This is a genomic window from Photobacterium sp. WH24, from assembly GCF_019204055.1.
Lineage (GTDB): Bacteria > Pseudomonadota > Gammaproteobacteria > Enterobacterales > Vibrionaceae > Photobacterium > Photobacterium arenosum.
On sequence record NZ_JAGSOZ010000016.1, the window covers coordinates 1 to 83,706 of the forward strand.

General features: G+C 52.1%; 76 protein-coding genes. 28 read left to right on the plus strand and 48 right to left on the minus strand.

The genetic code is table 11. The features are described from left to right. Positions 1-270 precede the first annotated feature (270 nt). The 6 genes from KCG43_RS16945 to gmhB all read right to left on the minus strand — a co-directional run bounded on the left by KCG43_RS16945 (position 271) and on the right by gmhB (position 6,772). The gene (locus KCG43_RS16945; RefSeq protein ID WP_192017604.1) at positions 271-1,089 is read right to left on the minus strand and encodes an ABC transporter ATP-binding protein; all 819 of its coding nucleotides are present in this window, start codon (positions 1,087-1,089) and stop codon (positions 271-273) included. A 32-nt stretch (positions 1,090-1,121) separates the two neighbouring features. After that, positions 1,122-1,991, minus strand: coding sequence for an ABC transporter ATP-binding protein (locus KCG43_RS16950; protein WP_218386431.1), 870 nt, complete (start codon positions 1,989-1,991; stop codon positions 1,122-1,124). Between the two features lie 16 nt (positions 1,992-2,007). Next, positions 2,008-3,840 (minus strand): extracellular solute-binding protein, encoded by a 1,833-nt coding sequence (locus tag KCG43_RS16955; RefSeq protein ID WP_218386433.1) that lies wholly within the window; start codon positions 3,838-3,840, stop codon positions 2,008-2,010. A gap of 33 nt (positions 3,841-3,873) precedes the next feature. Then, positions 3,874-4,917, minus strand: coding sequence for an ABC transporter permease (locus KCG43_RS16960; RefSeq protein ID WP_192017601.1), 1,044 nt, complete (start codon positions 4,915-4,917; stop codon positions 3,874-3,876). Between the two features lies 1 nt (position 4,918). Beyond that, positions 4,919-5,944 (minus strand): ABC transporter permease subunit, encoded by a 1,026-nt coding sequence (locus KCG43_RS16965; RefSeq protein ID WP_192017600.1) that lies wholly within the window; start codon positions 5,942-5,944, stop codon positions 4,919-4,921. A 270-nt stretch (positions 5,945-6,214) separates the two neighbouring features. Then, complete coding sequence (gene gmhB, locus KCG43_RS16970) at positions 6,215-6,772, minus strand: D-glycero-beta-D-manno-heptose 1,7-bisphosphate 7-phosphatase (protein WP_218386437.1); 558 nt, start codon at positions 6,770-6,772, stop codon at positions 6,215-6,217. A 341-nt stretch (positions 6,773-7,113) separates the two neighbouring features. Between gmhB and metN the strand changes: the two genes are divergently transcribed. The 3 genes from metN (at position 7,114) to KCG43_RS16985 (ending at position 9,772) form a co-directional block, all read left to right on the plus strand. Further along, the gene (gene metN, locus KCG43_RS16975) at positions 7,114-8,148 is read left to right on the plus strand and encodes a methionine ABC transporter ATP-binding protein MetN (RefSeq protein WP_218386448.1); all 1,035 of its coding nucleotides are present in this window, start codon (positions 7,114-7,116) and stop codon (positions 8,146-8,148) included. Next, on the plus strand, positions 8,138-8,824 hold the full coding sequence (locus KCG43_RS16980) for a methionine ABC transporter permease (RefSeq protein WP_120513953.1): 687 nt from the start codon (positions 8,138-8,140) through the stop codon (positions 8,822-8,824). Before metN ends, KCG43_RS16980 begins: the two co-directional genes overlap by 11 nt. Positions 8,825-8,947: 123 nt before the next feature. Further along, the gene (locus KCG43_RS16985) at positions 8,948-9,772 is read left to right on the plus strand and encodes a MetQ/NlpA family lipoprotein (RefSeq protein ID WP_192017597.1); all 825 of its coding nucleotides are present in this window, start codon (positions 8,948-8,950) and stop codon (positions 9,770-9,772) included. Between the two features lie 105 nt (positions 9,773-9,877). On the opposite strand, the gene ykgO is transcribed toward KCG43_RS16985, so the two are convergent. Together ykgO and KCG43_RS16995 are read right to left on the minus strand one after the other, a co-directional pair. Then, positions 9,878-10,021 carry a type B 50S ribosomal protein L36 gene (gene ykgO / locus KCG43_RS16990; RefSeq protein WP_192017596.1) on the minus strand — a complete coding sequence of 48 codons (144 nt, stop codon included), beginning with the start codon at positions 10,019-10,021 and terminating at the stop codon, positions 9,878-9,880. Beyond that, a complete protein-coding gene (locus KCG43_RS16995) occupies positions 10,018-10,281 on the minus strand; it encodes a type B 50S ribosomal protein L31 (protein WP_192017610.1) in 264 nt (87 codons plus the stop codon). The genes ykgO and KCG43_RS16995 overlap by 4 nt, the downstream gene beginning before the upstream one ends. 143 nt (positions 10,282-10,424) lie before the next feature. Here KCG43_RS16995 and tsaA point away from each other — a divergent pair, with 143 nt between their 5' ends. The 6 genes from tsaA (at position 10,425) to KCG43_RS17025 (ending at position 15,698) form a co-directional block, all read left to right on the plus strand. Beyond that, positions 10,425-11,147, plus strand: coding sequence for a tRNA (N6-threonylcarbamoyladenosine(37)-N6)-methyltransferase TrmO (gene tsaA, locus KCG43_RS17000; protein ID WP_218386450.1), 723 nt, complete (start codon positions 10,425-10,427; stop codon positions 11,145-11,147). Between the two features lie 127 nt (positions 11,148-11,274). Further along, positions 11,275-12,990, plus strand: coding sequence for a proline--tRNA ligase (locus tag KCG43_RS17005; RefSeq protein ID WP_218386452.1), 1,716 nt, complete (start codon positions 11,275-11,277; stop codon positions 12,988-12,990). Between the two features lie 165 nt (positions 12,991-13,155). Then, positions 13,156-14,280, plus strand: a complete 1,125-nt coding sequence (locus KCG43_RS17010; RefSeq protein ID WP_192017593.1) for a patatin-like phospholipase family protein — start codon at positions 13,156-13,158, stop codon at positions 14,278-14,280. 93 nt (positions 14,281-14,373) lie between these two features. Further along, complete coding sequence (locus tag KCG43_RS17015; RefSeq protein ID WP_192017592.1) at positions 14,374-15,228, plus strand: GGDEF domain-containing protein; 855 nt, start codon at positions 14,374-14,376, stop codon at positions 15,226-15,228. A gap of 75 nt (positions 15,229-15,303) precedes the next feature. Then, complete coding sequence (locus KCG43_RS17020) at positions 15,304-15,513, plus strand: YaeP family protein (protein ID WP_192017591.1); 210 nt, start codon at positions 15,304-15,306, stop codon at positions 15,511-15,513. Next, positions 15,510-15,698: a DUF4250 domain-containing protein gene (locus tag KCG43_RS17025; RefSeq protein ID WP_192017590.1), complete on the plus strand. Its 189-nt coding sequence runs from the start codon at positions 15,510-15,512 to the stop codon at positions 15,696-15,698. The genes KCG43_RS17020 and KCG43_RS17025 overlap by 4 nt, the downstream gene beginning before the upstream one ends. A 72-nt stretch (positions 15,699-15,770) precedes the next feature. Here KCG43_RS17025 and KCG43_RS17030 read toward each other — a convergent pair whose 3' ends face one another. From KCG43_RS17030 to rpsB, 20 genes are all read right to left on the minus strand, one after another. Further along, a complete protein-coding gene (locus KCG43_RS17030; protein WP_218386455.1) occupies positions 15,771-17,120 on the minus strand; it encodes a sodium-dependent transporter in 1,350 nt (449 codons plus the stop codon). Positions 17,121-17,294: 174 nt separating this feature from the next. After that, the gene (locus KCG43_RS17035; RefSeq protein WP_192017588.1) at positions 17,295-17,603 is read right to left on the minus strand and encodes a cytochrome c; all 309 of its coding nucleotides are present in this window, start codon (positions 17,601-17,603) and stop codon (positions 17,295-17,297) included. Between the two features lie 70 nt (positions 17,604-17,673). Beyond that, positions 17,674-18,984, minus strand: coding sequence for a tRNA lysidine(34) synthetase TilS (gene tilS, locus KCG43_RS17040; protein WP_218386499.1), 1,311 nt, complete (start codon positions 18,982-18,984; stop codon positions 17,674-17,676). A 165-nt stretch (positions 18,985-19,149) separates the two neighbouring features. Continuing rightward, complete coding sequence (gene accA / locus KCG43_RS17045; protein ID WP_218386457.1) at positions 19,150-20,109, minus strand: acetyl-CoA carboxylase carboxyl transferase subunit alpha; 960 nt, start codon at positions 20,107-20,109, stop codon at positions 19,150-19,152. A gap of 56 nt (positions 20,110-20,165) precedes the next feature. After that, on the minus strand, positions 20,166-23,645 hold the full coding sequence (gene dnaE, locus KCG43_RS17050) for a DNA polymerase III subunit alpha (RefSeq protein ID WP_218386459.1): 3,480 nt from the start codon (positions 23,643-23,645) through the stop codon (positions 20,166-20,168). Between the two features lie 85 nt (positions 23,646-23,730). Beyond that, positions 23,731-24,348: a ribonuclease HII gene (rnhB, locus tag KCG43_RS17055; protein ID WP_370630708.1), complete on the minus strand. Its 618-nt coding sequence runs from the start codon at positions 24,346-24,348 to the stop codon at positions 23,731-23,733. 13 nt (positions 24,349-24,361) lie between these two features. Next, entirely contained in the window at positions 24,362-25,522 is a 1,161-nt protein-coding gene (gene lpxB, locus KCG43_RS17060; RefSeq protein ID WP_218386463.1) for a lipid-A-disaccharide synthase, read from the minus strand. A gap of 1 nt (position 25,523) precedes the next feature. After that, positions 25,524-26,312, minus strand: a complete 789-nt coding sequence (lpxA, locus tag KCG43_RS17065; RefSeq protein WP_192017582.1) for an acyl-ACP--UDP-N-acetylglucosamine O-acyltransferase — start codon at positions 26,310-26,312, stop codon at positions 25,524-25,526. Beyond that, positions 26,309-26,764 carry a 3-hydroxyacyl-ACP dehydratase FabZ gene (gene fabZ, locus KCG43_RS17070; RefSeq protein WP_027251674.1) on the minus strand — a complete coding sequence of 152 codons (456 nt, stop codon included), beginning with the start codon at positions 26,762-26,764 and terminating at the stop codon, positions 26,309-26,311. The genes lpxA and fabZ overlap by 4 nt, the downstream gene beginning before the upstream one ends. A gap of 103 nt (positions 26,765-26,867) precedes the next feature. Further along, positions 26,868-27,896, minus strand: a complete 1,029-nt coding sequence (lpxD, locus tag KCG43_RS17075; protein WP_192017581.1) for a UDP-3-O-(3-hydroxymyristoyl)glucosamine N-acyltransferase — start codon at positions 27,894-27,896, stop codon at positions 26,868-26,870. A gap of 207 nt (positions 27,897-28,103) precedes the next feature. Continuing rightward, positions 28,104-28,613, minus strand: a complete 510-nt coding sequence (locus KCG43_RS17080) for an OmpH family outer membrane protein (protein ID WP_192017580.1) — start codon at positions 28,611-28,613, stop codon at positions 28,104-28,106. Positions 28,614-28,632: 19 nt separating this feature from the next. Continuing rightward, on the minus strand, positions 28,633-31,050 hold the full coding sequence (gene bamA, locus KCG43_RS17085; RefSeq protein ID WP_192017579.1) for an outer membrane protein assembly factor BamA: 2,418 nt from the start codon (positions 31,048-31,050) through the stop codon (positions 28,633-28,635). Between the two features lie 36 nt (positions 31,051-31,086). After that, positions 31,087-32,442 carry a sigma E protease regulator RseP gene (gene rseP / locus KCG43_RS17090; protein WP_218386464.1) on the minus strand — a complete coding sequence of 452 codons (1,356 nt, stop codon included), beginning with the start codon at positions 32,440-32,442 and terminating at the stop codon, positions 31,087-31,089. Continuing rightward, positions 32,439-33,635 (minus strand): 1-deoxy-D-xylulose-5-phosphate reductoisomerase, encoded by a 1,197-nt coding sequence (gene ispC / locus KCG43_RS17095; RefSeq protein ID WP_192017577.1) that lies wholly within the window; start codon positions 33,633-33,635, stop codon positions 32,439-32,441. The genes rseP and ispC overlap by 4 nt, the downstream gene beginning before the upstream one ends. A gap of 148 nt (positions 33,636-33,783) precedes the next feature. Then, entirely contained in the window at positions 33,784-34,632 is an 849-nt protein-coding gene (locus KCG43_RS17100; RefSeq protein WP_192017576.1) for a phosphatidate cytidylyltransferase, read from the minus strand. A 141-nt stretch (positions 34,633-34,773) separates the two neighbouring features. After that, entirely contained in the window at positions 34,774-35,529 is a 756-nt protein-coding gene (locus tag KCG43_RS17105; protein WP_218386465.1) for an isoprenyl transferase, read from the minus strand. Positions 35,530-35,616: 87 nt separating this feature from the next. Then, positions 35,617-36,174, minus strand: a complete 558-nt coding sequence (gene frr / locus KCG43_RS17110; protein ID WP_192017574.1) for a ribosome recycling factor — start codon at positions 36,172-36,174, stop codon at positions 35,617-35,619. A 67-nt stretch (positions 36,175-36,241) separates the two neighbouring features. Continuing rightward, a complete protein-coding gene (gene pyrH, locus KCG43_RS17115; protein WP_027251665.1) occupies positions 36,242-36,973 on the minus strand; it encodes a UMP kinase in 732 nt (243 codons plus the stop codon). 91 nt (positions 36,974-37,064) lie between these two features. Next, positions 37,065-37,910 carry a translation elongation factor Ts gene (gene tsf, locus KCG43_RS17120; protein WP_192017573.1) on the minus strand — a complete coding sequence of 282 codons (846 nt, stop codon included), beginning with the start codon at positions 37,908-37,910 and terminating at the stop codon, positions 37,065-37,067. 114 nt (positions 37,911-38,024) lie between these two features. Further along, complete coding sequence (gene rpsB / locus KCG43_RS17125) at positions 38,025-38,753, minus strand: 30S ribosomal protein S2 (protein ID WP_192017572.1); 729 nt, start codon at positions 38,751-38,753, stop codon at positions 38,025-38,027. A 326-nt stretch (positions 38,754-39,079) separates the two neighbouring features. On the opposite strand from rpsB, the gene map reads away from it, so the two are divergent. From map to KCG43_RS17140, 3 genes are all read left to right on the plus strand, one after another. Further along, the gene (gene map / locus KCG43_RS17130) at positions 39,080-39,877 is read left to right on the plus strand and encodes a type I methionyl aminopeptidase (protein WP_192017571.1); all 798 of its coding nucleotides are present in this window, start codon (positions 39,080-39,082) and stop codon (positions 39,875-39,877) included. Positions 39,878-40,057: 180 nt separating this feature from the next. Beyond that, the gene (gene glnD / locus KCG43_RS17135) at positions 40,058-42,688 is read left to right on the plus strand and encodes a bifunctional uridylyltransferase/uridylyl-removing protein GlnD (RefSeq protein ID WP_218386466.1); all 2,631 of its coding nucleotides are present in this window, start codon (positions 40,058-40,060) and stop codon (positions 42,686-42,688) included. Positions 42,689-42,891: 203 nt separating this feature from the next. Next, a complete protein-coding gene (locus KCG43_RS17140; RefSeq protein ID WP_192017569.1) occupies positions 42,892-43,272 on the plus strand; it encodes a DUF3461 family protein in 381 nt (126 codons plus the stop codon). An 80-nt stretch (positions 43,273-43,352) separates the two neighbouring features. Here KCG43_RS17140 and KCG43_RS17145 read toward each other — a convergent pair whose 3' ends face one another. The 3 genes from KCG43_RS17145 to KCG43_RS17155 form a co-directional block, all read right to left on the minus strand. Then, positions 43,353-43,808, minus strand: coding sequence for a flavodoxin (locus tag KCG43_RS17145; protein WP_192017609.1), 456 nt, complete (start codon positions 43,806-43,808; stop codon positions 43,353-43,355). 120 nt (positions 43,809-43,928) lie between these two features. Further along, positions 43,929-44,681, minus strand: a complete 753-nt coding sequence (truC, locus tag KCG43_RS17150; protein ID WP_218386467.1) for a tRNA pseudouridine(65) synthase TruC — start codon at positions 44,679-44,681, stop codon at positions 43,929-43,931. After that, positions 44,678-45,004, minus strand: coding sequence for a YqcC family protein (locus tag KCG43_RS17155; RefSeq protein ID WP_161444723.1), 327 nt, complete (start codon positions 45,002-45,004; stop codon positions 44,678-44,680). The genes truC and KCG43_RS17155 overlap by 4 nt, the downstream gene beginning before the upstream one ends. A 142-nt stretch (positions 45,005-45,146) precedes the next feature. On the opposite strand from KCG43_RS17155, the gene KCG43_RS17160 reads away from it, so the two are divergent. From KCG43_RS17160 to KCG43_RS17175, 4 genes are all read left to right on the plus strand, one after another. After that, the gene (locus KCG43_RS17160; protein WP_255558084.1) at positions 45,147-46,193 is read left to right on the plus strand and encodes a DUF3549 family protein; all 1,047 of its coding nucleotides are present in this window, start codon (positions 45,147-45,149) and stop codon (positions 46,191-46,193) included. Between the two features lie 34 nt (positions 46,194-46,227). Then, positions 46,228-46,530, plus strand: a complete 303-nt coding sequence (locus KCG43_RS17165) for a DUF3301 domain-containing protein (RefSeq protein ID WP_192017567.1) — start codon at positions 46,228-46,230, stop codon at positions 46,528-46,530. Between the two features lie 1,391 nt (positions 46,531-47,921). After that, positions 47,922-48,152, plus strand: coding sequence for a DUF2789 domain-containing protein (locus KCG43_RS17170; RefSeq protein ID WP_027251653.1), 231 nt, complete (start codon positions 47,922-47,924; stop codon positions 48,150-48,152). Positions 48,153-48,183: 31 nt separating this feature from the next. Then, positions 48,184-48,471, plus strand: coding sequence for a hypothetical protein (locus KCG43_RS17175; protein WP_218386468.1), 288 nt, complete (start codon positions 48,184-48,186; stop codon positions 48,469-48,471). A 90-nt stretch (positions 48,472-48,561) separates the two neighbouring features. Here the strand turns inward: KCG43_RS17175 and KCG43_RS17180 are convergent, their stop codons facing one another. Together KCG43_RS17180 and syd are read right to left on the minus strand one after the other, a co-directional pair. Continuing rightward, positions 48,562-49,332 carry a Zn-ribbon-containing protein gene (locus KCG43_RS17180; RefSeq protein WP_192017565.1) on the minus strand — a complete coding sequence of 257 codons (771 nt, stop codon included), beginning with the start codon at positions 49,330-49,332 and terminating at the stop codon, positions 48,562-48,564. A gap of 3 nt (positions 49,333-49,335) precedes the next feature. Further along, positions 49,336-49,890 (minus strand): SecY-interacting protein, encoded by a 555-nt coding sequence (gene syd, locus KCG43_RS17185; protein WP_192017564.1) that lies wholly within the window; start codon positions 49,888-49,890, stop codon positions 49,336-49,338. A gap of 67 nt (positions 49,891-49,957) precedes the next feature. Between syd and queF the strand changes: the two genes are divergently transcribed. From queF to xni, 5 genes are all read left to right on the plus strand, one after another. Then, a complete protein-coding gene (gene queF, locus KCG43_RS17190; protein WP_192017563.1) occupies positions 49,958-50,803 on the plus strand; it encodes an NADPH-dependent 7-cyano-7-deazaguanine reductase QueF in 846 nt (281 codons plus the stop codon). A gap of 107 nt (positions 50,804-50,910) precedes the next feature. Then, positions 50,911-53,175 carry a lipopolysaccharide assembly protein LapB gene (locus tag KCG43_RS17195; RefSeq protein ID WP_218386469.1) on the plus strand — a complete coding sequence of 755 codons (2,265 nt, stop codon included), beginning with the start codon at positions 50,911-50,913 and terminating at the stop codon, positions 53,173-53,175. Between the two features lie 229 nt (positions 53,176-53,404). Further along, positions 53,405-54,931 carry a GGDEF domain-containing protein gene (locus KCG43_RS17200; protein ID WP_303458684.1) on the plus strand — a complete coding sequence of 509 codons (1,527 nt, stop codon included), beginning with the start codon at positions 53,405-53,407 and terminating at the stop codon, positions 54,929-54,931. 228 nt (positions 54,932-55,159) lie between these two features. Further along, complete coding sequence (gene ppnN / locus KCG43_RS17205) at positions 55,160-56,533, plus strand: nucleotide 5'-monophosphate nucleosidase PpnN (protein ID WP_192017560.1); 1,374 nt, start codon at positions 55,160-55,162, stop codon at positions 56,531-56,533. A gap of 59 nt (positions 56,534-56,592) precedes the next feature. Continuing rightward, on the plus strand, positions 56,593-57,366 hold the full coding sequence (gene xni / locus KCG43_RS17210) for a flap endonuclease Xni (RefSeq protein ID WP_218386475.1): 774 nt from the start codon (positions 56,593-56,595) through the stop codon (positions 57,364-57,366). A 24-nt stretch (positions 57,367-57,390) separates the two neighbouring features. On the opposite strand, the gene rlmM is transcribed toward xni, so the two are convergent. The 4 genes from rlmM to KCG43_RS17230 form a co-directional block, all read right to left on the minus strand. After that, positions 57,391-58,473 (minus strand): 23S rRNA (cytidine(2498)-2'-O)-methyltransferase RlmM, encoded by a 1,083-nt coding sequence (rlmM, locus tag KCG43_RS17215; RefSeq protein WP_192017558.1) that lies wholly within the window; start codon positions 58,471-58,473, stop codon positions 57,391-57,393. A gap of 9 nt (positions 58,474-58,482) precedes the next feature. Continuing rightward, a complete protein-coding gene (locus KCG43_RS17220; protein WP_192017557.1) occupies positions 58,483-58,857 on the minus strand; it encodes a DUF423 domain-containing protein in 375 nt (124 codons plus the stop codon). A 39-nt stretch (positions 58,858-58,896) separates the two neighbouring features. Beyond that, the gene (locus KCG43_RS17225; protein ID WP_370630709.1) at positions 58,897-59,562 is read right to left on the minus strand and encodes an alpha/beta fold hydrolase; all 666 of its coding nucleotides are present in this window, start codon (positions 59,560-59,562) and stop codon (positions 58,897-58,899) included. Positions 59,563-59,681: 119 nt separating this feature from the next. Then, on the minus strand, positions 59,682-60,620 hold the full coding sequence (locus KCG43_RS17230; RefSeq protein WP_218386478.1) for a transcriptional regulator GcvA: 939 nt from the start codon (positions 60,618-60,620) through the stop codon (positions 59,682-59,684). A gap of 382 nt (positions 60,621-61,002) precedes the next feature. On the opposite strand from KCG43_RS17230, the gene csdA reads away from it, so the two are divergent. Then, positions 61,003-62,217: a cysteine desulfurase CsdA gene (gene csdA / locus KCG43_RS17235; protein WP_218386487.1), complete on the plus strand. Its 1,215-nt coding sequence runs from the start codon at positions 61,003-61,005 to the stop codon at positions 62,215-62,217. Between the two features lie 15 nt (positions 62,218-62,232). After that, complete coding sequence (gene csdE, locus KCG43_RS17240) at positions 62,233-62,670, plus strand: cysteine desulfurase sulfur acceptor subunit CsdE (RefSeq protein WP_192017554.1); 438 nt, start codon at positions 62,233-62,235, stop codon at positions 62,668-62,670. A gap of 25 nt (positions 62,671-62,695) precedes the next feature. Here csdE and tcdA read toward each other — a convergent pair whose 3' ends face one another. Continuing rightward, a complete protein-coding gene (tcdA, locus tag KCG43_RS17245) occupies positions 62,696-63,502 on the minus strand; it encodes a tRNA cyclic N6-threonylcarbamoyladenosine(37) synthase TcdA (protein WP_192017553.1) in 807 nt (268 codons plus the stop codon). Between the two features lie 54 nt (positions 63,503-63,556). After that, positions 63,557-64,753: a murein transglycosylase A gene (gene mltA / locus KCG43_RS17250; RefSeq protein ID WP_218386504.1), complete on the minus strand. Its 1,197-nt coding sequence runs from the start codon at positions 64,751-64,753 to the stop codon at positions 63,557-63,559. Between the two features lie 335 nt (positions 64,754-65,088). Between mltA and KCG43_RS17255 the strand changes: the two genes are divergently transcribed. Next, complete coding sequence (locus KCG43_RS17255; RefSeq protein ID WP_192017552.1) at positions 65,089-65,316, plus strand: hypothetical protein; 228 nt, start codon at positions 65,089-65,091, stop codon at positions 65,314-65,316. A 21-nt stretch (positions 65,317-65,337) separates the two neighbouring features. Here the strand turns inward: KCG43_RS17255 and KCG43_RS17260 are convergent, their stop codons facing one another. Beyond that, positions 65,338-65,721 (minus strand): DUF2850 domain-containing protein, encoded by a 384-nt coding sequence (locus KCG43_RS17260; protein ID WP_192017551.1) that lies wholly within the window; start codon positions 65,719-65,721, stop codon positions 65,338-65,340. A gap of 217 nt (positions 65,722-65,938) precedes the next feature. Between KCG43_RS17260 and argA the strand changes: the two genes are divergently transcribed. Next, positions 65,939-67,264: an amino-acid N-acetyltransferase gene (gene argA, locus KCG43_RS17265; protein ID WP_192017550.1), complete on the plus strand. Its 1,326-nt coding sequence runs from the start codon at positions 65,939-65,941 to the stop codon at positions 67,262-67,264. A 39-nt stretch (positions 67,265-67,303) separates the two neighbouring features. Here the strand turns inward: argA and recD are convergent, their stop codons facing one another. The 4 genes from recD to KCG43_RS17285 all read right to left on the minus strand — a co-directional run bounded on the left by recD (position 67,304) and on the right by KCG43_RS17285 (position 77,950). Next, positions 67,304-69,436 (minus strand): exodeoxyribonuclease V subunit alpha, encoded by a 2,133-nt coding sequence (recD, locus tag KCG43_RS17270; protein ID WP_218386489.1) that lies wholly within the window; start codon positions 69,434-69,436, stop codon positions 67,304-67,306. Beyond that, positions 69,436-73,080: an exodeoxyribonuclease V subunit beta gene (recB, locus tag KCG43_RS17275; protein ID WP_218386506.1), complete on the minus strand. Its 3,645-nt coding sequence runs from the start codon at positions 73,078-73,080 to the stop codon at positions 69,436-69,438. The genes recD and recB overlap by 1 nt, the downstream gene beginning before the upstream one ends. Positions 73,081-73,430: 350 nt before the next feature. After that, entirely contained in the window at positions 73,431-76,874 is a 3,444-nt protein-coding gene (gene recC, locus KCG43_RS17280; RefSeq protein ID WP_218386491.1) for an exodeoxyribonuclease V subunit gamma, read from the minus strand. Between the two features lie 104 nt (positions 76,875-76,978). Further along, a complete protein-coding gene (locus KCG43_RS17285; RefSeq protein ID WP_218386493.1) occupies positions 76,979-77,950 on the minus strand; it encodes a TDT family transporter in 972 nt (323 codons plus the stop codon). 136 nt (positions 77,951-78,086) lie between these two features. Between KCG43_RS17285 and KCG43_RS17290 the strand changes: the two genes are divergently transcribed. Further along, positions 78,087-79,025 (plus strand): LysR substrate-binding domain-containing protein, encoded by a 939-nt coding sequence (locus KCG43_RS17290; protein WP_218386495.1) that lies wholly within the window; start codon positions 78,087-78,089, stop codon positions 79,023-79,025. Here the strand turns inward: KCG43_RS17290 and KCG43_RS17295 are convergent. Beyond that, positions 78,972-79,655: a DNA-3-methyladenine glycosylase I gene (locus tag KCG43_RS17295; protein ID WP_192017545.1), complete on the minus strand. Its 684-nt coding sequence runs from the start codon at positions 79,653-79,655 to the stop codon at positions 78,972-78,974. The two genes, KCG43_RS17290 and KCG43_RS17295, sit on opposite strands and share 54 nt — an antisense overlap. Before the next feature lie 96 nt (positions 79,656-79,751). Between KCG43_RS17295 and KCG43_RS17300 the strand changes: the two genes are divergently transcribed. Beyond that, positions 79,752-80,054 carry a YebG family protein gene (locus tag KCG43_RS17300; RefSeq protein ID WP_192017544.1) on the plus strand — a complete coding sequence of 101 codons (303 nt, stop codon included), beginning with the start codon at positions 79,752-79,754 and terminating at the stop codon, positions 80,052-80,054. A gap of 256 nt (positions 80,055-80,310) precedes the next feature. Then, a complete protein-coding gene (gene dapD / locus KCG43_RS17305) occupies positions 80,311-81,342 on the plus strand; it encodes a 2,3,4,5-tetrahydropyridine-2,6-dicarboxylate N-succinyltransferase (protein WP_218386497.1) in 1,032 nt (343 codons plus the stop codon). Positions 81,343-81,402: 60 nt separating this feature from the next. On the opposite strand, the gene KCG43_RS17310 is transcribed toward dapD, so the two are convergent. The 3 genes from KCG43_RS17310 to KCG43_RS17320 all read right to left on the minus strand — a co-directional run bounded on the left by KCG43_RS17310 (position 81,403) and on the right by KCG43_RS17320 (position 83,475). Continuing rightward, positions 81,403-81,729, minus strand: a complete 327-nt coding sequence (locus tag KCG43_RS17310; protein WP_192017542.1) for a DUF2799 domain-containing protein — start codon at positions 81,727-81,729, stop codon at positions 81,403-81,405. A gap of 86 nt (positions 81,730-81,815) precedes the next feature. Beyond that, complete coding sequence (locus tag KCG43_RS17315; RefSeq protein ID WP_192017541.1) at positions 81,816-83,018, minus strand: multidrug effflux MFS transporter; 1,203 nt, start codon at positions 83,016-83,018, stop codon at positions 81,816-81,818. Positions 83,019-83,157: 139 nt separating this feature from the next. Beyond that, on the minus strand, positions 83,158-83,475 hold the full coding sequence (locus KCG43_RS17320) for a hypothetical protein (protein WP_192017540.1): 318 nt from the start codon (positions 83,473-83,475) through the stop codon (positions 83,158-83,160). Positions 83,476-83,706 lie beyond the last annotated feature (231 nt).

Sequence of the window (83,706 nt, forward strand, 5' to 3'; positions counted from 1 at the left end):
GTGCTACCAATTGGTCACTCAGTTCACTGATAAATCTTTTATGACTGTATCATTGTCGAGTGCCCACACAGATTGCATGGTCAAATTGTTAAAGAACGTTTTGTTATCCCGTTAAGCCGTGCGGTTTATCGTGACAACGAGGGCGCATTATAGAGAGATGTTCTTACAGCGCAATAGTTTTTTTTGATTTTTATTTCGTTGGTCTATTTTTTAGACAACACCAAAACATACAGCCTAAAAACAGCACATTTCACCCACTTTAAAAGGAAATTATTGAGGTACTGCAGGTCTTTTCCGTTGCGATGGATGGCTGATAGGGATCGCAGCTAATAAGGTTTTCGTATAATCCGCTTTCGGTGCATGATAAATCTCTTCAGCCGTTCCTATCTCAACAAGTTTGCCGAAGTACATAACCGCGACTCTGTCTGATACATGCTTTACGACTGACAAATCGTGAGAAATGAAAATCACGGTGAGTTTCATCTCCTGTTGCAGCGCCAGTAACAGGTTCAATATCTGCGCCTGGACAGAGACATCCAAAGCAGAGACAGATTCATCACAGATTAATAATTTAGGTTTTAGTGCAATCGCGCGGGCAATTCCGATTCGTTGGCGCTGCCCGCCAGAAAACTCATGAGGATACCGATTAATGGCAGTAGCAGGTAAATCGACTTTATTCAGCAATTCCAGTACCCATTGCTTACGCTCGGCTGATGTTCCTACATTATGGATAATAAATGGCTCTTCCAGAATCATGCCTACCGTATGTCGCTGATTCAGCGATTCCAGAGGATCCTGAAACACAATCTGCATATCTTTTCTGAGCGGGCGCATCTGGCGAGGAGACAAGTGCGTAATATCCTTACCGTCGAAAAAGATGTTACCTTCTGTCGGCTCATGCAACTTCAGAATGGTTCGGCCCAGTGTACTTTTGCCGCAGCCGGATTCCCCCACCAGCCCTAAGGTCTCTCCTTTTCTTATTGAAAAAGAGACACCATCAACGGCTTTCACTGTATAGCCCTTTTTAAATATTCCTTTACCTGAAACAAAGTGCTGCTTCAGGTTCTCAATACGTAAAATGTCGTCCATGAAGACACCCACTCCTTTGCGTAGTTGCCACTCTATTCCCCAAATTCCGGAAACCTTGATGGATCTATGGGTTCAAGCGGAATCATTTGTTTGCTTGGACGTTCAGCGCTGGGCATCAATCCCAACAGCCGTTGGGTGTAGGGATGCCGGGGATGGTCGAACAACTCAAACACATCGGCCGTTTCCAGCACTTTACCGCCATACATAACAGCCACATCATCACAAATTTCCGCCACTACACCCAAATCATGGGTAATAAAGATCATCGCCATCTGGGTTTCTTCCTGCAGTGCCTTCATCAATTTCAGGATTTCGGCCTGGATCGTGACATCCAGTGCCGTGGTCGGCTCATCACAGATCAGAATGTCTGGCTTGCAGGCCAGCGCCATGGCGATCATCACCCGTTGCCGCATGCCGCCGGACAAGCTGTGGGGATATTCATGCAGGCGTTTTTCGGCCATGGGTATCTGCACTTTATTCAGCATGTCCAGTGAATAACGGTTACGCTCCTTTTTGTTCAGTTCCGGACGATGAAGCGCCAGCACTTCGTTAAGCTGTTTACCTATGGTGTACACAGGATTGAGTGCTGTCATTGGGTCCTGAAAGATCATTGATATGCGATCGCCACGCATAGCGCACATGTCCAGGGCGGAAAGTTCGAGTAAGTTCGTCTCCCGGTACAAAACCTTGCCATTGGTTACCCGGCCATAAGGCTTTGGCAGCAGGCCCATGACAGACATGGCCGTCACGCTTTTGCCTGACCCTGACTCGCCGACCAACCCAAGAGTGCGGCCTTTTCTGACATCAAATGACACGCCGTGCAGTACCTTTACCACACCGTCATCTGTGCAAAACTCAGTTTCCAGCCCCTCTACCCGCAGGATAACCTGATGCTCGTTCATTTCGCCCTCCGCCCGCTTACAGCTTGTATGCCTCTTCCATGATAGTGACGGGCTCGAAGGTTTTGCCTGACTTCATAGCCGCTTTGGTTTCACGCTTCAGCGACTCATCAATCCAATACGTGCCCAGATCCCGGAACGTCCCCGAGGGAAACAGAAATTCAGTGGATTTTGTCATCGCCGGTTGCGGTATCTGCAGCCAGCGCCAGTAAGCTTCACGGGCATAGGGGCGCATGTAACCGGGAATAATGACGCTGGCCTGATCCACAATGACCTGTATTTGCTTGGCGAGAGCTTTCTTTTTATTCAAGTCAAATTCGGAACGATAGGCCAGGATCAGCCGGTCTAATTCAGGGGTGCTGTAATTGGTGAAGTTATTATTCTGCGGCTTATTGGCGTTCTCAGAGTAGAAATATTCCCAGTATTGGGGGATTTCGCTGGTGCCCATAGAGTGAAAAGAGAGCTCGTGCTTTTTCTCCAGCACATATTTGAATGCCGATGAACCATCAACCAGATTCAGGGTGTATTCGAGCCCGGCCAGTTTGGCCTGTTCTTTCAGATAAGCCACTTGTGATGTCAGGTAGCCGTAGCTGTAGGTGATAGCAAACGAAAGCCGCTGTCCTTTATCGTTGATCCGAATGCCATCCGGGCCAATGTTACCGAACCCCGCTTTTGTAAAATATTCAATCGCGGTATCCGGATCAAACGGTGGCGCTTTCAGCTCGCTGTTGGTGTAATCACCATGCCCGACTCCCATCGGGTTGGGTTTCCTGATGACATCACCACGTAAGACTTTCTCAATCAGACCATCAAAATCGGTGGCGTATGCCAGGCCTTTACGGATATCCAGATTCCCCAGCAGTGGTTTGGCGGTATTTAGCCATAATCCACCCGCGCCCATGGGGACTTGATTATATCCCCAAAACTTATGGATGTAGCCATGCTCAAAATTGGGGGTGTCCGACTTCTCGCGCCACAACTCAGGGGTGTCCAGCCAGAAAGAGTCAAGATTGCCTTTTTCAAAGTGCTGACGGGCAATGTCTTTGTCGCGTATCACTTTGACGCGAATTTTCTCGACATTATAACGATACAGATAATAAGGATTTGAGTATCCCCACCAGTCTTTGCCAACATGTTTGAAAGTGATCGACTTGCCTTTTTTGATATCGTCAATGTAATACGGGCCGGCGGACGGCTCGGCTTTAAAGTTGTAGTAGCGAACAAAGTTATCTTCTACCCCATCACTGTTTTTATCGACTTTCGGTTTATAGAAATGAGCGGGACGGGGCTGCAGATTGGTGTACAGCATCAACTCTTCTTTATTGCGTTTTTCTGCTGATACCACAGCAAAGGTGTGAGCATCATATTTAACGACATCGGCAATCTGCTGGGTATAAAAGGTGTTATACCAGGGGGCAACTATGTCTTTGGAGCGCATAAACGTCAGTACATAGATGAAATCATCCGCCGTAATAGGCTTTCCATCAGACCATCTGGCGTTGGGGTTAATACGATAATAAACGGTTTTATCGTCATTGCCATAAGCCCATTCACTGGCGATATCCGGGATCCAGGCCTTGGTATCAGGATGACGGGTTACTGCAGCGGGTCGGCTGTCAAGCAGCCAGGTACGGAAGCGGCCGTTGGAATCCGGTCCGACGATACGAAATGTCTGCGGAAAACTCTCAATATAAGTATTAAAAGTGCCGCCGAATTTGGCATGCGGAGAAGCAAAACGCGGCTCATGCAGATTAGACTCCCATTTCAGCCCGGCCGGAAGCTCGGCTGCCTCTGCCGGTGCACCGCTCAATGTGATGGTCCAAAAGGCGAAAATGTTCAGTATCTTTCTCATCGTACATCCTTGTTATCTGGCTACACGTCTTTATTAACTATAACGGGTAAATTTTTTCGGATCGAAAGCCGCACGCACGCTCTCGCCGATAAAGGTCACCATTACCAGGACCAGCACGATGGCCGTCACCACGGTAATCACTATCCAGGGCGCACCCAAATTTGATTTCCCTTGCTGCAGTAAATCTCCCCAGCTGGGTGTCGGCGGCATTAAGCCCAGACCAAGATAATCCAGTGCCGTTAACGCCGTAATATTGGCTGCTATGGTAAACGGAGCCAATGTCACTATCATCACCATAACATTGGGCAAAATGTGCGCGTAAAGAATCCGCCAGTTTGAGGCGCCCAGTGCCTTCGCGGCCATGACGTAATCCCGGGCCACTTCTTTGTAGGTCATAGTGCGCATGTACCAGGTCATCCCCATCCAGCCGAACAGCACATTGATGGCGACAAAAAGCGTAAACGAAGGCTGAGTGATAGAGACAAGTATCATGATGACATAGAGAAAAGGCACCATTGACCAGATTTCAATAAAACGCTGCACCAGCAAGTCAAACTTTCCGCCCCAAAAACCCATCGCGCAACCAACGGCTGTACCTATGGCGTAGGAAATGGCCATGGTCATTAAGGCAAACCCCATAGTGATACGAAAACCGTAAACCAGCCGGGCTAGAATATCCCGCCCTATGGTATCGGTGCCAAGATAATGCCGGGACTGGGCGTCAGGCGCGGTGGGAGGATAATCCCCGCTAAAATCCTGTTCATAGGGGTTCCAGGGCACAAGCGGCATCAGCACAAAATTATCCGTATCGCTTTGCGAAAAAGCCTGCTGCAATTCCCGGTACTGTGCCTCGCTTTGGTACTCCTGCCCGAACTGAGTGCCAGGCAGCACATCGCTGACGACCGGAAAATAGTACTCCCCCTGATACTTGACGATCAGCGCTTTGCTGTTAATCAAAAACTCGGCAAAGAAGGATAACACCAGCAGTGTGGATAATATTATCAGTGACCAGTAACCTCGCTTTATCGTTTTAAAACGCTGGATTTTCTTTTTTGTCAGTGGGCTCAGTGTCAGCATCTCAGGCTCCGAATCTCACTCGGGGATCAATCATGGCAACACAAGCATCGGAAATGATATTGCCCAGCATTAATAACGCAGCATTTATCGCAACGATTCCCATCACCACAGGATAGTCCCGCTCAATGATAGATTCGTACCCCAGCAGACCGATCCCATCAATATTGAATATCACCTCAATCAAGAAAGACCCTGTCATAAAGAACAGCAAGGAGTTGCCAAAGTGGCTGGCGATAGGAATAAGACTATTGCGGAGCGCATGGCGGCGAACCGCGGTCGAAAAGGGTAACCCTTTAGCGATAGCTGTACGGATATAATCCGCTGACAATGTTTCCATCATGTTGTTTTTCATCGTCATTGTCAGAGTGGCAAAATCACCAATCAGATAACAAATCAGCGGCAGACAGGCATGCCAGAGGATATCTTTAACCTGCTGCCAGAGTGATTCATAGTCATCGAAATCGTCACTGACAAAGCCGCCCATTGGAAACCATTCCAGCTGATAGCTGAAAAGCGTAATAAGCATCACCCCTACCACATACCCCGGCAAGGCATAACCGACAAAAATCAGAATTGAAGATCCGGAGTCAAAGCCGCTGCCGTGTTTTAAGGCTTTGTAGTAACCCAGAGGAATAGAGATAAAGTAACTGAGAAAAAAGGTCACACCGCCGTAGAACATGGACACCGGCAGCCTGTCCATAATCATGTCCCAGACAGGTTCGTAGTAACGGGTCGACAATCCGAAGTCCAGATGCAGCATTTTCATCAGCCACTCGGAATAAGCTTCAAATACCGGCTTGTCTAATCCGTAAAACGCATTGAGTTCGGCCAGTTGATCTTCTGACAGTGCATTGCTTTCCCCTGCCATAGAAGGAGACATAGACATACTTTGCTGCGCCTGAATACTGGCCAGCATACGCTCGACCGGTCCGCCCGGCACAAAACGGGTGAGGGCAAAAATAAGAATCGTAATGCCGATAAAAGTGGGGATTACCAGCACCAAACGGCGCAAAAAGTATGAAAGCATGAAGGTAAATGACTCCTGTCATTGTCCGCCTGTTCCTTGGTCTAGTCAGTATAGCAGTTGGTTGAATGTCTAATGATGATCCAAACAGCAGCCTGCTCACTATTTGACAATAAAAACATAAGTTTATATTTACCCCTGTATCAAAGGGAAAATACTGTCCTGATATTCTGACCCACCTGGCAGGCCATCAGAGTGATCACTATACAGATATAAAAAAACAGACACGTTTTGAGCGTGTCTGTTTTTGTGAACCTTAAAGATGCCGGACAGTTAGTTGCGGGCCGCTAACCAGGCCGGGACATCCGCGACACTGTCGAGCACAACCGATGCCAGTGCCTCCCCTTCTTGAGTGACTGGCTTACCGGTACGCACCAGAATTCTGGTGCCCACGTCAGCCGCTTGCGCCGCTGTCATATCATCGGTTTTATCGCCAATCATCACTGAACGGGCCATATCAATGTTCAGAAAATCGCGGGCTGAAATAAACATGCCTGGCTTGGGCTTGCGGCAATCACAATCTTGCAGATAATCGCCCTTTCCTTCTGTCGGGTGATGCGGGCAGTAATAGATGCCGTCAAATTCAACACCGTTATCGACAAAATTCCAGTCCATCCACTCTGTCAGGGTCAGGAATTCATCTTCGGTATACATGCCTCTGGCAATACCGGCCTGATTGGTCACCAGCACCAGAAGGTAACCCTGCTCTTTCAGTTTCTTGCAGGCGTCAAACACCCCTTCGATATATTCAAAATCGTCAACAGTATGGACATAGCCGTGATCAACGTTAATGACGCCGTCACGATCAATAAACACAGCAGGCTTAGCCAAGCGATCACCTAAAGATAGAAATCAAATTCGCTAAATTATGGCATGGCTGACACACGGAATCATCTCTTTATCCTCAGGCAGACTGGCTGACACTTTTCCGGCTGAATCGCAGTGTTTTATGATTTAGCCGTCTAGACGTAAAAATACCTATTGACTTAGCCATCTAGACACCCTAGCATCCACAACAGATGACACGGAAAAATTCCGATAACACAAGAAGATGACAAGGTCTATCGCTTAAACTACACACAAAAACACTAATGCAGGCGAAATTACGACCATAAAGCTATGCTGGTTTACAACACAGCAAGCAAGTTAAAAAAGCAGTAGCAGGACACAGCATGATAGAGATCAACAGGGTCAATAAAACCTTCAAAGTCGGGGATAAAGACATCCACGCCTTACGCGATATCAACCTCAGCATTGAGCAAGGCACAATTTTTGGTGTCATCGGTGCGTCCGGTGCGGGAAAAAGTACCCTGATACGTTGCGTTAACTTGCTTGAGAAGCCAACCTCAGGACACATCATTGTTGATGGTATCGATCTCACTCAGCTCTCTAATCAGGAATTAACACTGGCTCGCCGTAAAATCGGCATGATTTTCCAGCACTTCAATCTGTTATCGTCCCGCACCGTTTTCGACAATGTCGCGCTGCCGCTGGAACTGGCTGGCACGGATAAAGCGGAAGTCAAACGCAAAGTAACCGAATTGCTCAATCTGGTTGGTTTAGCTGACAAACATCAGTCCTACCCGTCAAACCTCAGCGGCGGACAAAAACAACGGGTGGCTATTGCCCGTGCCCTAGCCTCTGATCCTAAAGTTTTGTTGTGTGACGAAGCCACCAGCGCACTGGATCCGGCCACCACCCAGTCCATTCTTGAGTTACTGAAAGAAATCAATAATAAGCTGAACCTGACCATTTTGCTGATCACCCATGAAATGAACGTGGTGAAAAGCATCTGTTCAGAAGTAGCCATCATAGGCAACGGCGAGCTGGTCGAGAAAGGTCCGGTGGGTGATATCTTTGCCCATCCGAAAACAGAACTGGCACGTGAATTTATCCGTTCTACCTTAGATCTGTCGATACCGGAAGATTATAAAGCGCGCCTGGAAACAGAGCGTACAGAGACTAACTACCCTCTGATACGACTGGAATTCACCGGCGCTTCCGTGGATGCGCCACTGCTCAGTCAGGCATCGCGGCAGTTCGGTATTGATGCCAACATTCTGAGTGCCGACATGGACTATGCCGGCGGTGTGAAGTTCGGCCTGATGCTGGCGGAATTTTTTGGCTCTGAAGAAGCGACACAACAAGCCATCGCTTTCCTTCGCGAACACAAAGTAAATGTAGAGGTGCTGGGTTATGTTGCTTGATTCTATCGCCACCTGGTGGCAAACCAACGAACGCCTGATTGGTCTGCTGACGGACGCTTTAGGCGAAACACTGATGATGGTCTTCGCTTCCGGCCTGATTGGTTTCGCCATCGGCATTCCTGTGGGTGTCGCTCTGCACCTGACCAAGCCCAACGGCCTGCTGGCCAACCCGGGCTTTAATAAAGTGCTGGGTGGTGTGGTTAATATCGGCCGCTCCATCCCGTTCATTATTCTGCTGGTGGCCATTATTCCATTCACCCGCTTTGTGGTGGGCAGTTCCATCGGTACTGCGGCGGCCATTGTGCCACTGACAGTCGGCGCAATTCCCTTTATCGCCCGTCTGGTGGAAGGTGCACTGCTCGAAGTACCCAGCGGTCTGGTTGAAGCCGCGCAAGCTATGGGTGCCACGCCAGTGCAAATCATTCGCAAGGTACTGCTGCCGGAAGCGCTGCCGGGCATTATTAATGCCGTCACCATTACTCTGGTCACTCTGGTCAGCTACTCGGCCATGGCAGGTACAGTCGGCGGCGGCGGTTTAGGTGATGTCGGTATCCGCTATGGTTATCAGCGCTTTGACGGCACAGTCATGATGATCACTGTGATCATGCTGGTCGTGTTAGTACAGCTGATCCAGTCCGCCGGGGATCATCTGGTCCGCCGCGTCGACCACAGATAAGTTTGACGGGAACACAACAGAAAACTCACATCCGCCGGACATGGCTTGCCGGCGAAACCGATAAGTTACAGAAATACAACGACAACAAAGTACAGGGATTCCCTGAACAATAGGAGAAGTACAATGGCTCTGAATATTAAACATTTCTTTGCAGTCGCGGGTCTGGCGTCAGCTCTGGCACTGACTGGCTGTGGCGAAAAACAGGAATCTACCGCTGCTGCTGACAACAGCAAAATCAAAGTGGGTGTGATGGCCGGTGCAGAAGCGCAGGTAGCTGAAGTGGCCGCCAAAGAAGCCAAAGACAAGTATGGTCTGGACGTTGAGCTGATCACTTTCACCGACTATGTGTCACCTAACGCGGCGCTGGAAGAAGGCTCGATCGACGTTAACGCCTTCCAGCATAAGCCTTATCTGGATCAGCAAATTAAAGACCGTGGCTACAAGTTCGCGATTGCCGGTAACACCTTTGTCTACCCGATTGCAGCCTACTCAAGCAAAATCGCTTCTATCGATGAGCTGCAAGACGGTGATCAGATCGCAGTGCCAAACGATCCAACCAACCTGGGCCGCTCGCTGCTGTTGCTGCAGCAACAAGGTCTGATCAAACTTAAAGACGGCGCAGGCCTGACAGCCACTGTGCTGGATATCGTTGAAAATCCAAAGAACCTGGACATCGTTGAACTGGAAGCACCGCAACTGCCGCGCTCTCTGGATGACGTCAAACTGGCCATTATCAACAACACCTACGCCAGCACTATCGACTTGTCTCCGGATCATGACGGTATCTTTGTGGAAGACAAAGAATCACCTTATGTGAACCTGATTGTTGCCCGTGAAGATAACGTGAATGCCGAAAACGTGCAGACCTTTATCAAGGCATATCAGTCTGATGCGGTGAACGATGCAGCGATGGAGATCTTCAAAGGCGGCATTGTCAAAGGCTGGTAAGCCATCGCCTCACAACACCTTGCCGATAAAAGTTCAAAAGCCCCTGCAAAGGGGCTTTTGTTGTTCTGGATGGGGAACAATGATCTGATCAGACAGCTCGGTCGTTTACTTCTTCTTTTTCACCGTACCCTGCACGGCTTTAAAGCGTGGATTGGATTTGCAAATTACGTAAATGCGGCCACGTCGCTTGACCACCTGGCAATCTCTATGGCGCAGCTTGGCGCTTTTGAGTGAGCTTAATACCTTCATTGTGCTTCCTTATTTCCAAACGCCGCAAAACGGCGGTTAAAGTTTGCCATCCGGCCTTCTGTCTTAATCACCCGCTGCTTGCCGGTGTAGAAAGGGTGCGATTCAGACGACACGTCCAGCAAGAAGTAGGGGTACTCCTTGCCGTCCTGCCATGTGATGGTTTTATCTGTCTTCAGTGTCGAGCCGACAACGAAATATTTATCTACGCTAGTGTCGTGAAACACCACTTTACGGTACTCGGGATGGATACCTGGTTTCATCATGCCTCCTCGCATTAAATGTTATAGTATAACATAACACTTAATGCGCTTTTCCCACAACAAGATTTTCAGCAACACCACATTGAGATGTGCTAAGGTCTGGCAGATATGATCTGCAGCGACATGCACGAATGACAGAGAAAATGACTTTTCAGATTGAGCCAATTGGTGTCATCCACTCCCCTTACAAAGAGAAATTCGCCGTTCCCCGTCAGCCCGGCCTGGTACCCAGTGCCAGAGCAACCCTGGTGCTTTGCGGCGATGCGAACACGCCGGAATCGATCAGAGGCATAGAACAGTTCAGCCATTTGTGGCTGCTGTTTTTATTTGATCAGAACCTGGCGGCGGGCTGGCGCCCTACCGTGAGACCGCCCAGACTAGGCGGTAATGACCGCATCGGCGTCTTTGCCAGCCGGGCCACTTTTCGCCCTAACGGCATAGGGATGTCAGCGATCAAGCTGATCGGCGTGCGGCAGGAAAAAGGTCAGGTGCTGTTGGATTTGGCCGGTGTGGATTTGGTTGACGGTACGCCTGTCATTGACATCAAACCCTATATTCCCTATTCCGACAGTGTGCCGGATGCCAGTGGCGGCTTTGCGGCAGAGACACCTGAACTGCTTCCCGTCGAGTTTACCCCCGCTGCACTGGCCCAGCTTGATGGCGAAGACGCAGCCTATCAACAAGCGGTGATTGAAGAAGTACTGGCGCAGGATCCCCGCCCGGCCTATAAGAAAGCGAAAACGGATGACAAGCGCTATGGCGTACTATTGTTTGACTACAACGTACTGTTTCGGTTTGAAGGCCATAAAGTCCTGGTCGAACAAATAGTCGCCTCCGGGCAAGCTGACCTTACAGACTATACTTAACCTGTTTTCCGGTGACTGAAGTCACCGGACAGCCAATAAGCCTCGGGTTCCCTTTGGCGAAAGACAGATACGCTGCTAATATACTGCTCTCAATATTAATCCTCATAATTACCAACGGATACCATCAATGCGTACCAGTAAATATCTTCTTTCTACCCTGAAGGAGACTCCAAACGACGCAGAAGTCATCAGCCACCAGCTGATGCTACGTGCAGGTATGATCCGTAAGCTGGCCTCAGGTTTGTACACCTGGCTGCCTACAGGTCTGCGTGTCCTGCGTAAGGTCGAAACCATTGTTCGTGAAGAAATGAACAATGCCGGTGCAGTCGAAACACTGATGCCTGTGGTTCAGCCGTCTGAACTGTGGCAGGAAACAGGCCGCTGGGACAAATTCGGTCCTGAGCTGCTGCGAATTGCTGACCGCCATGACCGACCGTTTGTACTGGGCCCGACGCACGAAGAAGTGATCACTGACATCGTGCGTAATGAGGTGAAATCCTACAAGCAGTTGCCACTGAACCTGTACCAGATCCAGACCAAGTTCCGTGATGAAGTTCGTCCCCGTTTCGGTGTGATGCGCTCACGTGAATTCATCATGAAGGATGCCTACTCCTTCCACCTGGATAAAGACAGCCTGCAAGACACCTATAACGACATGTACCGTGCTTACAGCAACGTCTTCAGTCGCATGGGTCTGGATTTCCGTGCCGTGCTGGCAGATACCGGTTCTATCGGCGGCAGCGGCTCGCACGAGTTCCACGTTCTGGCCGAAAGTGGCGAAGATCTGATTGCCTTCTCTACCGAGTCGGAATACGCCGCCAACATCGAAAAAGCCGAAGCGCTGGCGCCTGCCATCGAGCGTGCAGAGCCAGCAGAGGAGATGAAGCTGGTTGATACACCAAATGCTAAAACCATCGCTGAGCTGGTTGAGCAATTTGGCCTGCCGGTTGAAAAAACCGTTAAAACACTGTTCGTGAAAGCGTCTGAAGAGTCAGACGCAGAATTAATCGCTCTGATCGTACGTGGCGATCACGAACTCAACGAAGTGAAAGCAGAAAACCTGGATTGTGTTGCCAAACCACTGGAGTTTGCGACAGAAGAAGAAATCCGCGCCGTTGTGAATGCCGGCCCGGGCTCACTGGGACCTGTCAATCTGCCTGCCACTTTCATTGTTGATCGCAGCGTTGCCGTGATGAGCGACTTCGGTGCCGGTGCCAACATTGACGGCAAACACTACTTTGGCATCAACTGGGGCCGTGACGTAGAGCTGGGTCGTGTCGAAGATATTCGCAATGTGATTGAAGGTGACCCAAGCCCATGCGGTAAAGGGACTATCTTGCTCAAACGCGGTATCGAAGTGGGCCATATTTTCCAACTGGGAACTAACTACTCTTCATCCATGAACGCCACTGTACTGGATGCCAACGGCAAGCAGGCCGTAATGGAAATGGGTTGTTACGGCATTGGCTGTACCCGAGTGGTCGCAGCGGCTATCGAACAGAATAACGATGAGAACGGTATTATCTGGCCGGATGCCATTGCGCCGTTCCAGGTGGCCATTGTGCCGATGAACATGCACAAATCAGAAGAAGTTCAGCAGGCTGCTGAAGCACTGTATACGGATCTGACGGCTGCCGGTATCGAGGTACTGTTTGATGATCGTAAAGAACGTCCTGGCGTCATGTTTGCCGATATGGAACTGATCGGTGTGCCACATACTGTGGTGATCGGCGATCGCAGCCTGAAAAACGGTGAAGTGGAATACAAAGACCGCCGCACAGGTACGAAAGAGCCTGTGGCCGCCGGCAGCATTGCAAACTTCATTAAGCAAAAGCTGGCTTAAGCCTTTGCTGACCCGTAATATTAAAAAAAGCCTCCGGACGGAGGCTTTTTTGTGTCTGTGCCACATATACTCAGTTTAAATTACAAATAAACTGAGTATTATCACTAGACTAGACGCCACCAGTGTCTGTCGCATCTGTTTAGTATCTTGAGTGGAACGTTTTGCATGGGCAAGGAAAAGCCAAAAATCAGTCTCTTGCTTTCAGGGGGTGGCGCCAGAGCGGCCTACCAGGTTGGCGTACTGAAAGCGATTTCTGAGTGGTATCCCCGTAACCATCACAGCCCTTTTGTTATCTACAGTGGTACCTCTGCCGGTGCCATTAACGCTACTGCGATTGCCTGTTATGCATCCTGTTTTCGATTAGGAGTAAAAAAGCTGGAATGGATCTGGGCACGCCTGCACAGCAGACGGGTGTTCCGTTCTAGTGGTTGGGGCATCACCCAGCATTTATCACATCAACTGCTGGCAAGGCTGCGGGCAGAACATCACCCCAGGCCGCCGTTCGGGTTACTGGACAATCGGCCACTGCGCCTGTTGCTGAACCAGGTCAATAATTACGGCCGGCTGGAACAGCAGATCCTGGCAGGTAATCTGCACGGCATTTCCATCACAGCCTCCAGCTATAAAAGCGGGAAAACCGTCAGCTTTTTTCAGGGCCAGCAGAGTATTACGCCCTGGACCTATTCGAAATCCAAAGGACGCCGTTCACTGATCACCACAGAGCACCTGCTGGCCTCATCGGCCATCCCTTTTGTCTTCCCGGCCAGCCGGATTGGACAGGCATACTATGGCGACGGATCAATTCACCAACTGACGCCACTGCGTCCTTCGATGAAAATGGGCGCAGATAAGATTCTGATCATTGATTTGATCAATCAAAGATTACGGCCGCAAGATCCCACTCAGGCCCCTGGCGTAGGCATGTTGACAGGCCATCTGATGGATACCATTTTCAGTGATACCATGGCCGCTGAGCTGGAGCATCTGGAATACACCAATACTTTGCTCAGCAAGCTGCCAGACGATGAAAGGCGCAAGATGGCGGTCAAATCGGTTGATACCCTGCACCTGTACCCGAGTCAGTCATTTGAGCCTCTGGCCCAGGCTTTCTATCACCATATGCCGCTGGCCGCCCGCTCTCTGATGCGCTTACTAGGCATCAGTCCCAAGGACGATGCCGCCCTTACCAGCTATATACTTTTCGAGCCCAATTACATACACGCACTGATTAATCTCGGTTATTTGGATGCCCAGGAGAGAGAAAGTGAGCTACGTTCGTTTTTAGAATAAAAACAATGGGAGATTTTCATTTCATTCCATTTTCTATTGATCTAGTTCCAAAATCTCATATATTAAAAACCTTGCTTATCAATGATATTAGTCATGGATCCAATTATCTGGCACAAAAAGCAAACCGACACCTGCCGAACCCGCGCCAAGCCGCTGGGTGCGGATCAGCGCTTGCTTATCCTGCAAAAAATGCAGGGCAAGCCTGAGCTGTCTGTGCTGCTGGAAGTCTTTGCACTGGAAGTTGAGAAACAGATTGATATCAGTCGCATGCTTTGGCGCCATGAAACCACCACCACCCTGATACGCCACGGGCAAGGAACGGACAACCGCCAGTGCTTTGCCCTGCGGTATGCCGATCACTCTCTGGGGGAGATCCAGTACGACACGCCTTACGCACTGGATCAAGATGAAATTAACCTTCTCCATACCTACCACAGGCTCCTGGCCGGCCCGTTATTCAGTGCGATAGAGTATCGCCGGATCAAAGAAATGGCGATGCGGGATCATCTGTCCGGCCTGCGTAACCGCAGCTGTCTGGATCAGGACATACTGCATGCCATCGCCATGAGTGATCGCCGCCAGGTTGGCCTGGTACTTCTATTGTTTGATCTGGACAACTTCAAGCAGGTCAATGATAAATATGGCCACCTGGATGGCGATAACGTTATCCGCCGTTTTTCGTCGATCCTGAAACAATCAGTCCGCACCTCAGACCGATGTTACCGCATGGGCGGAGATGAATTTGTCCTGTTGCTGCAACCGGCCTCTGAGCAGTCTGCACGCAAGGTCATTCACCGCGTCATGACGCGGATAGATCAGGACCATACCCTGCGCAGCCTGGACATAGGCACCTCGATTGGCGCCACCCCCTATCGGCGTGGTGATACGCCGATAAGCTTATTAGAGCGGGCAGATCGCCAGCTCTACCAGCACAAGCGCTCTAAATAACCCTCTTCACTCGATCTCAATAGCCGATAGCGGTAAGCTCTGACTCATCTTTCGTGACCATAATCAGGAGACACTATGAAAGTCGCTGACTGCTGCGAGCTTGTCCGTCAGAGTTACAGCCAGATTGGCAGTGGAGATCAGGGCTATATCCCTGCCGCGATTGCCTGCGCCGTACGTGCTTTAAATAATGTCGCGGCCAGCTCTGAGGTGCCGCAGTCCATCCGAGATCAAGCAGCCTTTGCCGCTGCAAATTTATTGATCAGTGATCACGAGGACGCAGAATGAATCTGAAAACCTTCGACACCATGGATCCTGTCATGCTGATGAGCATCGTCAATATGAAGATACGCGATGAGTTTGGCGATCTGGACGCTCTGGTCCGCTATTACGAGATTGACAAAGATAAACTGATCGCCAGGCTTGCTACTGCCGGATTTGACTATTTACCCGACGCCAGGCAATTTCGCTAAATACCGCAACACAAAAAACGGAAAGCCAGGCTTTCCGTTTTTTGTGTTGCGTGATGTTCTAAAGCGATTGAGTTAGCTGAAAGAAGACACCAAGACCGCGATGACCAGCACAGGGCAAACAAACTTCAGATACACAGGCCAGATTTTCCAGAACAGCGACTTCTCCAGTTCCGGGCTACCTTCGCTCAGCTCTTTCAGTTTACGGTGACGAGACCATACCCAACCACCAAACACAGTGAACAACAAGGCCGCTACGGGCTGGAAATACTGGGTGGCTATGGTCGCCACCAGGCCAAACAGCTGGCCAAAGTTAAAGATAATCACCGCACTGAATACGGCAATAACCCCGCCCAAAACCCAGCTTGTCGCTTTACGGTCCGTTTCAAAGCGCTCACTGACCAAAGCCACCGGGCACTCCAGCATTGAAATCGAAGACGTCAGCGCCGCAATGGTCATCAAGACAAAAAACACCAGTGCAATCAGCTGACCGGCAAAGCCCAGGCTGTCAAACAGCAGCGGCAGTACGGTAAATACCAGGGTATCCGATCCCAGCAACGAACCGTCTTCAGCGTATATCGCCACCCCTTTCTGCATGGCAACAAACATCGCGGGCAGCACCACCAGACCGGCGATAAAGGCCACCGCCGTATCAACCAGGGTGACGCTCAGTGCCATTTTAGGCAGGCTCTCTTTCTTGCTCAGGTAAGAGCCGTAAATCAACATTGAGCAACCGCCGATCGTCAGGGAGAAAAAGCCCTGCCCCATTGCTGCCAGCAATAGCTTAGGTTCCAGTACCTTACTGAAATCAGGAATCAGATAATGCTTCAGGCCTTCCATTGCCCCATCCTGAGTCATGATGTAGACAAACATCAGAAGGAAAAGCACAAACAGCGCCGGCATCAAGCGGGTAGACCATTTTTCAATTCCCTGCTTCACCCCGCTTTGTACGATCAAAATGGTCAGCAAATAAAAGATAGCCGCACCAAACAGGTTACGAGAGACAGAAAAACCTTTCAGCCAGGTGGTGACATCTGCCATTCCCAGAATATCGGTAACAGCCGCCAGCAGAAAGGTTACCAGCCAGCCGGCCACTATGCTGTAAAATGCCAGCACCAGACAAGGAACCATCAGGCCAACCCAGCCCACCAACGCACCCGCACGCTTTGCTGTCGGGTTATCGCTCAGGCTTCGCATACTGTCTACCGGGTTAGCCTGACCATAACGACCAATCGCCATTTCAACGATCAACATAGGAAAAGCCACCACCAGAATCATCAGGAGATAAACCAGCAGGAAAGCGCCGCCACCATTACTGGCCGCTTGAGTGGGGAACCCCCAGATGTTACCCAACCCTACCGCTGCTCCTGCAGCCGCGAGGATAAAGCCTATCCGTGAGCCAAAATGTTCGCGTGTTCCTGCCATGCTTTACAACCCTACCGTATCAGTGAACTAGTACAATATATTTATTGGTGGATTTTATCAATGCCAGTGAATCCAACTGGTCAATATTACAGCAACCAGAAGATTGTTTAATCGCGAAGAGAATGAAGGGAGTTTATCCGCCCAGCCCCGCCGGGCGGATACGGGTGGCCGTTACTACATTTGCGAGAAGTAAGCCGCCAGATTATCAATATCTGTATCACTCAGCATTGCAGCCTGCGCCTGCATCAACATGGCGTTGCCACCATTTCGTTCTTTATTCTTGTAAGCTTTCAGGGCATAAACCAGATACTGCTCATTCTGGCCATTCAGGTTGGGATAGCCCGGAATCAAAGTCTTACCATCAGCACCGTGGCAGGCGGCACAAATAGCGGCCTTTCCCTTACCGGCCTCGGCATCACCTGCAGCCATAACAGGAAGTGAAAATAGTGCCGCAGCCAGTGTCAGCGTCATTGCTTTTTTCATAAGATCCTCATTATTTTACTTATATCGACATTCAAACACTGATTGACTATCTACATTCCTGACCCCGGTGTCAGTGTAGGTGATCACACTTCCAGACTAACTCGCATTCATTGCCTTCAAAGCCTTCGACCACAAATAAGCCCGCCACCGCGGCCAGTTTGTCACCATAAAACAGTAAGGGTGTCTGGCGCCGACGCCAGCTGGGCACCCCATACTCTTGAAACAGCTTTTTCAGCTTGCGGCTGCCTGCACGCCCCAGTGGTTGTGCCTGCAGACCACTGGGGTCAAAAGCAACCCACACCCGCTCACCCGGCTCAGGGCTGCGCAGATGTCCGCCAGACAGACTGCTGAGTGTAATAACGCCCAGCGAAGCCGGTAGCGGACAAGGGATATCCGGGGTGATCTCCCGGCGCCATTCCGTCACATCCTGCCGGGGCCGGACCGCATATAAACGAGACTGAAAGCGGCGTATATCGTATCCGCTCAACGACACACAAGGGTTAGCGTCTTCACGAGCCAGGCAGACCGCCTGCCAGATTTGTTCCAGTTGCGCTTTAGAGGGAACAGACAGGTTCTGGTGCTGCAACCAGAGACGCACCAGCGCTCTGCCCTGTTTCTCGTCCGTCACTGTGCTCAGATCTATGCTGCCGTCTGGCGCACTCATCTGATGAAGTTTGTCTGTCAGTAAGGATTCCAGCAATGACTGCTGCTCGCCGCACAATGCGGCGCTTCGTGCTACAGCCTGCCGTAATCCCGGCCAGCGTGATGTCAGTGCCGGCACAATGTCCAGCCGCAAAAAATTACGATCAAAACGCCTGTCCTGATTGCTCTCATCGTCCACCCAGTCCAAATGATGCTCATTGGCATAGGCTTGTAACTCGGCGCGGCTGACATCAAGCAAAGGGCGTAGGTGTAAGCCATTGGCAAAGGGTTTGACCTCGGGCATTGCAGCCAGACCGGCAGGGCCACTGCCGCGCTTTAACGCCAGCAAGACAGTTTCCAGCTGATCGTCGGCATGCTGCGCGGTCAGCAGGTACTCCTGAGACTGAACATACCCCGCCAGTGCGTCATAGCGAGCTTCTCTCGCGGCCTGTTCCAGACTGATACGGCTACCCGACGGCACACTGACTCGTTCCCAGTGAAAGGTCACCCCATCTTTCTTCGCCCAGGCTGCGCACTGTGCTAACCAGCGATCCGCATTCGGGCTTAAGCCGTGATGCACATGCACAGCAATCGACTGATAATGCGGATACTTTTGTACAAACCGACTCAAAAGATGCAGTAAAACACGGGAATCCAGTCCGCCGCTGAGCGCAAGAACAAGCTGTGATGGCTGCGGGCAAAGGCGCAAGAGGGTGTCAGAGAAATGAGTAAACAACATAAATGTCAGCAATTCTGCTCTGTGATCTGTGGCAATAAGGCTATCTTATATCAGTGCAGTGCCAGGTGTTAGTGCTGCTTTGGGCCCGTGTGCAACAACGACGCGCAACAGATAGCAAAACGGGCCGCCTGTGGCGACCCGTTGATCTGTATCCGGAAGTGCTTATCAGCAGTAGCCGTAACTCAGCAAACGCTGATAACGACGCTCCCGCAGGCTGTCATCATCCAGGCCTTCCAGATCGTTCAGTGTATTAAGCAGTTGCTGCTTGATCCGCGAAGCCATCACAGGCACGTCACGGTGCGCGCCACCGAGAGGCTCTTCAATGATGTTATCAATCAGACCCAGCTCTTTCAGACGATTGGCTGTCATACCCATAGCTTCTGCAGCCTGAGGGGCTTTATCAGAATCACGCCACAGAATCGACGCGCAGCCTTCCGGGGAGATCACTGAATAAGTCGAGTATTGCAGCATATTCACGCAATCACCGACACCGATCGCCAGTGCGCCGCCAGAGCCGCCTTCACCGACCACGTTACAAATCACAGGTACGCTCAAACCGGCCATGACTTTCAAGTTCATAGCGATGGCTTCAGACTGACCGCGTTCCTCGGCACCCACACCAGGGTACGCGCCTGCTGTGTCTATAAAAGTGATGATCGGCATGCGGAAACGCTCAGCCATTTTCATCAGGCGCAATGCCTTACGGTAGCCTTCAGGTTTAGGCATACCGAAGTTACGCAATACTTTTTCACGGGTCTCTCGGCCTTTCTGATGGCCAATCACCATAACCGGACGGCCATCCAGACGGGCGATACCGCCGATCAGGGCTTTATCGTCGGCAAATGCACGATCACCGGCCAGCGGATCGAATTCAGTAAAGATATGCTCGATATAATCCAGCGTATACGGACGCTGCGGGTGACGGGCCAGTTGTGCGACCTGCCAAGCGCCCAGATCGCCAAAAATCTTTTTGGTCAGTTCCAGGCTTTTTTGTTCAAGCTGTGTAATTTCTTTGTCCAGATCAACCGAAGCCGATTTATCACGGTGCGATACATCGCGCAGTGCTTCAATTTTGGCTTCTAGCTCGGCAATGGGTTGTTCAAAATCAAGGAAGTTCAGGCTCATACCACTTGTAATCCTTTGTCCATTATTAGCAACCTGTCTGACAGGTATCGGACTCATTAATTAAACTCAAATTCGACTTGCTGCTCGCCCAGTAACACTTTGAGATCAGTGATTAAATCATCACTTGGCGTTATCCGCCACTCTGTGCCAAGGGTAAGTTTAGCGCGTGCATTCGAACGCTGATAATAAATATTCACCGGGACAGTACCTGCCCGATGCGGCTCCAGCGCTTTGCTGAAACGCTCAAAAAATGTGTGATCAATCTGCCCTTCAGTCAGCGAGATAGCAAGACCCCGCAGGTGCTTTTCTCTAGCGTCAGAAATATCAAGGACTTCACGTGCAGACATTTTAAGGCCACCATTGAAATCATCAAAGCTGACCTGTCCGGAAACGACCAAAATCCGGTCTTTTTCAATCAGATCGAGATATCGATCCAAAGCATCGGAAAACAGCATAACTTCCATGCGCCCCGATCTGTCATCCAATGTCAGCACTCCAATCCGGGTACCGCGCTTGGTTGTCATAACCCGGGCGGCGATAACCAGTCCGGCAATCGTCACTACCTTATCACGCCCTGTCGGATGGGCATCTTTCAGGCGCCAGGTGACATAGTGCTTAAGCTCACGCACATAACTGTTGATCGGGTGGCCGGTCAGGTACAAGCCGAGCGTGTCCCGCTCGCCTTCCAGCCAGATTTTTTCTGGCCATTCCGGAATATTGGCGTACGCTTTTTCCACTTCTTCCGGCGCTGCTGTCAGCACGCCGAACATATCCGCCTGACCAAATGCCTCGGCCTGATGGTGCTGGCCAGCGGCTTTCAGGGCGTCGTCCAATGTTGCCATCATCGCCGCGCGGTTGGGTCCGAGACGATCCATCGCACCGGCTTTGATCAACCGCTCCAGAACGCGTTTATTGACCTTCTTGGTGTCTATTCTGGCACAGAAATCAAATAAGTCCTTAAAATGGCCGCCTTTTTCCCGTGCCGCAATAATATTCTCTATCGGGCCTTCACCTACCCCTTTAATAGCGCCTATGCCATAGACAATGGCACCCTCATCATCAACGGTGAAGCGGTAAAGCCCCTTGTTAACATCCGGCGGCAGTATTTGCAGATTCATGCGCTGGCATTCTTCCACCAGGCCGACCACTTTATCGGTATTATCCATGTCGGCGGTCATTACCGCAGCCATAAATTCAGCCGGATAATGCGCCTTCAGCCACAGAGTCTGGTAAGACACCAGGGCATAGGCGGCCGAGTGTGATTTGTTGAAGCCGTAACCTGCGAATTTCTCTACCAGATCGAAGATCTTCATCGCCAGCTCGCCGTCGACCCCGTTATTCACGGCGCCGCTTTCAAACGTGGCTCGCTGTTTCGCCATTTCTTCCGGTTTTTTCTTACCCATAGCACGGCGCAGCAAGTCAGCACCGCCCAGGCTATAACCGGCCAGGACCTGGGCAATTTGCATGACCTGTTCCTGGTACAGAATAATGCCGTATGTCGGCTCCAGAATCTCTTTCAGCGACTCGTGCTGATAAGTGGCATCGGGATAAGAGATTTCTTCACGACCATGCTTACGGTCGATGAAGTTATCCACCATGCCTGATTGCAGCGGGCCAGGACGGAACAGGGCCACCAGTGCGATCATGTCTTCAAAACAGTCCGGCTGCAGGCGCTTGATCAAATCTTTCATGCCGCGCGATTCAAGCTGGAACACCGCGGTGGATTCTGAGCGTTGCAGCATGGCGAACGATTTCTGATCCGCCATCGGGATAGCCGTAATATTGACCGGCGGCTTGCCCTGAGCTTCCAGGCGCGGGTTAATCATGCCCAGCGCCCAGTCAATAATGGTCAGCGTACGCAAGCCCAGGAAGTCGAACTTCACCAGCCCCGCGGTTTCTACATCGTTCTTATCGAACTGTGTGACCGGATGATGGCCTTCAGCGTCACAATACAGCGGGGCAAAATCTGTAATTGTGGTCGGCGATATGACCACCCCTCCGGCGTGTTTACCGGCGTTTCGGGTTACCCCTTCCAGCACCCGGCACATGTCGATCAGATCTTTGACTTCTTCATCGGCTTCGTACACTTCACCCAGCTGCGGCTCGGCCTCAAAAGCTTTTGCCAGTGTCATGCCCGGTTCTGCCGGAATCATCTTGGAAATGCGATCGACAAAGCCATAAGGGTGGCCCAGTACCCGGCCCACATCCCGGATAACGGCTTTAGCCGCCATGGTGCCAAAAGTGATGATCTGGGATACCGCATCCCGGCCGTACATTTCGGCCACGTGATCTATCACCTGATCCCGCTTATCCATACAGAAATCGATATCAAAATCAGGCATGGATACCCGTTCCGGGTTCAGAAAGCGTTCGAACAGCAGGTCAAAGGCCAGCGGATCGAGATCCGTGATATCCAGCGCATAAGCGACCAGGGATCCTGCACCCGAGCCCCGCCCCGGGCCAACGGGCACACCGTTCTCCTTCGACCACTGGATAAATTCCATGACGATCAGGAAGTAGCCGGGAAAACCCATCTGGTTGATCACTTCCAGTTCAATATCCAGACGTTCGTCGTATTCAGAGCGACGGTTTTTGCGCACTTCTTCATCCGGGAATAAGAATTCCAGACGTCGCTCCAAACCTTCTTTAGACTTCAAGACCAGGAAATCTTCCGTCGTCATGTCACCGGTCGGAAAGTTTGGCAGGAAATATTCACCTAACCGGACCGTTACATTACAGCGCTTGGCAATTTCTACTGAGTTTTCCAGGGCTTCCGGAATATCAGCAAACAGCTTGCACATTTCTTCTTCACTGCGCAGATATTGCTGAGCACTGTAATGTTTGGGACGGCGGGGATCGACCAGAGTATAACCATCATGGATACAGACGCGGATTTCATGAGCATCGAACTGATCCGGGTTGATAAAACGCACATCGTTGGTTGCCACCACAGGCAAGTCTGCCTGCGCGGCCAGTTCAATGGCAAAATGCAGGTACGCTTCTTCATCCGGCCGGCCGGTACGGACCAGTTCCAGATAATAATTGCCGGGAAAGTGTTGCTGATAAAAGGCCACACAGCGCTCTGCCGCCGCCTGGTTGCCTTTGAGCAAGGCCTGTCCGACATCTCCGGTTTTACCGCCAGACAACAGGATCAACCCCTGCTTCTGCTCAACCAGCCAGTCGCGGTCAATCACAGGCATGTGTTGCACATGCCCGCGCTGATAGGCACGGGATATCAGCAAAGTCAGGTTTTTATAACCGTCATTGTCTGCCGCCAGGACAGTGAGATCAGACAGCTCATCGCCATTCTCATCGCTGCGCACTTTGAAATCCGCACCGATAATAGGCTTCACCCCCGCGCCATGGGCTGCGAAATAGAATTTCACCAGGCCGCACAGGTTAGTGAAATCTGTCAGGGCCATTGCGGGCATGCCCAGCTCTGCCACTTTCTTGACCAGAGGCGGGACCTTACTCAGGCCGTCGACCATGGAAAAGTCACTGTGGATGCGCAGGTGTATAAAGCGTGGTTCTGCCATGATGATGTCGTCAATTCAGCGGTTAAGACACAAACAGGGGTTGAGTCTAAAATGATTTTTCGTCAACGCAAGTGCCCGAAAGCCATTACTTCAAATTTTGCGCAATTCGCTCTCGAACTGGCTTAAAACTCTTACGGTGCTGCTCAATCGCGCCGTATTTTTCCAACGCCGCAAAGTGTGCTTTGGTCGGGTAACCTTTGTGCTGGGCAAACCCGTAAGCAGGGTACTGCGCATCCAGGACTTGCATTTCTCTGTCGCGGGTCACTTTGGCCAGAATCGAGGCAGCACTGATTTCTGCCACCCGCATATCACCTTTCACCACGGCCTGGGCCGGCACAGGTAACGATGGCACATGGTTGCCGTCGATCAAGACATAATCGGGCTGTACAGACAGGCCAGCAACCGCTCGCTGCATCGCGACCATAGTAGCCTGCAGGATATTCAGCTCGTCAATTTCTTCCGGCTCACAGCGGCCCAAAGACCAGCTCAGTGCTTTTTCCTGAATGTCGTCAAACAGCGCCAGCCGCTTTTTCTCACTCAGCTTTTTCGAGTCAGCAAGCCCGACTATAGGGTTGGCCGGATCGAGTATGACAGCGGCTGTCACAACAGCACCGACCAGCGGCCCACGGCCAACCTCATCCACACCCGCAATCAATCGGGCATCCGGGTATACAAAGGGTTCGTATTGCATAATGTGTTTCACTCTGTCCGGTAAATTAACACCGGCCACTGCTAGATGACTTACCGATTAAGGTCAGCACGGCTTCGGCAGCCTGCTTATCCGCATCACACCGGATAAGCTGGTGCAGCCGGGTAAATTCGTCCATCAGCGGCTGGTTGTCGGCTGTCAGGCTTTGCTCAACTGCCGCGGCCAGTTTCTCTGGCACACACTCTTGCTGCAATAATTCAGGCACCAGTTCTTTGTCCGCCAGAATATTGGGTAATGACACATATTTGGTCTTGAGCATGCGTTTGGCTAACCAGGCTGTCAGCGGTTTGACTTTATAGCCCACCACCATTGGACGCTTAACCAACATACATTCCAGCGCCACGGTACCGGAAGCCAGTAACACCGCATCTGACGCCGTCATGACATCGCGCGCGGTATCATCAACCAGAACAAAATCCAGTTCGGGCGCTGTCGCCTTCCACGCCTGTTCAAACTGTTCCCGGCGTTTCTGGTTCACCAGCGCCACCACAAAACCCAGCTCTGGCTGTTTCGCTTTCAGCAACTGGCAAGCCTGAATAAACGGCTCTGCCAGCAGACCCATTTCACCGCCACGGCTGCCAGGTAACACGGCCAGCCAGCGTTTATCGCTGTTCAGTCCCAGTTTTTGCCGGGCAGCGGCTTTGTCTGTCTCTAATGGAATGGCATCCGCCATGGTATGACCGATGAATTCACACGGAACGTTAAATTTATCGTAAAAGGCTTTTTCAAAGGGCAGGAAGGCCAAAACCAGATTGGTCGCGGCTTCAATTTTGAAGATCCGCTTCTGCCGCCAGGCCCAGACCGACGGGCTGACATAATGAACGGTTTTAATACCCTGACATTTCAGGTCTTTTTCCAAGCGCAGATTGAAGTCAGGCGCATCAATGCCCACGAACACATCCGGCGGATTGGCTGAAAAATACTTAACCAGCTCGGCTTTAATGTGAAACAGACGAGGCAGCCGACCGACAACCTCGACGATCCCCATGACCGCCAGCTCTTCCATATCAAACAGAGCTTCGCAGCCCAGCGCCTGCATGCGCGGTCCTGCAACGCCAACAAACTCGGCATCCGGATAGCGCGCTTTGACCGCTTCAATAAAGCCGGCCCCTAAAATATCGCCGGAGATCTCCCCGGCGACAATTCCAATTCGAAGAGGCTTGCTCATATCAGCGAATAATTCCGCGTTCGGTATTGTTCAGAGCATCCAGCAACAGGCCAACCGACGGCCAGTCTTTCACCATCTCTTCCAGTACCGGCTTCACCTCGGCCTGCGTTTTACCCGAGCGGTAAATCTCTTTATAGGCACGGCGCAAGGCATGAATTTCAGGCTTTTCAAAGCCATTACGCTGCAAACCCACAATGTTCAGTCCAAACGGTGTGGCATGGTTACCCTGAGCCAGTACATAAGGCGGCACATCCTGCACCACGGCAGAACAGCCACCGACATAGCTGTACGCACCCACATTACAGAATGGGTGGATGGCTGACAGTGCCATCACGCCGGCGTAATCGCCTACCACCACATGGCCACCCAGAATTGAGTTGTTACCAATATGGGTGTGATTACCAATCACGACGTCGTGAGCAACGTGGGCATTGACACACAGCAGGTTGTCATCGCCAACAATAGTCACGCCTTTATCCTGTACCGTGCCGCGATGGATCTGTACGCTTTCGCGGATCACATTGCGATCACCAATTTCCAGGCGCGTCGGTTCACCGTTGTATTTCTTGTCCTGGCACTCTTCACCGACAATTGCATAAGGAAAAATGCGATTATCCTTGCCTATCGTGGTCGGGCCTTTGATCACAACGTGTGACATGATCTCGTTACCGTCGCCAATTTCGACATCTTTGCCAATGTAGGTAAAAGGGCCAACGGTAACATTGGCTCCGATTATCACACCGTCTTCAATCACCGCTGATGGGTGAATTTGTGCTGTTTCGTGAATCATGAAAACTCTCGTCTCGCGCATTTCAACTCAGCAGAACACACAACATCGCCGTCCACTTTCGCAATGCCATTAAACATGGCAATACCGCGGCGCTCTTTCAGGAATTCCACTTCAATTACCAGCTGGTCACCAGGGCCAACGGGTTTACGGAATTTCGCATTATCAATGCTGGCAAAGTAATACAGTTCATTTTCTGCCGGCGCACCAAAGGTTTTAAACGCCAGCAAGCCAGTGGCCTGTGCCATGGCTTCAAGAATCAGTACACCAGGAAAAACAGGCATTTTCGGGAAGTGGCCGGTAAATTGCGGCTCATTGACGGAAACGTTTTTAATCGCTGTCAGTGTTTTGCCTTCTTCGTAGTTAACAACACGATCAACCATCAGAAAAGGATAACGGTGCGGAAGAAGAGCTTGGATCTCGGTGATATTCAGCGTTTTGTTTTCGCTAGTCAAAACTGCATTCCTGTCTAAAAAGTTAATAAAGCGCCGGACAAAAACGTAAGCGGCCTACGCGGTAAGTGACGCAGGCCCGAAACGGCAAAATGAGAACGAAAAACTACTGACTATCTTTTTCGAGTTTTTTCTCTACAGATTTCAATCGCTTATTCATTTCTTCAATTTTCAGAACACGTGCCGCCGTTTTACGCCATTCCCGGTTAGTTTGTAGTGGGATACCGGATGAATACACGCCAGGCTCAGTAATAGGTCTCATGACCATTGCCATACCTGTCACAGTCACGCCATCGGTAATTTCCATATGGCCATTGAACACACTGGCTCCGCCAATAAAACAATGTTTACCGACTTTCAGGCTGCCAGCCATAACCGTAGCACCTGCAATCGCAGTATTTTCACCAATGGAAACGTTATGGGCAATCTGACACTGGTTATCAATGATAACACCATCAGCGATCAGGGTATCCTCAAGCGCACCACGATCAATAGTGGTACAAGCTCCGATCTCTACTCTGTTACCAATACGCACCGTGCCCAGCTGAGGAATTTTTTGCCACTGGCCTTTATCGTTCGCATAACCAAAGCCATCAGAGCCAATCACTGTCCCCGACTGAACCAGGCAATCGTCACCCAGCACAACATTGTGATAAATACTGACATTGGCCCATAGCTTAGTGCGACTGCCAAGGCGCGCACCTTTACCGACAAAGCAGCCGGGACCAACCTGAACATGATCACCCAGCACCACACCGGATTCGATCACGGCATTATGGCCAACGGCAACGCCCTCACCCAGAACGGCGTCAGGGGCAATATACGCTGATGGCGCAATATCTACCGCGCTGGCTGGTGTGGAATCGAGCCACTGAGCCACTTTGGCGTAGGCCAGATAAGGGTCTTTAACGATCAGTGCATTTCCGTCGAAATATTCAGCATCAGCCGGTGTCAACATCACCGCTGTCGCCTTGCACGCTTGCAGGTGCTGACGGTATTTACTGCTGGAAAGGAAAGTGATCTGGCCGGAGCCTGCCTGGCCCAACCCTGCGATTGCTGTGACTTCGGCCGCTGCGTCACCACGCAGCTCCGCACCTAATTTTTCTGCTAATGCAGCAAGCGTCAATGCAGCCATTATTTACCTTAATATTTCGTTTTGTACGTACTGCGCCTTATTATCTGCGGAGTAAGAGACAATGCAAAGGGATAACGCAGAAACGCCCACAATTTGAACAATGTTCACATAATAATGTCATTTTGGATACTAAGAGGAATACACCAGACGGACCTTGATTCCCTCCCGGTGTACTCTCTCGTTAGAACTCAGTGAAACAAGCGCAGCTTATTTCACCGCTGACATCACTTTCGCAGACAGATCATCTTTAGGGTTAGCAAACAGGATTGCCTGACCATCAACAACCATATCGTAGCCTTCGCGCTTAGCCACATCCTGAATCGCTGTACGCAGTTTCATGGCCAGCTTTTGCTGCTCTTCCGACGCACGACGCGCCTGATCTTCCTGCAGAGCACGCGCTTTTTGCTTGAACTGGCCATCCAGCGTCTGCAACTCGTTTTGCAGTTTAGACTTGTCGCTGGCACTCATCAGCTGACCATCACGCTTGAGCTTTTCCAGCTTAGATTTGATATTGGTTTCCAGCGAGCGCAATTCTGTTACCCGTCCCTGGAACTCGTTACGCAGCTTATCCTGCAAGTTGTAACGCTGTGCCAGTTGCGCCATGGCTTGAGCCGTGGCAACGTAGCCTACCTTCTCAGCCGCTGCCGCTGCCTGGGTATACATAGATGATGAAAGAACGACCAGGCTAAGACCGGCTGCTTTAATCCACTGTTTCAAAGGCTCTCTCCTTAAAGGGTTAGAATGTGCGTCCGATGGTAAATGTGAAGAATTCTTCGTCATCGCCATCGTATTTCTTAAGTGGCCTCGCTACCGAAAAGACCAGAGGTCCCATTGGTGACATCCACTGCAGAGCCGCACCATATGAAGCACGGATCAGGAAAGGATCTGAATAGTCATACAGAAAATCACCGTCCTGTCCGCTCAAATCGTATTCTGTGTCCCACACGTTACCGGCATCAATAAACAGGCTGGTACGGATCTGATTCCTCGCCTCTTCAGAAGCAAACGGAGTCGGGACGATCAGCTCAACACTGGCCAGTGCGACAGCATTACCGCCCGCAGCATCGTCAGAACCTGTCGCACAGCTGTTATTGCCACCTATGCTACCACCGCTATCACAGCCGCCAACGTAGACAGCTTTCGGACCCACAGTATTGGAACGGAACCCACGCAGGGTAGAGAAGCCACCCGCATAGAAGTTTTCATAAAACGGCAATAGCTGATCACTGCCATTATCCGTTGTGCCGTAACCATTACCATAGCCCAGCCGTCCGCGAAGCAACAGGGTAAAGTCCTGTTCCTGAGTTAACGGGAAGTACTGACGGACATCATACTGCGCTTTAAAATACTGGGCATCTGAACCCGGTACTGTCATGCGGAAGGTAGCACGCTGATGGTTACCTGCTGTCGGGAAGAAGCCACGGTTCAGGTTATTGCGGGTCCAGGAAACCGACCAGTCAAAGTCATCCAGCTCAATGGAAGTATTCGCTTGATCAAAATCATGAATTTGTTTGAATTTTTCGATCTGATAATACTCTTCCGTATTCGAGATCTTGTTGTGGTCATAGCCCAGACCAAATTCAAAGAAATTCAGTTCATCATACGGAAAACCCCAGGTCAGACTGGTACCGTAGCTCTGGTTGGTATAGTCAGAAATGTTAGCGTCAGAGGCTTCAAACTCGTTGTAGTACACTTTGCCGCCCAGGCTGATACCATCCAGCGTGAAATACGGGTCGCGGTACTCAACGCTCACGTTTTTCTGGTAGTCATTCATCATGGCACTGATGCCGAAACGGTTACCGGTTCCCAGGAAGTTGTCCTGCTGGATACCAGCCTGGAAAGAAACTCCGGATTCAGTACCATAACCGACACCAAAGTTGATGTTACCAGCGTTGGCTTCTTTCACCTTGTACTGAACATCGACCTGATCTTCGGTACCCGGAACACGCACTGTCTGTACATCAACCGATTCAAAGAAACCGGTACGGTTCAGACGTTCTTTACCGCGTTCAATTGACTTAGAGTTGAGCCAGCTGCCTTCCATCTGGCGCATTTCGCGGCGCAACACTTCGTCCTGAGTTGATGTATTGCCAGAGAAAGCAATATTACGCACGTAAATACGCTTGCCTGGCTCAACGTTCACCAGCAGGGACACCTGCTGATTGGTATCATCAAACTCTGGAATGGTATTCACCTGCGGGTAGGCATAACCCAACTCGCCAAGCCGGCGTTTGATCGATTCTTCCAACCCTGTGACTTTCGCACCGTTGTAAATATCACCCTCTTTAAAGGTGACCAGCCCGGCCAGTTCGCCCTGCGCACCAACCAGGTTTCCGCGGAATTTGACGCCCTTGACAGTATACTGCTGGCCTTCATTGATATTCAGGGTGATGTATACCCCTTTCTTATCAGGGGAGATAGACACATGGGTCGATTCAAGCTTGTATTTCAGATAACCGTTGTTGAGGTACTGAGAACGCAGGGTTTCCAGATCACCAGCCAGCACCTGTTTCTGATACTTTTCATCGGCCAGGAAGTTCCACCAGGGTACATCGGCCTGCAGATTGAATTTGTCGCGCAGATCTTCATCGGTAAACACGTTATTACCAATGAAATTAATTTGCTGAATTTTCGCCGATACCCCTTCGGTAAAGACAAATTTCAGGTCAGCACGATTTCGTGGCAATGGGGTCACAACGGCCTTAACACTGGCGTTGTACTTGCCCACACTGTAGTAGAAATCTTCCAGACCCTTTTCAATCTTACTCAGAGTTGTGCGATCCAGTGCTTCACCCACGCTGATTTTAGACGCGTTGAGGTTTTCCTGGAGCTGCTCGTCTTTGATTGCCTTGTTGCCAGAAAACGTAATGCTGGCAATGGTCGGACGCTCAATGACTTTCACCACCAGAGCATTACCGTCACGAAAAACCTGAATATCTTCAAAATTGCCTGAAGCAAACAAGGCCTGGATCATATCCGCGACGTCACGTTCATCGACCGAATCACCAATTCTGACAGGCGTTTTCAGCAATGCAGCACCCAAGGCTACACGCTGTAATCCCTCAAAGCGGATATCATCCACCACAAATTGTTCCGCATGTACCACACTGCTGCCAAGCAAGAGGGATGCGACTAACAGTTTCTTCATCGCCATTACTGTTCTGATTATTCCTTGCTAAAAACGCACTTATTAAAGGCGGGTAAAATCATTTATGAGCGCTACAGCCATCAAAACGACTAAAATCACAGATCCAAGACGGTAGCCAAGATCCTGTATACGCTCTGAAACAGGACGTCGTGTCACAGCTTCAATTGCAAAAAAGAGTAAATGCCCACCATCCAGCACAGGCAGCGGCAACAGGTTCACTATACCCAGGTTAACGCTAATTAAAGCCAGGAAACCCAAAAAGTACACTATGCCATAATCAGCCGTTGTTCCCGCACCTTTGGCTATAGAAATCGGGCCGCTTAAATTCTTCAGTGCCACATCCCCGGTCACCAGTTTGGTTACCATATCAAAGGTCAGTGTCACCAGTTGCCAGGTTTTCCCGGTCGCTTCACCAATGGCCTCAATCGGTCCATACTGGCGAACAAAGCGCTGATCTGCTGGCCACTCTGACATCACAGGTGCGAAGCCAGCATATCCAACCCACTCACCGCTCGGCAACTTTTTGCTAATGGGCGTCAAGGAGGCTTCTACCAGCTCGTCGCCACGGCGCAACTGAACTGTCAGCGTTTGATCCGGGCTGGAACGAACCGCATCAACCACCTGCAGCCATTGAGTAATCGGCTGCTTATCGATAGCGACAATCGTATCCCCTATTTCGAAGCCAGCTTTTTTGGCCGCTCCGTTATCCACCAACTGACCAATTTCCAGCGTGATCGGCGGTGAAAACGGGGTGAGACCCAGAGTCGTCAGTATACGCTCACTTTCCGGGTCAAAAGACCAGTTGCGCAAATCCAGATTGAATGTCTTTTCATAAGACTCTTCCGACGGCACGGCTGTCAGCGTCATCTCATCATCACCAATATGGCTTATCATGGCCATATTGACGGACTCCCAATCCGGAGTTTGGATACCGGAAACTGACTTAAGTTCCATGCCGCTTTCAATACCGGCCTGGGCGGCTATTGACTGCGGCGCAACCTCTCCGATCACCGGCTTAACCGCAGGGACACCAATCAGGTACACAACCCAATAGGCAAAGATAGCAAAAACAAAGTTAGCAAGAGGGCCAGCCGCCACAATGGCGCTTCTTTGCCACAATGACTTGTTATTGAAAGCCTGATGGCGACGTTCAGCCGGTACAGTGTCAACCCGCTCATCCAGCATTTTGACATAGCCGCCGAGTGGGATCATTGCCAGTATGTATTCGGTGCCTTGCTTATCAACCCGGCGCCATAGGGGTTTGCCAAAACCAATGGAAAAACGCTCGACATACACGCCGCAACGGCGTGCAACCCAGAAGTGTCCGAATTCATGCACCGCAATTAAAATGCCCAGCGCAACGAGAAAGGCGCCCAAATTCCACAAAATTCCCATCATTTAGCTACCTTCTGAATCACTTGCTGCGCAAGCTGTCGTGCATCAGCATCCAACGCCATCACACACTCCAGACTCCGCGGCTCTGTCAGGTTAATCCGCTCCAGCACTTGCTGGTTCACTCGCGCGATATCGGTAAAACGTATTCCACCGGCCAGAAACTCTGCCACCGCCACCTCATTGGCAGCATTGAGCGACGTTGTTGCTGCCTGTCCACTGTAGCACGCATCTATCGCAAGCTGCAGACACGGATAACGCGACATATCCGGCGCCATAAATGTCAGTTCTCCCGCCTGGGTAAAATCAAGCGGCTTAACGCCGGCATCCACCCTTTCAGGATAGGCCATGGCAAAAGCGATTGGCGTCTGCATATCCGGCAAACCCATCTGCGCAATCACTGAACCATCTTTGTACTGTACCATAGAGTGAATCACCGACTGGGGATGAATCAGCACCTCCAGTTGCTCCCTGGACGCATTAAACAACCAGCGGGCTTCTATGTACTCCAGCCCTTTATTCATCATAGTGGCCGAGTCAACGGAAATCTTCGGTCCCATCGACCAGTTTGGATGCGCAATGGCCATTTCCGGTGTCACAGTCTCCAGATCCCGTGGATCGGTATAGCGAAACGGACCACCAGAGCCGGTCAGCAAAATCTTACTGATCCCAGCTGCAGACAGATCACAGCGCCCGGTCTGCTTTTGAACACCTAAGGGTAGACACTGATAAATAGCATTATGTTCACTGTCCACCGGTAATAATTCTGCGTCATACTTCGCAACGGCATCAATAAACATCTGGCCAGACATCACCAGGGCTTCTTTATTAGCCAGCAGCACTCGCTTCCCGGCTTTAACCGCAGACATAGTCGGCATCAACCCTGCTGCCCCCACTATGGCGGCCATTACGGTATCCACTTCATCCAGCGCGGCAATTTCGCACATGCCAGCAACACCGGTCAGCACCTGAGTGGCAACACCGTGAGCTTTCAACTGCTCAGACAGTTCACGTGCGGCCTGCTCGCAGGCCATAGCTGCAAACTTGGGCTTCCACTGACAGCACAGTTCAAACATTTTACGGCTGTCTGTCCCAGCCGCCAGCGCGACCACCTCAAAGTGGTCAGGATTGTTTGCCGCTACGGCCAGTGTACTGGTGCCTACCGACCCCGTTGCTCCAAGAATGGTTAACTTACGCATACCTTCACTACTTTATGAATTCTGGCTGTTCACAGCCATAATCCTACCGTTCATTTCCAGTCAGTGTGTAAACAGGGGTCAACACACTATCAAGGGTATCAAAATCAAAATGGGGGAAGTGGTTACCCGCTTCCCCCCGAATCAGGTCTCAGATAAGCCAGAGATAGAGCAATGCAAAAACGGGCAGTGCCGCCGTCAGGCTGTCTATCCGATCCAGAATACCACCGTGACCAGGTAAGATCTGTCCACTGTCTTTAATTCCGGAAACACGCTTGAGCATACTCTCTGCCAAATCACCAAATACAGAGGCAATCACAGTCAGCACCACTGTCACTAACAGTGCACCGCTGTTATTAAAGGTTATGCCAAACAGTTCTGCGGTTGCCCACGCGACGACCACTGCCAGCACCACACCACCGGCAAGCCCTTCAAGGGTTTTATTCGGGCTGACTCTGGGGGCCATTTTATGGCGGCCAAAACGTTTACCCGCGAAATAAGCACCGCTATCTGCCGCCCAGACCAGTAAACACACCAACATAACCAGTTTGGCACCCAGATAGGGGGCTTCGGCATAGTTAACAGCACGTAACATGACGACGCCCCAGAAAAAGGGAATCAAAGTCAGTAAGCCAAAAAGGTAACGAAGCGTGGTTGAACCAACCCAGAAGCCAGATTGGTTCGGATAAGTCACGACCAGCAAGCAGGCAAACAACCACCAGGCGCCACCTGCAGCTAACATGATGTGATGAGGAAATTGTAAATTACCCAATTCGATGGCATCTGCAGGGAGAGCCAGAAATGACGCCAGTAAGACTAAGACAGGGGGTACCATCGCCAGCAGGCGTGAACGGGTATTTACAAACTGGGTCCATTCCCAGAAGCCAACCAGGGTGATACCTGCGATAGCCAACATAAAACCCGAAAAAGGTAGCAGGAAGATGCCGGCTACCACCAATGGTGCCAGAACCAATGCAGTCAAAATTCGTTGCTTAAGCAAGCTTGTTCCTCTCGTTATTATTTATCGTTGTCGCTTCTCAGCAATATCTTGCTTGGCAGCAATCCAACAAGCCACGAGCTTGTTTTCAGAATGGCAGCGGGGTTCCATTTTCCGCGCTACCATCTTGGTGTTACTGAGCTTTCAGTAACTTTTTATTTGTTCACCCGTACAACCAAAACGACGCTCCCGATCCATAAACCAGGCAATGGCATCGGCTAAGGTATTTTCATCAAAATCAGGCCAGAGTTGCGGTGTGAAATACAATTCGGCATAGGCGGTCTGCCACAGCATAAAGTTGCTGATCCGGCATTCGCCACTGGTACGAATAAGAAGATCGACATCAGGCAAGCCACTGGTGGATAAGCGAGCAGCCAGCATGTCTTCAGTGATATCATCCGGGGTCAGCCCCTGCTCGGCCACTTCCCGGGCGAGAGCCTGAGTAGCCTGAAGAATATCCCATTGTCCGCCATAATTCGCCGCCACGTTGAGAACCATGCCGGTGTTGCCAGCGGTTAAAGTTTCGGCTGCCGTGATTTTGTCCTGAAGACGCTGACTGAAGCGGCTGGTGTCGCCAATAATTTTAAGACGGATGTTATTTTTATGCAGACGCTTCACTTCCCGGCCAAGAACGGTCAAAAAGAGTTCCATCAATAAAGACACTTCATCTTCCGGACGGCGCCAGTTTTCACTGCTGAATGCAAACAGAGTCACTACCTGGATACCAATACGGCTCGCAGCAGAGACAGTTTTACGTACGGCTTCTACACCGGCTTTATGGCCAAACACCCGCGCTTTACCCTTCGCCTTCGCCCAGCGCCCGTTACCATCCATAATGATAGCCACGTGCTTGGGCAGGTTCTGGGTGTACCATTCAGTGCTGCTTGTATGCTCTGTCATACTTTTCCCTCAACAAAAAAGCGCCGTGCTGCACGCACAGCGCTTTAGAGCTTATCAAGCCAGAGTCAATAATAAGTAAGGAGAACCTTATACTTCCATCAACTCTTTTTCTTTTGCTTCCAAAATGGTATCAATTTTCTTCACGGCAGCATCAGTCAGCTTCTGAATGTCATCCTGAGCACGACGATCATCGTCTTCTGAAATTTCTTTATCTTTCAGCAGTGCCTTCACTTCTGCGTTGGCATCACGACGGATATTACGAATGGCAACACGGCCTTGTTCTGCTTCAGCGCGAACAACCTTCACCAGGTCTTTACGACGCTCTTCCGTCAATGCTGGCAGTGGAACCCGGATAACCGTACCTGCAGAGGATGGGTTAAGGCCCAGATCCGACATCATGATCGCCTTTTCAATTTTAGGCGTCAGTTCCTTGTCGAATACCGTAATGGCCAGGGTACGGGCATCTTCAGCGATGACGTTAGCTACTTGACGCAGCGGTGTGTTGGATCCGTAGTAGTCAACCTGAATACCATCTAGCAAACTTGGATGTGCACGACCAGTACGCACTTTTGCCAGCTGAGATTTCAGTGCTTCAACACTTTTTTCCATGCGCGTTTGCGCATCAGTTTTAATATCGTTAATCACGTTTGTACCCTTGAATAGTCGGTCTTAGCAGGAAGCTGTTTTCCTACCCTATCAATATGTTACGCCCTTACTCGCTGTGAGCGATCAAGGTACCTTCCGGCTCACCCATCACCACTTTGCGCAGTGCGCCAGGTTTATTCATGTTGAACACACGAATCGGCATACCGTGGTCACGAGCCAATGTGAAGGCGGCGAGATCCATGACTTTCAGCTCTTGTTCCAGAACATCCTGATAACCTAGCTTATCATAAAGAACAGCTTCTGGGTTTTTAACTGGATCGTCGCTGTAAACACCGTCCACTTTTGTGGCTTTCAGCACAACATCAGCTTCAATTTCAATACCACGCAGACATGCCGCTGAATCTGTCGTAAAGAAAGGATTACCTGTACCGGCAGAGAAAATAACGACCCGGCCCTGGCGAAGCTGGCTGATAGCTTCTGCCCAGTTATAGCTGTCACAGACACCATTCAGCGGAATAGCTGACATTACTTTCGCGTTCACATAGGCACGGTGCAGCGCGTCACGCATGGCAAGGCCATTCATCACTGTCGCCAGCATACCCATGTGATCGCCCACAACTCGGTTCATACCCGCAGCAGCCAGACCTGCACCACGGAACAGATTACCACCACCGATAACCAGACCCACCTGTACGCCCAGTTCTACCAGTTCTTTAATTTCCTGAGCCATGCGGTCAAGCACATGTGCATCAATACCAAAACCTTCGTCGCCCTGCAGCGCTTCGCCACTCAGTTTCAGCAGGATCCGTTGATAAGTCGGTTTAGGATTCGTGGTCATTTATTGTACCTTCCAGGCTTACTATAGAGATATGGAGTTGTAAAAAGACCGCAGCCTTGGCCACGGTCTTCTATAAGCAATTTGCGAAAGATTAACCTTTCTGCGCCAGAGCAACTTCTTCAGCGAAGCTCAGGCCTTCTGCTTTCTCAATACCTTCACCTACTTCCAGGCGAATAAAGGTAGAAACAGAAGCGCCGTTTTCTTTCAGTACGTCACCGACAGATTTCTTAGGCTCCATGATGAAAGGCTGACCAGTCAGAGAGACTTCGCCAGTGAACTTCTTCATGCGGCCTTCAACCATCTTCTCAGCGATTTCCTGAGGCTTGCCTTCGTTCATGGCGATTTCAACCTGAACTTCACGTTCTTTAGCAACAACGTCAGCTGGTACGTCTTCTGGGTTCACGTACTCTGGGCGTGAAGCTGCAACGTGCATTGCAATGTGCTTCAGGGTTTCGTCTTCGCCGTTACCAGCAACAACAACACCGATACGGTCGCCGTGACGGTAAGAAGCCACTTTCTCACCTTCGATGTAAGCAACACGACGGATAGAGATGTTCTCACCAATTTTAGCAACCAGAGCAATACGCTTCTCTTCGAACTGAGCTTGCAGTTCAGCGATGTCAGTTTTGCCAGCCAGTGCAGCATCAGCGACTTCGTTGGCGAAAGCCAGGAAGTTGCCGTCTTTAGCAACGAAGTCAGTCTGGCAGTTCACTTCTACCAGAGCAGCCAGGCTGTCGTTGTTCTTGATGATGATAGAACCTTCAGCAGCGATGTTACCTGCTTTCTTAGCCGCTTTTGCAGCGCCGCTCTTACGCATGTTCTCGATGGCCAGCTCGATATCAGCATTTGCTTCAACCAGTGCTTTTTTACATTCCATCATACCTGCGCCAGTACGCTCACGCAGTTCTTTAACCAGGGCAGCTGTAACTGTTGCCATTGTTATATCCTCAGTTTTCAAATCTTGGTGTAAAAATCAGGGGCCTGTAAACGGCCCCTGTTAACCATACTTAGTTTACACAAGGTAACTTAAGATGCTCAAAGGAGCGACTGATTACTCAGCTTCTACGAAACCGTCTTGCTCAGCCTGAACAACGATGTCCTGGTTACGAGCTTCAGTAACAGTAGTTGCAACAGCACCTGTGTACAGCTGGATAGCACGGATTGCGTCATCGTTACCTGGGATAACGTAATCTACGCCGTCTGGGTTAGAGTTAGTATCTACGATAGAGAATACTGGGATACCCAGGTTGTTCGCTTCTTTGATAGCAATGTGCTCGTGATCAGCATCGATAACGAACATAGCGTCTGGCAGACCGCCCATGTTCTTGATACCGCCCAGAGATTTCTCCAGTTTTTCCATTTCACGAGTACGCATCAGCGCTTCTTTCTTAGTCAGCTTGTCGAAAGTACCATCGGTAGACTGAGTCTCCAGATCTTTCAGACGTTTGATTGACTGACGAACAGTTTTCCAGTTAGTCAGCATACCGCCCAACCAACGGTTGTTCACGTAGTACTGATCACAGCTGTTGGCCGCGTCTTTGATAGATTCGCTTGCAGCACGCTTAGTACCAACGAACAGGATTTTACCTTTGCGAGCAGCGATCTTGTTGATTTCTGCCAGCGCTTCGTTGAACATTGGTACAGTTTTTTCAAGGTTGATGATGTGTACACGGTTACGAGCACCGAAGATGAATGGCTTCATCTTAGGGTTCCAGTAACGGGTTTGGTGACCAAAGTGTACACCAGCCTTCAGCATGTCGCGCATTGATACAGTTGCCATTGAATATTCCTCAATTGGGGTTAGGCGTCCACATATCCCATGCTACCGACCCTTGACCTTTTAAGGTCGACTTACTCATAAGCCTTGGGCACCCCGGAGCACGTGTCGATATGTGTGAGTGATTAAATAAAATAATGTTTTCGCAATCTGACCTGCCGCACTGACTTTCGTCAACGCACAATATGCCAAATTACGGCGCGCTTTATACCATATTTAGACCACAAAAATCCAGTCAAAATCTTCTGTACAGACCAAAGTCAGTTTTCATCCTCCGCTCTCGCTGATACCATATAAAGTATAGAGACTGACAGAGCAGAGAAGTTTGCATGAGCATTAAGATCAAGACGGCTGAAGAAATTGAAAAGATGCGCGTTGCCGGCCAGTTGGCTGCCGACGTACTGGAAATGATTGAGCCGTATGTAAAACCTGGCGTATCCACTGAAGAACTGAACCGGATCTGTCATGAGTACATCACCGAAACCCAGGGTGCGATCCCGGCTCCGCTGAACTATCACGGTTTCCCTAAATCCATCTGTACCTCAATCAACCATGTGGTATGCCACGGCATTCCCAGTGAACAAGATGTATTGCAAGATGGCGATATCATCAACATTGATATCACGGTAATCAAAGATGGCTACCACGGCGATACCTCTAAAATGTTTGAAGTAGGCGAGGTCTCACTGGAAGACAAACGCCTGTGCCGTGTCGCGCAGGAAAGCCTTTACCAGGCCATTAAAAAAGTGAAGCCGGGCACCAAGCTGGGCGAGATTGGCACCACAATCCAGAAGTTTGTGAAAAACGGTAACAGCCGCTTCACCATTGTCAGAGACTACTGTGGCCACGGCATCGGTGATGAATTCCATGAAGAGCCGCAAGTGGTCCATTACAAAAACGCCGACCGCACTGTACTGAAAGCGGGTATGTGTTTCACCATCGAGCCAATGATCAATGCCGGTAAGTTCGGCTGCCTTCTCGATGATGAAGACGGCTGGACGGTTTACACTGTCGACGGCAAGAAATCGGCGCAATGGGAACACACGCTGCTGGTCACCGATAGCGGCTGTGAAATCCTGACCCTGCGTAAAGAAGAAAGCCTGCCACGGGTGATGAAAAACGCCTGATCCGCAGGTCAGTTCGACGATTACTGACCATTGACTCAAAGCCAGCACATTGCTGGCTTTTTTGTTGCTGTAATTCAGGCTAGAGTAAAGAGACGGCAGTTTTCCTCCCAGCCACCAGCAAAGGCTTGGAAACAAGACTTTATTGCCCGTCACTGATACCTCAACATGGCATGGACAGCAATGACACAGATTCAATCCGAACCCCACACCCCAACCAGCTGCGAAGACACTGCTCAGCTGCTTATCATGCTCAAAGAAGAGTTGGAGCAATTCAACGATCAGCAGCAGTTACTCTTCTCCCAGCATGTTCCTGTGACTGAGCTGGTCGAAGCCAGAGCGGGCTGTATAGACCGGCTGCTTCGCCATCTCTGGCCCCTGTTCGGACTCGATAAGCGCGGCGATCTCTCGCTGGTTGCGGTCGGCGGATACGGTCGCGGCGAGCTGCATCCCTTGTCTGACGTCGACATCCTGCTGCTCAGTACCATCCCGCTTGATAATCATACAGGAAAACAAATCAGTGAGTTTCTGACCTTACTGTGGGATCTCAAGCTGGAAGTGGGCCACAGCGTCCGTACCGTTGAAGAGTGTATCAATATCGGGCTGGAAGATTTAACCGTGGCCACCAATCTTCAGGAAGCCCGCCTGCTGTGCGGCAGTGAAGACAGCTTTCTGCAATTGCAGGATCAGGTCAATTCCGGCAAATTCTGGCCCAGCGAAGCCTTCTACCGTGCCAAAGTCGAAGAGCAGCGCATCCGCCATGCCCGCTATCACGACACCACCTATAACCTGGAACCGGATATCAAATCCAGCCCTGGCGGGCTGCGTGACATTCACACCTTAAGCTGGGTCGCCCGCCGGCATTTCGGCGCGACCAATCTGCTGGAGATGAGCCGCTTTGGTTTTCTGACCGATGCCGAGTACCGTGAACTGTATGAGTGCCAGGCCTCGTTGTGGCGTATCCGGTTTGCCCTGCATTGTGAGCTCAAACGCTACGACAACCGGCTGACCTTCGAGCATCAGGCTTCCGTCGCGCAAAAACTGGGCTATCAAGGGGAAGGCAACAAACCGGTCGAAATGATGATGAAAGAGTTCTACCGCACGCTCAGGCGTGTGGCCGAACTCAATAAAATGCTGCTGCAGCTGTTTGATCAGGCGATACTGAAAAACGGTGACGAGTTAGCCATCGTCGATCTGGACGACGATTTCCGCCTGGTCGGCAACCTCATCGAAGCCAGAAAGCCAGCCTTATTTCAGGCACGTCCGGAGACCATTCTCGACATGTTCCTGCATATCGCAGGTAATTCAGAGATAGAAGGCATTTCAGCCCCCACGCTGCGCCAGTTACGTACTGCCCGACGCCGTCTGAACCGTTTTTTAGTGGATATTCCTGAAGCACGCGAGAAATTCATGGAGCTGGTACGCCAGCCAAACGCCCTGAACAAAGCTTTTCACCTGATGCACCGCCACGGTGTGCTTGCCGCCTATCTCCCGCAATGGAGCCAGATAGTGGGGCAAATGCAGTTTGACCTGTTCCATGTTTACACCGTGGATGAGCACAGTGTCCGCCTGCTCAAACACATGAACAAATTCAGCGATCCGGCCAACCGGGAGGTTCACCCTATCTGCTGCGAAGTGTATCCGCGGATTCAGAAAAAAGAACTGCTGATACTGGCGGCAATTTTCCACGACATCGCCAAAGGCCGAGGCGGCGACCATTCCGAGCTGGGGGCAGACGACGCCTACCGGTTCTGCCTTGAACATGGCCTGTCGCGACCGGAAGCCAATCTGGTCACCTGGCTGGTCAAGAATCACCTGCTGATGTCAGTCACCGCCCAGCGCAGAGACATTTATGACCCGGATGTGATCACTGAGTTTGCCAAGACAGTGCGCGATGAAGAGCGGTTGGATTATCTGATTTGCCTGACAGTGGCAGATATCTGCGCCACCAATCAGGAGCTGTGGAACAGCTGGAAGCGCACCCTGCTGGCCGAACTGTATTACTCCAGCCAGAAAGCGCTACGTCGCGGCCTGGAAAACCCGCCTGATGTCCGCGAACGTATTCGCCACAACCAGCAAATGGCCTCTGCCCTGCTGCGCAGCCAAGGCTTCAGCCAGCGTGAAGTCGACGTGCTCTGGCAACGTTTTAAAGCCGACTATTTTCTGCGTCACACCCACCAGCAGATAGCCTGGCATGCCGAGGCGCTGCTGAAACATGAGAATCCGGATGTGCCGCTGATACTGATCAGCAAAAAGCCGACCCGTGGCGGTACTGAAGTGTTCGTTTACAGCCGCGACAAAGCCAAACTGTTTGCCATTGTTGTGGCCGAACTGGATAAGAAAAACCTCAGCGTTCATGATGCACAAATCATGACCAGTAAAGATGGCTACACCTTAGATACCTTCATGGTGCTGGATCCAAACGGTGATCCCCTGACGGACAACCGCCGCGCCACGGTCCGGGACGATCTTATCCATGCCCTGGACACCATGGTTTCGGTGCGGCGCAATAAGCGTCCGCCACGCAAGCTGCGCCATTTCAACGTCAAAACCCAGGTCGATTTTCTGCCCACCAAAACAGGCAAAAAGACCATGATGGAGCTGGTGGCACTGGACATGCCAGGGCTGCTGGCCCGGATAGGTTCAGTGTTTGCCGATCAGAATGTCAGTCTGCAGGCCGCCAAGATCACTACCATAGGGGAGCGAGCAGAAGACTTTTTCATTCTGGTCAATGAAGAGGGTCAGCAACTGAGCGCCGAGCAGGAATCGGCGCTCAAAACCGCACTGATTGAACGTATTGACGACGCGGCATAGTCAAACCAGTCAGCCCGTCAGCCAAACATGACGGGCTGTTGCGAATCCTTGACGCAGATTCTGCGCCGCGTGCAAGATTTACCCAGCATAAATTGCTAGAGTAGCAACAAACTGCCTCTATCAACGCCAGGTAATGCCACTTAGGTTCGCATTTGTTGTACTGAGCGCAGACGGTTTATTGACTGAAACAACACGAGGCCGCCATGTACCCCAACCTTACCAGCCTGGGCATCGAACACCCTGAGCGCATTGAAAGTTATAGTCTGCGCCAGGAAGCTGCGAATGACATTCTGAAAATCTACTTCGCCAAAGGAAAAGGAGAGATTTTTGCCAAAAGCATGAAGTTCAAATTCCAACGCCAGTCCAAGTCTGTCATCGTGAACAGCGGCAACCGTGAAGCCAAGGAAGTCTCGGAGATTAACCGCAAGCTGACTTTTGTCACCGACGAGTTAGACAAGATCACGAAAAAGCGTCACACCGATGTCGATATCAAGAAAAAAATTCTGGACGATTTACGCCATCTGGAACAGGTGGTCAGCCATAAAATTGCCGAGATCGAATCCGATCTGGCAAAACTGAAGTAACTAGTGGTAAATAATAAGTCAGAAATCGGGCACCTGCTGAGGTGCCCTTTTTAGATCTCGCTACCTGTGAGTCACCGGCATTACTGCACTTTTTTCATAAAGTCCTGCAGCCAGGGCAGCGCCGCTTCCGCCGGATCAAAATTGACGCAGGCATCAATATCCAGACGCGCAGTCACAGGCTTGGCCTGCAGCTCCTGAAGTAAGGCGTCAAACTGCCGTCCGCCGCCACAGTATCTGTCCTCACCGTAACTGGAATCGCCCATCGCTATCACGCCATAGTTGAGCGCCGGCATCAGTGGAAACTGATCATTCAGCGCCATATACAGCGGCAACAGATTTTCAGGGATCTCCCCCTGCCCTGTGGTGGAAGTAATCACCAGCGCGACCTGATCCCGGTAAGCAAGAAAATCGTCCAGACTGGGATCTGTGAACAGTTCCGCATCGTGGCCATTGGTTTTCAGCTCGCTGACGACTTCTTCTGCGACTTCCTCTGCCCCGCCAAACACAGAGCCCACAAATACACCAATAGTTGCCATCACAGTCACACCTCACTCCCTGTTTAAATTTCAATGACCTGAGATTACTCTGACCCTTGTACCGGCCAGATGCAAATTCCGAAACACAAATGCGCGATCCTGCAATCAAAAACGGTGATTTTATCCGTCCAGATAAGACAGCGGCCACTGGAAGGCCAGCATCACACCCTGCCAGCTCTGATCCACGGTTGCACGGATCGTTATCGGCAGACCGGTAACCGGATGGATAAATTCCAGCGCAGAGGCATGCAACATCAGCCGGTGACAGTCATAGTGCTCCCTGAACATGCGGTTATGCCGGCCATCACCATGGTTCACATCACCAATAATATGATGACTCAGATGATGCATGTGCCGGCGCAGCTGATGCTTGCGGCCGGTTTCCGGTTTCATTTCAACCAGGGTATAGCGGCTGGTTGCATAACGGCCGACAGGGATTGGGGTTTCCACTCTGGCGAGCGGACGATACGCTGTGACGGCCTCCTGCGGTGCTTTGTCCTGCAAGGTCCGCTTATCGCTCATCTTATCCAGCTCTTCTTTCAGCGGATAATCCAATACTGCGGCTTCTTTCACCCAGCCGCGTACCACAGCATGATAGGTTTTCTTCACCTCCCGGCCCGCAAATTTTGGCATCATTTCAGCGGCCATCTCGCTTGAGAGTGCAAATAACAGTACGCCTGAGGTCGGTTTATCGAGTCGGTGTAAGGGAAACACATGCTGCCCACCGAGCTGATCCCGCAGGGTCTGCATCACAAACCGGGTTTCGTGGCGATCAAGCCAGGAGCGGTGCACCAGCATACCGGCCGGTTTGTTAACGGCAACCAGATAGTCATCCTGATACAGGATCTCAAGTTCAGTATTTGGCGCTGTCATTGATTCGCCCCGCCCAGCCAGTGATCCAGTTCAGCAATCAACGGCAACACACCGGCCAGTTCAGGTTCCAGTTTGGCTGACTCTTCAGCATAGGGATAAATATTGAACTGAGTCGGCAACATCAGCCTTTCCTCGACCAGATGATACATACGGGGCAGAAAAATCCATTGCAGCCATTCTGCACATGTCAGCGTATCAATGGCGAATGGCTCAGTACTGGCCAGCGCTTCCTCACTGGGCGGGCTGTGCTGCCACAGTCCTTGCGCGCGTAACTGCTGTTCTAACCGTACCAGCAAACGGGTGGTTTTTTCGTAACAATCCAATGCTGTACTCCTGGATCAACATAACTAGCCTGATGGCTGAGGGTGAGCTCAGCCGGACAACTGGCGCGCAAGGATACCATCTTCACGCTCAACTCCCTATAATGCGCCAGCATAAGCCGTCAAACTCTAGGAGCCCTGTAGCATGCCCATGGATAAATTTCACACCCTGACCCAACTGTTGGACAATGCCGGATGCCAGTATAAGATTTTCGATCTGGGCCGCCGGGTCTGTGAAATCGAGCGAGCAACTTTCAAAGCGGTTGAAGATAACCGCCAACCTTATCCATGGCCGTTACAGCAGCATGCTCACCTGTCGATTTCCTTCTGGCAGCAGGGTAATCCGCCCTGGATCTGGTTTCTCAAGCTGCCGCTGGATGAGCGGGGCTTACTCAAACAGGCCGCAGTCGGCGATTTCATTAAGTATGTCATCGAAGCCATGGGCGCCACACTCAATGCAGTGCCAACAGACGAAGAGCAGGAGAAGCTGGCGGCCAACCCGTATACCTTCAAACCGAAAGACGACAAAATGGCGATCTTCCACGCCCATCTGCGTCAGCAACTGGCGTTGCCAGCCAGCCAGTATTACGAACATGCCCAGGTGTATCTCAGCGGTAAACTGGATTGGGCGCAATGGCAGGGCGTCGGCTTACAGGGGCTGGCCGATATCTGCGCCCGCATGAAGCAGGAAAATAACGCGACCTGCCTGCGCAAGGCGCTGCAGAATCTCCCCATGACGCCGCTGTACGCGCTGCTGGGTTGTCTGGAACACTGTGAGCTGCCAGCGGCGCTGTCTGAGCGTCTGGCGGAACGCATTCAAGGTGAGCTGACGGCACAGCAAACCGACATCTTCCTGTTGTCTGCCTTACTGCGTGCCATGTCAGGTGCCGAGACGGCTATGCTGAACCGGGCGCTTCAGGCCATACTGGCCAAACCTGAACTCTGCCACCCTGAAATGCTGGTCGCCATAGCCGGCCGGTGCTGGAAAGGCCTAGCTGACACTGACTCAGCCAGTCAGTTTTTACTGCGCCTGGCCCAGACTCAGGATCAGAATTTATTCAACCAGCTGTTTGCCGATCTCGTCATGCTGCCAGCACTGCGCGGCACTATGCTGCAGGTGCTGCACAGTTCAGCCAATGCCGAGCTGACCGAGGCCATTACCCGGTTGCAGCAAGCCACTCGCGGCCAATAACAAATGAAACGGAACTGAGAAGGAAATCCCACGGATGGATAATTTACTTGGCATACTGGCGATGGCCATACTGGGCTATCTGTTCTGGCAGCAAAGGCGCCAGAGCGAGCTGGCCCAGCAATTTATCACTCAACGCTGCCAGCAGTTAGGCTTGCAGTTGCTGAGTGTCGCCAGAGGCTCGCACCGCCTGAAAGATGATGCCGGCAACTGGAGCTGGCAAACCCTGTACTTGTTTGAGTTTTCAGCTGACGGTGCTGATGCCTATCAGGGATGCGCCACCTTCAAGGGGCTGCGTCCGGTACAGTTTTATGTGCCGCCGCACCATATGCCGGGCTGAACCGTTCCCGCGCCAATTTTTCTTTTTCCCGACACACAAAATAAAACGGGCGCAACTTACGTTGCGCCCTTAGGTCTTACTTGCAGCAATCCGGCTACACATAGGCTCCCTGCCTCATTCCTTTGATGCGCCGGAATCCGTCGGCGATTTTCCTTTAAACGCTCATCCTGAACGTGTCCGTTGATCTCCTGATCCGTTACTTCATCCTGAAATAACTCTCTTCGACCTTCCTGGCGGTGTCCCTGCTTTCGTTCTGAAAGTATCCCTGTCTCTTCCTGAGCAGTGTCACCCTGAACACTGCAGCCGGCATCCCGCCATGTCCTGAACCGTCCTTAGCGTGAAAGCTATCCTCGCCTTCACTATCATCCTTAACCGACCCTGCTCCCTGGCCGTTATCCTGTTCCGTGTGTCAATTCCTTCGACACTTCTAAGACTACGATAATTACGCGCCGGACACAGCACAGTCGTTGGTTTGCTCTTTCCCCTGCGCTCAGGCCACAAGGCGATAAAAACATAAGACAATGAATTGGTTGATATATTTTTAGATTTGTGCGCTGAAAGAGATCATAGAAAACGCATATTTCTCACGCTTTTGTGAGAGATCGCTTACAAGATAGCAGGCAAAATATGAAGCAGGATGACGCGTAATCAGCCGTCGCAACTCAGTACAGCCAATACAGGGTATGAGACAAGGGAGCAAAAATGAGCTGACGGTCGGAATGCCTGCTGTGGTACGCCCTGTTACCACATTCCAGACATAAAAGAATGGGCGCAACTTGCGTTGCGCCCTTAGGTCTTACCTGTAGCTTCCTACTACTATGGTGCTCCCTGCATCATTCCTTTGTATGCTGTATCCTTCAGCGCTTCCCTTGTTGAACTTCATCCTGAAGTGTCCTGGTCTCCTGACCCGTTACCCATCCCGGGTTAACTCTCAACAGCCATCCTGGCGGTGTCCCTGGCTTCTTCCTGAAGCATCATCCTTGTGTCATCCTGACGGCAAACATCCTGCTTGCACTGACTACATCCTGCAGTCTCCGAACTGTCCATGTCAGCCCTCATCCTGAGACCGTGTCTCATCCTGAGACCGCCAACTCCGTGGCTCATGTTCCTGTTCCGTGTCAGCTCCTTCCGACAGAGTTAAGATTACGCGATATCCCGATTCGAACAAGCGCACATTGAATGTCAGTTATCACGCCACATTTAGCCCGGCACGACAAAATCAACATAAACACATGATAATAAACAATTATCTATATCCATTTAGGCTAACTGCCATAGCAAGACTTCAGTATGTCTTACATGCTTGTAAGCGATCTCTCACAAACCACAGAGACGAATTGACGACTATTCCCCACTATACTTATGACAAACACCAGTAGGGGAATAGCAAGATGGAAACATTCAGCCACGACTTACACAGTTTATTCAATCAGTTAGGAATGAATTCGTCCAAGGAATCGATAGAAGGCTTCATTCGCGACCATAATCTCAAACAAGACGAAACCCTCGCTCAGGCTGATTTCTGGCAACCCGCCCAGCGCCGTTTTCTCAAAGAATCGATTGCTGAAGATGCCGATTGGTGCGAAGTGATTGATCAATTAGACGCTTTGCTACGAAAATAAGTGAACCCGAGCCACTCTTTCAGGAAGAAATATGTCATCTGCCATTACCGATGCGCTGGAGCGCGCCATATCAACACTCATCGCGGAAGGTAAAGAGCCCAGTGTCGCACTGGTGAAAGCCCGCCTGCGTGAGCCTTTACCTATGCCTGTGATCATTCAGGCGCTTAAAAGCTGGAAACAGCATGCCAAAGTACCAGACATTAAAGCCAGCCAGGCAGCACCGGCCAGCGACAGCGAACGACTGGCTGCCCTGGAGCAACAAGTCGCCAGCCTGACAGCACGCCTTGTCGCCCTGGAGCAGACCCAGCAAGATAAATAACCGGTCTTGTTAAGTGCAGTCACCGCCCGTTGCTTTGTGGTAACGGGCGGTGACTGCGTCGAACGGCGCATGCCGACCAACGGGGTTGAGCTACTGATAATCCCAGGACAGGTTGGACACCAGCCGGCACGGATCGCATTTGAAATGGAAAATACCGTGGATCGGCTCATCCACCCGCCAGGCTTGTCCGCATTTAGGGCAAGGACGATCAGCCTCATCGACCAGACTGACCCCACCCACCCGGTACTGATAATAATAGGTGGGCACTTTGGTCAGAAATTCAATCCTGCCGCGTAAATCCCAGCCACGGCGGAACAAATCACTGTCGGCATCGCGGATTTCATGCAGGGCCGCATGTTCAGCTTTACAGCCTCCGGCCATCTGAATTTCATCACAGGCTTGCCATTCGGTCTGCCATTTGACCAAGGCTTTATGATCACCGTTAAAGGTTGCCGGTATCCGGTACAAAGGGATAGGCAATAAGCTGTCGCCGCTGCGCAGCGGGGAGCAGGTGTGCACATAAGTGGTATACAGCACCTGCCAGCCCGGTGCTTCTTCGGCCGTCGCTTCCGAATTGATATCACGCCCCAAGACTTTAATTTTCGGGGCCAGCAAACTGGCTTGTGTCAGCCTGTTGATACCCGCTTTGACCTGCGGACTGTGAAACTGGCTGTGCAGGCTGGTTTTCTCCGGACAGACAGCCCGCACTTTAAACACGGCTTCATCCATCACGACAGGGAACTCCCGCCCCAGCACCTGGCCGTTATAGCGCAGCGCATCCATCAGGCCATTGATCGCCTGCTCCACCGCAGCGACAGTGGTGTTGTCAAAGCATTCAAACTGTAGCTCAACGACATACATGGCTTAACTCACCTTCACAACGGGCTCAAGCTGGCGGATAAAGGTCTCGACATCGTACGCCAGCACCTCCCGGTCGGATTTGCCCAGCGTCTCGAGAATAACGTTACCGGTCAGATTACAGATAGCAATTACCTGATCTTCTGCATCCATCACCCCGATAAAGACAGTCGGCTTGAGCTTCAGCCGGCGCTGAGTCACCAGGTGACCCAGGATGTTTTCCTGCAGCCGTTGATGATCCGACTCACTAAACACCTGCAGCAGGTCAAATTCCAGCGCCTTGAAACGGGCCGCCATATCGCCACTGAAAAAGCTGCCGTAAAACGCCGTAATATCCGGATGCAGACGAAGTTCAATGCCTGTCTCAACCGCATCAAAACGGCCAGCAGGCTCACGCGCGACCGGCTGCCAGCTTACGGTATCGCCATTATCCGTTTCAATACAAGGAGATGTGAGGCCAATCAGATCGCTGCTGCAGGGCAGACAGGCGCGCTCATCGTGCCACACTTTAATAAAACGGGAAGAAAATTCAGCCAATGCGGCCGTTACAGGATGATTCATTCGCAACCTCAAGCAAGATTCAGTAAACTTTGCCTATTCTAATCCAAGTGTGTGTGTCCAGGACAATATGAGCAAATACAAAGACGCGAAAGAACTAGCCGGTTTAACTCTTGGCCAAAAAAGCGAATACAAAGATCAGTACGATCCCACTCTGCTGCAGGCCGTGCCGCGTAAGCTAAATCGTGATGATCTGTCGCTGAGCGACGACCTGCCATTCACCGGGTATGACATCTGGACCCTGTACGAGTTGTCCTGGCTCAACAGCAAAGGACTGCCTCAGGTGGCTATCGGTGAAGTGCGTCTGCCCGCCAGCAGCCCTAATCTGATTGAATCCAAGTCTTTCAAACTCTTCCTGAACAGCCTGAACAATACCCGTTTCGGCAGTTGGCAGGAAGTGGCAGATATTCTGCAGAAAGATTTATCCGCCTGCGCCGGGATGGATGTGGACGTGACTATCCAGCCGCTGAGTGACTTTACCGATCAGCCTATCGTGGATTTTGCCGGTGAATGCATTGATGAGCAGGATATTGAGATTACCAGTTTCGACTTTGAACCTGAGCTGCTGAACAATGCCGCCAGTGGTGAGGAAGTAGAGGAAGTGCTGCACAGCCATCTGCTGAAATCTAATTGCCTGATCACCAGCCAGCCAGACTGGGGCAGCGTGCGAATTGCCTATAAAGGCAAGCGGATAGATCGTGAAAAACTGCTGCGCTACCTGGTGTCTTTCCGCAATCACAATGAGTTCCACGAACAATGTGTTGAGCGGATCTTCATGGATCTGATGCGTTTTTGCCAGCCGGAGCGACTGACTGTTTACGCCCGCTACACCCGCCGTGGCGGTCTGGATATTAACCCTTACCGCACCAATCAGGGCAAGACGCCAAGCAACAACGATCGCATGGCACGCCAGTAAAGGCTCGCCCACTTAGCAGTCAAGTCCGGCAAATCGCTTTACTTTGCTGGACTTGACGTCCTGAGCCAGTAATATGAGGGCCGTGTTTCCTGATGGATAAGTGCGCTATGAACTGTCGTTACTGGCTCTTCAGCATCCTGCTTTTGTTTCTCACCGCCCTGCCGGCCCAGGCGAAGATTTATGCCACCCCTATTCTGGCCGATGCCGATCTCCTGTTGGAAACCAGCCCGGAAAAAGCACTGGAGATCACCGAACGCTACCTGAACCAACGTCGCCTCAGTGTGCCTGTCGACAGCTCTCGCGTTCATGTTAATGAAGAAACTGACCATTCTATCCGCACCCCGCTGAGCACCATCAATGCGCTGCAAATAAAAGCCAGAGCGCAGTCTTTGTTAAATGCGCAAAGCGACGCCATTCACACCATCAACGAAGCCGAAACACTGGCGATTGAAAACGCGTTCAGCTATACGCTGCTCGAAACCCAGCTCATTCATGCCAATATTCTATGGCACGGGATGGGCGAGGCCTCCTCAGCGGCGGCTCGACTGGATAAAATCGATCAGGTCATCGCCGGTGATGAGAAACTGCAACGCAGCGAACAAATCAAGATTCTGCAGTATCAGTTGCTGATGCTCCGTGCCGATATGGAATCCACCCTTGGCGATGAAAGACAGGCAGAGAAAATGTACATCCGTGCCAAGCGTGACCTGTCTGAGCTTGATAATAGCAAAGAGGAAATCAACTTCCTGCTTAATCACGGGATGCATTATTTACGGCACCAGCACTATGATCTGGCGCTGGATCGTTTGCTGAGCGGCTACTGGCTGGCGCAGGAAAAAGACGATCACGGCAAAATGGCGATCGCCAACCTGGAACTGGCCACGCTTTACGAAGAGCGCAAAGTCTTTGACAAGGCACTGGAACACGCGACGCAGGCAGGAGAGTTTTTCGAGCACTTCAATCGCACCATCCCCCTGGCCCGCACTCTGGCCCTGATAGCCAATATTTACGAACAGCAGGGCCGGTATAACCTTGCGCTGGTGCATTACTTCAATGCTTTAGATCAGGAAAACCAGCTGCGCTTACCCACCCGCTCCTCCAAGCTGCGCCTGAGTATTGCCCGCGTTTATCTCAAACTCTATAACTACCCGAAAACCGAACAATACCTGCACCATGCCCGCCAGCTGGCGCAGGAAAGCGATGATGAAATCACTCTGATCAAGTCACAGCTGCTCCAGGGACAGCTTGAGCTGGCAGAAGATAAAACCGCGCAGGCAATCTCGACCATTCAGGCGGCACTGCTGGCGGCCAGCCGTTTGCCCAAAGCACAGCCGGCTCTGCAAATGCAGGGAGAAATCAGCCTGTCGGCCGCATTTGAGAAGCAGAAAGACTATTACAACGCCCTGCTGAGCCAACGCCGCTATGAGCAGTTGTATGCCTCTTTGCAGGAAAATCAGGTGAAAAGTAATGCCGAAGTGTTCCGCCAGCAACAGCGTATGATGGCGCGGGCGCTGCAGTTAGAAGAACTTGAACGACAGCAATTCACCCAGGAAAAAGCCCTTTATCAGCAAAAGAACATCACCACAGTACTATTGATCGGCCTGTTGCTGGCCCTGCTGGTGCTCTGGTATCGTCACCGCTCCGCATGCCGCTGGCGGGAGCGCCTGGCGCTGCTGCGGGATGAATTCTACACCCACCCCCGCAGTGGCCTGCGCAACCTGAGAATGCTCAATGCCAGACTCTCCAGCTCGCTGCAGCAGAGCAGTGCGCATTTCGAGCAGTGGCACCTGGGGGAGATCATTAACGAACCCCTGAGCGACCGGTTACGCTTTGCCCTGTTTGAAGTCCCACTACTCAAACATGTCTATCTTGAACATGGCTACCAGCAGGGACTGGAGCTGGAGCGCCAGTTTGGTGATTACCTCAAAGCCCAGATTTGCGAACCGGCCCGCCTGTACCATTTTTCCGATGCCATGTTCCTGTACATAGAGCCAAACTCACGCCTTGAAAGTGCGCCTCAGCAGCTGGCAGATTCCATCAAACAACTGGTGGACACTTTCATGAACGACAGGCAGCTCGACAGCCGGGTACGCATAGGAATGGCCGAGTACCCTTTTCTGCCACGGGCCTGTACCGCCATCAATGATCAGGAACTGATCGACATTCTGCTGATGGCCACCCATGCCGCCCGTCAGATAAGCAAAACCGAAACCGGCAGCCAATGGGTGCACCTGAGTGCCATCGAAGCAGCCCCGGCCGCCAGTTTCGCCGGCGAGAATATCCGTCGCGCTTGCATACTGGCGATGGACAAAGGTTTGGTCAGGGTGCAGACCTCTTCCCATCAGGAATATGACTGGCGCCGGCACCTCTGAGGAAAAAACGCTCAGTATTTCCGCTGTTTAGAGCTACAAAGATCACGAAATAGCATAAAAAGCACGCGAGCGTTTGTGTCTGGGAAAACAAGCCGTTAATAATGTTCAACTCATCAGAACATTTTTGCTAACATCCGAGCTTGCACAGCGCCTGGCGCTGGGTGTAATGGATGTTTAGATAAGGTAATTATTAGTCGACGTGACTGCGAAATATAATGCAGCTTCTGATGTGAGTGAATTGAAGCTGCGTTTGGATCAGGCTCAATTGTCATACCGCGATGTGTCATTAAAATCGCGTCGTGAAATCGTTATTCTAAAACGCCTGATTGCCCGTATGTCTGTTGCCTGTAAAGGTTTGGATAGCGAGCTCGACAAACGGCTTGATACCCTGCGTACCGATCTGGAACAAAACAAAGATATCAGTAAGATTGTGCCACATCTGGCCCAGGTCGAACGGTTATTGCTCCGGCAAACCTCAACCCATTCAACCATGGAACGCCTGTCTGATCTGATCCGGCAAAGCTCTGAAAGCCTGAAACGCATCCCTGCCCTGCCGGTTCAGCTCAAACGCGACATCCATGATCTTCTGTCCCAGGCACCTGACTCACTGCACCACAGCCACCAGCAAATCACCCAATTGTTCGGTCTGTATGATCGCGCCCTGAAACTCCTGACTGTGCCTGTCAGCATCGAACGTGAATCACGCTCAAAAGACAACGATTTACAGCATAAGCTGTGCAATGAGCTGCAACAGATCATCACAGAGCTGGATGCCGAGGGTGAATCCGGCGACCAGTTGCTGGCCATACGGCACCAATTGCTCGCCGGTGTCGAGCCCATTTCACTGGTCGAGCTATGCCTGGATGTGTTGCGGTTGGCGCTGGACAGTTTTATTCACGAACGTCGCCATTCGCAAAAATTTCTTGATGTCATCAGCGGCGATCTGGCAGCACTGGAACAAACGACGCGCCAGACCGCCGATCAGGGGCAAGCGCTGTACAAGCACCGTTCTGAACTGACTGCCGAGCTTGGGCAACTGTCTGACCGCTTCCACCACGCGCTGCAGCAGTACACCAACCTGGAAAGCTGGCGCGGTGCCGCACATTCGCTCGATACCTCACTCAGACAACTGGTCGAGCGCCAGCGCTCGCTTGAAAACCGTGAACAGGCGTTGCTGGAGCAACTGCATTATCACCAGAATCGTGCCGAGCACCTCTATCAGCAAACGCAGAACCAGCATCGCCAGATTGAAGATCTGCAACGCCGGATATTCCTTGACCCGCTGACCCGTGTTTACAACCGGGCGGCTTTTCATGACCGGCTGGAGCACGAATACCGCCGCTGGATTCGCTATCAGCACCCGCTGTGCCTGGCCATTGTCAATATCGATCATTTCGGGGATCTCAATGACAACTATGGTTTCCAGGCTGGCGACAAAGTGCTGAAGATTATCGCCCGTACTGTGCACCAGCATCTCAGAGATACCGACTTTATCGCCCGGGTCGGCAATGACGAGTTCATGCTTATCCTGCCTGATATCGCCGAAGATGAACGTCATCGACGGCTGTCCGGTATTCGTGAAGCCATCTTGCAGCTCCCCTTCCGGTTCAGGGAAAAGAACGTCACCATTTCGGCCTCAATAGGCGCGACGCTCTTTGATGACACAGATACCCCGGGCAAGGTGATCGAGCGGGGACAAAAGGCTCTGAGCAGCGCGAAACATGCTGGCCGCAACCATCTGATTTGGATCGCTTAATCACTGATTACTCACTCAGCTGCTGGCAAATCCAGGCTCTAACCCACTGCTACACAAACTCTTTTTTTTTCTTTCTGCCCTAGTCAAACCCTGTAACCCTGTGTATGTTCAATAGTACGGGTCAGGAAAATGCCCGCTATTTCCATCCGCGGTCGATCCTTTATCCGCCAGGAAAATCGCTTACATACAGAAGCATCAGCCTCTGTATTCGTCTCCAGGGAGGTAAGCATGATTACACACATCAGTCCGGTTGGTGCGATGACACTGCTGTCGCAGCTCGAAGTTGACAGTCTGAAGGCCACAGCGGCCAGCGACCTGTATCGCCTGTACCGCAACTGTTCACTGGCTGTACTTAATTCAGGCAGTAACAGTGACGATTCCAACGCACTGCTGGAACTCAATAAGTCATTTGATATCAATGTACTGAGAAGAGAACGCGGGATAAAACTCGAACTCAAAGACCCACCCGAGCACGCCTTTGTCGACGGTAAAATTATTCGCGGTATTCAGGAGCACCTGTTTGCCGTGCTGAGGGACATTATTTACGTCAACGTACACGTTAACCAGCGCAACGATCTAAACCTGACCAGTGCACCACACATCACCAATTTCATCTTCAGTATTCTGCGTAACGCCCAGACAGTCCGCTCAAGGGAAGATCCCAATATCGTGGTCTGCTGGGGGGGGCACTCCATTAACCCGGAAGAATATCAATACACCCGGGATGTCGGCCACCAGTTAGGATTACGTGAGATGAATATCTGCACCGGCTGCGGGCCCGGTGCCATGGAAGGGCCAATGAAAGGGGCCGCCATCGGCCATGCCCAGCAAAGATACGGTAAAAGCCGTTTTATCGGCCTGACCGAACCGTCCATCATTGCCGCCGAGCCACCTAACCCTATCGTCAATGAGCTGGTGATCATGCCAGATATTGAAAAACGGCTGGAAGCCTTTGTCCGTGTGGGTCACGGCATCATTATCTTCCCCGGAGGAGCCGGTACCGCCGAGGAGCTGCTGTACATCATAGGTATTCTGATGCACCCGGAAAATCAGGATCAACCTTTGCCTGTAGTGCTCACCGGTCCGAAAAGCAGTGAGCCGTATTTCCGCACCCTGGACAGCTTTGTGCGCGATACCTTAGGTGCAGAAGCAACCAAACATTATCAGATAGTCATTGATGACCCGGCGAAAGTGGCCCGCATCATGAAAGCGGCCATGCCGCAAACCAAAGAATACCGTCAGGAAACCGGGGACGCGTATTGTTACAACTGGTCGTTGAAAATCCCACCGGAATTTCAACTGCCCTTTGAACCCAACCACGATGCCATGGGCAGTCTGGATTTGCACTTCAACCAGCGGCCGGAACAGCTTGCCGCGAATCTACGCCGTGCTTTTTCCGGTATTGTCGCCGGCAACGTCAAAGAAGAAGGGATCAAGGAAATTGAACGCAATGGCCCCTTTCTGATCAACGGCGATCCATCCCTGATGAAGCGCATGGATAAGCTGCTCAAAAATTTCGTCGCTCAGCGACGTATGAAACTGCCGGGCAGCGAATATATTCCCTGCTACCGGATCCTCACTCACCCCGACATGGTGAAATAATTTGCCATGCAACGTAGAATACAGGGCCAGCAGGCCCTGTTTTACTATTGTTGATATATATGTCCATACACTTAGTCGTCATTGATGCCCTCAACCTGATCCGCCGTGTGCATGCCGCCCAGCCGGGCGAGCCCGATATCGCCAGCACCAGTAAGGTGTGCTGCCAGGCGCTGAGTAAAATCATTGCTATCAGCCAGCCAACCCATATCGTGGCGGTGTTTGACCATCATGGCGATGACAGAGGCTGGCGGGCGGAGTTGCTGCCCAATTACAAAGAAGGGCGCAAACCTATGCCGCCGGAACTGCAGACAGGGATGGATCAGATACAGGATGACTTCATGGCGCTGGGCGTCGACTCACTGCTGTCTGACGGCGATGAAGCCGATGATCTGATTGCCACCCTGGCGCTCAAAGTGGCAGACCATGGCGGCAAGGTCACTATAGTGTCAACCGACAAAGGCTACTGCCAGCTGCTGCGACCGACTGTAATGATCCGTGATTACTTCCAGCAGCGGTGGCTTGACAGCCCGTTCATTGCAAAAGAGTTCGGGGTCCGTCCTGAGCAGTTGCCCGATTACTGGGGACTGGCGGGGATCAGCTCAAGCAAAATTCCGGGCGTACCGGGAATCGGCCCTAAAGCAGCGTGTGAATTGTTACAACTTTATCCGGATCTCGACAGCATTTTGTCCGCGGACAATCTCCCGGAGAAATGGCGCAAGAAAATCGCACCCAATAAAGACAGCGCAAGAGCCAGTAAAGCGGTCGCCAGGCTGAAAACCGATCTAGAGCTTGGCTTTAATTTGCAGGATATCCGATTTCAGCTGGCGGGCTGAGCAGCCCGCCAGCTACCAGATCAATTAGTGAGGATGACGGTTGTCCAGACTCTGGATATGTACCGTGATTTCTTCACGGTCATGGTACAGGTGTTTGGCCTGCAGGCGGAATTTCATGCCATTCTGAATCAGAAAGACTTTCAGATTTTCAATATCCTGCAGTACTTCCTCATAACGGCCTTTCATGGGCAGTTTCAGGTTGAAGATGGTTTCTTTTGCCCAGCCTTTAATCAGCCACTGCCCCACCAAATGCGCGACCCGGGCAGGCTTTTCAACCATGTCACACACCAGCCAGGTGACATTCTTACGTGGCGGCTCAAACTTGAAGCCATCCACCATGTGATGCTTCACCTGTCCCGTATCCATCAGACTCTGGGCCATTTGCCCGTTATCAATAGCATGCACAAACATGGAACGCTTCACCAGCTGATAGGTCCAGCCCCCAGGGCAAGCCCCGAGATCCACGCCCCACATGCCAGAGGCCAGTCGTTCGTCCCACTCTTCGCGCGGAATAAAGACATGAAATGCCTCTTCCAGCTTGAGCGTAGAACGGCTTGGGGCATCCGCCGGGAACTTCAGCCGCGGGATTCCCATGAAAAATGGCGAATTGTTATTGGTGTAGGAATAGCCGATAAAACAGCAGCCCGGTGCAGTAAAGCACAAGTGCAGCACCGGCTTCTTCGGGTTATCTTTCGCGTACAAAGCCCCCTGCTTACGAAATGCCTGGCGCAATGGCACAGTAAACTTGCGACAAAACTTCAACAGTTCTTTGGCTTCGTTGGTATCTGGGGTTTCAACCCGCAGATCGCCACAACGCGGCAATGCTTCCGCCTCAGCCAGAATAGGGCTGATACGATCATCGGTCGGTAAATCTTCCAGACGTGCTGTCACTACCAGCATCTGACGGGCAAAAATCAGTTCCGAAAACGGCTGTAGTTGCACGAACTTATCAGCATCCCCTGCCTGATAAAATTCAAACAGTACATAACCGGTATTTTTCTTCGCACGCGGAAAGCCAAACAATTCGAGTTTATTGGCTTTATCCTGCACCTCTCCGGCACATTCGTTTTCAAATCCCTGACGGCAGTACAACAGAACCTGATTCACCACGAGTCCTCACGCAGAACGCCAGGCCGCCACAGCAAGTGACAACCAGGCTAGAATAAAACACAGTCCCCCCAGTGGTGTTACGGGACCAAGCCACTTCATCCCCGTTAATGCCAGCAGATAAAGGCTGCCACTGAACAGACAGATCCCCACTGCAAATAACAGGGCCGCGTATGATAGCGCTTTTGCAGAAAAATTGCGTGCCCAAATGCCGCAGCCCAACAATGCCAGGCTGTGCCAGAGCTGATAATCCACGCCTGTCTTAAAAACATCCAGTAAATGCGGGCTAAGGTGCACTTTCAGTCCGTGGGCGGCAAAGGCCCCTAAACCTACCCCAATGGCACCGCTGATCGCGGCGAAAAGAATCATACTCCGGCTCTGCATTCACTCTGTCCTTCTGTGGTTTGTATTCATGGAATGATTTCAGTCTGATACGCACTGGCGAATAAACCGGGCTAACACATCGACAGCCTGCGCCAGGTTACCGGCTTCACTAAAGCCCGAGGCTTTGCGCGGCTTGAAACTGTGGTCTCCGTCCGGCAGAAAAGACAGCGTCACTGTGTCGGCATAGCTCCACCCTTCCACCTCACTGCGGATACCAAAGGTATCGCGCTCGCCCTGCAGAATCAGGGTCGGGACAGCGATTGTTTTCAGATGATCGCCGCGAAAATTCTCCGGTTTGCCCGGCGGATGAAACGGGAACCCCAGACAAGCGACGCCGCAGACCTTGTCCTGACAGTTATGGACATCCGATGTCGATTCGGCAGCTTCCGTCACCATCAGGCTGGCCATGCGGCCGCCCATAGATTTGCCGCCGATCACCAGCGGCCCTTGCTGACTGAAATGTTCAATATGGCGCTGAAAATCCACCAGCAGCTTTGGCTGCCGGTCTGGAGGACGCTTTTTGCCGTCTTCCCGCCGTTTCACCATATAGGGAAAATCAAAACGCACCACGCGAATCCCTTCGGCAGCCAGCCCTTGGGCAACCGCCGTCATAAACGCGTGATCCATCCCGGCACCGGCGCCGTGGGCAAACAGAAAGGTGGCAGCGAACTGGCCGTTTTCTGGTGTTGTTATCAGATATTCCACTGATTTCCTCTCATATTCGATTGGCAGACTGAACCTGGGTTACTGGCCCACCCTGATTGTTAATCACTCATCGGCCGGTGCAGAACCAGCAACACAAAATCAGAGTAACGCTGGTGGGATCAAGCCATGACCTCGGCCTGATATTCAGGCTGAGGGAGCGGCCCCTCTTCCTGTTCTTTACGGGCTTTCTCCAGCACCCAGTCACGGAAGATCTGAATCCGGCCGGTTTCGGCCTGCTTTTCCTGACACACCAGATAGAAGGCATTTTTACTCAGCAAAGCCTCATCAAACGGACAGACTAGTCGGCCGGCTTCCAGCTCAGGTTGCGCCAATACATTGTTGGCCAGTGCAATTCCCTGACTGTGGATAGCGGCCTGCAACACCATGGTAGAGTGACTGAAAATCGGCCCCTGGTTGACATTGGCGCCCGGAATATTGAACTCACGCATGTAGTTTTTCCACTCCTTACGCGAGCCGTCATGTAACAGGGTGTGCTTTTGCAGATCAGCCAGGGTGTCGAGCGGCTTAGGGCCACTGAGCAGCATAGGGGAGCAAACGGGCAGCAGAAATTCCTGATACAGCCGGTCACAGCGCAGTCCAGGCCAGTTGCCACGACCATAATAAATCGCTACATCCACGTCATCTGTCAGAGAGCCTTCATCCAGATCAACCGCTTTGATTCTGACATCCACATCAGGATGCAGCTGATTAAAGTCACTCAGTCTGGGCACCAGCCACTGGATGGCAAAACTGGGAGATAAACTAATGGTCAGCGCCCCTTTTGAACCCCGTTCCAACACTTTGTCGGTGGCATCTGAGATGGCACTGAAGATATCTTTCAGATCGAGAAAATACCCTTGTCCCTCTTCGGTCAGCAACAAGGAACGGTTACGCCGGCGAAACAGTTTCAGGCCCAGAAATTCCTCCAACGCTTTAATCTGGTGGCTGACTGCGGCCTGAGTAACAAACAGCTCCTCTGCCGCTCGGGTAAAACTCAGGTGCCGGGCGGCAGCCTCAAATACTTTCAGCGAATTAAGTGGTGGGAGTCGTCTTGACATAATGTCCTGCCATACTGGTTGCATTAGTTTTTTTTATCCAGGTCATTATAAATTGTCGATTGTTCAAGTACCACATAAACCCTAAGATTGGCGCCGCAATCTCAAGGGTAAAACGCTGTAATTTTGCTTAATCGCAGAATTGTTTATCAGCTTTTGTTACCTCTTAGATTGCAATGTTGTGTTTGCATATTGCCCGGTCTCTTCTGGGCGGGTAGCCGGAGTGCTACCGATTTACTTCCTGTTTTTTGACCTGTCTGTCAAAACTTTTTTATGGCACTGCGCCCCAACGCGGTGCCATTTTTTTAGATAATCCCCCTGCACCCCTTGCCTCAGTGACGGATAATAAGGAAGATCGTCCCATACACCAGACAATGAGCCCAGTATGACCATCCCATTTGACATTCAGGCGATCCGTTCGCAGTTTCCGGCATTACATGATGCGCAGCACCCGATCACTTTCCTCGACAGTGCTGCGACCACGCAAAAGCCGCTGGCCATGATTCAGTCTCTTGACAGCTTTTACCGGCAACACAGTGCTAATGTGCACCGGGGAAGTCATCAGCTGACAGCGGGTCTGACGCAGCGTTTCGAACAAGCCAGAGAGACGGTGCGCCAGCTTATTCACGCCAGCAGCCCGAAAGAAATCATCTGGGCCCGCGGGGCCACTGAGGCTCTCAACCTGATCGCACAATCCTGGGCGCGCAGCACCCTGCAGCCGGGAGACGAGATTCTGGTCAGCGAACTGGAGCACCACGCCAACATAGTGCCCTGGCAGATGGTTGCCGAACAGACAGGCGCAACTGTGGTGAAAATCCCGATGAAGCCCGACTGCACCCTGGATATGGATGCCTTTCATCAGCTGCTCGGTGCCAAAACCCGCATTGTCGCGGTTGCGCACATCACCAATGTCACCGGCACCCGGAATCCGATTGAAACCATAATCACCGCAGCGCACGCCCACGGCGCCATTGTCGTGATTGATGGTGCGCAGGGCATCGTGCATGAAACTGTTGATGTACAGGCGCTGGATGCCGATTTCTATGTTTTTTCAGGCCATAAGCTGTTCGGCCCTTCCGGCATTGGTGTGCTCTATGGCAAACAGGCGTTGCTTGAAGCCATGCCGCCCTGGCACGGCGGCGGCAAGATGGTCGAAAAAGTGTCCTTCGAAGGTACTCACTACACCGGACTACCGGGCAAGTTTGAAGCCGGTACACCAAACATTTCCAGCACAATCGCGCTGGCAGAGAGTATTCACTGGCTCAACAGCATTGATCGTCAGGGTGCCGAGTGCCATATTCACGCGCTCCGCCAAAAAGCACTGGATGGAATCCAGGACATCGACGGCTTGCGGATTGTCGGCCTGCAAGCTGACGCCAGCCTGTTTTCGTTTGTGGTTGACGGCATTCACCATCAGGATATCGCGACCCTGCTCGATGAACAGGGCGTGACACTGCGTGCCGGCAATCACTGCGCCCACCCAATGCTGGATGCACTCGGACTGACAGGCACCCTGCGGGTTTCTCTGGCCCTCTATAATACTGAAGAAGATATTGAGCGTTTTGTGGCTGCGCTGCACAAAGCCTGTGATTTGTTGTAACCAAAGAGAGAGAGCATGACCTCAGTTCCATTCCCTTCGCACCCGTTTGGCACCACGATTTCTGCTGAAGATATTCTGGAGAAAATGGCTCAGACCAAAGGCTGGGAAGACAAATACCGCCATGTGATTCAGTTTGGCAAGCAATTGCCCGCCCTACCGGAGACGCTGAAAAACGAGGAAGTGAAAATCAGTGGTTGTGAAAGCCAGGTGTGGCTGGTTCAGCGCTGTGACAACGGTCATTACCATTTCGCCGCCGATTCCGACGCCAGAATTGTCAAAGGGCTGATTTGCCTGGTGCTGGCCGCCTACGAGGGGAAAACTGCGGAGCAGATTCTGGTGTTTGACATCGACGGGTATTTCGAACAGCTGGGATTACTGGCGCACTTGAGCCCATCACGCAGTAACGGGCTGAAAGCTATTGTCGACGCCATTATCACTAATGTGAGCCGCTAAAACACGGCTCACGCAGCAGTGGCTGTTAACGGTGTTTTTCAATCAGTTTTTGCAAAATGCGGGATACTGCCACAAAACCGAAGGTCGCGGTGACCATAGTTGCCGCGCCAAACCCGGTTGCACAATCCATACGTTTCGGGCCTTCCGCCGTCGCTTTGGCCTCACAGACACTGCCGTCAGCCTGAGGGTACTTGAGCTGCTCGGTTGAGAACACACAGTCAATACCAAATTTGCGCGCCGGATTTTTGCTGAAGTTGTAAAAGCGGCGCAGCATATTGCGGATTTTCGCCGCCAGCGGATCCTGAATGGTTTTGGCCAGATCAGCGATCTGAATCTGGGTCGGATCAATCTGGCCGCCCGCACCACCTGTGGTGATCACCTTGATTTTATTTCGCTTGCAGAACGCCAGCAACGCCGCTTTAGGCTTCACACTGTCAATCGCATCCAGCACATAATCAAACTGACTACCTATGTACTCGGGGATGTTTTCCGGGGAAATAAAATCGTCAATCAGGTTCACTTTACAGTCCGGATTGATTAACGCGATCCGCTCTGCCATCACCTCAATTTTACTGCGGCCTACCGTCCCCGACATGGCATGGATCTGACGGTTAATATTAGTCACACAGACATCATCCATGTCGATCAGCGTCAGCTGACCGATACCGGATCGGGCCAGGGCTTCGGCAGCCCAGGAACCGACACCGCCGATACCAATCACACAGACATGAGCAGCCCTCAGGATCTCAACCTCCTGATGACCATACAAACGGCGGGTGCCGCCAAAACGCTGGTTATAATTGTCTGATGCTGGAGTGTCGGGATGCTGCATAACGGCCTGTCAGAGTGTGTTGAGAATGAGCGCGTTTTTATACGCGCTCTGCTGTCAGTTGTCCAGTCCCTGCGCCTGTTGAGCCGGCTGGGCCACAACAGCTTCCTCATGGAAGGTCAGCGTGGTATCCACCGGTGATATCACGGCTTCCTGACTGGCTTCGATTCTCTGTTCCGTCAGCTCAGCGTCGGTATCTGGTGTCAGTCCCAGTTTCCATACCCGGCCAAAATGCTTGTAATGACCGGCATCGATGCCGGCCTGAGCGCCCATACCATGGTAAAGATCCAAATGGTTACGCTTGACTGCGCCGCCGGTATCCAGCGCCATCAGCAAGGTTAATACATGCTTGCCATTCCAGTTGCCGTCCGCATCCAGCTGGGGCACTTCAGCCAGCAGCACACTGCCCATAGGTAAGAATTCCCGGTCAGCCGCTACCGAAGCCATAGGTAACAGCGGAATACCCGCAGTGCCTAACACATCCAGCTCGTCGCGCGGACTAAAGAAGACATAAGACGGATTCTGCTCCAGCAACTCACGTACTGTGGCATCATCATGCTCACTGACCCACTCAGCGATCGCTTTCAGAGACATTTTCTCTCTTGCCACCTCACCGCGCTCAATCAGCACTTTACCGATACTGACATAAGGATGGCCGTTCTTACCGCCATAAGCAAAATACTGCAGCTCGTCATTGTCCTCGAAGTGAACAAAACCGCTGCCCTGCACCTCCATCATGAAAACATCCAGCTTGGAGGCGGAATACCCCAGCTCCAGCCCCTGACCAGCCAGTGCACCATTGTAAATCTCGGCACGGGTCGGGCACTGGCCGTTACATTCTGGCAGCGCGTAAACCGGGTATTTGAACCTGTCGTCCTGCTCGTGACGCAATTCGATCACCGGCGAAAAGTAACCGGTGAACATCACATTACCGTAACCGTCACCGCCGCCCATCTGCTCAGTCGTCAAACCGTACTGAGAGAAAGATGTCGGATCGCCGCTGTTCGCCGCCCAGTCGTTAATCTGCTGATACAAATTCTGATAACGCAGCATCATAGAAGGAGAACGGGTGAGCACTTGTTCCGCTTGCGCTTCGAAGCGGCTGTAATCGCGAGGTTTATCCGATACCACATTGGTGACCGGGTTCAGCAGATCATCAAACTCGCCATCAAGGTATTGCTGGCCGCGGTCAACCGGTCGGGCACACGCCGCCAGGCCGAACACACAGGAAACGAAGGTCAGTTTTCTTAGCAGGGAAAGTTGTTGGAACACAGAAATGCCTTAGTAATATCGACAGGTTAACGCATGGCAGGTCATCTCAAACATACCATGTACATATAAAGCCACAATGTTAGGCTGTTTTATCATAACCAATGTCAAAGTCTTGTTTTGATTGTCACGAAAGATTAATAATACGCATTGGCTGTCATATAAGTGTCACAATATAACGGTTTAATAAAAACGTCATACAAACGACATCATTGCCCAACCGACAGACAATGTCAGCATGGCAACAAAACGACAAACAGCAATGCGAGCACCTTTACGGGTCTTAAGCCCCAGAGCATGACATTTCAGGAAGGACTGGCATGAACAATCAGTTTAAAATTGGCAAAGAAACCTTACTTGATCCAAACGCTATTGAATATCAGTGGATTCGCAATCTGGCCAGTGACGGTAATTCTCCGCAACAAATCAACACTGTGATCCAGCGTTGCCTTGGCGGCACAGCCCAGACTGCGGATACACTGCGCAAGGTAGCCTTGAATAAACTTCCGGTCCACCAGCTTTTTTCCCGCCTCAAGGAAGAAGAATAAAGCGGGTGACCCGCTGGGGATTTACGAGCCCTGTTTGGTTTCTTGCCGTGCGAACGAAGACACATAATGCGCAGGCTGCTGGCGGATGAACTGACCTTCTTCAAAGGTATAACGGTAAGTATCCTCTCCCATGCGGTAACGTAACTGGCTACCGTCCCATTCATAAGTGGTACTGACCAGACGGCCTGACACATAGACACCATTAGCTCTGAGTTCGAACTGGTCCGCGGCGTAGGGCGCCACGTCCTGCTCTATCCAGGTGCCGTAAATAGTTGGCTCTGGCGTAGGGGAAAACCAGTCTCCTTTGGCTGCCCCCACCGCAATAAAGCCACTTAATGCAAGGCCACTCACCAAGATAAACAGTACTGTGGCTGCCTGCCACCGGGTGTAATTATTGAATGCCATTAACATTGCCAGTCATCCGCACGTTCTACAACTATACGCTTATCTGGCGTCGCTTCGGCGCATCGAATAAGTGCGTAATGTCAGAATGGGATCTCGACTCAATATTTTCCTTCCGGCGCCGCGCCTCCTGAGTGATTTTCATGCTTGCTGCGCAGAGGATAAACAGGCAACATGCAGGCATGCTTGATCCCTATTAATTATTGTAACGGAAGACAGAGTGAAGCTCAGAAGCACTGCGCTGGTGAAAGGCTTTCGCCAATCAGCGCCTTATGTAAATGCCCACCGCGGCAAGACGCTGGTGATTATGCTGGGCGGTGAAGCCATCGCCGATAACAACTTTCGCAATATCGTTAACGATGTTGCTCTGCTGAACTGCCTCGGGCTGCGCATCGTGCTGGTTTATGGCGCTCGTCCGCAGATCTCTCACCTGCTCGATATGCACGGGTACAGCACCCCGTACCATAAAAGCGTCCGGATCACCGATGAACGTTCGCTGGAAATTGCCAAGCAGGCCGCGGGTCAGCTCCATTTAGATATCACAGCCCGCTTCTCTATGGGTCTGAACAATACCCCTATGGCGGGCTCGCAGATCAATGTAGTCAGCGGCAACTTCGTCATCGCCCAGCCTTTGGGCATTGATGACGGTATCGATTATTGCCACAGCGGCCGCATCCGCCGCATCGATGTCGACGGCATTAAACGCCAGTTGGATCAGAACAGTATTGTACTGCTGGGCCCGATTGCCAGCTCGGTCACCGGAGAGTGTTTCAATCTGACTTCGGAAGAAGTGGCAACTCAGGTGGCAATCCGGCTCGAAGCCGACAAACTGATTGGCTTTTGCTCTCACCAGGGCGTGAGGGATGAAAATGATCAAATCGTTTCTGAAATGCTTCCCGCTGAAGCCGAAGCCACACTGCAGCGACTGACAGAACAAAACAAAGCCGATTCAGGCACCGCGCGTTTCTTGCGTGGCGCGATGACCGCTTGCCGGGCCGGTGTGCCGCGCAGCCACCTGATCAGCTATAAAGAGGATGGCGCACTGATCCAGGAGCTCTTCTCTTTTGACGGGATAGGTACGCAAATCGTCATGGCCAGTGCTGAAAAAGTCCGGGGCGCGAACATAGATGATATCGGCGGTATTCTGGCACTGATCCGCCCGCTGGAGCAGGATGGCATTCTGGTTCGTCGCTCCCGCGAACAGCTGGAGCAGGAAATCAAACAATTTACGGTGATCGAACGGGACGGCCTGATCATCGGCTGTGCGGCCCTGTATTCCTTTATGGAAGAGCAGATGGGCGAGATGGCCTGTGTGGCCGTTCACCCTGACTATCGCGACGGTGACCGCGGCTCTCTGCTGCTCAACCGCATTCGCCACCAGGCACGCACTCAGGGGCTGAAACAACTCTTTGTGCTGACCACCCGCAGTCTGCACTGGTTCAGGGAACACGGTTTTGTCGAAATCGATGTCTCTGATTTGCCTATGGCAAAACAGGCACTCTATAACCTGCAACGCCGCTCAAAAATCCTGACGCTGGCACTGTGAGCCGCTACCGCCAGTCAAAGACTGGCGGATAAGCAGCCCTCAGCTTAAGTTGGCTTCCAAGCCACTGGCCCGCTCAATACAACGCTGGATACTGCGCTGCAACACCTCTGGCTGAGCATACAGGTACAGTCTTTCCCTGGCCCGGGTAACGCCGGTATACACCAACTCCCGTGTCAGGATCGGGCTGAAATCCGGCGGCAGTATCATCAGGGTATCGGCAAATTCCGAGCCTTGCGATTTATGGATTGTCATCGCATATACCAGTTCGTGATCCGGCAGACGACTGGGCAGAAAACTGCGAATACTGCCGTCCGGCATATCGAAATACACCCTGAGTGCCAGACGGCCTTTACTGTCAGTCCGCCCCTCAGGGTCTGGCATCGCAATACCAATATCCCCGTTATACAAGCCCAGACCATGATCATTGCGGGTGATCATAACCGGCCGCCCGACATACCAGGTTTCCTCGCCGGGGGCGATCAGCCCCTCTTTGGCCAGTTGCCGCTCAATGCGTGTATTGAGACCCTTCACGCCAAAATCCCCTTCCCTGACCGCACACAGCAGCCTGACGCTGGCAAACGCCTGCAGTACCTCACCGGGCTCTTTACCCTCAGTAATTGCCTCAAGATAGCGACGATAAAAAACAGACATCTGTTTGATCAGACGCTGGTAATGCTCGGTACTGAGCGGGTACTGATGAATATCGGTAAAATTCTGTTGCCACACAGTCGCAAGCCTGTCGGGCAGGCCGCTGTTGATGGCTTTCGCCAGTTGCCCTATGCCTGACAATGCATGAAAACGGTAGCTTTTTTGCAGGACACACAAACAATCAGCGACCGGACTCTGCCCGCCTGACGGCCCGGCCGGCAACACAAAGCCCGTCATCTCACTCAGCTGTCTGGCTTGTCCGGCACTGTAGCCCTGACCGGAAAATGCGCAGATATCCCCCAACACAGCGCCCGCCTCCACCGAAGCCAACTGGTCTTTGTCGCCCAGCAAAATCAGCTTGCAGTGAGCAGGCAGTGCTTCCAGCAGGCGGGCCATCATAGGCAAATCGACCATAGAAGCTTCATCCACCACCAGCACATCGGCATGCAGCGGATTCGCAGCGTGATGCCGGAAAGAGGCCCGGCCCGGAATGGCGCCAAGCAAACGGTGCAGGGTACTGGCCTGGGTCGGAATGGCCGACTGAACCGCTGGCGGCACAGGCAAAGACTGAACCGCCTTGCCGATCGATTCGGTCAGGCGTGCGGCCGCCTTTCCGGTCGGCGCCACCAGCACAATATGGGGCACTTTGGCTGAATCAAGCGTTTCTGTATCGGGTTGCGCCTGCATCACCAGCGCGGCCAGCAATTTGGCGACTGTGGTGGTTTTCCCTGTTCCCGGCCCGCCGGAGATCACAGCAAACTGACGACTGAGGGCGGTGGCGGCCGCCACTTTCTGCCAGTTCAGGCAAGCATCATCCGGGATCAGCCGATCAAGCGCTACCAAATCGGAAAAGCGCTGCGCCTGACACAGCACACTGTCTATCTCAGCCCAGTTCAGAGTTTCCGCTGCCACCACATCCAGCTTATCGCACACCATCATCCGGCGCTGCTCCGCGCTGTCATTGCCGTTACGTCGTAAATCAGCCAGAGCGTCATAAACATAGCGATAATTGCGTGAAAACAAGGTGTCCAGCATGCCGGCCTGGCGGGCTCCCCGGACATTCCCCTGCCCGGCAGAGACCAGCAGCCGCTGCGCGACAGTCTGTTCATATTGCCAGTAACGATGCAGATACAATCGATTGTCGATCAGCACCAAAGGCGTGGGCTGAGAACCATCGGACACGGCAGCGGACTGGCTCAGTACAGCTGGCCAGCTGGCGGGTAAACGCCAGGCTGCCGGCAATACCGCCAGCAACGATTCAGCCATCTCTCTTGGCAGCCCCAAAGGCGGGCTGGTCGCAGTCGCCAGCGGCAGGCAAACATGGCCGCGCCCCAGCTCCTGACTGAGCCAGGCCGCAGCCAGGGCCAGCACCTGTTGCAACGCTTCATCATCCTGTCCGTTAACCGACTGACAGATAAACTTGGCAAACTGGCTATCCAGCGGCCGCAGCGCGCCCTGACGGGTCAATCGCTCAAGCTGGCCGATAACAGCAATATCATAGGTAGTGTTGGTTAACAGACTCATCAGGCTGGCTCTCCCTGGCTAATCTGACCATCGATCAGCTGTTCAAGTTCGCTCAGCAGCGCATGGCTTGGCCGGGCATGAAAAATACCACTGTTGTCTTCTGCCCGTACGCCACGCAAAAACAGGTAATACACGCCGCCAAAATGCTGCTCATAATCGTAATCGGCTTTTCGGCTTTTCAGAAAGCGGTGCAGCGCCAGCGCATAGAGCTGATATTGCAGATCGTAGCGGTGCTCGCTCATCGCCGTATTCAATGCCTCACCACGGTACGCCTCATGGGTGTCTCCCAGCCAGTTCGATTTCCAGTCCAGCACGTAATATTTCCCCTGATACTCAAACACCAGATCGATAAACCCTTTCAGCATCCCGCTGACCGTAGAGAAACCCAGCTCCCCTGCTTTTGCCGACAAGGCATCATGCCGGGCCAGCGTTTTGTTCAGCAGGGCCGATGACAGCAGATGAATCGGCAGCATGAATTCCATCTCGACCAGACGTTGCTGGGGCTGAAGGGCGCCAAGACGCAAATCCTGACCATCCAGGGCACAGTTCAGTACCTGGTTCAGCAATTGCTGCAGTACCGGCAGCCACTCGGGGTCGTAATTTTCCTGTCGCAGTAAATCACTGATGACCTGGGTGGTGGCTACACTGTCGACCGCATCGGTGAATTCAATAGTCTCGAACAGGCTGTGCAGAAAGGTTCCCGGCCTGGCGCCTTTCGGGAAGGTAAACACAGAGCGCTCAGGCGCGGCAACGGCCATTTCACTGTCCGGATCATCCAGCAGGTTGTCTTGCGATGAATCGGTATCAAAACCGGGTAATTCGCTGGTGGCGTCCAGCGCCGAGTGGCCCTGCTTCACCAAAGCGGAATAACTGGTGATCCACCAGTTGTGCTCAATGGGATGTGAAAAGCGGGCCGCTTGCGGCACAGGCTGCTCGCTCAACGCCGGTTGCCAGAGCGACTCAGGCAGCGCGGGCGGGAGCTCCACACGGATATCCTCACTTTGCCCCAGCGTATTGAGTGCCTCAGACAGCTCGGCCAACCCGCCTTCTTTGCCGTTCTGAATCAGATAACCCATTGCAGACAGGTGCAACCCGGTGGGTTCTTTGGTACTGCGTCCATTGCGCAGCGGCGCCATGCCGACATAACAGCCATAAACAGCCCGGGTCAGCGCCACATAAATCAGACGCAGATCCTCGGCCAGTCGCTCTTGCTCGGCCAGAGCCAGGCTGCGCTCTTGGCCACTGATATCCAGCACCGCCTGCTGAGACAGCGGATCATGGAACAGCGCTGTTTCGGTGCTGCGGTAGCTGCAGACAAACGGCAGAAAGACCAGCTCGTATTCCAGCCCTTTGGATTTGTGGATGGTGACGATTTGCACCAGATTACTGTCGGATTCCAGCCGCAATTGCTGTTCATCACTGTTACCGTTCGGCGATGCCATGTGTTCAGCCAGCCAGCGGATCAAGGCCTGATCACTGTCCAGGGTCTGACTGGCCTGCTGGAGCAGCTCGCCCAAATGCAGTAAATCCGTCAATCTGCGCTCACCGCCGTTTTCACCCAGCAGACGTTCGGCGATCTGGCGGCGTGTTAAAGCATGACGAATCATAGGGAGTACACCGCGGCGCAGCCACAGGCTGCGATAGTCACGAAACTCCGCAATCCAGCGCTCCCACTCGTCTTCTTCGTTATTCAGCCTGTCGAGCTGAAAGGCACTGAGCGCAAACAGACGGGTGGCCAGGGCGGCCCGCAAAGTGGTTTCCTGCTCCGGGTGCAGTACGGCCACCAGCAAGCGAAGCAAATCTGCCGCTTCCTGGCTGGCAAACACACTGTCGCGGTTAGACAGGTACACACTGGGTATCCCCTGAACAGCCAGTGCCTGGCGTACCAGCGCCGCTTCTGAACCGGTACGCACCAGCACAGCAATATCACCGGCCGACACCGGCCGCTGCTCGCTGCCCTTAACCAATAACGCCTGGTTATCCTGAGCCTGAGTCAGAATGGCCTGAATCTGCGCTGCCGTCGCATCCGCCATCGCCTGCTGATACTCCCCTTTGCTGACCGGGGCGTCGGCGTCCATCTGCCAGAAACACAGTGCCGGCTGACGCTCGCCGTTGAGCTGCCAGTGCTTGCTCTGCGCATTCGGGCTGGGCTGAACGGGCAGAAACTGGATATCGCTGTCATAAATAAACGGGCTGTCCGGCAGTTCAAACACCCGGTTAGCCGCTGCCACCATGCCGGCGGTCGAACGCCAGTTAGTGCCCAGCGTATAGTGCGCGCTGACCTGGCGCCTTGCCCGGATGTATGTAAAGATATCTGCACCGCGAAAAGCATAGATCGCCTGTTTGGGATCGCCGATCATGAACAATCCCGAGTCCCTAGCTGTATGAACCGGTCCGGCCTGATCATCAGGCAGATACACAGTGCTGAAGATCTGATACTGAAGCGGATCGGTGTCCTGAAACTCATCAATCATGGCAACGGGATACAAATGGCGGATCCTGGCTGCCAATGCGCCTTCGCCGCTATCTTTGTCCGTCAGTAAAGCCGCCGCCAGCTGAGTCAGCAGATCATCAAACGACAGCCAGCCTTTGCGCTGCTTGGCCTCTGCCAGCAGTTCCCGGCAGGCCTGAATCGCATGGGCCAGAATCGGCTCCCTGACACTGGGCTTGGCAGCCAGCAAGTCATGAATGGCGGCAAACACCGGATGCTGCGGCACGGTGCCCTTGGCGGTTTTCTCTTCCAGCACCGCCTGATCAAATTTTTCCAGCGCCTTGGGCAAGCTGTAATCCAGCGTTGGCTGGCTTGACCACAGTCCCACTTCTTCAAGCGCTTTAGGCAGGCTGGTTTTGGTATAGCTGCGTTTATTCACGCCTGATTCACTGATCAGCGCCAGAAAATCTGCCGCATGCTCGCGCCAGCCCTGCTTTACCGCCTCAATCCGCTGCAGATTCTGCTGATGCAGCTGCGTCAGATCGCCCGACAGCGTCGGGGCCATCAGCGTGACCGGGGCGCCGGACAAAAATGCATTGATATCTTTGAGCAGCTCTGCCGGTGCTGGCCAGCAACGACGGATTTCATTCGCCAGTTCGCGGGGCAGAGGGTAAAAATAGCGCCGCCAGTAATCCGCCGCCACCTGCGCCCGCAGCTGGCTTTCTTCGGTAATGAATTCATTGGAAAACAGGCTGCCTGATTCGAAGGCATTTTGCGTCAGCATACGCTGGCAGAAACCATGGATGGTGAAGATCGCCGCTTCATCGATCTGCCTTTCCGCCTGCAGCAGCAAGGCCGCCGATCGGGCATGATCCGGCAGATCACGCAGCAGAGCCGCCAGCACAGGATCATCACTTATGCCGCGGCTGAAGGCGATCCTGGCATCATGAATACGGCGACGGATCCGGTCACGCAGCTCAGCCGTTGCCGCTTCGGTAAAAGTCACCACCAGTATCTTGTCCACCGTCAGAGGCTGCGGGTACGCGGTATTGGCATCACCGTGTCCCAGCAGCAAACGCAGGTACAAGGTCGCTATGGTAAAGGTTTTCCCTGTCCCTGCCGATGCTTCTATCAGTCGCGTACCGTGCAGCGGAAACACCATAGGTTCCAGTGTTTGCGGCATGATGGCGGAGACATCTGTTGATGGGGTCAAAGTCATGATCGTCAACCGGTTCCTGTTGTCAGGCTCGCTGCGGCTCATGCACTCACTCCATAAGCCGCAGCGACAATAATTTAGGTTTCAGGCAGCATAAATGATGGAAAGCTGCCGCTGGTTTCAAAGCACTGTGTGATCTCTGACTGATTAGCTCTCAGCCAGCGGATTCTATTCTGATTCATCTATCACTATGGGATACGTTTCACATTTTCAGTGCCGGGCTTTCGGTAGTATCGCTGCCAAGAAATTTGGTCTACCTCTGGACCTTGTGGCCGACCGGTGAACACCCTACACCTTATAACGATTTTGCCGGCGGCCACCTCGCATCTTTCTCCTCGCACCTTCCACTAAGCTATCTCTTCAAGATGCATCAACACAGGCTGTAACACCCGCCGCGCCCAATCCATTGCCTCAATGGCAAGATCGTCCTGCCAGTTCGGCCAGACCCGGGCGATGTAAGCATTGCTGCCTTCACCGCTGAACAGATAACTGTCGTTAAACACCACGGCCATTTTGGTGAATGCTTTTTCCTGACTGTCTTCATCTGTCAGCCAGTGCCCGCTTTTGTCGCGCAGCGCCTCCAGGCCGGCCTGCGCCGTTCGCGGAAAATAAGGCAAAGGGGATGACTGTCCGGCCAGATACCCTTCTGTCAGCATAGTCAGTTGCTCTCTGGCGTACGCTGCCTCAACGGGCCGCAGACGAACATGCTTGTCAATACCCAGTATATGGCTATCGGCGGTTATCCCCTGTACCGACATCGCCAGATGCTCCAGCCAGGCATGAACAAGATCCTGGGTCCGCACTTTGCCGGGCCTGAAGTGAATCACTCCAGACGCAGTATAATGGCGGATCCAGCCTAGTAACCGGCACTGCCCGGAAGAGATCGCCATCGGCAGGTCAATTTCCGGATCCTCGAGTGGTGAGGCAAGCAAACCGGCAATTCGCTCAGCCAGCGGGGCTATCTGCTGTTGTTCCTGCTCCAGAGTCAGCTCACCAAATGCCGCAATCGGCAAGGTGCCGGCCGCCTGCTGCATTGCCTGAAAACGGCTCATCGCTTCGGGGCGGGTTTGCGCTTCGAGCATAGTGGTCAGCAAATGTGCCCGCAGCTGATAACTCTGCCGGCCATCGAGCGCAAAGGGTTCTTCATCCACCATGGCCCCAGCAGCGGCGTCAAAATACACCTTGAGACGCCGGTTAAAAAAGTACTGCACCGGCAGGCGCCAGAAGCGCTGCAACTCTGCCATTTCAATCACAGGCAGTGAGGCGGATGACTCCGCCAGATCCGTCAGCGCAAACGGGGACAGCGATTGCGACAGAAAATCCACAGTGTCGACCGTGATGCGCCGTGCCGCGGGCAGCCATTCGGCGGCATAGCTGGGCAATGTTCCCAGAAACGCCTGCGGGCTGAACGGCGTCAGTGGATGGTGGTGAGTCAACCAGCGGATCAAACGCTCCGCGGAGTCTTCAGGAGGCAGCGCGCTGTCTCCCTGCAGACAAAAACCCTGCTGGCAATAATCCAGTAACTCACTGAGCAGGACGGAAGGCATTTTTTCGCTGTTATCCTGAATAGAGCGCCCGACATAACTGATGTACAGCTGCTGCTGGGCAGACAGGAGTGCTTCCAGAAACAGGTATCTGTCATCGTCGCGGCGAGAACGGTCACCGGCGCGCTGGCGCCCCACCATCAGATCAAAGCCTTCAGGGGCAATCGTTCTGGGATACACACCATCATTCATTCCCAGCAGACAGACCACTTTAAACGGGATCGAACGCATCGGCATCAGAGTACAGAAGTTTATCTGACCGGCCAGAAAGCGCTGACTGACACGCTCGCCGCTCAGCTTATCATTGAGGTAATCGCGCATGATCGCTGGCGTCAGCGCTTGCTGATAACCGGCATCATCCAGCTGTTGCTCCAGTTGCTGCAGCTTTTCCCGGATCAGACGCAGCACCAGTTCGCCTTCAGTATCGACACTGAAAAAGTCATCCAGCAGCTGATTCAGCACACTGAACCACTCTACCGCCGAATGTGGCTGATTGAGTACCCGGCGGTAATGGATTAGTTGCTCAACAAAGACACTGAGCTGACCGGCCAGTTCGGCATCCATGCCCTGCACTTCATCATAGGCCAGTACCCCCTGATACAAACCCGCCTGCGCCGGCATCGCATAGCCAAGCAACATACGCTGCAGCCCGAACAGCCAGGTATTTTGCTGCTGCACCGGCAGTGAAAATTCGCTCGCCGTGTCGGCATCCAGTCCCCAGCGGATCCCGGCTTCCTCAATCCAGCCCTTTACCTGCATGAAACGATCGCTGTCGAGATTAAACCGCTTCATGATGGCCGGTACTTCCAGCAATTCCGTCAGCTCAGAGGCATGACAACGGCTATTGGGCAAATCCAGCAAGCGCAGACAGGCCAGCAGTACGGGGTTTTCCTGATCGGCACTGCGGTCAGAAATGGAAAATGGCAGGTAGCGCTCAGACGGCGCATTACCGAAAACGGCCTGAATATAAGGGCTGTAGGCATTGATATCGGCAACCATGACCACGATATCGCGTGGCGACAGGCCGGGATCGGCATCCAGCATCGCCAGCAAATTATCATAGAGAACTTCCACTTCCCGCATCGGTGAGTGGCAGACGTGCACCGACAAAGAGCGGTCTTGCGCCTCAACCGGCTGTTTGTGCCGGCTGTCGGCCAGCAGCTGGTCATTCACTCTGTCTTCCAGGTTCAGGATGTCCGACTGAATGCTGTGCAGCAGGCTGTCAGACTGAATATCGACAAACGCATCAACTTCATAGGCCTGTAATTCCGACAGCAGATACAGATTGTCCCGTCCCAGCTTACCCAGTGACGCTAACAATGTGTTGCCAACTGCGGCATCCTGATGCGTTTCGTCAATCAGGTTATCTTCCAGCGAGCCTTTGAGTATCCCCTCGGCCCCGGCCTTCTCGCTGTGTTGATCCTGCCAAATCACCTGCTGACGCTGCTGCGCTGCCAGCCGGGCCAGATACTTGCGATCTCTGACATCCCCCCAGTAGTGGCGACAAGGATTGGTAAACATCAGGTGCACATCAATGTGCTGCCCCAACGCCGCCAGGGCATCCATATAGCGTGGCGGCAGCGCTGAGATACCGAAGACAAACAGACGCTGAGGTAATCCATCCGGTAGCTCTGTCCCGGACTGGGCGTAATGCGTCAGCGTTTCAATAAACTGCTGATACAAATTAGCGCGGTGGTATGGCGATTGCCCCTGCGCCAGAATGTGGTCATACAGCGCCTGCCATAACACCGGCTGCCAGGAGTGATCGCCCGCCAGTTCAGGATCAATGTGCCCCGCTTCCCACTCCTGTATCCACTCCGGCCGGTACACCAGATACTGATCAAAAATGTCGGCAATTTTTCCGGCCAGCTGAAAACGGCGCTGCTGATGGGCATCCTCTGCAAGGTAACGCGCCAGTGGCGCAAATTCCGGCTGCTCCAGCAATCCGGGCAGCACCTGCATCAGCGACCAGGTCATGGCGTCTTTATTGAAGGCACTGCGTGCCGGCACGTCCTGCAGCACTTTGGTGAACATGTCCCAGATGAAGGTCGCTGGCAGCGGAAAAGTAATATTGGCGGCCACGCCCAGCGACTGGGCCAGTTCGAGTTTGAGCCATTGTGACATGCCCGGACTCTGCACCAGAATCTGCTCAGGGATAAAAGGGTCTGAAAGCGGATCCCGGCGGATCAGCTCAACCAACAAAGACTTCAGCAGATCCAGCTGGTTGGAATGGTAGACAGTAAACACGCATCAGGCTCGCTGGCAGAGAATAATGCCATGATTGTCTACCAAGGCACGCAGGGTGTAAACAGCAGTGCCTGTGATGACCGCCGACCTTTCGCTTCAATGCATTACATCGCTGCTCTGCGATAGCCTACCTCAGCGGTACAATAATGGGCCAGATAGCGCACTATGACATAACTGACCACCACAGTAGCGATTAACAGCTCGGCCAGAGCCAGCACCTGAACCTGATGCGCGTAGTCGGCCAGCAGGGGCTGAGTGCTCATCCAGTGAGCCGTTTTGTACAAGGCCGTCGCCCCGATCACCATAGGGAACGTAAACGCGGCATAAGCCGGACTGAAGGGTAATCGCAAGAGTCTGAAGAAGGCCAGATAAATCACCAGCGTCATCAGCAATCCGATACTCGCCAGCAGCGCTACCAGTAACACTGAAGGGTGCGCCGTCACTGTCAGATAACCCGCCAGTGACAAACTGGCCGGTGCCGCCAAAATCGCAATGGTCGGCTTGGCCGCATCCGGTACTTGATGACAGAAAATCAGCCGGTATAACATCACGGGCAGCATCAGGGCGTAAGCACTCAGGCCAAACACCATCAAGCCCTGCGCCAGGGGTGCCAGCGCCCCACCCGGAAAAGTGACATCGGCCACTATGATACCGACAGGCGGCACAAACCAGCTGGGCACCATATGGTGCAGCTCAAACCGGCTCAAGCGGTGGAAGACAAAGCAGGCTAAAAACGCCAGATGCAAGATCACAGCCGCCAGCCACAATACTAACCCGGCAAGCGGCAGATATTTCGCCAGCGCATGAGAAACCACCATAAGTGCCATCGAAAAAGTAGGCACGACACTGCCGACCACAGGGTGCTTCAAATCCTGCCACAGTAACTGAGGATGTAAAACAAACTTCAGCGTCAGCCCCAGCAGCATCACAGCGGCAATGACGGCACTGCCCGTTTGCGCCATACCTTGAAATGGCGCCGCATTCTCCCAGCACCAGCCCAGGCTGGCAATGGCCAGCGCCAGCCCGGCCATGGGTGTCGGCATCAAGGTAAACCGATTTTTCCAGGCTTGATTCATGATTTGCTCTCCATCACATCCGATTCGTTTTTTGTTCTTTTTGTCGATAGAGGCAGTGTACTTCTCTCGCATGGTTTAGAATAATTGAATAAATTTAAACAATAGTTAAATTTAATTTAACCGATAAAGAACGACTATGAACATTGCGCTGAAACAATTAAGAGTCTTCGTTGCCGTAGCACAGGAAAAAACCATTACTGCTGCCGCCGAGCGGCTGTTTCTAACCAAGCCGGCTGTCAGCATGGCGCTGGCCGAGCTGGAAAAACAACTCAGCCAGCCACTGTTTGATCGCCACAACAACCGGCTGACCCTGAACAGCGAAGGCAAGCGCCTGTTACCTCTGGCCGATGAACTGCTCCAGCGTACCCAGAGTATTGAACAACTCTTCGCACAAACCGGCGCGTTGTCCGGCAGCTTGGCTGTAGGTTCCAGCGATACCGTAGGTAATCAGCTCACGCCTTTTCTGCTGCGGGATTTCAGGGCGCAGACAGCACATACTGACCAGTCACTGCTGATCGGCAATACCGCGTCAATCGTGAAAAAGTTAGGTGATTTTGAACTGGATATCGGACTGGTTGAAGGCCGGGTCACGGAAAAACACTTGGTAAGCCAACCCTGGCTTAAGGATGAGATGGTAATTATCGGTCATCCCGAGCACCCACTGCTGACCAGAAACAACCTGTCTCTGTCAGATTTTGAACACTCGGAATGGGTACTCAGGGAAGCTGGATCCGGCACCCGGGATTATTTCCTGCATCATCTCGCCCCGGGAATTGATAACTGGCAGCTGGCCTTTGAGCTCAACACCACAGAAGCCATTATCAACAGCGTCGCCGCCGGACTGGGCCTGACCTGTTTATCGCGGCGCGCGGTCCATCATGCAGTACAGGAAAAACGCGTGGCTGAACTGCCCATCACGCTGAGCAAGCAGAGACAATACTGGCTGCTGTATCACAAAGACAAATACAACAGCCCGCTGTTATCTGCATTTATTGCATTCTGCCAGCATTGGCAACCGGGCTCAGATCCGGTTATCGCCGCCACTGAAGGCAATGATCTGGCTGATCTGACATAAAGGCCGGCCGGATTCCTGCTGCCAGTCATTAAACGCCGCCTGTGCCGCCGACAGGGAGCGCTGGGTGTCCCGACCGCCATCAATAATTCCGGTACTGCGCAGGTAAGCTTCAACATCCTGGCTGAGAATAAAAGTATCTTTGCCCATCACCCGCAATGTATAGGGGCCGGTATTACCGCCCAAACGCTTACCTTTACTTTTCAGATAGTGCCATAAGCCGATAATGTCATCCGATGGCCATGCTGCGACCATAGCGGCAAACGAGCCGTGCTCTTTCGCGGCTCGGTGAATCATGTACGCATTTTCCGGAATCGTCATGACTTTGCCGAGATGACGGATAATGGCCGGATCTGTGGCTTTTCGCTCCCACATTTCGTTCGGCACCAGCAATAACTTTTCTATATCAAAGCCAAAGAATACCGACTCAAAACCGTCCCACTTTTGCCTGACCACTTTCCAGCTCATACCAGACTGGAACACTTTCTGCGTAAAGGCGGCCAGCCAGCGATCATCGGCAATGGCGGTCAACGCCTCTGCACTAAGCGGGGCCGACAACAAGCTTTCCAACGCCGCCTTGCCCCCTTTGCGATCAGCGGCACGGGTATAAATTTGTTCAAATTTTTCTCTCATGCTCACAAGAACACCTTCTGTCAGAACTCAGCACTGGACTATGCCTTTATCCTACTGTATAAAAAACCAGTTAATCAATATCTGGAGAGGGTGACCATGGCTGTTATCGTCAAATATGTAGTAGAGCGCAACGGAGAAGAGAAGATGACTTTTACCTCTAAATCTGAAGCTGATGCCTACGATAAAATGTTGGATATGGCTGACGAGCTGTTTGCTGTTCTGAGTGAAAGCAAACTGCTTGAAGACGAAGCCAAACAGGAAGAATTAGCACTATTCCTGGCACAAGAGCGTGAAAAAGTCCTTGTCGCTCTGGGGGCGAAAAAAGCCAAACCCGCCGCTAAAAAGAAAGCGGTAGAACCCGAAGCTGTGCAAGACGACGCTGACAGCGAAGCCGCCTGAGTCAGTCCCCTTGACGATGAATAATAAACCTCCGCCGGGAGGTTTATTTATTTCCGTGTTTATTCACAAAGACTGATTTTATATGTGGTTAAGTGCGGATTTTCGTCATTTCTCAGTCATTTTACCATGAATGGCAGATTTCCCCTTCAATATCCCGCTCAGTCTCTTTATGATGGGAACATCTCACTTTTTTAATATCAGACAGACTGCCATACATTGCAGTCGTTATCCCTTTTGACATGGAGACCATTTCATCATGGCGACATTTTCTCTAGCCCTGGGTACCGCGACCAAAAACCGTGACGGTAAAATCATCGAAGCTTTCTTCCCGACCCCGCTGCTGAATCCAGCTCAGGCTCTGGTTGATACCATCGCAAAAGTTGTTGATTACCAGGAAGGTAACCAAGCCATTGAGATTACCCCGGCTCAGGCGGCTGAACTAGCCGGTGCTTTCGCAGCGAATGGCGAGCAAGCCAGTGCTGGTTTTGCTGAAAAAGCAGCACAATCCAGCCAGTCTCTCGTGGTAGTCATTCTGGCTGCTGATACGGCGCCGGCTTCTGTTGCTGAAGGCTTCCTGAAACTGCAATTGATCTCTCAGCGACTGGTTAAGCCTCATGGTCTGGTACTGGACGGTATCTTTGGTTTGCTGCACAACATTGCCTGGACCAATAAAGGCCCGATTGATCTGCCTGAACTGGCAGAGCGTCAGATTGAAGCTCGCCTGAGCGGCGAGGTGCTGAGCGTCGATTGCGTTGATAAATTCCCGAAAATGGTCGATTACATAGTCCCGGCTGGCGTGCGAATTGCCGATACCTCCCGTGTTCGCCTCGGCGCTCACGTCGGTGAAGGTACCACAGTGATGCACGAAGGCTTTATCAACTTTAATGCTGGTACAACAGGTGTGAGCATGGTTGAAGGCCGTATTTCTGCCGGTGTTGTGGTCGGCGATGGTTCCGATATCGGCGGCGGCGCTTCTATCATGGGTACCCTGAGTGGCGGCGGTAAAGTGGTCATTGCGATTGGTGAAAACAGCCTGCTGGGTGCCAATGCCGGTCTTGGCTTCCCGCTTGGCGATCGTTGTACCATTGAGTCTGGCTTGTATGTCACCGCAGGCACCAAAGTAACTATGCTGGATGCAGATGGCAATGTCGTTGAAACCGTCAAGGCACGTGATCTGGCGGGCAAATCCGATCTGCTGTTCCGTCGTAACTCAGTAAGCGGCGCGATCGAATGTCTGACCAATAAAACTGCGGTTGAGCTGAACAGCGAGCTGCACAGCAACAACTGATCCTCAGTCACTGAGTGAAAGATCGCAAAAGGCTGCCAATGGCAGCCTTTCTTATTTGTATCAGTAGCCTCTTTCCGCCAGCCCGAACTGGCTGGCATCTTGCCGGCATTCATCTGGGTAACCTGGGTTAAGCGCTGTGGTCACTGTTTTCTTACCCGTGCAGTACTCATATCGCCCCTGCAGATAGCCCGCGCGGTATTTTTCATAATCAGATTCAGACATCACGCCAAGCCGGTCCAGGCGCTTTTTCTCCCACTCCTGATAACCATACTCTCCGTGATAAGCCCCCAGTTCCTGCCATTCACCATGCTGAGACAAGTTAGCCTCATACTGACTGACACAAGCCGATAGCAAAATAATCACCACCAAACAGATCAGCTGACGCATACGACCTCCTCAGCCAACTGCGATCCGGTGTCTTAAGTATGGAAGAATATCTCTGGCGTGAGAAAGTTTCTCATCTGAGCCTTTTATCAAGGCTGGCTCAGTTCCAGCGATGCCTGCCGCCCTGATTCACTTCTTACCCCCAGATTCACCAATACGATCCCAAGAAATGCGGCGCTCAGCAATACTGCCCCAAGATGCCAGGGCTGGCTGATCCCCATCTGTAACAGGCAATGGCTGATAACAGACGCCGCAACCATCTGGCAAGCCCCGGATAACGCAGACACAGTCCCTGCTTTTTCACCGTACGGAACCAAAAGCATCGACTGTGCACACGGAAAAGCAATGCCGTTTGTCATCGCCAGCAGAAAATGGGCCGCTGACATCCAGACCGGGTCTAACGGGGCCAACACATACACAGCGGCCGAGACCAATTGCATCAAAGGTGCCAGCTGCAACATTCTTGCTGTCCCCAACTTTGGCCGTAAGCGCTGACACAGCAAACCACCCAAAAGCAGTCCGCAAGCCGGCACCATAGCCCACATCGCATACTGGTCAGAGCTTATCCCTAACTGAACTTGCATAATGTAGGGCATCATGGAAATTGCCAGTACAACCATGGCAAAATTGATCCAGCCTATACCGGCAAATGTCAGGAAATGGCGGTCTTTAAACAAAGACAGGTAATTACCCGCAAGTTGCTTAACTGAAGGTGGCATGCCTGTTGTCTTTAAGGTTTCGCGAAAGCTAAATACAAGCAATAACCAAACCAGTGCGATGTAAGCAATAAGCAGCACAAAAACAGAAAGCCAGCCCAGATAATGATTAACCATACCGCCAATCACTGGGGCCATAATAGGAGTAAATGCGGCAACAATGGCTAACCAAGTCATGGCTTTCGCCAGATTTTGCTTTTGGTAGCTATCCCGGATTGTCGCCCTGGCCAGTACAGACACACTGCCGGCCCCACAGCCCTGAATAAAGCGTCCAAGCAATAATCCGGAAAACGATTCCGCTTTGAAAATCACCAGTGCAACACCGAACAAAGCTATCATTACCCCAGCAAGCAATACTGGCCGACGACCCAGCACGTCAGAAAGCGGACCGTAAACCAGCTGTGAGGGACCAAAACCTAAAAGATAAATGGCAACCAGAAGCTGTGTTTGATCTGAGGTCAATGTCAGATCCTGTCCAATCCAGGGTAACAATGGAAACACCAGGCCAAGACTGAGCTGACCAATACTGACAATCAAACAAGCAAATAACAGGGGTTTCCAATGGAATGCTGGCATACATTTCTCTATATCGATAACAACACAGATATTATGCCTGCATACTGGTCAGGAATAAGCCATCATTGGCAACAGGAGCTATGTCCTGACAGGAAAGAATAGCCGCACTGTTTTACGGCTATTTCATGAAGTGAAAGACTTAGGAGTCGGAGCTCTGTGCTTTTTGAATCACATAACGAAACGGATTAGTGAAAGAGAACTTGCTGCCCTGAGTGGTAACCCGCCCCTGTTTCATTGCAACCAGCACTTCGCGCTGTACTCTGACTAATGAAAAGAAACGTATCACCATAAACACAATAAATATCGGCATGATGATTTGCGCCATGGAGGCTGACTTTAACAAGAAATCATTCCCTAACCAGACCGCGAGCATCACCAGCATCAGGTACAAGGAATGCGGTTTCAGTGTAATAGTGACAGAATCAGCGGTTTCTTGCCGCTCGTAGAATAAACTCATGGCGAATTATCTTTAATCATCCCAGAAAAATTGCCCTAACCCTCTCACAGCCTCACACCTAAGGCAAGAGCTTAACCAACCAAATTGTAACCAGTTTCTACCTGCTAGAGCGGGCTCAGAACCAGACTGTTTCATAGCAGCCAGCAATTGGATATGAGCATAGTGCGCAGCACTTTTTGGGTCGCAGAAATGCAAAAAAGCCCCAGTCTGTCGACTGGGGCTTTCAATAAT

Coding starts and splice junctions, on each gene's coding strand:
- KCG43_RS16945 (WP_192017604.1), bottom strand. CDS start 1,089: ATGGACGACATTTTACGTATTGAGAACCTGAAGCAGCACTTTGTTTCA.
- KCG43_RS16950 (WP_218386431.1), bottom strand. CDS start 1,991: ATGAACGAGCATCAGGTTATCCTGCGGGTAGAGGGGCTGGAAACTGAG.
- KCG43_RS16955 (WP_218386433.1), bottom strand. CDS start 3,840: ATGAGAAAGATACTGAACATTTTCGCCTTTTGGACCATCACATTGAGC.
- KCG43_RS16960 (WP_192017601.1), bottom strand. CDS start 4,917: ATGCTGACACTGAGCCCACTGACAAAAAAGAAAATCCAGCGTTTTAAA.
- KCG43_RS16965 (WP_192017600.1), bottom strand. CDS start 5,944: ATGCTTTCATACTTTTTGCGCCGTTTGGTGCTGGTAATCCCCACTTTT.
- metN (WP_218386448.1), top strand. CDS start 7,114: ATGATAGAGATCAACAGGGTCAATAAAACCTTCAAAGTCGGGGATAAA.
- KCG43_RS16980 (WP_120513953.1), top strand. CDS start 8,138: ATGTTGCTTGATTCTATCGCCACCTGGTGGCAAACCAACGAACGCCTG.
- KCG43_RS16985 (WP_192017597.1), top strand. CDS start 8,948: ATGGCTCTGAATATTAAACATTTCTTTGCAGTCGCGGGTCTGGCGTCA.
- ykgO (WP_192017596.1), bottom strand. CDS start 10,021: ATGAAGGTATTAAGCTCACTCAAAAGCGCCAAGCTGCGCCATAGAGAT.
- KCG43_RS16995 (WP_192017610.1), bottom strand. CDS start 10,281: ATGAAACCAGGTATCCATCCCGAGTACCGTAAAGTGGTGTTTCACGAC.
- tsaA (WP_218386450.1), top strand. CDS start 10,425: ATGACTTTTCAGATTGAGCCAATTGGTGTCATCCACTCCCCTTACAAA.
- KCG43_RS17005 (WP_218386452.1), top strand. CDS start 11,275: ATGCGTACCAGTAAATATCTTCTTTCTACCCTGAAGGAGACTCCAAAC.
- KCG43_RS17010 (WP_192017593.1), top strand. CDS start 13,156: ATGGGCAAGGAAAAGCCAAAAATCAGTCTCTTGCTTTCAGGGGGTGGC.
- KCG43_RS17015 (WP_192017592.1), top strand. CDS start 14,374: ATGGATCCAATTATCTGGCACAAAAAGCAAACCGACACCTGCCGAACC.
- KCG43_RS17020 (WP_192017591.1), top strand. CDS start 15,304: ATGAAAGTCGCTGACTGCTGCGAGCTTGTCCGTCAGAGTTACAGCCAG.
- KCG43_RS17025 (WP_192017590.1), top strand. CDS start 15,510: ATGAATCTGAAAACCTTCGACACCATGGATCCTGTCATGCTGATGAGC.
- KCG43_RS17030 (WP_218386455.1), bottom strand. CDS start 17,120: ATGGCAGGAACACGCGAACATTTTGGCTCACGGATAGGCTTTATCCTC.
- KCG43_RS17035 (WP_192017588.1), bottom strand. CDS start 17,603: ATGAAAAAAGCAATGACGCTGACACTGGCTGCGGCACTATTTTCACTT.
- tilS (WP_218386499.1), bottom strand. CDS start 18,984: ATGTTGTTTACTCATTTCTCTGACACCCTCTTGCGCCTTTGCCCGCAG.
- accA (WP_218386457.1), bottom strand. CDS start 20,109: ATGAGCCTGAACTTCCTTGATTTTGAACAACCCATTGCCGAGCTAGAA.
- dnaE (WP_218386459.1), bottom strand. CDS start 23,645: ATGGCAGAACCACGCTTTATACACCTGCGCATCCACAGTGACTTTTCC.
- lpxB (WP_218386463.1), bottom strand. CDS start 25,522: ATGAGCAAGCCTCTTCGAATTGGAATTGTCGCCGGGGAGATCTCCGGC.
- lpxA (WP_192017582.1), bottom strand. CDS start 26,312: ATGATTCACGAAACAGCACAAATTCACCCATCAGCGGTGATTGAAGAC.
- lpxD (WP_192017581.1), bottom strand. CDS start 27,896: ATGGCTGCATTGACGCTTGCTGCATTAGCAGAAAAATTAGGTGCGGAG.
- bamA (WP_192017579.1), bottom strand. CDS start 31,050: ATGGCGATGAAGAAACTGTTAGTCGCATCCCTCTTGCTTGGCAGCAGT.
- rseP (WP_218386464.1), bottom strand. CDS start 32,442: ATGATGGGAATTTTGTGGAATTTGGGCGCCTTTCTCGTTGCGCTGGGC.
- ispC (WP_192017577.1), bottom strand. CDS start 33,635: ATGCGTAAGTTAACCATTCTTGGAGCAACGGGGTCGGTAGGCACCAGT.
- KCG43_RS17105 (WP_218386465.1), bottom strand. CDS start 35,529: ATGACAGAGCATACAAGCAGCACTGAATGGTACACCCAGAACCTGCCC.
- pyrH (WP_027251665.1), bottom strand. CDS start 36,973: ATGACCACGAATCCTAAACCGACTTATCAACGGATCCTGCTGAAACTG.
- tsf (WP_192017573.1), bottom strand. CDS start 37,910: ATGGCAACAGTTACAGCTGCCCTGGTTAAAGAACTGCGTGAGCGTACT.
- rpsB (WP_192017572.1), bottom strand. CDS start 38,753: ATGGCAACTGTATCAATGCGCGACATGCTGAAGGCTGGTGTACACTTT.
- map (WP_192017571.1), top strand. CDS start 39,080: ATGAGCATTAAGATCAAGACGGCTGAAGAAATTGAAAAGATGCGCGTT.
- glnD (WP_218386466.1), top strand. CDS start 40,058: ATGACACAGATTCAATCCGAACCCCACACCCCAACCAGCTGCGAAGAC.
- KCG43_RS17140 (WP_192017569.1), top strand. CDS start 42,892: ATGTACCCCAACCTTACCAGCCTGGGCATCGAACACCCTGAGCGCATT.
- KCG43_RS17145 (WP_192017609.1), bottom strand. CDS start 43,808: ATGGCAACTATTGGTGTATTTGTGGGCTCTGTGTTTGGCGGGGCAGAG.
- truC (WP_218386467.1), bottom strand. CDS start 44,681: ATGACAGCGCCAAATACTGAACTTGAGATCCTGTATCAGGATGACTAT.
- KCG43_RS17160 (WP_255558084.1), top strand. CDS start 45,147: ATGCCCATGGATAAATTTCACACCCTGACCCAACTGTTGGACAATGCC.
- KCG43_RS17165 (WP_192017567.1), top strand. CDS start 46,228: ATGGATAATTTACTTGGCATACTGGCGATGGCCATACTGGGCTATCTG.
- KCG43_RS17170 (WP_027251653.1), top strand. CDS start 47,922: ATGGAAACATTCAGCCACGACTTACACAGTTTATTCAATCAGTTAGGA.
- KCG43_RS17175 (WP_218386468.1), top strand. CDS start 48,184: ATGTCATCTGCCATTACCGATGCGCTGGAGCGCGCCATATCAACACTC.
- KCG43_RS17180 (WP_192017565.1), bottom strand. CDS start 49,332: ATGTATGTCGTTGAGCTACAGTTTGAATGCTTTGACAACACCACTGTC.
- syd (WP_192017564.1), bottom strand. CDS start 49,890: ATGAATCATCCTGTAACGGCCGCATTGGCTGAATTTTCTTCCCGTTTT.
- queF (WP_192017563.1), top strand. CDS start 49,958: ATGAGCAAATACAAAGACGCGAAAGAACTAGCCGGTTTAACTCTTGGC.
- KCG43_RS17195 (WP_218386469.1), top strand. CDS start 50,911: ATGAACTGTCGTTACTGGCTCTTCAGCATCCTGCTTTTGTTTCTCACC.
- ppnN (WP_192017560.1), top strand. CDS start 55,160: ATGATTACACACATCAGTCCGGTTGGTGCGATGACACTGCTGTCGCAG.
- xni (WP_218386475.1), top strand. CDS start 56,593: ATGTCCATACACTTAGTCGTCATTGATGCCCTCAACCTGATCCGCCGT.
- KCG43_RS17220 (WP_192017557.1), bottom strand. CDS start 58,857: ATGCAGAGCCGGAGTATGATTCTTTTCGCCGCGATCAGCGGTGCCATT.
- KCG43_RS17230 (WP_218386478.1), bottom strand. CDS start 60,620: ATGTCAAGACGACTCCCACCACTTAATTCGCTGAAAGTATTTGAGGCT.
- csdA (WP_218386487.1), top strand. CDS start 61,003: ATGACCATCCCATTTGACATTCAGGCGATCCGTTCGCAGTTTCCGGCA.
- csdE (WP_192017554.1), top strand. CDS start 62,233: ATGACCTCAGTTCCATTCCCTTCGCACCCGTTTGGCACCACGATTTCT.
- tcdA (WP_192017553.1), bottom strand. CDS start 63,502: ATGCAGCATCCCGACACTCCAGCATCAGACAATTATAACCAGCGTTTT.
- KCG43_RS17255 (WP_192017552.1), top strand. CDS start 65,089: ATGAACAATCAGTTTAAAATTGGCAAAGAAACCTTACTTGATCCAAAC.
- KCG43_RS17260 (WP_192017551.1), bottom strand. CDS start 65,721: ATGGCATTCAATAATTACACCCGGTGGCAGGCAGCCACAGTACTGTTT.
- recD (WP_218386489.1), bottom strand. CDS start 69,436: ATGAGTCTGTTAACCAACACTACCTATGATATTGCTGTTATCGGCCAG.
- KCG43_RS17285 (WP_218386493.1), bottom strand. CDS start 77,950: ATGAATCAAGCCTGGAAAAATCGGTTTACCTTGATGCCGACACCCATG.
- KCG43_RS17290 (WP_218386495.1), top strand. CDS start 78,087: ATGAACATTGCGCTGAAACAATTAAGAGTCTTCGTTGCCGTAGCACAG.
- KCG43_RS17295 (WP_192017545.1), bottom strand. CDS start 79,655: ATGAGAGAAAAATTTGAACAAATTTATACCCGTGCCGCTGATCGCAAA.
- KCG43_RS17300 (WP_192017544.1), top strand. CDS start 79,752: ATGGCTGTTATCGTCAAATATGTAGTAGAGCGCAACGGAGAAGAGAAG.
- dapD (WP_218386497.1), top strand. CDS start 80,311: ATGGCGACATTTTCTCTAGCCCTGGGTACCGCGACCAAAAACCGTGAC.
- KCG43_RS17310 (WP_192017542.1), bottom strand. CDS start 81,729: ATGCGTCAGCTGATCTGTTTGGTGGTGATTATTTTGCTATCGGCTTGT.
- KCG43_RS17315 (WP_192017541.1), bottom strand. CDS start 83,018: ATGCCAGCATTCCATTGGAAACCCCTGTTATTTGCTTGTTTGATTGTC.
- KCG43_RS17320 (WP_192017540.1), bottom strand. CDS start 83,475: ATGAGTTTATTCTACGAGCGGCAAGAAACCGCTGATTCTGTCACTATT.